At 72.2% G+C, this 111,998-nt stretch carries 108 protein-coding genes and 7 tRNA genes (2 of these 115 only partly in view); 29 read left to right on the top strand and 86 right to left on the bottom strand.

Features of this window, described 5'->3' with window-relative positions:
• Both B9W62_RS31745 and pyrR read right to left on the bottom strand, forming a co-directional pair.
• Positions 1-167, bottom strand: partial view of an aspartate carbamoyltransferase catalytic subunit gene (locus B9W62_RS31745; protein ID WP_087810363.1) — the start only. The gene continues 814 nt to the left of window position 1, outside the view; only the first 167 of its 981 coding nucleotides appear in the window; it begins with the start codon at positions 165-167; its stop codon lies beyond the left edge, outside the window.
• Positions 168-279: 112 nt separating this feature from the next.
• A complete protein-coding gene (gene pyrR, locus B9W62_RS31740; protein WP_087810362.1) occupies positions 280-861 on the bottom strand; it encodes a bifunctional pyr operon transcriptional regulator/uracil phosphoribosyltransferase PyrR in 582 nt (193 codons plus the stop codon).
• Positions 862-1,158: 297 nt separating this feature from the next.
• On the opposite strand from pyrR, the gene bldD reads away from it, so the two are divergent.
• Positions 1,159-1,662, top strand: a complete 504-nt coding sequence (gene bldD / locus B9W62_RS31735; protein ID WP_003977337.1) for a transcriptional regulator BldD — start codon at positions 1,159-1,161, stop codon at positions 1,660-1,662.
• A gap of 112 nt (positions 1,663-1,774) precedes the next feature.
• Here the strand turns inward: bldD and nusB are convergent, their stop codons facing one another.
• From nusB to B9W62_RS31660, 14 genes are all read right to left on the bottom strand, one after another.
• Positions 1,775-2,203 (bottom strand): transcription antitermination factor NusB, encoded by a 429-nt coding sequence (gene nusB, locus B9W62_RS31730; protein WP_087810361.1) that lies wholly within the window; start codon positions 2,201-2,203, stop codon positions 1,775-1,777.
• 2 nt (positions 2,204-2,205) lie between these two features.
• Positions 2,206-2,772, bottom strand: a complete 567-nt coding sequence (gene efp / locus B9W62_RS31725; RefSeq protein ID WP_087810360.1) for an elongation factor P — start codon at positions 2,770-2,772, stop codon at positions 2,206-2,208.
• A 63-nt stretch (positions 2,773-2,835) separates the two neighbouring features.
• Positions 2,836-3,942 carry an aminopeptidase P family protein gene (locus B9W62_RS31720; protein ID WP_087810359.1) on the bottom strand — a complete coding sequence of 369 codons (1,107 nt, stop codon included), beginning with the start codon at positions 3,940-3,942 and terminating at the stop codon, positions 2,836-2,838.
• Positions 3,943-4,145: 203 nt separating this feature from the next.
• Complete coding sequence (locus B9W62_RS31715; protein WP_087810358.1) at positions 4,146-5,096, bottom strand: Pro-rich N-terminal domain-containing protein; 951 nt, start codon at positions 5,094-5,096, stop codon at positions 4,146-4,148.
• A 168-nt stretch (positions 5,097-5,264) separates the two neighbouring features.
• Positions 5,265-6,356, bottom strand: a complete 1,092-nt coding sequence (aroB, locus tag B9W62_RS31710) for a 3-dehydroquinate synthase (protein WP_087810357.1) — start codon at positions 6,354-6,356, stop codon at positions 5,265-5,267.
• Positions 6,353-6,868 carry a shikimate kinase gene (locus tag B9W62_RS31705; protein WP_087810356.1) on the bottom strand — a complete coding sequence of 172 codons (516 nt, stop codon included), beginning with the start codon at positions 6,866-6,868 and terminating at the stop codon, positions 6,353-6,355. The genes aroB and B9W62_RS31705 overlap by 4 nt, the downstream gene beginning before the upstream one ends.
• The gene (aroC, locus tag B9W62_RS31700) at positions 6,865-8,049 is read right to left on the bottom strand and encodes a chorismate synthase (protein ID WP_087810355.1); all 1,185 of its coding nucleotides are present in this window, start codon (positions 8,047-8,049) and stop codon (positions 6,865-6,867) included. Before aroC ends, B9W62_RS31705 begins: the two co-directional genes overlap by 4 nt.
• Before the next feature lie 267 nt (positions 8,050-8,316).
• A complete protein-coding gene (locus B9W62_RS31695) occupies positions 8,317-8,637 on the bottom strand; it encodes a hypothetical protein (protein ID WP_087810354.1) in 321 nt (106 codons plus the stop codon).
• A gap of 47 nt (positions 8,638-8,684) precedes the next feature.
• Complete coding sequence (locus tag B9W62_RS31690; RefSeq protein ID WP_087810353.1) at positions 8,685-9,524, bottom strand: shikimate dehydrogenase; 840 nt, start codon at positions 9,522-9,524, stop codon at positions 8,685-8,687.
• Complete coding sequence (mltG, locus tag B9W62_RS31685; RefSeq protein ID WP_087810352.1) at positions 9,505-11,256, bottom strand: endolytic transglycosylase MltG; 1,752 nt, start codon at positions 11,254-11,256, stop codon at positions 9,505-9,507. Before mltG ends, B9W62_RS31690 begins: the two co-directional genes overlap by 20 nt.
• Before the next feature lie 127 nt (positions 11,257-11,383).
• Positions 11,384-11,848 carry a Holliday junction resolvase RuvX gene (gene ruvX, locus B9W62_RS31675; protein ID WP_179236160.1) on the bottom strand — a complete coding sequence of 155 codons (465 nt, stop codon included), beginning with the start codon at positions 11,846-11,848 and terminating at the stop codon, positions 11,384-11,386.
• 35 nt (positions 11,849-11,883) lie between these two features.
• A complete protein-coding gene (gene alaS, locus B9W62_RS31670) occupies positions 11,884-14,556 on the bottom strand; it encodes an alanine--tRNA ligase (RefSeq protein ID WP_087810350.1) in 2,673 nt (890 codons plus the stop codon).
• Complete coding sequence (locus B9W62_RS31665; protein ID WP_087810349.1) at positions 14,556-14,921, bottom strand: hypothetical protein; 366 nt, start codon at positions 14,919-14,921, stop codon at positions 14,556-14,558. The genes alaS and B9W62_RS31665 overlap by 1 nt, the downstream gene beginning before the upstream one ends.
• Positions 14,922-14,928: 7 nt before the next feature.
• Positions 14,929-15,378, bottom strand: a complete 450-nt coding sequence (locus B9W62_RS31660) for a DUF948 domain-containing protein (RefSeq protein ID WP_003977323.1) — start codon at positions 15,376-15,378, stop codon at positions 14,929-14,931.
• A 165-nt stretch (positions 15,379-15,543) separates the two neighbouring features.
• Between B9W62_RS31660 and B9W62_RS31655 the strand changes: the two genes are divergently transcribed.
• Positions 15,544-17,733 carry an ATP-binding protein gene (locus B9W62_RS31655; protein ID WP_179235773.1) on the top strand — a complete coding sequence of 730 codons (2,190 nt, stop codon included), beginning with the start codon at positions 15,544-15,546 and terminating at the stop codon, positions 17,731-17,733.
• A gap of 48 nt (positions 17,734-17,781) precedes the next feature.
• Here the strand turns inward: B9W62_RS31655 and rpsD are convergent, their stop codons facing one another.
• From rpsD to B9W62_RS31630, 5 genes are all read right to left on the bottom strand, one after another.
• Positions 17,782-18,396 carry a 30S ribosomal protein S4 gene (rpsD, locus tag B9W62_RS31650; protein WP_003977321.1) on the bottom strand — a complete coding sequence of 205 codons (615 nt, stop codon included), beginning with the start codon at positions 18,394-18,396 and terminating at the stop codon, positions 17,782-17,784.
• A 294-nt stretch (positions 18,397-18,690) separates the two neighbouring features.
• Positions 18,691-20,046 carry a replication-associated recombination protein A gene (locus tag B9W62_RS31645; protein WP_087810347.1) on the bottom strand — a complete coding sequence of 452 codons (1,356 nt, stop codon included), beginning with the start codon at positions 20,044-20,046 and terminating at the stop codon, positions 18,691-18,693.
• Between the two features lie 69 nt (positions 20,047-20,115).
• Positions 20,116-20,778, bottom strand: a complete 663-nt coding sequence (locus B9W62_RS31640) for a vitamin K epoxide reductase family protein (RefSeq protein ID WP_179235772.1) — start codon at positions 20,776-20,778, stop codon at positions 20,116-20,118.
• Between the two features lie 194 nt (positions 20,779-20,972).
• Positions 20,973-22,235 carry a histidine--tRNA ligase gene (gene hisS, locus B9W62_RS31635; RefSeq protein ID WP_087810345.1) on the bottom strand — a complete coding sequence of 421 codons (1,263 nt, stop codon included), beginning with the start codon at positions 22,233-22,235 and terminating at the stop codon, positions 20,973-20,975.
• Between the two features lie 11 nt (positions 22,236-22,246).
• A complete protein-coding gene (locus tag B9W62_RS31630) occupies positions 22,247-22,957 on the bottom strand; it encodes an MBL fold metallo-hydrolase (RefSeq protein ID WP_087810344.1) in 711 nt (236 codons plus the stop codon).
• A gap of 183 nt (positions 22,958-23,140) precedes the next feature.
• On the opposite strand from B9W62_RS31630, the gene B9W62_RS31625 reads away from it, so the two are divergent.
• Together B9W62_RS31625 and B9W62_RS31620 are read left to right on the top strand one after the other, a co-directional pair.
• Positions 23,141-23,968: a peptidylprolyl isomerase gene (locus B9W62_RS31625; RefSeq protein ID WP_087810343.1), complete on the top strand. Its 828-nt coding sequence runs from the start codon at positions 23,141-23,143 to the stop codon at positions 23,966-23,968.
• Positions 23,969-24,103: 135 nt separating this feature from the next.
• Entirely contained in the window at positions 24,104-25,333 is a 1,230-nt protein-coding gene (locus B9W62_RS31620) for a DUF349 domain-containing protein (RefSeq protein ID WP_087810342.1), read from the top strand.
• Between the two features lie 88 nt (positions 25,334-25,421).
• Here B9W62_RS31620 and relA read toward each other — a convergent pair whose 3' ends face one another.
• The 15 genes from relA to pgsA form a co-directional block, all read right to left on the bottom strand.
• Complete coding sequence (gene relA / locus B9W62_RS31615; protein ID WP_087810341.1) at positions 25,422-27,965, bottom strand: GTP pyrophosphokinase; 2,544 nt, start codon at positions 27,963-27,965, stop codon at positions 25,422-25,424.
• 173 nt (positions 27,966-28,138) lie between these two features.
• Positions 28,139-28,687, bottom strand: a complete 549-nt coding sequence (locus B9W62_RS31610) for an adenine phosphoribosyltransferase (protein ID WP_087810340.1) — start codon at positions 28,685-28,687, stop codon at positions 28,139-28,141.
• Positions 28,684-29,805, bottom strand: coding sequence for a protein translocase subunit SecF (gene secF / locus B9W62_RS31605; protein ID WP_087810339.1), 1,122 nt, complete (start codon positions 29,803-29,805; stop codon positions 28,684-28,686). The genes B9W62_RS31610 and secF overlap by 4 nt, the downstream gene beginning before the upstream one ends.
• A gap of 3 nt (positions 29,806-29,808) precedes the next feature.
• Positions 29,809-31,626, bottom strand: a complete 1,818-nt coding sequence (gene secD / locus B9W62_RS31600) for a protein translocase subunit SecD (RefSeq protein WP_179235771.1) — start codon at positions 31,624-31,626, stop codon at positions 29,809-29,811.
• Positions 31,627-31,761: 135 nt separating this feature from the next.
• Entirely contained in the window at positions 31,762-32,271 is a 510-nt protein-coding gene (yajC, locus tag B9W62_RS31595; protein ID WP_087810337.1) for a preprotein translocase subunit YajC, read from the bottom strand.
• 175 nt (positions 32,272-32,446) lie between these two features.
• Complete coding sequence (gene ruvB / locus B9W62_RS31590; RefSeq protein ID WP_087810336.1) at positions 32,447-33,520, bottom strand: Holliday junction branch migration DNA helicase RuvB; 1,074 nt, start codon at positions 33,518-33,520, stop codon at positions 32,447-32,449.
• Positions 33,521-33,567: 47 nt separating this feature from the next.
• A complete protein-coding gene (gene ruvA, locus B9W62_RS31585; protein WP_087810335.1) occupies positions 33,568-34,173 on the bottom strand; it encodes a Holliday junction branch migration protein RuvA in 606 nt (201 codons plus the stop codon).
• Complete coding sequence (ruvC, locus tag B9W62_RS31580) at positions 34,170-34,736, bottom strand: crossover junction endodeoxyribonuclease RuvC (protein ID WP_087810334.1); 567 nt, start codon at positions 34,734-34,736, stop codon at positions 34,170-34,172. The genes ruvA and ruvC overlap by 4 nt, the downstream gene beginning before the upstream one ends.
• Positions 34,737-34,847: 111 nt before the next feature.
• Positions 34,848-35,600 (bottom strand): YebC/PmpR family DNA-binding transcriptional regulator, encoded by a 753-nt coding sequence (locus B9W62_RS31575; protein WP_087810333.1) that lies wholly within the window; start codon positions 35,598-35,600, stop codon positions 34,848-34,850.
• 49 nt (positions 35,601-35,649) lie between these two features.
• Positions 35,650-36,258, bottom strand: a complete 609-nt coding sequence (gene pdxT / locus B9W62_RS31570) for a pyridoxal 5'-phosphate synthase glutaminase subunit PdxT (RefSeq protein WP_087810332.1) — start codon at positions 36,256-36,258, stop codon at positions 35,650-35,652.
• A 12-nt stretch (positions 36,259-36,270) separates the two neighbouring features.
• A complete protein-coding gene (pdxS, locus tag B9W62_RS31565) occupies positions 36,271-37,182 on the bottom strand; it encodes a pyridoxal 5'-phosphate synthase lyase subunit PdxS (protein WP_087810331.1) in 912 nt (303 codons plus the stop codon).
• Positions 37,183-37,293: 111 nt separating this feature from the next.
• Positions 37,294-37,845: a hypothetical protein gene (locus B9W62_RS31560; protein ID WP_087810330.1), complete on the bottom strand. Its 552-nt coding sequence runs from the start codon at positions 37,843-37,845 to the stop codon at positions 37,294-37,296.
• Positions 37,846-37,932: 87 nt separating this feature from the next.
• Positions 37,933-39,096, bottom strand: coding sequence for a glycosyltransferase family 4 protein (locus B9W62_RS31555; protein WP_087810329.1), 1,164 nt, complete (start codon positions 39,094-39,096; stop codon positions 37,933-37,935).
• Positions 39,093-40,034 carry a phosphatidylinositol mannoside acyltransferase gene (locus B9W62_RS31550; protein ID WP_087810328.1) on the bottom strand — a complete coding sequence of 314 codons (942 nt, stop codon included), beginning with the start codon at positions 40,032-40,034 and terminating at the stop codon, positions 39,093-39,095. The genes B9W62_RS31555 and B9W62_RS31550 overlap by 4 nt, the downstream gene beginning before the upstream one ends.
• Positions 40,031-40,756 (bottom strand): phosphatidylinositol phosphate synthase, encoded by a 726-nt coding sequence (gene pgsA / locus B9W62_RS31545; RefSeq protein ID WP_087810327.1) that lies wholly within the window; start codon positions 40,754-40,756, stop codon positions 40,031-40,033. The genes B9W62_RS31550 and pgsA overlap by 4 nt, the downstream gene beginning before the upstream one ends.
• Positions 40,757-40,963: 207 nt before the next feature.
• Here pgsA and B9W62_RS31540 point away from each other — a divergent pair, with 207 nt between their 5' ends.
• Positions 40,964-43,162: an elongation factor G-like protein EF-G2 gene (locus tag B9W62_RS31540; RefSeq protein ID WP_087810326.1), complete on the top strand. Its 2,199-nt coding sequence runs from the start codon at positions 40,964-40,966 to the stop codon at positions 43,160-43,162.
• Positions 43,163-43,447: 285 nt separating this feature from the next.
• Positions 43,448-45,103, top strand: a complete 1,656-nt coding sequence (locus tag B9W62_RS31535) for a hypothetical protein (protein WP_087810325.1) — start codon at positions 43,448-43,450, stop codon at positions 45,101-45,103.
• A gap of 87 nt (positions 45,104-45,190) precedes the next feature.
• Here B9W62_RS31535 and B9W62_RS31530 read toward each other — a convergent pair whose 3' ends face one another.
• The 4 genes from B9W62_RS31530 to B9W62_RS31515 all read right to left on the bottom strand — a co-directional run bounded on the left by B9W62_RS31530 (position 45,191) and on the right by B9W62_RS31515 (position 49,762).
• Positions 45,191-45,751 carry an HIT family protein gene (locus B9W62_RS31530; RefSeq protein ID WP_087810324.1) on the bottom strand — a complete coding sequence of 187 codons (561 nt, stop codon included), beginning with the start codon at positions 45,749-45,751 and terminating at the stop codon, positions 45,191-45,193.
• Positions 45,752-45,837: 86 nt separating this feature from the next.
• Positions 45,838-47,814, bottom strand: coding sequence for a threonine--tRNA ligase (gene thrS, locus B9W62_RS31525; protein WP_087810323.1), 1,977 nt, complete (start codon positions 47,812-47,814; stop codon positions 45,838-45,840).
• Between the two features lie 92 nt (positions 47,815-47,906).
• Positions 47,907-49,199, bottom strand: coding sequence for a hypothetical protein (locus B9W62_RS31520; RefSeq protein ID WP_087810322.1), 1,293 nt, complete (start codon positions 49,197-49,199; stop codon positions 47,907-47,909).
• Positions 49,196-49,762: a DUF4365 domain-containing protein gene (locus tag B9W62_RS31515; RefSeq protein WP_087810321.1), complete on the bottom strand. Its 567-nt coding sequence runs from the start codon at positions 49,760-49,762 to the stop codon at positions 49,196-49,198. The genes B9W62_RS31520 and B9W62_RS31515 overlap by 4 nt, the downstream gene beginning before the upstream one ends.
• Before the next feature lie 171 nt (positions 49,763-49,933).
• On the opposite strand from B9W62_RS31515, the gene B9W62_RS31510 reads away from it, so the two are divergent.
• The gene (locus tag B9W62_RS31510; protein ID WP_087810320.1) at positions 49,934-50,659 is read left to right on the top strand and encodes a 3'-5' exonuclease; all 726 of its coding nucleotides are present in this window, start codon (positions 49,934-49,936) and stop codon (positions 50,657-50,659) included.
• Positions 50,660-50,740: 81 nt separating this feature from the next.
• On the opposite strand, the gene B9W62_RS31505 is transcribed toward B9W62_RS31510, so the two are convergent.
• The 9 genes from B9W62_RS31505 to B9W62_RS31465 form a co-directional block, all read right to left on the bottom strand.
• Positions 50,741-50,812: transfer RNA gene (locus B9W62_RS31505), tRNA-Val, on the bottom strand.
• Between the two features lie 39 nt (positions 50,813-50,851).
• Positions 50,852-51,310 carry an SRPBCC family protein gene (locus B9W62_RS31500; protein ID WP_087810319.1) on the bottom strand — a complete coding sequence of 153 codons (459 nt, stop codon included), beginning with the start codon at positions 51,308-51,310 and terminating at the stop codon, positions 50,852-50,854.
• 39 nt (positions 51,311-51,349) lie between these two features.
• Positions 51,350-54,088, bottom strand: coding sequence for an exo-rhamnogalacturonan lyase family protein (locus B9W62_RS31495; RefSeq protein WP_087810318.1), 2,739 nt, complete (start codon positions 54,086-54,088; stop codon positions 51,350-51,352).
• 121 nt (positions 54,089-54,209) lie between these two features.
• Positions 54,210-54,809 (bottom strand): hypothetical protein, encoded by a 600-nt coding sequence (locus tag B9W62_RS31490; RefSeq protein WP_087810317.1) that lies wholly within the window; start codon positions 54,807-54,809, stop codon positions 54,210-54,212.
• A gap of 12 nt (positions 54,810-54,821) precedes the next feature.
• Positions 54,822-55,733 carry a carbohydrate ABC transporter permease gene (locus tag B9W62_RS31485; RefSeq protein WP_087810316.1) on the bottom strand — a complete coding sequence of 304 codons (912 nt, stop codon included), beginning with the start codon at positions 55,731-55,733 and terminating at the stop codon, positions 54,822-54,824.
• Positions 55,730-56,716 carry a carbohydrate ABC transporter permease gene (locus tag B9W62_RS31480; RefSeq protein WP_087810315.1) on the bottom strand — a complete coding sequence of 329 codons (987 nt, stop codon included), beginning with the start codon at positions 56,714-56,716 and terminating at the stop codon, positions 55,730-55,732. Before B9W62_RS31480 ends, B9W62_RS31485 begins: the two co-directional genes overlap by 4 nt.
• A gap of 11 nt (positions 56,717-56,727) precedes the next feature.
• Positions 56,728-58,029, bottom strand: a complete 1,302-nt coding sequence (locus tag B9W62_RS31475) for an ABC transporter substrate-binding protein (protein ID WP_087810314.1) — start codon at positions 58,027-58,029, stop codon at positions 56,728-56,730.
• 353 nt (positions 58,030-58,382) lie between these two features.
• A tRNA-Val gene (locus B9W62_RS31470) sits at positions 58,383-58,454 on the bottom strand.
• A gap of 79 nt (positions 58,455-58,533) precedes the next feature.
• Positions 58,534-58,986, bottom strand: coding sequence for a TIGR02611 family protein (locus tag B9W62_RS31465; protein ID WP_087810313.1), 453 nt, complete (start codon positions 58,984-58,986; stop codon positions 58,534-58,536).
• 191 nt (positions 58,987-59,177) lie between these two features.
• On the opposite strand from B9W62_RS31465, the gene B9W62_RS31460 reads away from it, so the two are divergent.
• The gene (locus B9W62_RS31460) at positions 59,178-59,591 is read left to right on the top strand and encodes an SsgA family sporulation/cell division regulator (protein WP_004002642.1); all 414 of its coding nucleotides are present in this window, start codon (positions 59,178-59,180) and stop codon (positions 59,589-59,591) included.
• A gap of 296 nt (positions 59,592-59,887) precedes the next feature.
• The gene (locus B9W62_RS31455) at positions 59,888-60,448 is read left to right on the top strand and encodes a CGNR zinc finger domain-containing protein (protein WP_087810312.1); all 561 of its coding nucleotides are present in this window, start codon (positions 59,888-59,890) and stop codon (positions 60,446-60,448) included.
• A 72-nt stretch (positions 60,449-60,520) separates the two neighbouring features.
• Here B9W62_RS31455 and B9W62_RS31450 read toward each other — a convergent pair whose 3' ends face one another.
• Both B9W62_RS31450 and B9W62_RS31445 read right to left on the bottom strand, forming a co-directional pair.
• Positions 60,521-60,700 (bottom strand): hypothetical protein, encoded by a 180-nt coding sequence (locus tag B9W62_RS31450; protein ID WP_087810311.1) that lies wholly within the window; start codon positions 60,698-60,700, stop codon positions 60,521-60,523.
• 163 nt (positions 60,701-60,863) lie between these two features.
• Entirely contained in the window at positions 60,864-61,316 is a 453-nt protein-coding gene (locus B9W62_RS31445) for a hypothetical protein (RefSeq protein ID WP_087810310.1), read from the bottom strand.
• A 193-nt stretch (positions 61,317-61,509) separates the two neighbouring features.
• Here B9W62_RS31445 and B9W62_RS31440 point away from each other — a divergent pair, with 193 nt between their 5' ends.
• Complete coding sequence (locus B9W62_RS31440; RefSeq protein WP_179235770.1) at positions 61,510-62,034, top strand: DsbA family protein; 525 nt, start codon at positions 61,510-61,512, stop codon at positions 62,032-62,034.
• 25 nt (positions 62,035-62,059) lie between these two features.
• Here B9W62_RS31440 and B9W62_RS31435 read toward each other — a convergent pair whose 3' ends face one another.
• Genes B9W62_RS31435 through B9W62_RS31425 form a run of 3 tightly spaced genes read right to left on the bottom strand, consistent with a single transcriptional unit; the run spans position 62,060 to position 64,816 of the window.
• Positions 62,060-62,884 carry a GNAT family N-acetyltransferase gene (locus tag B9W62_RS31435; RefSeq protein ID WP_179235769.1) on the bottom strand — a complete coding sequence of 275 codons (825 nt, stop codon included), beginning with the start codon at positions 62,882-62,884 and terminating at the stop codon, positions 62,060-62,062.
• Between the two features lie 52 nt (positions 62,885-62,936).
• Positions 62,937-63,758, bottom strand: a complete 822-nt coding sequence (locus B9W62_RS31430) for an aminotransferase class IV (protein ID WP_087810307.1) — start codon at positions 63,756-63,758, stop codon at positions 62,937-62,939.
• Positions 63,755-64,816 (bottom strand): chorismate-binding protein, encoded by a 1,062-nt coding sequence (locus B9W62_RS31425; protein WP_087810306.1) that lies wholly within the window; start codon positions 64,814-64,816, stop codon positions 63,755-63,757. Before B9W62_RS31425 ends, B9W62_RS31430 begins: the two co-directional genes overlap by 4 nt.
• Before the next feature lie 177 nt (positions 64,817-64,993).
• Here B9W62_RS31425 and B9W62_RS31420 point away from each other — a divergent pair.
• From B9W62_RS31420 to B9W62_RS31400, 5 genes are all read left to right on the top strand, one after another.
• Positions 64,994-65,066: transfer RNA gene (locus tag B9W62_RS31420), tRNA-Gly, on the top strand.
• 38 nt (positions 65,067-65,104) lie between these two features.
• Positions 65,105-65,178, top strand: a tRNA-Cys gene (locus B9W62_RS31415).
• 1 nt (position 65,179) lies between these two features.
• Positions 65,180-65,251, top strand: a tRNA-Val gene (locus B9W62_RS31410).
• A gap of 36 nt (positions 65,252-65,287) precedes the next feature.
• Positions 65,288-65,359, top strand: a tRNA-Val gene (locus tag B9W62_RS31405).
• Between the two features lie 20 nt (positions 65,360-65,379).
• Positions 65,380-65,451: transfer RNA gene (locus B9W62_RS31400), tRNA-Val, on the top strand.
• Between the two features lie 52 nt (positions 65,452-65,503).
• Here the strand turns inward: B9W62_RS31400 and B9W62_RS31395 are convergent.
• The 3 genes from B9W62_RS31395 to B9W62_RS31385 form a co-directional block, all read right to left on the bottom strand.
• The gene (locus tag B9W62_RS31395) at positions 65,504-65,791 is read right to left on the bottom strand and encodes a TFIIB-type zinc ribbon-containing protein (RefSeq protein ID WP_087810305.1); all 288 of its coding nucleotides are present in this window, start codon (positions 65,789-65,791) and stop codon (positions 65,504-65,506) included.
• A gap of 101 nt (positions 65,792-65,892) precedes the next feature.
• Positions 65,893-66,828 (bottom strand): phosphotransferase family protein, encoded by a 936-nt coding sequence (locus B9W62_RS31390; protein ID WP_087810304.1) that lies wholly within the window; start codon positions 66,826-66,828, stop codon positions 65,893-65,895.
• A 439-nt stretch (positions 66,829-67,267) separates the two neighbouring features.
• A complete protein-coding gene (locus B9W62_RS31385) occupies positions 67,268-67,450 on the bottom strand; it encodes a hypothetical protein (protein WP_052837821.1) in 183 nt (60 codons plus the stop codon).
• A 589-nt stretch (positions 67,451-68,039) separates the two neighbouring features.
• Here B9W62_RS31385 and B9W62_RS31380 point away from each other — a divergent pair.
• A complete protein-coding gene (locus B9W62_RS31380) occupies positions 68,040-69,521 on the top strand; it encodes a serine/threonine-protein kinase (protein ID WP_256976805.1) in 1,482 nt (493 codons plus the stop codon).
• 21 nt (positions 69,522-69,542) lie between these two features.
• On the opposite strand, the gene B9W62_RS31375 is transcribed toward B9W62_RS31380, so the two are convergent.
• The 9 genes from B9W62_RS31375 to B9W62_RS31335 all read right to left on the bottom strand — a co-directional run bounded on the left by B9W62_RS31375 (position 69,543) and on the right by B9W62_RS31335 (position 81,913).
• On the bottom strand, positions 69,543-70,361 hold the full coding sequence (locus tag B9W62_RS31375) for a TrmH family RNA methyltransferase (protein ID WP_087810303.1): 819 nt from the start codon (positions 70,359-70,361) through the stop codon (positions 69,543-69,545).
• 1 nt (position 70,362) lies between these two features.
• Positions 70,363-71,595 carry a uroporphyrinogen-III C-methyltransferase gene (gene cobA / locus B9W62_RS31370; RefSeq protein ID WP_087810302.1) on the bottom strand — a complete coding sequence of 411 codons (1,233 nt, stop codon included), beginning with the start codon at positions 71,593-71,595 and terminating at the stop codon, positions 70,363-70,365.
• Positions 71,596-71,944: 349 nt separating this feature from the next.
• The gene (gene cobT, locus B9W62_RS31365) at positions 71,945-75,634 is read right to left on the bottom strand and encodes a nicotinate-nucleotide--dimethylbenzimidazole phosphoribosyltransferase (RefSeq protein WP_087810301.1); all 3,690 of its coding nucleotides are present in this window, start codon (positions 75,632-75,634) and stop codon (positions 71,945-71,947) included.
• Positions 75,635-76,006: 372 nt separating this feature from the next.
• Positions 76,007-77,233 carry a precorrin-6y C5,15-methyltransferase (decarboxylating) subunit CbiE gene (cbiE, locus tag B9W62_RS31360; RefSeq protein ID WP_087810300.1) on the bottom strand — a complete coding sequence of 409 codons (1,227 nt, stop codon included), beginning with the start codon at positions 77,231-77,233 and terminating at the stop codon, positions 76,007-76,009.
• A gap of 116 nt (positions 77,234-77,349) precedes the next feature.
• Positions 77,350-77,988, bottom strand: coding sequence for a GNAT family N-acetyltransferase (locus B9W62_RS31355; protein ID WP_179235768.1), 639 nt, complete (start codon positions 77,986-77,988; stop codon positions 77,350-77,352).
• A gap of 173 nt (positions 77,989-78,161) precedes the next feature.
• Complete coding sequence (locus B9W62_RS31350) at positions 78,162-78,989, bottom strand: MetQ/NlpA family ABC transporter substrate-binding protein (RefSeq protein WP_087810298.1); 828 nt, start codon at positions 78,987-78,989, stop codon at positions 78,162-78,164.
• Between the two features lie 65 nt (positions 78,990-79,054).
• Positions 79,055-79,792, bottom strand: coding sequence for a methionine ABC transporter permease (locus tag B9W62_RS31345; protein ID WP_179235767.1), 738 nt, complete (start codon positions 79,790-79,792; stop codon positions 79,055-79,057).
• A complete protein-coding gene (locus tag B9W62_RS31340) occupies positions 79,789-80,835 on the bottom strand; it encodes a methionine ABC transporter ATP-binding protein (protein WP_087810297.1) in 1,047 nt (348 codons plus the stop codon). Before B9W62_RS31340 ends, B9W62_RS31345 begins: the two co-directional genes overlap by 4 nt.
• A 427-nt stretch (positions 80,836-81,262) precedes the next feature.
• A complete protein-coding gene (locus B9W62_RS31335) occupies positions 81,263-81,913 on the bottom strand; it encodes an HAD family hydrolase (RefSeq protein WP_087810296.1) in 651 nt (216 codons plus the stop codon).
• A gap of 60 nt (positions 81,914-81,973) precedes the next feature.
• On the opposite strand from B9W62_RS31335, the gene B9W62_RS31330 reads away from it, so the two are divergent.
• Both B9W62_RS31330 and B9W62_RS31325 read left to right on the top strand, forming a co-directional pair.
• Positions 81,974-82,333 carry a hypothetical protein gene (locus B9W62_RS31330; RefSeq protein WP_087810295.1) on the top strand — a complete coding sequence of 120 codons (360 nt, stop codon included), beginning with the start codon at positions 81,974-81,976 and terminating at the stop codon, positions 82,331-82,333.
• Positions 82,314-82,751, top strand: a complete 438-nt coding sequence (locus B9W62_RS31325; RefSeq protein WP_087810294.1) for a hypothetical protein — start codon at positions 82,314-82,316, stop codon at positions 82,749-82,751. Before B9W62_RS31330 ends, B9W62_RS31325 begins: the two co-directional genes overlap by 20 nt.
• Positions 82,752-82,766: 15 nt before the next feature.
• Here the strand turns inward: B9W62_RS31325 and B9W62_RS31320 are convergent, their stop codons facing one another.
• The 3 genes from B9W62_RS31320 to B9W62_RS31310 form a co-directional block, all read right to left on the bottom strand.
• Entirely contained in the window at positions 82,767-83,264 is a 498-nt protein-coding gene (locus B9W62_RS31320) for a GNAT family N-acetyltransferase (RefSeq protein WP_087810293.1), read from the bottom strand.
• A gap of 57 nt (positions 83,265-83,321) precedes the next feature.
• On the bottom strand, positions 83,322-83,822 hold the full coding sequence (locus B9W62_RS31315) for a sigma-70 family RNA polymerase sigma factor (protein WP_087810292.1): 501 nt from the start codon (positions 83,820-83,822) through the stop codon (positions 83,322-83,324).
• A gap of 74 nt (positions 83,823-83,896) precedes the next feature.
• Positions 83,897-85,084, bottom strand: a complete 1,188-nt coding sequence (locus B9W62_RS31310; protein WP_087810291.1) for a glycerophosphodiester phosphodiesterase — start codon at positions 85,082-85,084, stop codon at positions 83,897-83,899.
• A gap of 374 nt (positions 85,085-85,458) precedes the next feature.
• Here B9W62_RS31310 and B9W62_RS31305 point away from each other — a divergent pair, with 374 nt between their 5' ends.
• Positions 85,459-86,130, top strand: coding sequence for a lysophospholipid acyltransferase family protein (locus B9W62_RS31305; RefSeq protein ID WP_007447704.1), 672 nt, complete (start codon positions 85,459-85,461; stop codon positions 86,128-86,130).
• A 75-nt stretch (positions 86,131-86,205) separates the two neighbouring features.
• Here B9W62_RS31305 and B9W62_RS31300 read toward each other — a convergent pair whose 3' ends face one another.
• The 4 genes from B9W62_RS31300 to argH all read right to left on the bottom strand — a co-directional run bounded on the left by B9W62_RS31300 (position 86,206) and on the right by argH (position 90,927).
• Entirely contained in the window at positions 86,206-87,738 is a 1,533-nt protein-coding gene (locus tag B9W62_RS31300) for an MFS transporter (RefSeq protein WP_087810290.1), read from the bottom strand.
• On the bottom strand, positions 87,735-88,286 hold the full coding sequence (locus B9W62_RS31295) for a TetR/AcrR family transcriptional regulator (protein ID WP_179235766.1): 552 nt from the start codon (positions 88,284-88,286) through the stop codon (positions 87,735-87,737). Before B9W62_RS31295 ends, B9W62_RS31300 begins: the two co-directional genes overlap by 4 nt.
• Positions 88,287-88,380: 94 nt before the next feature.
• Entirely contained in the window at positions 88,381-89,352 is a 972-nt protein-coding gene (locus B9W62_RS31290; RefSeq protein ID WP_087810288.1) for an aldo/keto reductase, read from the bottom strand.
• Positions 89,353-89,499: 147 nt separating this feature from the next.
• Positions 89,500-90,927, bottom strand: coding sequence for an argininosuccinate lyase (gene argH, locus B9W62_RS31285; protein ID WP_087810287.1), 1,428 nt, complete (start codon positions 90,925-90,927; stop codon positions 89,500-89,502).
• Positions 90,928-91,046: 119 nt separating this feature from the next.
• Between argH and B9W62_RS31280 the strand changes: the two genes are divergently transcribed.
• From B9W62_RS31280 to B9W62_RS31260, 5 genes are all read left to right on the top strand, one after another.
• Positions 91,047-91,634, top strand: a complete 588-nt coding sequence (locus B9W62_RS31280; protein ID WP_087810286.1) for a pyridoxamine 5'-phosphate oxidase family protein — start codon at positions 91,047-91,049, stop codon at positions 91,632-91,634.
• Between the two features lie 3 nt (positions 91,635-91,637).
• A complete protein-coding gene (locus B9W62_RS31275; RefSeq protein WP_087810285.1) occupies positions 91,638-92,357 on the top strand; it encodes a L,D-transpeptidase family protein in 720 nt (239 codons plus the stop codon).
• Between the two features lie 88 nt (positions 92,358-92,445).
• A complete protein-coding gene (locus B9W62_RS31270) occupies positions 92,446-93,828 on the top strand; it encodes a ferredoxin reductase family protein (protein WP_179235765.1) in 1,383 nt (460 codons plus the stop codon).
• A gap of 27 nt (positions 93,829-93,855) precedes the next feature.
• The gene (locus tag B9W62_RS31265; protein ID WP_179235764.1) at positions 93,856-94,644 is read left to right on the top strand and encodes an FMN-binding protein; all 789 of its coding nucleotides are present in this window, start codon (positions 93,856-93,858) and stop codon (positions 94,642-94,644) included.
• Positions 94,645-94,699: 55 nt separating this feature from the next.
• Positions 94,700-95,440 (top strand): FAD:protein FMN transferase, encoded by a 741-nt coding sequence (locus B9W62_RS31260; RefSeq protein WP_087812184.1) that lies wholly within the window; start codon positions 94,700-94,702, stop codon positions 95,438-95,440.
• A gap of 264 nt (positions 95,441-95,704) precedes the next feature.
• On the opposite strand, the gene B9W62_RS31255 is transcribed toward B9W62_RS31260, so the two are convergent.
• Genes B9W62_RS31255 through argC form a run of 5 tightly spaced genes read right to left on the bottom strand, consistent with a single transcriptional unit; the run spans position 95,705 to position 100,580 of the window.
• Positions 95,705-96,244, bottom strand: coding sequence for an arginine repressor (locus B9W62_RS31255; protein WP_059299601.1), 540 nt, complete (start codon positions 96,242-96,244; stop codon positions 95,705-95,707).
• A gap of 7 nt (positions 96,245-96,251) precedes the next feature.
• Positions 96,252-97,490, bottom strand: a complete 1,239-nt coding sequence (locus tag B9W62_RS31250) for an acetylornithine transaminase (RefSeq protein WP_087810284.1) — start codon at positions 97,488-97,490, stop codon at positions 96,252-96,254.
• Positions 97,487-98,407, bottom strand: a complete 921-nt coding sequence (gene argB / locus B9W62_RS31245; protein WP_087810283.1) for an acetylglutamate kinase — start codon at positions 98,405-98,407, stop codon at positions 97,487-97,489. The genes B9W62_RS31250 and argB overlap by 4 nt, the downstream gene beginning before the upstream one ends.
• Positions 98,404-99,555 (bottom strand): bifunctional glutamate N-acetyltransferase/amino-acid acetyltransferase ArgJ, encoded by a 1,152-nt coding sequence (gene argJ / locus B9W62_RS31240; RefSeq protein WP_087810282.1) that lies wholly within the window; start codon positions 99,553-99,555, stop codon positions 98,404-98,406. The genes argB and argJ overlap by 4 nt, the downstream gene beginning before the upstream one ends.
• Entirely contained in the window at positions 99,552-100,580 is a 1,029-nt protein-coding gene (gene argC / locus B9W62_RS31235; protein ID WP_087810281.1) for an N-acetyl-gamma-glutamyl-phosphate reductase, read from the bottom strand. Before argC ends, argJ begins: the two co-directional genes overlap by 4 nt.
• Positions 100,581-100,700: 120 nt before the next feature.
• Between argC and B9W62_RS31230 the strand changes: the two genes are divergently transcribed.
• Positions 100,701-101,159, top strand: a complete 459-nt coding sequence (locus B9W62_RS31230; protein WP_256976636.1) for a hypothetical protein — start codon at positions 100,701-100,703, stop codon at positions 101,157-101,159.
• Here the strand turns inward: B9W62_RS31230 and B9W62_RS31225 are convergent.
• Both B9W62_RS31225 and B9W62_RS31220 read right to left on the bottom strand, forming a co-directional pair.
• Positions 101,149-101,679, bottom strand: coding sequence for an AAA family ATPase (locus B9W62_RS31225; protein ID WP_087810280.1), 531 nt, complete (start codon positions 101,677-101,679; stop codon positions 101,149-101,151). The two genes, B9W62_RS31230 and B9W62_RS31225, sit on opposite strands and share 11 nt — an antisense overlap.
• Before the next feature lie 62 nt (positions 101,680-101,741).
• Positions 101,742-104,216, bottom strand: coding sequence for an alpha-L-arabinofuranosidase C-terminal domain-containing protein (locus tag B9W62_RS31220; protein WP_087810279.1), 2,475 nt, complete (start codon positions 104,214-104,216; stop codon positions 101,742-101,744).
• Positions 104,217-104,359: 143 nt separating this feature from the next.
• Between B9W62_RS31220 and B9W62_RS31215 the strand changes: the two genes are divergently transcribed.
• Complete coding sequence (locus tag B9W62_RS31215; protein ID WP_179235763.1) at positions 104,360-104,842, top strand: DUF6314 family protein; 483 nt, start codon at positions 104,360-104,362, stop codon at positions 104,840-104,842.
• Here B9W62_RS31215 and B9W62_RS31210 read toward each other — a convergent pair.
• The 3 genes from B9W62_RS31210 to B9W62_RS31200 form a co-directional block, all read right to left on the bottom strand.
• Entirely contained in the window at positions 104,805-105,425 is a 621-nt protein-coding gene (locus B9W62_RS31210; protein WP_087810277.1) for a histidine phosphatase family protein, read from the bottom strand. The genes B9W62_RS31215 and B9W62_RS31210 overlap by 38 nt on opposite strands.
• Before the next feature lie 73 nt (positions 105,426-105,498).
• Complete coding sequence (locus B9W62_RS31205; RefSeq protein WP_087810276.1) at positions 105,499-105,939, bottom strand: GNAT family N-acetyltransferase; 441 nt, start codon at positions 105,937-105,939, stop codon at positions 105,499-105,501.
• 54 nt (positions 105,940-105,993) lie between these two features.
• Complete coding sequence (locus tag B9W62_RS31200; protein ID WP_179235762.1) at positions 105,994-107,433, bottom strand: aminotransferase-like domain-containing protein; 1,440 nt, start codon at positions 107,431-107,433, stop codon at positions 105,994-105,996.
• Here B9W62_RS31200 and B9W62_RS31195 point away from each other — a divergent pair.
• The gene (locus B9W62_RS31195; RefSeq protein ID WP_087810275.1) at positions 107,432-108,358 is read left to right on the top strand and encodes a DMT family transporter; all 927 of its coding nucleotides are present in this window, start codon (positions 107,432-107,434) and stop codon (positions 108,356-108,358) included. The two genes, B9W62_RS31200 and B9W62_RS31195, sit on opposite strands and share 2 nt — an antisense overlap.
• Before the next feature lie 37 nt (positions 108,359-108,395).
• Positions 108,396-108,590 (top strand): DUF1918 domain-containing protein, encoded by a 195-nt coding sequence (locus tag B9W62_RS31190; protein WP_087810274.1) that lies wholly within the window; start codon positions 108,396-108,398, stop codon positions 108,588-108,590.
• Between the two features lie 30 nt (positions 108,591-108,620).
• Here B9W62_RS31190 and B9W62_RS31185 read toward each other — a convergent pair whose 3' ends face one another.
• Positions 108,621-109,862, bottom strand: coding sequence for a glycoside hydrolase family 10-like protein (locus tag B9W62_RS31185; protein WP_087810273.1), 1,242 nt, complete (start codon positions 109,860-109,862; stop codon positions 108,621-108,623).
• A gap of 137 nt (positions 109,863-109,999) precedes the next feature.
• Here B9W62_RS31185 and B9W62_RS31180 point away from each other — a divergent pair, with 137 nt between their 5' ends.
• Positions 110,000-110,911 carry a 3-hydroxybutyryl-CoA dehydrogenase gene (locus B9W62_RS31180; RefSeq protein ID WP_079032931.1) on the top strand — a complete coding sequence of 304 codons (912 nt, stop codon included), beginning with the start codon at positions 110,000-110,002 and terminating at the stop codon, positions 110,909-110,911.
• On the opposite strand, the gene B9W62_RS31175 is transcribed toward B9W62_RS31180, so the two are convergent.
• Entirely contained in the window at positions 110,902-111,444 is a 543-nt protein-coding gene (locus B9W62_RS31175) for an NUDIX hydrolase (RefSeq protein WP_087810272.1), read from the bottom strand. The two genes, B9W62_RS31180 and B9W62_RS31175, sit on opposite strands and share 10 nt — an antisense overlap.
• 118 nt (positions 111,445-111,562) lie before the next feature.
• On the bottom strand, positions 111,563-111,998 hold the end of the coding sequence (locus B9W62_RS31170; RefSeq protein ID WP_087810271.1) for an NsdA family TPR-like regulatory protein. It continues 905 nt past the right edge of the window; the window shows 436 of its 1,341 coding nt (coding positions 906-1,341); the start codon falls outside the window, past its right edge; its stop codon occupies positions 111,563-111,565.

Genomic DNA, 111,998 nt, shown 5'->3' with positions numbered 1-111,998 from the left:
GTCCGGGTGGAGTCCTCGAAGAAGAGGTTGACGACGGTGCGGCCGCGCAGGGTGGGCAGTTTCTTGATCGGCCGGTCCGCGACCCGGGCCATCTCCTCGGCGGTGTCGAGGATCAGGACGGCGTCGTCGCGGGTGAGGTCGGCGGCCGAGATGAGATGACGCTGCATCTGTCAGGCTCCGTAGGGCGAGTCGTGCGGAAGAGCGGGATAATTCGGGCGTCCTGGCGTGCGTGCGGGCACGCCGAGCGCGCGCACGGCACGGCGGCGCATACGCGGGGTGCTACGGGTGGGCGCCCGAGGCGTCCGGCTTGGCACCGAGCAGTACGGTGTCGCGACCGTCCTCCTCGGCGAGCTGGACCTTGACCGTCTCCCGCAGCGACGTCGGGAGGTTCTTGCCGACGTAGTCGGCGCGGATGGGCAGTTCGCGGTGGCCGCGGTCGACGAGGACGGCGAGCTGCACCGCGCGCGGGCGGCCGATGTCGTTCAGCGCGTCGAGGGCGGCGCGGATGGTGCGGCCGGAGAAGAGCACGTCGTCGACGAGGACGACGAGGCGGCCGTCGATGCCGTCACCGGGGATCTCGGTGCGGGCCAGGGCACGCGGGGGGTGCATGCGCAGGTCGTCGCGGTACATGGTGATGTCGAGCGAGCCGACCGGCATCTTGCGCTCGGTGATCTGCTCCAGCTTGTCGGCGAGCCGCCGGGCGAGGAAGACGCCCCGGGTCGGGATGCCGAGGAGCACCACGTCGTCGGCACCCTTGGCGCGTTCGACGATCTCGTGGGCGATGCGGGTCAGTACCCGCGCGATGTCGGGCCCTTCGAGAACGGGCCGCGCGTCCTGCTGCTGGTCCTGCTGCTTGTCCATACGAAACGGACCCCCTTCTCCGCCTCACGGGACGGACTTTAAAGGACGTCGGATATGCGCCACCTACGGTAGCAGGCCCACAGACCCTCCTCGAAGGCCCCCCTGACACTCCCCTGTCACTCTTCTGCCGCACCCCGATCACCCGCTCGGAGTAACGGATCGCGAATACCACGGAAGAGTCGGTGCGGACCATTCGGCTTGACGCAGCAGAGTAACGCTGCGTAACCTCACAGTGAGTTACCAGCCGCGCGGCCGACAACAGAGCCTGCCGCGTCGACACCTTGTCCGGGGAGCCATATGTCCAGCGAATACGCCAAACAGCTCGGGGCCAAGCTCCGGGCCATCCGCACCCAGCAGGGCCTTTCCCTCCACGGTGTCGAGGAGAAGTCCCAGGGCCGCTGGAAGGCCGTCGTGGTCGGTTCGTACGAGCGCGGCGACCGTGCCGTGACCGTGCAGCGCCTCGCCGAGCTGGCGGACTTCTACGGCGTCCCCGTGCAGGAGCTGCTGCCGGGCACCACCCCCGGCGGTGCCGCCGAGCCGCCGCCGAAGCTGGTCCTGGACCTGGAGCGGCTGGCCACCGTGCCGGCCGAGAAGGCGGGCCCCCTCCAGCGGTACGCGGCCACGATCCAGTCGCAGCGCGGTGACTACAACGGCAAGGTGCTCTCGATCCGCCAGGACGACCTGCGCACACTCGCCGTCATCTACGACCAGTCGCCCTCGGTCCTCACCGAGCAGCTGATCAGCTGGGGCGTCCTGGACGCGGACGCGCGCCGCGCGGTGGCGTCCCACGACGAGCTCTGAGCCTCGCCCACCTCAGCAGAAACGTGCCGCCGGGGTGGCCGGAACCGTTCGTACGGTTCTGGCCACCCCGGCGGTTTCTTGCCTGTGTGCGGCGCGGGCACGGCTCCTGGAGCTACTCCCGGCGCAGCGACGGCTTCAGGTCCTTCAGCCGGCCGAGCAGCCCGTTGACGAACGCAGGCGACTCGTCGGTGGAGAACTCCTTCGCCAACTGCACCATCTCGTCCAGGACGACGGCGTCCGGGGTCGCGTCCACCCAGAGCAGCTCGTAGGCGCCCAGGCGCAGGATGTTGCGGTCGACGACCGGCATCCGGTCCAGCGTCCAGTCGACCGAGTACTGGGCGATCAGCTCGTCGATGCGCTTGGCGCGCTCGGCGTAGCCCTCGACCAGCTCCATCGTGTACTCACTCACCGGCGGCTGCCGGGTGTCGGACCGGGAGTGCCGGACCCAGTCGGCGAGCACCGTCAGGACGTCGGCGCCGCGCTGATCGCCCTCGAAGAGGATCTGGAAGGCGCGCTTGCGGGCCGTGTTGCGAGCAGCCACGGTTAGCTGTTCACCCGGCCGAGGTAGTCGCTCGTGCGGGTGTCGACCTTGATCTTCTCACCGGTGGTGATGAAGAGCGGGACGTTGATCTGGTGACCGGTCTCCAGGGTGGCGGGCTTGGTGCCGCCGGTGGAGCGGTCGCCCTGGACGCCCGGCTCGGTCTCCTGGACGGTCAGCTCGACGGCGGCGGGCAGCTCGACGAAGAGGACCTCGCCCTCGTGCTGCGCGACGGTGGCCTCGAAGCCCTCGATGAGGAAGTTGGCGGCGTCGCCGACGACCTTGCGGTCGATCATCAGCTGGTCGTACGTCTCCATGTCCATGAAGACGAAGTAGTCGCCGTCCATGTACGAGAACTGCATGTCACGCTTGTCGACAGTGGCCGTCTCGACCTTGACGCCGGCATTGAAGGTCTTGTCGACCACCTTGCCGGAAAGCACGTTCTTGAGCTTGGTGCGCACGAAGGCCGGGCCCTTGCCGGGCTTGACGTGCTGGAACTCGACGACGGACCAGAGCTGGCCGCCTTCGAGCTTGAGCACCAGGCCGTTCTTGAGGTCGTTCGTGGAAGCCACGGTTGCGGAATCTCCTGGACTGGACTGTCGTGGACGACCCGGGAGCGTACGCACAGCGCGAGGCTAGAGCGCGAGCAGCTCCTTGGTCGTGATGGTGAGTAGCTCGGGTCCGCCGTCCGCCTCGGGGCGCACGACGAGCGTGTCATCGATCCGGACTCCGCCCCGGCCCGGGAGGTGAACCCCCGGTTCGACGGTGACCGGCACACAAGCGTCCAGTTTACCCATGGCCGCGGGGGCCAATTGCGGGTCCTCGTCGATTTCGAGTCCGACACCGTGACCGGTGAGTGCCGGAAGGTTCTCCGCGTACCCCGCCGAGTCCAGTGCCTGGCGGGTGGCGCGGTCCACATCGCGGCAGGCGGCACCGGGTGCGAGGGCCTCGCGTCCGGCCCGCTGGGCGGCGAAGACGAGGTCGTACAGCTCGATCTGCCAATCGGCCGGCGAGGTGCCGATGACGAACGTACGGCCGATCTCGCAGCGGTAGCCGCGGTACGTCGCGCCCAGGCACACGGAGAGGAAGTCGCCCTCCTCCACCCGCCGGTCGGTGGGCCGGTGGCCGCGGCGCCCGGAGTTGGGTCCGGTGCCCACCGAGGTGGGGAAGGCGGGGCCGTCCGCGCCGTGGTCGACGAGGCGGCGTTCCAGCTCCAGGGCCAGGTGCCGCTCGGTACGGCCGACCAGGATGGACTCCAGCAGCTCGCCGAGGGCCTGGTCGGCGATCTCGGCGCCGATGCGCAGGCAGGAGATCTCCTCCTCGTCCTTGACCACCCTCAGCTGCTCGACGGCCTGTCCGAGGTCGGTCAGGCGCAGCGTCGGCGCGACCGAGCGCATGGCGCGGTGGCGGACCACGGTGAGGTGGTGGTCCTCCGCGGCGAGGGACTCGGCACCCTGGTCCGCGGCGAGACCGGTGGCCGCGACGGCCGGATCGCCGCCGGGGCCGGGCAGGGTGCGGAGCTGGAGGGACTCGTCGGGCCGGCCCTCGTGCGGCCGGTCGTCCGGTGGGCCGGAGCAGACCAGCAGGTCCTCGGTCCTGCCGAGCAGCAGTACGGCGCCGTGCGGGGCGGCGCCCGCGAGATAGCGCACGTTGGCGGGCCGGGAGACGAGCGCCGCCGCGCTGCCGCCCGCGTTGCAGCGTTCCCGTAGGCGCGTCCGGCGGGCCGCGTAGACCTCTGACATGAGCCGAGCGTATGGCTCCGCCGGTGGGGGCGCCGCTTGGGTGGGCCGAGTGGGCGGGACCGGGAGATGCGGGGTGCGCCTACAGGGGTGGGGCCTTGGGTTGGGTGGCGGCCGGACGCCGGTGGGGGTTGCTCGCGCCCCCGCGGCGGAGCCGCATGTCGATACAGCCCCGCGCCCCTTCGGGGCGCCGGCCTGAACGGCGTCTACCAGTTCGGGGGGCTCGCTATCGAGCGGGAGAGGACCTCGTCCAGGAGGTGGGCGGTTTCCGGGATGTCGAGTTGGGAGTTGTCGATGATGGGGAGGCCGGAGCCGTACCAGCCGGCCATGCGGCCGTGGATGCGGGCGACCTCCTCGTCGGTGAGGCGGCGGTTGCCGCTGCGCTCGGCGTTGCGCTCCAGGACGATGTCCAGGCCGGGCAGCAGCACGACCGGGAGCAGGCCGGGTCCGACGTGCCGCTTCCAGCCGCCGAGGCCGACGACCGGGCGGTCCGGGAAGACCGCGTCGTCGAGGATGCAGGAGATGCCGTTGGCGAGGAAGTTCCGGGCGGAGAAGCCGCAGGTGCGGCGGGCGAGGCGGTACTGCGCCTCCGAGTGCTCGTTCCACCCGGTCTGGGGGTCGGCGAAGCCGGAGCGGACCCATTCGCGGACGTCGTCGAGGCTGATGTGCGCGGTCGGGACCCGGCGGTGGTCCGCCCAGTACTTGGCCACGCTGGTCTTTCCCGCGCCCGCGGGGCCGATGAGCAGCACCGCGAGGGTGGTCGTGGTGGGGTCGGGCGCGGCGGCCGTGGCGGGAGGCACGCTGGGCACGGCCACCGGGCCACCGGGCGGCAGCGGCACGTGGCCGGTGGTGTCCGGCGCGGGCGCGGCGGAAGCCGGCTGGCGGGGTGCCGGGGCGGGGGCCGGCTGGCGGGGTGCCGGGGCGGGGGCCGGCTGGTGGGGTGCCGGGGCGGGCGGCGGCTGGTGCGGGGCCGGGCCGGAGCCCGGGGGCGGGGCCGGGGCCTGGCGCGGCGCCATGGGGTATCCCGGCGCGGGCGGCGGCAGGGGGGCGGGGCCCTGGGGCGGGCCGGGGTGGTGTGCGGCCGGGGACCAGCCGAGGGCCGCTCCGTGCCCCGGCTGGTGGGGCGGCGGCAGCGGAGAACCCACTGGGTGCTGCATCCGGTGCCACTCCGTCTCGTACAGGCGATGGGCGCTGACGGCGGGAAGGAGGCCCCGCCGTCTTGCTACCGAACGGTACCGCCCCCGGCCGTCGTTTGGTGAACGGCCGGGGACGGCCCGAAGTGCCCGTCCCGCACGCCGAATCGGGCGGAACGACGCACCGGGGTACTACTCGCCCACCTCGCCGTAGGCGGCGAGGAGGACGGCCGGGTCGGGGCCCTCCAGAACGGTGGGCTTGGCGAGGCCGTCCAGGACGATGAAGCGCAGCAGGTCACCGCGCGACTTCTTGTCGACCTTCATGTTCTCGACCAGCTTGGGCCACTGGTCGTAGCGGTAGTGCAGCGGCAGGCCGACCGCTTCGAGGATGGCGCGGTGCCGGTCGGCGGTGGCGTCGTCCAGGCGGCCCGCGAGGCGGCCGAGTTCGGCGGCGAAGTGCATGCCGACGGAGACGGCGGCGCCGTGGCGCCACTTGTAGCGCTCGTTCTTCTCGATGGCGTGGCCGAGGGTGTGGCCGTAGTTGAGGATCTCCCTCAGGCCCGCTTCCTTGAGGTCGGACGAGACGACCTCGGCCTTGACCTTGATGGAGCGCACGATCAGCTCGGCGGTGTGCGGTCCGGCCGGGGTGCGCGCGGCCTGCGGGTCGGACTCGATCAGGTCGAGGATCGCCGGGTCGGCGATGAAGCCGGCCTTGATGACCTCGGCCAGGCCCGAGACGTAGTCGTTGACCGGGAGGGAGTCCAGGGCGGCGAGGTCGCACAGGACACCGGCCGGCGGGTGGAAGGAGCCGACGAGGTTCTTGCCCTCGGCGGTGTTGATGCCGGTCTTGCCGCCGACGGCGGCGTCCACCATGGCCAGCACCGTGGTGGGGACGGCGATCCAGCGCACCCCGCGCAGCCAGGTCGCGGCCACGAATCCGGCCAGGTCGGTGCTGGCACCGCCGCCGACCCCGACGATGACGTCGGTACGGGTGAACCCGGACTGGCCGAGCGCCTTCCAGCAGTACGCGGCGACCTCGGCCGTCTTGGCCTCCTCGGCGTTGGGCACCTGGATGGCGATCGCCTCGTAGCCCTGCCCGGCGAGGTCGGCGCGCAGCGCGTCACCGGTCTCGGCGAGCGCCTCGGGGTGGATCACCGCGACGCGCTTGGCCTTCGTGCCGATCAGGCCGCCCAGCTCGCCCAGGAGCTGACGGCCCACCAGGACCTCGTAGGGGTCGGACCCCGCGGTGCCGCCGATCGGGATCCGGGTGACTGCCTCGCTCATACGTCCTTCAACTCCACTGCGTCCAGGGCGGCTTGGGTGACTTCTTCCGGCGTACGGCCGTCCGTGGCCACGACGGCCGTGGCGACCTCCTCGTAGAGGTGCCGGCGGGCTTCCATCAGTTCGCGCCACTGTTTGCGCGGGTTGACCGCCAGCAGCGGACGCGCCGCGTTCAGGCCGGTGCGCTTGACGGCCTCCTCGACGTCCATCGAGAGGTAGACGACCCGCTGCCCGGCGAGCAGCGCGCGGGTGTCCGCGTCCAGGACCGCGCCGCCGCCGAGGGCGAGGACGCCCTCGTGCTCGGCGAGCGCGGTCCGCACGGCCTCCTTCTCCAGGGCCCGGAAGGCGGCCTCGCCCTCGTCCACGAAGATCTCGGCGATGGTCCGCCCCTGGGCGATGACGATGTCCTCGTCCGTGTCCCGGTATCCCGTGCCCAGCCGCTCGGCGAGGAGCTGCCCGACGGTGGACTTGCCGACCCCCATCGGTCCGACCAGGACGATCAGCGGTGCGCTCATCGGATGTCCAGGTTGTCGAGGTAGGACCGCACGTTGCGGCGGGTCTCGGGCACGCTGTCGCCGCCGAACTTCTCGGCAACCGCGTCGGCGAGGACCAGGGCCACCATGGCCTCGGCGACGATGCCGGCGGCGGGGACCGCGGACACGTCGGAGCGCTGGTGGTGGGCCTGCGCGGCCTCGCCGGTGGTCACGTCCACGGTCTTCAGGGCGCGCGGCACGGTCGCGATCGGCTTCATCGCGGCGCGCACCCGCAGCAGCTCACCGGTGGTGAGACCGCCCTCGGTGCCGCCGGAGCGGCCGGAGACGCGCCGGATGCCGTCCGGTGTGTTCACGATCTCGTCGTGGGCCCGGGAACCGGGCACGCGGGCCAGTTCGAAGCCGTCGCCGATCTCGACGCCCTTGATCGCCTGGATGCCCATGAGGGCACCCGCCAGGCGCGCGTCGAGCTTGCGGTCCCAGTGGACGTGCGAGCCGAGGCCCACCGGCACGCCGTAGGCGAGGATCTCGACGACACCGCCGAGCGTGTCGCCGTCCTTGTGGGCCTGGTCGATCTCGGCGACCATCGCCTTCGACGCGTCCGCGTCCAGGCAGCGCACCGGGTCGGCGTCCAGCCGCTCCACGTCGGCCGGCGTCGGGTAGACCCCGCGGGGCGCCTTCGCCGAGGCCAGCTCGACGACATGGCTGACGATCTCGACGCCGGTCGTCTCCTTCAGGTACGACCGGGCCACCGCGCCCAGCGCGACACGGGCCGCCGTCTCCCGGGCGGAGGCGCGCTCGAGGATCGGCCGGGCCTCGTCGAAGCCGTACTTCTGCATGCCGGCGAGGTCCGCGTGACCGGGGCGCGGCCGGGTCAGCGGGGCGTTGCGCGCGAGGCCGGCCAGCACCTCCGGGTCCACCGGGTCGGCCGCCATGACCTGCTCCCACTTGGGCCACTCGGTGTTGCCGACCATGACGGCGACCGGGGAGCCCATGGTCAGACCGTGCCGGACGCCGCCGAGGAAGGTGACCTCGTCGCGCTCGAACTTCATCCGCGCACCGCGACCGTAGCCGAGCCGCCGCCTCGCCAGGTGGTCCGCCACCATCTCGGTGGTGATCGGCACACCGGCGGGCAGTCCCTCCAGTGTCGCGACGAGTGCGGGACCGTGGGACTCCCCCGCGGTCAGCCAGCGCAACCTGCTCAACGGTGCTCCTCAGTGCTCGCGCCCCGGTATGCCCCGCGTACGCGTCTTCTCCGCGTACGCGACGGTCCGACCGGGTGCGCGGCCCCGGTCCGCCGCCTCCGATCCTCCCACGTCCGGCCGCCGCACCCGGTCGCCGGTCCATTTGACGGACGCGCGGACGGCACACGCGCACGGAGCAGGGAGCACGGAGCACGGAGCACGGAGCACGGAGCACGGAGCACGGAGCACGAACGGGAACGCCCGACGCCCGGGGCGGACCCGGCGGCGTCACGCGGGCCGGTCGCCCTGCCGCTGCGCCGGAGCGTAGGACCCGAGGAAGTCGGCCCCGCTCTCCTGCCGCTGCGCCGGAGCGTAGGGACCGAGGAAGTCCGCGCCGCTCTGCCCCGCCCGCGCCGTCCCCGGCAGGGGCAGGCCCGCGCGGCTCGCGCGGCGCCGGGCGAGCCTGCGCCGCACCTTGACCACCCAGCTCGCGACGACGGCGAGCACGACGAGGGCGAGCATCGTGAACTGCACCCAGTCGGGCAGGAAACCCAGGACGGCCTCGAAGACCTGGGTCTTGGCGGAGGCCAGCGGCACACCTGTGTACATGGATCGTCTTCCCCTCCCGTTCCGCCCCCTGCGGAACCCGAGGGATATTAGCGATCCGCGAGCGCCTGTTCTCCCGCTTTTCGCATGGCGGCCAGCGGCGCGGGGGCCCGGCCGGTCATCTGCTCCACCTGGAGCACCGCCTGGTGCAGCAGCAGGTCGAGGCCGCTGACGACGGCACCGCCGTAGGCCGACCAGCGCGCGGCGAGCGCGGTGGGCCAGGGGTCGTAGAGCACGTCGAAGAGGGTGGCGGGCATCTCCGGGACGGCGGCGGCGAGGGCGTCGGTGGCGCCGGCCGGTGTGGTGGCCACCACCAGCGGGGCACGCAGTGCCTCCTCGGCGTCCGACCAGTCCGCGATGCGCACGTCGACGTCCAGCCGCCGGGCCCAGCCCCGCATCTCGTCGGCGCGCGCCGCGCTGCGCACGTAGACGGCGATCTCGCCGGTGCAGATCCGGGCCAGCGCGGCGAGCGCGGAGGACGCGGTGGCGCCGGCGCCGAGGATCGCGGCGGACTCGGCCTTCTCGACACCGTGCTCGCGCAGGGCGGCGACGATGCCGGGGATGTCGGTGTTGTCGCCGGTCCTGCGGCCGTCCTCGGTGAGGACGACCGTGTTCACCGCGTCCACGGAGGCCGCCGTCGCGCTGACCTCGTCGAGCAGCGGGATCACCGCCCGCTTGAGCGGCATGGTCAGCGACAGCCCGGCCCACTCGGGCCCGAGCCCCTCGAAGAAGCCCGGCAGCGCCGCCTCGTCCACGTCGAAGCGGTCGTACGTCCAGTCCGCGAGGCCCAGCTCCGCGTAGGCGGCGCGGTGCAGCGCCGGGGAGAGGGAGTGGGCGATCGGGGAGCCGAGCACGGCGGCCCGGCGCCGGTCAGTTGCCGGAGCTGGCATCGAACTTGTCCTTCAGCTTCAGGAACTCGTCGTGGGTCTTGGCGAACTCGGTCCTCTTCACGCCGTCGGTGGCCACGAAGTAGATCCAGCCGTCCTTGGTGGGGTTGAGCGCCGCTTGCAGGGCCTCTTCGCCGGGGTTGCTGATGGGGCCGGGCGGCAGGCCCCGGTGGTAGTAGGTGTTGTACGGGTCCGGGTTGGTGTTGATCTCGGACTCGCTGATGTGGATCTTGCTCTGGCCCATGAGGTAGTTGAACGTCGAGTCGAACTGGAGCTTCTGGTTCGTCTCGGTGTTGTCGGTCTTGAGCCTGTTGTAGATGACCTCGGCCATCTTGCGGAAGTCCTCGTGCGTCTTGCCCTCGGCCTGCACCAGGCTCGCGGCGGTGAGCAGCTCCCACGGCCCTTCGAGGCCGAGGCTCTCCGCCTTCTGCTCCAGGCCGATCTTCTCGTACTGCTCGCTGGCTCGTGCCACCATCTGCTTGAGCACGTCCTCGGGCTTCTGGCCCTTGGCCGCCGAGTAGCTGGACGGGTAGAGGAAGCCCTCCAGCGGGTCCTTGACGTCCTTGTGGTTCAGCGCCCATTCGGGCAGACCGAGGCTCTTGTACTCGGACTTGGCGACCTTGGCGGTGGTGCCGTCCTTCACCTCGAGGCGTTTGTCGATGAGCTTGTAGACGTCGGCGTTGCGCCTGCCCTCGGCGATGATCAGGTTGCTGCGGCTCTTCGGGCTGAGCAGGAGTTCGACCGCGCTGTCGGCCGACATCTCCTTCTGCAACGTGTACACGCCGTCCTGGATGCTCTTGCCGCGGGGGTTGCTCTGCTGGGCGGAGATGAACGCGTCGACGCTCTTCACCACGCCCTGCCGCTTGAGTTCCTGGCCGATCGTGGAGCCGCCCGCGCCCTTGGGGATGGTGACGGTCACCTGCTCGCCGTTGCCGTCGCCCGCGTAGTCCGGGGCCGCGCCGAAACGATCCTGGTAAAACTGGTATCCGAAATATCCGACACCTGCCACGCCGCCGCCGAGCACCAGGCACACCACCAGGCAGGCGCATCCGCTGCGGCGTTTCTTCGGCTTGCCGCCGCCCCGGGCCCTGCGGTCCTCGCGACCGCCGCGGCCGTCGCCCGGCGCGTCGTCGTCCTCGTCCGCGTCCCCGCCGGCGAAGAAGGCGTGCTCCCCCTCGTCCGGTCCGGGATCCCAGTCGGTGCGCTGCGGCTCGGGCTCGGCGCGCCGGCGGGTGGGCGGCTCCGGCGGCGGGTACGCCTCGGGGGTGCCGTAGAAGTCGGGCTGTTCGGCGCCGTAGCCGCCGGCCTGCTGTCCGTAGGGGTCGGACGGGTCGGCGGGATAGTGCGCCTGGGGGTGCGCGCCGCTGCCCCAGCCGCCGTTGTCGTAGCCCTGCTGCGGCTGGGCCTGGGGCGCGTACTGCTGGTCGTACTGCTGCTGTCCGCCGTACGAGTGCTGGTCGTACTGGGGCTGACCGTACTGGTCGTACTGGGGCTCGGGGTGCTGGTGGCCGTACGCGTCGTACTGAGGCTGCCCGCCGCCGTACGACGACTGGCCGCCGTTGCTCCAGTCGCCGTAACCCTGCTGCGCCTGCTGCTCCGGATACTGCTGCGGCTGGCCGCCGTAGGGGGACTGCTGACCCGCCTGGGCCTGCTGCCCGCCCCATCCGCCGTCCCCGTACAACGGGTCCTCGGGATGCCACGGTTCGGAGCCTGGGCCCCGGCCATACTCAGTCATCGATCCCCTAGAGCCGCGAGGCGACGGGGGCGCGACCTGTGCCGAAGGGTCCGCTTCCGTTCCGCCTCTTGCTGTGCGGTGGCTGTTCGAATGCCTCCGCATCGCGCGGAACGTTACCGTACCGCGATCAGATGACCACTTCGACGCCCTCGCCGGGTGGCCTGCCTGACACCCGTTCGGATTCGAGGGCCTGCTGGAGGATGATCACGGCTGCGGCCTGGTCGATGACGGACCGGCCCTTCTTGGACTTCACTCCCGAGGCGCGCAGCCCCTGGCTGGCGGTGACCGTCGTCATGCGTTCGTCCACCAGCCGGACCGGGACGGGCGCGATGCCCCTGGCCAGCTCCTGCGTGAAGCCCCTGACCTTGGCGGCGGCCGGGCCCTCGCCCCCCTTGAGGGAGCGGGGGAGGCCGACGACGACCTCGATGGGCTCGTACTCCGCGACCAGCTGCCGCAGGCGCCGGTGCGCGGCCGGGACGTCGCGGCCGGGGACGGTCTCCACCGGGGTGGCGAGGATGCCGTCGGGGTCGCAGGACGCGACCCCGATGCGGGCGTCACCGACGTCCACGGCCAGCCGGCGGCCGCGGCGCATCGCCGGGCCGTCCGTCCGGTCGTTCTCGGACGTGCTCACTTGGCGGTGTCCGCCACGAGGCGCTCGACGGCGTCGACGGCGTCGCCGATGGCGGCCGCGTTCTGGCCGCCGCCCTGGGCGACGTCCGGCTTGCCGCCACCGCCGCCGCCGAGGGTCTTGGCGGCGGTGCGCACCAGGTCACCGGCCTTGAGGCCGCGCTCGCGGGCCGCCTCGTTGGTGGCGATGACCGTGAGGGGCTTGCCGCCCACCGTGGTGAACAGGGCGACGACCGCGGCCCGGCCGCCCTGGATGCGGCCGCGCACGTCGAGGACCAGCTTGCGCAGGTCGTCGGCGGTGGTGCCGTCGGGGACCTGACCGGTCACCAGGGCCACGCCGCGCACGTCCTTGGCGGAGTCGGCGAGACCGCCGGCGGCCTGGAGGACCTTCTCCGCGCGGAACTTCTCGATCTCCTTCTCGGCGTCCTTGAGCTTGCCGAGCATCGCGGAGACCTTCTCCGGCAGCTCCTCCGGACGGCCCTTGATCAGCTCCTGGAGCTGGGCGACGACCGTGTGCTCGCGGGCGAGGAAGCTGTAGGCGTCCACGCCGACCAGGGCCTCGATGCGGCGCACGCCGGAGCCGATGGAGGACTCGCCGAGCAGCTTGACCAGGCCGAGCTGGGCGGTGTTGTGCACGTGGGTGCCGCCGCACAGCTCCTTGGAGAAGTCGCCGATGGTGACGACGCGCACGCGCTCGCCGTACTTCTCGCCGAACTCGGCGATGGCGCCCTGCTTCTTGGCCTCGTCGATGCCCATGACGTCGGCGCGCACGTCGAGGTCGCGGGCGAGCACCTCGTTGATCTTCTGCTCGACGTCGGTCATCACGGCCGTCGGCACGGCGGACGGCGAACCGAAGTCGAAGCGGAAGCGGCCGGGCTGGTTCTCAGAACCGGCCTGCGCGGCCGTCGGGCCGAGGGCGTCGCGCAGCGCCTGGTGGGTGAGGTGGGTCGCCGAGTGGGCGCGGGCGATGGCCTTGCGGCGGCGGTCGTCGATGGAGGCCTGCGCCTTGGCACCGACGGTGACCTCGCCGACCTGGACGACGCCCTTGTGGACGTACACGCCGGGCACCGGCTTCTGGCAGTCGCGGACCTCGATCACGGCGCCGGTGTCGACCCGGATCCTGCCGGTGTCGCCGATCTGGCCGCCGCCCTCGGCGTAGAACGGGGTGCGGTCCAGGACGATCTCGACCTCGTCGCCCTCGGTGGCGGCCGGGGAGGAGGCGCCGTCGACGAGGATGCCGACGATCGTGGACTCGCTCTCGGTGTCGGTGTAGCCGACGAAGTCGGTGGCACCGGCCTTGTCGGCGATCTCCCGGTAGGCACCGGCACCGGCGTGACCGGTCTTCTTGGCCTGGGCGTCGGCCTTGGCGCGCTCCCGCTGCTCCTTCATCAGGCGCCGGAAGCCGTCCTCGTCCACGGACAGCCCCTGCTCGGCGGCCATCTCCAGGGTGAGGTCGATCGGGAAGCCCCAGGTGTCGTGGAGCAGGAACGCCTTGTCACCGGCGAGGACGGTGCCGCCGGAGGCCTTGGTGTCGGTGACGGCCGTGTCGAGGATGTTGGTGCCGGCCTTCAGCGTCTTGAGGAAGGCGTTCTCCTCGGCGAGGGCCACCTTCTCGATCCGCTCGCGGTCGGTGATCAGCTCGGGGTACTGCTGCCCCATCATGCCGATCACGACGTCGATGAGGTCCTTGACGACCGGGCCGGTCGCACCGAGCAGGCGCATGTTCCGGATGGCGCGGCGCATGATGCGGCGCAGCACGTAGCCGCGGCCCTCGTTGCCGGGGGTGACGCCGTCGCCGATGAGCATCACGGAGGTGCGCATGTGGTCGGTGACCACGCGCAGGGAGACGTCCGAGGCCTGGGCGTCGCCGTAGGCCACGCCGGTCAGTTCGGTGGCCTTGTTGATGACGGCCATGGAGGTGTCGATCTCGTACATGTTCTGCACGCCCTGCAGAATCATGGCGAGGCGTTCCAGGCCGAGACCGGTGTCGATGTTCTTGCTCGGCAGTTCGCCGAGGATCTCGAACTCCTCCTTGCCGATGCCCTCGCCCCGCTCGTACTGCATGAAGACGAGGTTCCAGATCTCCACGTACCGCTCGTCGTTGACGGCGGGGCCGCCCTCGACGCCGAACTCGGGGCCGCGGTCGTAGTTGATCTCGGAGCAGGGGCCGCAGGGGCCGGGGACGCCCATGGACCAGTAGTTGTCCTTCTTGCCGAGGCGCTGGATGCGCTCGGTGGGGACGCCCACGACGTCGTGCCAGATGCGCTCGGCCTCGTCGTCGTCCTGGTAGACGGTGATCCACAGGCGCTCGGGGTCGAGGCCGTAACCGCCCTTGTCCTGGGCGCTGGTGAGCAGCTCCCAGGCGTACTTGATGGCGCCTTCCTTGAAGTAGTCGCCGAAGGAGAAGTTGCCGCACATCTGGAAGAACGTGCCGTGCCGGGTGGTCTTGCCGACCTCTTCGATGTCCGGCGTGCGCACGCACTTCTGCACGCTGGTGGCGCGGTCGAAGGGCGGCTTGACCTCACCCAGGAAGTAGGGCTTGAAGGGCACCATGCCGGCCGGGACGAGGAGCAGAGTCGGGTCGTCCGCGATGAGCGACGCCGAAGGGACGACGGTGTGACCGCGCTCCTCGAAGAAGCTCAACCAGCGGCGACGAATCTCGGCCGACTCCATCAGTGGTCCTCATTCCGGTTGTACGAGTACGTCGTGTACGTCGTGCTGTCGTCGACGACGGACTTCGGGTCCTTGCTGTTCTCGATGGCGGCGTGGTGCCGCAGTGCGGGCAGTTCACGGTCGACGGGGGCGTTCAGGCCCAGCGCGTCGTCGAGTTCGGCCTCCCGCTGGGCCATGTTGTCGCGGACGTCGAGCGCGAAACCCACCGCGCGGTCCTTGACTCGGGTGCCCACGTCGAGCGCCTTGTTCGCCGCGGTGGCGGCGAGGCTGTCGGGGGTGAGCTGCTTGAGCTTCCGGTTGACCTTGGTGGTGGCCCACACACCGGCGGCCACGCCGGTGCCGAACCAGAACGTACGGCGGAACATCGCTCGGTCAGCCCTTCTTCCGCTTCGTCCGCCGCGCGGCCGGGAGCGTACGGCCCACGATCACGGTGCGCCGTGCCTGGTCGGCGGGGGCGGACATGTCCTCCTTGCGACCGCCGAGTGCCCGGCGCACGCCGTATCCGAACGCCGCGACCTTGACCAGCGGGCCGCCGAAGGTGGAGGCCACGGTGGTGGACAGCGCGGAGGCGTTCGAGGTGACCTCCTGGACGTCGGAGGCGATCGCGTCGACCCGGTCGATCTGGGTCTGCGCGCTGCGCACCGCCGCGGAGGCGTCGGCCAGCAGCGGGACGGCCTGGTCGGTCACGTCCGCCACGAGTTTGGTGGTCGTCCTGAGCGTCTGGGCCAGCCTCGCCAGTGCGACGGCGAGGAAGGAGACCAGGATCGCCCAGAAGACGGCCACCAGGATCCCGGCCACCTCGCCACCGGACACTGTGTGCACCCGCTCCCTGAAAGACGTGCCTGAACATCGGGAAAGTCGTGCACCGAGCCTATCGCGCCGGGCGCGGGGCTCCGTACCCGATTCCCCGTCCCGCGCGGCGCGGTGCGGCCGGGTCCGACCGAGCGATTGTACGGAGTGAACACGGTTCAGTACGCTCCGTGTCTTATGCGAGACCATCGGCGCGACGGCATCCCGCACGGCAATCTCCCGCTGGAACTCGACACGTTCGTGGGCAGAGGAGCGCAACTGGCGGAGCTGGCCCGGGCGCTGGACTCCGCGCGGCTGGTGACCGTCACCGGCGCCGGTGGCGTCGGCAAGTCCCGGCTGGCCGCGCGGGCGGCGGCGCGCCGCTCACCCCGGGACGGCGTGTGGCGGGTGCAGCTGGCGCCGGTGCGGGACGAGGAGTTCGTCGACTACGCGGTCGTGGAGGCGCTGGGCCTGACCGACCACACGACCAGGCTGCCCCGGGAGACGCTGATCGCGCACCTGGCCGAGCGCGAGCTGCTGCTGCTCCTGGACGGGGTCGAGCACCTGGTGGACGCCTGCGCGGCGCTGGTGACCGACCTGCTGGGCCGCGCCCCGGGGCTGCGGGTGCTGGCGGTGGGGCGCAGGCCGCTGGGCGTGGCCGGGGAGCGGCTCGTCCCGCTGGCGCCGCTGGGGACGGAGGAGGCGATGGAGCTGCTGACGGTCCGGGCCGGGCAGCGCAGCGTCACCTGCGGCTACGCCGCCGACCCGGACGCGGACCAGCGGGAGGTGCGCGAGCTGTGCCGGCGTCTGGACGGGATCCCGCTGGCGATCGAGCTGGCGGCGGGGCGCCTGGGCGCGCTGTCGCCGGGGCAGGTGCTGCGCCGCCTGGACGACCGGTTCCGGCTGCTGACGGGCGGGGACCGCACCGCGCTGCCCCGGCACCGGACGCTGCGCACCGCGATCGGCTGGAGCCACGAGCTGTGCACGCCGCCGGAGCGGCTGCTGTGGGCGCGGCTGTCCGTGTTCGCCGGCCCGTTCGAGCTGGAGGCCGCCGAGTACGTGTGCAGCGGGGACGGACTGCCGGCCGACGACGTGCTCGACGTCCTCTCCGCACTGCTCGCGCAGTCCGTGCTGACCCGCGAGGAGTCCCCGGCCGGGGTGCGCTACCGGATGCTCGACACGGTACGGGCGTACGGCGCCGACTGGCTGGCGGCGACGGGAGACGCGGACCGGCTGCGGCGGCGGCACCGGGACTGGTACGTGGGCCTGGCGACCTGGTGCGAGCTGGAGTGGTTCTCGCCGCGCCAGGGCGAGGTGGCCGCGCGGGTGGACGCGGAGCTGCCGAATCTGCGCAGCGCCCTGGAGCACTGCCTGGACGAGCCGGACGGCGCGCACCTGGGCCAGTACCTGGCGGGCGCCCTGTGGTTCCACTGGGTCGGCTGCGGACGGCTGTCGGAGGGGCGGCACTGGCTGGAGCAGGCGGTGCGGCTGGACGCGGAGCCGACGGCGGGCGAGCAGTCCCGGCTGAAGGCGCTGTGGGTGCTCGCCTACGTGGCGATCCTCCAGGGCGACACGGTGCCGGCGCTGGCGGCGCTCCAGGAGTGCCGCGAGGAGGCGGAGCGCTCGGCGAACCCGACGGCGGTGGCGTACGCGGAGCACCGCAGCGGCTGCCTGGCCCTGGTGACCGACGACATGCCGCGCGCCGAGCGGCTGTTGCGCTCCGCGCTGCACCGCTACCAGGAGATCGGCGAGCTGAACAGCAACGTGCTGATGGGCCAGGTGGAGCTGGCGATGGCGCGGGCCTTCCAGGGCGATCTGCCGGACGCGGTGCGCCTGTGCGAGGACGTGCGCCAGGTGTGCGAGGACCACGGGGAGCGCTGGGCGCGCGGATACGCCCTGTACGTGCTGGCCTACGCGGCCTGGAGCGACGGCGAGCCGCTGCGCGCCCGTGAGCTGCTGGCCGACTGCCTGGGCAGTGCGCACCGCTTCCGCGACCAGCTGGGTTCGGTGCTGGCGGTGGAGCTGCTCGCCCTGGTCACGGTGGCGGAGGGCGATGCGGCGGAGGCGGCGGTGCTCCAGGGCGCGGCGGGGCGGATGTGGCCGTCGGTGGGGCTGCCGCTGTTCGGCTCGGCGCACTACAACGCGCCGCACGAGCTGTGCGAGGCGGCGGCCCGGGAGCAGCTGGGCGACGAGCGGTACGAGGAGTGCGTACGGCACGGGACGCTGCTGGGCCGCCGGGAGGCGGTCGCGCGGGCGCTGCGCCGGCCGGGGGTGGCCGTCTCGCTGCCCGCGCCGCGCTCGACGGCCGGGGGGCGGGCCGCGGCGGACGCCCGGACGGCGAAGCCCGCCGCCTCGCCCACCCGGAAGGGCGGGGAGACGGCGGGCTGAGGTACCGCGGGTGGTACCGCGCCTGCTGGATTCAGCGGATGTGCTGGATCAGCGGGCGTAGTACTCGACGACGAGCTGCTCGTCGCAGATCACCGGGATCTCCTTGCGGTTCGGCTCGCGGTCCAGGCGGAACGCCAGGGCCTTGAGGTTCACCTGGAGGTAGCGCGGGGTCTCGCCGTCGGGGGCGAAGCCACCCTCGCGGGCGATGGTGAAGAGCGTCTTCTCCTTGGAGCGCTCGCGCACCTGCACCACGTCGTCCGGGCGGACGCGGAAGGACGGCTTGTCGACCTTCTGGCCGTTGACCTGGATGTGGCCGTGGACGACCATCTGGCGGGCCTGGTAGATCGTGCGGGCGATGCCCGAACGCAGGACCAGCGCGTCGAGACGGCGCTCGAGCTCGATGACCAGGGCCTCGCCGGTCTTCATGTTGGTCTTGGAGGCACGCTCGTAGGCGCGGACGAGCTGGCGCTCGCTGAGGTCGTACTGCGCGCGCAGACGCTGCTTCTCGAGCAGACGGACCTTGTAGTCCGAGTTCTGCTTGCGGCCGCGGCCGTGCTCACCCGGCGGGTAGGGGCGGGCCTCGAAGTACTTGACGGCCTTCGGGGTGAGCGCGATGCCGAGGGCACGCGACTTCTTGACCTTGGGGCGGGGCTGGTTCGCCACTGTCTGTGTCTCTTCTCTAGGTTTCCGGCTTGTCAGGATGGTGGGAGGTCGCAATCCGCAGCCGGGGAAACCCGCCGGGTCCGCTCGGGACCTGCCGGGCAGCCGCTCCCTGGTCTGGGCACATACGTGCAGCACGCGAGTGGCCCACCGACCGCTCCCGGAACTCCGGGTGGTGGTGGGCTGCCCGCGACACCATCGACGGTGCGCGACGCTCCTGGAACCCGTGAGGGCTCCGGCCGGTTGTCCCGTTCTGACTGCACGGGACTCGGCGCTCCGGGCGATTCTACAGGCTGTTCAGGACGGCTTGCGACCGAGGTGCCCGCGGGTCCACTCCACCGCGTCCGCGTACCGGGCCTCGGCGCCGTGCCGGGTCGGCGTGTAGTACGTCCGCTCCTTCAGCCCGTCCGGGGCGTACTGCTGGGCGGCGATGCCCTCGGGCAGGTCGTGCGGGTACACGTACCCCTGGCCGTGCCCCAGCTTGCCGGCGCCCTTGTAGTGGCTGTCGCGCAGGTGCGCCGGGACCGGTCCGGCGTGCACCTTGCGCACGTCCTCCAGGGCGGCGCCGATGGCGGTGGTCGCGGCGTTGGACTTGGGGGCCAGCGCCAGGGCGATGGTGGCGTGGCTGAGGGTGAGGGCGGCTTCGGGGAAGCCGATCATCGCGACGGCCTGGGCGGCGGCGACGGCGATCTGGAGTGCGTTCGGATCGGCCAGGCCGATGTCCTCGCTGGCGGAGATCATCAGGCGCCGGGCGATGAAGCGGGGGTCCTCGCCGGCCTCGATCATCCGGGCCAGGTAGTGCAGGGCGGCGTCCACGTCGGAGCCGCGGATGGACTTGATCAGGGCGCTGGCGACGTCGTAGTGCTGGTCGCCGTCGCGGTCGTACTTCACCGCGGCCCGGTCGACCGTCTCCTCCAGCGTGGTCAGCCCGATCTCCGCCTCGCCCTTGTCGAGCGCGGCCCCGGCGGCGGCCTCCAGCGCGGTCAGCGCACGGCGGGCGTCGCCGCCGGCGATGCGCAGGAGGTGCTCCTCGGTGTCCTCGGGCAGGGTGACGGCGCCCTTCAGGCCGCGCTCGTCGGTCAGGGCGCGGCGCAGCAGGTCCCGGACGTCGTCGTCGGTGAGGGGTTCGAGCGTCAGGAGCAGGGAGCGGGACAGCAGCGGGGAGATCACCGAGAAGTACGGGTTCTCGGTGGTGGCGGCGATCAGGGTGACCCAGCGGTTCTCCACGGCCGGGAGCAGGGAGTCCTGCTGGGCCTTGCTGAAGCGGTGGATCTCGTCGAGGAAGAGGACGGTCTCCTTGCCGTACCCGCCGACCGCGCGGCGGGCGCCGTCGATGACCGCGCGGACCTCCTTGACGCCCGCGGTGATCGCCGACAGCTCCACGAAGCGCTTGTTGGTGGCCTTGGAGACGACGTACGCCAGGGTGGTCTTGCCGGTGCCCGGCGGCCCCCAGAGGATGACCGAGGAGGGCCCCGCGGGTCCGGACGCGCCCTCGCCGACCAGGCGGCGCAGGGGGGATCCGGGCTTGAGCAGGTGCTGCTGGCCGACGACCTCGTCGAGGGTGCGCGGGCGCATCCGCACGGCGAGGGGGCTGCCGGTCGGGTCCTTCTCCTGGCGTTCTTCGGCTGCGGCGGTGAACAGATCGGGCTCCACGCTCTGAACCCTAAAGGACCGCACCGACAACGCGGCGGGCCCGGTGGGCCCGCCCTCGCGGAAGGCCGGTCAGCTGGTCCAGAAGTCCCACCAGCGGGTGAGGACCATCATGCCGATGATGCCGATGTGCAGCACCGGCAGGACCCAGGTGAACTCGCCGAAGAACCCGCGCAGCCAGCCCGGCGCGGGCAGGAAGCCCTTGCGAACGTTGAAGGAGGTCACGTACCAGAACATCAGGATGGTGGCGACCCAGGCCAGGCAGCACCACAGGCACAGCGAGTTGATCCGGTACAGGGACTCGAACTGCAACCAGGAGACGAAGCCGACACCGAAGAGGCAGCCGGCGTTGAAGGTCAGCCAGTACCAGCGCGGGTAGGTGGCGCGGGCGAGCAGACTCATGCCGACGCAGATGACGATGCCGTAGGCGACGAGGCCGAGCATCGGGTTGGGGAAGCCGAAGGCGGAGGCCTGGTCGCTCTCCATGATGTTGCCGCAGGAGACGACGGGGTTGAGGCTGCAACCGGGCGTGAACGTGGTGCCGGCGACCTTGGCCTCGAGGATCTTCTGCTTGTCGATCGTGATGACCCAGGCGGCGAGCAGGCCGGCCGCGCCCGTGATCACCAGCAGCAGTGCGAGGGCCCGGCTGCCGCCCTCGGTGCGCGGGGTGCGGGCGCCGGCGTCCGGCGCGGACTCTGCCACGGTGGAGACGTCCTTCACTGTCGTCTTGCTCATCACGCCGATTCCGTCACTGGGGAGTGGGACCTGCTTCGGGCAGGGGCCATTGTGCCGCACAAGCCTGTATGGGCACTGTTCGATGAGCCTATGAACGGATCGGCGATCACCCCGGAGCGGCGCGTTCCGGCCACCGCCCGTTCCTCAGGGGCACGCGCGAGCGAATACGCGTGCCCCTGAAGGGTGCCGGCCCGCTAGCCGAGCCTCGACTCCAGCTCCGCCACGATCTCGTTGACGCCGATCGCGGTCTGCTCTCCGGACTCCATGTCCTTGAGCTGGACGACGCCCTCGGCCAGGTCGCGCTCGCCCAGGATCAGGGTGTAGCGGGCGCCCGAGCGGTTGGCCCCCTTCATCGCGGACTTGAGGCCCTTGTCTCCGTAGGAGAAGTCGGCGGCGACGCCGTTCTTGCGCAGCTCGGTGACCTTGGCGAACAGGATCCGGCGGGCCTCCTCCCCCAGCGGCACCGCGAAGACGGAGGTGGTGGACGGGATGTCCAGTTCGATGCCCTCCGCCTCCAGGGCGAGGACGGTGCGGTCGACGCCGAGGGCCCAGCCGACCGAGGGCAGCGAGGGACCGCCGATCATCTCGGACAGGCCGTCGTAGCGGCCGCCGCCGCCCACCGCGGACTGGGAGCCCAGGCCGTCGTGGACGAACTCGAACGTCGTGCGCGTGTAGTAGTCCAGGCCGCGCACCAGCTTCGGGTCGTCCTCGAAGACCACGCCCGCCGCCGTGATCAGCTCGCGCACCTCCTCGTGGTACGCCTTGCAGGCGTCGCACAGGTAGTCGCGCAGCAGCGGGGCGTCGGTGAGCTGCTTCTGGACGTCCGGGCGCTTGTCGTCCAGGACGCGCAGCGGATTGATCTCCGCGCGGCGCAGGGTCTCCTCGTCCAGGTCGAGCCCCCGCAGGAAGTCCTGGAGCGCGGCCCGGTAGACCGGGCGGCACTCCTGGTCGCCCAGGGAGTTGAGCAGGATGCGGAAGTCCCGCAGGCCGAGCGCGCGGTACGACTGGTCGGCCAGGATGATCAGTTCGGCGTCCAGGGCCGGGTCCTCGGCACCGATCGCCTCGGCGCCGACCTGGGAGAAGTGGCGGTAACGGCCCTTCTGGGGGCGCTCGTAGCGGTACTGCGAGCCCGAGTACCAGACCTTGACGGGCAGGCCGCCCGCCTTGTGCAGGTTGGCCTCCAGGACCGCGCGCAGCACCGGAGCGGTGGTCTCCGGGCGCAGGGCGAGCCGGTCGCCGCCCTTGGTCTCGAAGACGTACATCTCCTTGGTCACGATGTCGGTGGACTCGCCGACACCGCGTGCGAACAGCTCGACGTTCTCGAAGCCGGGCGTCTCGATGTAGCCGTAGCCGGAGTTGCGCAGCGGGGCGGCGATCGCCTCGCGGACGGCCAGGAACTTGGCGGAGTCGGGCGGCAGCAGGTCGTACGTGCCCCTGGGGGCCTTGAAGGTACTCACGGAAGGTCTCGTCACATTCCTCGTCGGGGAGCCTCGGCAGCTCCCTGGCCGGCTGCCGCCACCTGCCGCAGATACGGGTTGGTGGCGCGCTCCTGGCCGATGGTCGTCTGGGGGCCGTGTCCGGACAGCACCACGGTCGCGTCGTCGAGCGGCAGGCACACGCGTGCCAGGGACTCGAGCAAGTCGTCCATGGAGCCGCCGGGGAGGTCGGTGCGTCCGATGGAGCCGGCGAACAGCAGGTCGCCCGAGAACATCACCGGCGGGATGTCCGCCGCCTCGGGCAGGCCGAAGGTCACCGACCCCTTGGTATGGCCCGGGGCGTGCGCGACGGTCAGCTCCAGACCCGCCAGCGCCAGCTTCGCGCCGTCGGTCAGCTCCTTGACGTCGTCGGGTTCCCCCACGGTCAGCTCGCCCATGAGCGGCATGCCGATGCTGCGGCCGATGCCCTTCTCGGGGTCGCTCATCATGTAGCGGTCCTCGGGGTGGATCCAGGCCGGCACGTCGTGGGCGCCGCACACCGGGACGACCGAGGCGACGTGGTCGATGTGGCCGTGGGTGAGGACGACGGCGACGGGCTTGAGCCGATGCTTGCGGATCGCTTCCTCGACTCCGGGGGCCGCCTGGTGGCCCGGGTCGATGATCACGCACTCCTCACCGGCGGCGGGGGCGACGAGATAGCAGTTCGTCCCCCAGGCCCCGGCGGGGAACCCGGCAATGAGCACGATCGTCCTTCGTTTGTGTCGGTACGGGTGGGCTTGCGAACGGGTCGCGCCCATGGTCAGAGCCTACCGGCGGTGCCGATTCCTCAGCGAACCCATATACGGTACGGGGCTACACGCCCACGGTCGGCTCATCGCACCCACGCGTACCGGTCGGCACACGAAGACGCATGAGGAGAGAACCCGGTGGTCACCCAGGAGCAGCGGCGGCGTCAGCTCGCCCGGGAGAAGTTCTTGCGGCAGCAGCAGCGACGTACCTCCGCACGACGCAAGGCGCGCATGCGCAACGCCGCGATCGCCTCGGTGCTCGGCGTGATCCTGATCGGCAGCGTCGCGCTGTACACGACCGGCGTGGTCCTCGGGGACGACGACGACAGCAAGACGAACGCGAGCGCCGAGGTCACGCCGAGCGCCTCGGCCCCGAGCAAGGCGCCGGACCCGTGCGAAAAGCCCGCCGAGGGCAAGGTCAAGACGCAGACCTGGAAGAAGGAGCCTGCGATGACCGTCGACAAGTCGGCGAAGTACACCATGAAGCTGGCGACCACGTGCGGTGACATAGACCTCGCGCTGAAGACGGACGCGGCACCGCACACCGTGAACTCGTTCAACTTCCTGGCGGGCAAGGGCTTCTTCGACCACACGCCGTGCCACCGCCTCACCACCAACGGCATCTACGTGCTTCAGTGCGGCGACCCGACGGGGCAGGGCAACGGCGGTCCGGGCTACACCATCCCGGACGAGAACCTGAAGGACAAGAGCCTCAAGTCGAACACGTACCCGGCGGGCACGGTGGCGATGGCGAACACGGGTCAGCCGGGCTCCGGCGGCAGCCAGTTCTTCCTCGTGTACCAGGACAGCCCGCTGCCGCCGAGCTACACGCCGTTCGGCACCATCTCCGACAAGGGCATGGCCGTGCTGAAGAAGATCGCGGAGGCCGGGGAGAGCACCGGTCAGGGTGACGGAGCGCCCAACGCGACGGTCGTGATCGACAAGGCCACCGTCACGAAATCCTGACCCTCATCAGCGAAAGTTCGGTCGTGCGGGATGCGGACAGGCCACCCGCCGGTCGCCTATGTTGGCCGTGACGAAACTGTGGACGATGCCCGGGGGTAGCGAAGCCCTCCGCAGGCATCATGTGGAGGAGGCGCTGTGAGCAGCGACCCGTGGGGCCGCGTCGACGAGACGGGGACCGTGTACGTGCGTACGGCCGACGGCGAGAAGGTCGTCGGTTCCTGGCAGGCAGGCTCCCCCGAGGAGGCGCTGGCCTACTTCGAACGCAAGTACGAAGGACTGGTTGTCGAGATCGGCCTCCTCGAAAAGCGGGTGAAGACCACCGACCTGTCGGCCAAGGACGCCCAGACCGCCGTCGACCACCTGCGCGAGCAGGTGGACGCGCACCACGCGGTCGGCGACCTGGAGGCGCTGCGGACCCGGCTGGACCAGCTCGTCGCGCTCGTGGAGGCACGGCGCGAGGAGCGCAAGGCCCAGCGGGCCAAGCAGTCCGACGAGGCACGCGGCGCCAAGGAGGCCCTGGTCGCCGAGGCCGAGGAGCTGGCCCGCTCCGACCAGTGGCGGGCGGCCGGTGAGCGGCTGCGGTCCCTGGTCGACACCTGGAAGGGCCTGCCGCGCCTGGACCGCAAGTCCGACGACGAGCTGTGGCACCGCTTCTCGCACGCGCGCTCGGCGTTCTCCAAGCGCCGCAAGCAGCACTTCGCGCAGCTCGACGCGCAGCGCGAGGAGGCGCGGCGGACCAAGGAGCGGCTGGTCTCCGAGGCCGAGGCACTGTCGAACTCGACGGACTGGGGTCCGACGGCCGCGCGCTACCGCGACCTGATGTCCGAGTGGAAGGCCGCCGGCCGCGCCCAGCGCGAGCACGAGGACGACCTGTGGAACCGCTTCCGCGGCGCCCAGGACGTGTTCTTCGCTGCCCGCAGCTCGGTCTTCGCCGAGCGGGACGCCGAGCAGACGGAGAACCTGAAGCTCAAGGAGGAGCTGGCCGAGGAGGCCGAGAAGCTCGTCCCGGTCACCGACCTCAAGGCGGCCCGTGCCGCGTTCCGTTCGGTCAACGAGCGCTGGGAGGCCATCGGCCACGTCCCGCGCGACGCCCGCCCGAAGGTCGAGGGGCGGATGCACGCGGTCGAGCGGGCCCTCCAGGAGGCCGAGGAGGCCGAGTGGCGCCGGACGAACCCGGAGGCACGCGCGCGTGCCGAGGGACTGACCGGTCAGCTCCAGGCCGCCGTCGACAAGCTGCGCGCCCAGATCGAGCAGGCCCGCTCCCAGGGCAACGACGCCAAGGCCGACAAGCTCGCGCGTGAGCTGGAGGGCCGCCAGGCGCTGCTCGACCAGGCGCTCAAGGGACTGCACGAGTTCGGCGGCTGACGGTCGCGGACCGGACACGAGAGGGGCTCCCGTACGGCGAGTACGGGAGCCCCTCTCGTGTGTGCGCCCGGGCGGCCGCCCGGGACGGCTACGACGGCCTGCGGGCCGACGTCACCCTGTACACGTCGTAGACGCCCTCCACGCCGCGTACGGCCTTCAGGACGTGCCCGAGGTGCTTCGGGTCGCCCATCTCGAAGGTGAAGCGGGAGGTGGCCACCCGGTCCCGGGAGGTCTGGACGGCCGCCGAGAGGATGTTGACGTGCTGGTCGGACAGCACCCGGGTGACGTCCGACAGCAGCCGGGAGCGGTCCAGGGCCTCGACCTGGATGGCGACCAGGAAGACCGAGGACTGGGTGGGCGCCCACTCGACCTCGAGGATGCGCTCGGGCTCGCGGGACAGCGAGTCCACGTTCACGCAGTCGCTGCGGTGGACGGACACGCCGCTGCCGCGGGTGACGAAGCCGATGATGGGGTCGCCGGGCACGGGTGTGCAGCAGCGGGCCAGCTTGACCCACACGTCGTCCACACCCTTGACGACCACGCCCGGGTCGGCGCTGGTCCGGCGCTTGCGGCCGCGACCGTGGGCCGGCGGGACCGACTCGTCGATCTCCTCGGTGGCCGCTTCCTCGCCGCCGAGCGCCTGCACCAGCTTCTGCACGATGTTCTGCGCGGAGACGTGGCCCTCGCCGATCGCCGCGTACAGCGCGGAGATGTCCGAGTAGCGCATCTCGTGGGCGAGCGTGACCAGGGAGTCGCCGGTCAGGATGCGCTGGATCGGCAGGTTCTGCTTGCGCATCGCGCGGACGATGGCGTCCTTGCCCTGCTCGATCGCCTCGTCGCGGCGCTCCTTGGAGAACCAGCCGCGGATCTTGTTGCGGGCGCGCGGCGACTTCACGAAGCCCAGCCAGTCGCGGGAGGGGCCCGCGCCGGCCGCCTTGGAGGTGAAGACCTCCACCAGGTCGCCGTTGTCCAGGGTCGACTCCAGCGGCACCAGCCGCCCGTTGACCCGCGCCCCTATGGTGCGGTGGCCGACCTCGGTGTGGACGGCGTAGGCGAAGTCCACCGGGGTGGCCCCGGCGGGGAGCGCTATGACGTCGCCCTTGGGGGTGAAGACGAAGACCTCGTTGCGGGAGAGGTCGAAGCGCAGGGACTCCAGGAACTCGCCGGGGTCCTCGGTCTCCTTCTGCCAGTCGAGCAGCTGGCGCAGCCACGCCATGTCGTTGAGGTGGTCGTCCTTGCTCTTGCCGGACGACCTGGGGGCGTCGGTGCGCACCTTGGAGGCGCCGGCGACGGCCTCCTGCTTGTACTTCCAGTGCGCGGCGATGCCGTACTCCGCGCGGCGGTGCATGTCGAAGGTGCGGATCTGCAACTCGACCGGCTTGCCGCCGGGCCCGATGACCGTCGTGTGCAGCGACTGGTACATGTTGAACTTGGGCATCGCGATGTAGTCCTTGAACCGCCCCGGAACCGGGTTCCAGCGGGCGTGGACCGTGCCGAGCGCCGCGTAGCAGTCGCGGACGGTGTCCACCAGGACGCGGATGCCCACCAGGTCGTAGATCTCCGCGAAGTCCCGGCCGCGGACGATCATCTTCTGGTAGACGCTGTAGTAGTGCTTGGGGCGGCCGGTGACGGTCGCCTTGATGCGGGCCGCGCGCAGGTCCTGCTGGACCTCGTCGGTGACCACGGCCAGGTACTCGTCGCGCTTGGGGGCGCGCTCGGCGACCAGGCGGACGATCTCGTCGTACATCTTGGGGTAGAGGATCGCGAAGGCGAGGTCCTCCAGCTCCCACTTGATGGTGTTCATGCCCAGCCGGTGGGCGAGCGGCGCGTAGATCTCCAGGGTCTCGCGCGCCTTCTTCTCCTGCTTCTCGCGCTTGAGGTAGCGCATGGTGCGCATGTTGTGCAGGCGGTCGGCGAGCTTGATGACCAGGACGCGGGGGTCCTTGGCCATGGCGACGACCATCTTGCGCACGGTCTCGGCCTGCGCGGCCTCGCCGAACTTGACCTTGTCCAGCTTGGTGACGCCGTCGACGAGGAGGGTGACCACGTCGCCGAAGTCGCGGCGCAGGTCCTCCAGGCCGTACTCGGTGTCCTCGACGGTGTCGTGCAGCAGCCCGGCCATCAGGGTGGCCGGATCCATGCCCAGCTCGGCGAGGATGGTGGTGACGGCGAGCGGGTGCGTGATGTACGGGTCGCCGCTCTTGCGCTTCTGGCCGCGGTGCCAGCGTTCGGCGACCTGGTAGGCGCGCTCGATCTGGCGCAGGGTCGCCGTCTCGATCTTCGGGTCGTTGCCGCGCACTATGCGCAGCAGCGGCTCCAGGACCGGGTTGTACGGGTTGGCGCGCTGCACGCCGAGGCGGGCCAGGCGGGCGCGGACGCGGTTGGAGGAGCCGGAGCGGGCGGGCTGGCCCGCGGGGGCGCGGACCACCGGTGCGTTCTGCGGGCGCTCGGCGGGCAGCGCCTTGGGGCGCGGCTGCTGCTCGGCGGGCTTGTCGACCGGCGCGGACGCGGCGTGCTGGATCGGCCCGTGCGGGTCGTTCTTCGCCTGGGGCGTGCTCGGCGCGGGCTTCGCCGCGGACGCCGAGGCGGACTCGGGCTTTGCGGCGGTCAGTGGCTGGGCCTCGTCTGGCAAGAGGACTCCTCGTGCGCGATCCGGGTCCCCCGGTCAGGCTCCGGATACCCCATGGTAGCGATCCTGCCCTCCGGGATCGCCTTCTGGCCAATGTGAGGGCTGTCAACCCCTGCAACGCCCGGGGCGGGCGCCGGATTCCTCCGGGCCCGCCCCAGTCGTGCGGTTCGCGTGGTTCAGACCGTGAGCAGCGCCTTCAGCGGGGCCCCGGACAGGGCCGGCTCCAGCCGGGCCCGCCCGGCGAGGAAGCCCAGCTCCATCAGTACGGCGAGGCCCGCGACCTCGGCCCCGGCCCGCCGGATCAGCTCCAGCGAGGCCTCGGCGGTGCCGCCGGTGGCGAGGACGTCGTCGACGACCAGCACGCGGTCGCCCGCGGTGAGGTCCTCGGCGTGCACCTCGATCTCGGCGGAGCCGTACTCCAGGTCGTACGCCTGGCTGAGCGTGGCTCCGGGGAGCTTGCCCGCCTTGCGTACGGGGATGAAGCCGAGGCCCGCCCTGAGGGCCACCGGGGCTCCCAGGATGAAGCCGCGGGCCTCCAGGCCGACGACCTTGGTGGCACCGGTGTCCCGGGCCACGTCGGCGAGGGCGTCGGTGAGCGCGGCGAAGGCCGCCGGGTCCGCCAGGAGCGGGGTGATGTCCTTGAACACCACGCCCGGCTCCGGGTAGTCGGCGACGTCACGGATGCGGCTGAGCAGCAGCTCCGTGATGTCGGTCGTCTCGGTCATCGGCGCTTCCCCGAGGGTCGGCCGCGGCCCCTGCCGCGGGACGCGGGCTGGTTGCGGGGTCCGACGACCGCGGGTGCGGCGTCGTCCGGCTCTTCGGCGTCGTACGTCTCCTCGTCGGCCGCGGACTCCGCGCTCTCGCCCTTGGCGGCCGCCTGGGCGCGCTTGGCGAGGACCCGCTTCTTGAGGGCCTTCATCTGCGGCTCGGCCTCCTTGAGGTCGGCGACGAGCGGCGTGGCGATGAAGATCGACGAGTAGGCGCCGGCCGCGAGGCCGACGAACAGCGACAGCGAGATGTCGTTCAGCATGCCGGCGCCGAGAACACCGCCGCCGATGAACAGCAGGCCCGCCACCGGCAGCAGCGCGACCACCGTGGTGTTGATGGAGCGGACCAGGGTGCTGTTGATCGACCGGTTGGCGATCTCCGCGTAGGTCCAGCGGGTCTGTTTGGTGATGTCCCGCGTCTGTTCCTTGAGGCTGTCGAAGACGACGACCGTGTCGTAGAGCGAGTAGCCGAGGATCGTCAGCAGGCCGATCACCGTGCCCGGTGTGACCTCGAAGCCGACCAGGGCGTAGATGCCCACGGTGATGGTGATGTCGTGGACCAGTGCGACGAAGGCGGCCAGTGCCATCCGCCACTCGAACGCGATCGCCAGGTAGATCACCACGAGGACCATGAAGATCCCGAGCCCCTGCCAGGCCTTGTTCGCGATCTGGTCACCCCAGCTGGGGCCGACCAGGTCGGCGTTGATCTTCTCCGCGGAGACGTCCAGGTTCTTGGAGAGGTCCTCCTTGATCTGGTCCGACTGCTGGGTGTCGGTGCCCGCGATCTGGATGCGGAGGCTGCCGTCGCCGAGCTTCTGGACGATCGCGTCGTGGCCGGACGCCTCCTCCGCCCAGGTCTCGGTCTGGGCGACCGAGGCGCTCATGTTCTTCGGGGTGGTGAAGACCGCGCCGCCCTGGAACTCGATGCCCATGTGCAGGCCGCGCACCGCCAGGCCGACGATGGCCGTGATGGTGATGAGGATCGAGATGCCGTACCAGATCTTGCGGTTCTTGACGAAGTCGTAGCCGACCTCGCCGTGGTGCAGTCGGGCGCCGAGTGTGCCGAGCTTCGACATCTCTCACGCCTCCTTCGGGTCGACAGGGCCGGCGGCAGGACGGGACGGACGGCGGGTGCGGCGCAGCGGAGGCTTGGCACCCAGGGCCTTGGGGTCGAGGCCGGACCACTTGTGACCGCTCGCGAAGAACTTGCGGCGCGCCATCAGCGTCAGCAGCGGCTTGGTGAACAGGAACACCACCACCACATCGAGCAGGGTCGTCAGACCGAGCGTGAACGCGAAGCCCTGCACCTTGCCCACGGTGACGACGAAGAGCACCGCGGCGGCGAGGAAGGACACGAAGTCGGAGACGAGGATGGTGCGCCGGGCGCGCGGCCAGGCCCGCTCGACGGCGGGACGCAGCGTGCGGCCCTCCCGGATCTCGTCGCGGACGCGTTCGAAGTACACGATGAACGAGTCCGCCGTGATGCCGATGGCGACGATGGCACCGCACACGGCCGGCAGGTTCAGCGCGAAGCCGATGGTCGGGCCGAGCAACGACATGATCACGTACGTGAGGCCGGCCGAGACCAGCAGCGAGCAGACGGCGATGAACGACAGCCCGCGGTAGTAGAACAGCAGGTAGAGAACGACCAGGGCGAGGCCGATCGCGCCCGCGATCAGACCGGCGTGGAGCTGCTCACCGCCGAGCGCGGCGGTGACGGTGGTGACGCTGTCCTCCTTGAAGGTCAGCGGCAGCGCGCCGTAGGACAGCATGTTGGCGAGGCTCTGGGCCTCTTCCTGGTCGAAGCTGCCGGAGATCTCCGCGTTGCCGCCGGTGAGCGCCTGGCTGACGTACGGGTCGGAGACGACCTCGTTGTCCAGGACGATGGCGAACTGGTTCTGCGGGGACTGGTTCTGCGCCAGCTTGCCGGTGATGTCCGCGAACTTCTTGCTGCCCTTGTCCGTGAACTTCATCGTCACGGTCCAGCCGGCGGCGGTCTGCGTGTTGTAGACGGCCTCGGCCTCGTCGACCTCGGTGCCGTCGACCGCGGCGGCGCCGAGGATGTACTTCTGCCACTGGCCCTGCGAGTTCTGGCCGCAGGCCACGGTCTGCTCGCTCGGCTTGGCGCCGTCGCCGGCCTTGGCGCGGGCGTTCTTGTCGGTGCAGTCCAGAGCCGCGTACTGCTCTTGCAGCTTGGTGGCGGCGGCGTCGCCGGAGGCGCTGGCGCTCGGGGACGGGGAGGCGCCGTCGGAGCCGGTGGCGGACGGGCTGGGGTCGGCCTTCAGGGCGTCGCTGGCGGCGCGGCCCTGGGAGGTGGCGCTCGCCGAGGCGGAGTCGGACGGCGTGCCGCTCGACTTGTCGCCGTCGGTCGCCTTGTCGCCGTCGGTGGCCTTGTCGCCGTCGGTCGCCTTGTCCGTGGCCTTGTCGGTCGCCTTGTCCGAGGCACCGCCGGTCTCGCTCGCCGAGGGAGTGCCGGTCGCGTTGGCGCCGGAGAGTTCGGTGGCGAGGACCGGACGGAAGTACAGCTTGGCGGTGGTGCCGACCTGCTGCCGGGCTTCCTTGGAGTTCGTCCCCTTGGGGATGTTGACGATGATGTTCCGGTCGCCCTGGGTCTGGACCTCGGCCTCGGAAACACCCAGACCATTGACACGGCGGTTCATGATCTCGACCGCGGTGTCCATGTTGGTCTTGTTGATCGCGGACTCCTGGCCCGCCTCCGGCACGGCCCGGAGGGTGATGCTCGTGCCACCGGCCAGGTCGATACCGAGACGCGGAGTCGTGTGCCCGGAGGCGAACATGCCTCCGGTGAGCGCCACGATGGCGATCAGGATCAGGGCCAGCGAGCGCCCGGGCTTACTCTGAGCGCTCGCATTCTTTCCCTTTTTAGGTGCTACCACCTTTGTGTACTCCCTCTCGGGCCGCTTCGCGCCCAGAAGGCGTCACCGGCGGCCATCACATGGTGTCCGGATCCGTGCGAGCCGCGCGTCACGCGGGGTGCGCGGGAACCCGTCCCGCGCACCCCGGGGCACGGTCTACTTCGCCTCGGAACCGCCGTCGGACTTCTTCGCCTGCTCGTCCGCCTTCGCCTCGGCGGGCGCGGCGTCGACCGTCGGCTCGTCGGCCGTCTCGTCGGCGGGCTCGGCCTTCTTGCCGAGGTCGACGGACTTGTCGTCGGAGGCGTCGTCGTCGGAGGCGTCGGACTCGGTGAGGGAGGAGGCGTCGTCGGGGACGATGTCCGCGTCGGACTTCAGGTCGTGCTCGATGCCGTGGACGATGCGGTTGTACTCGTCGTCGGTGAGGACGGCACCGATCGAGTTCTTGGCGAAGAGCAGCTCCACGCCCGGGCCGGCGTCGAGGAGGACCGTGTCGTCGTTGACCTCCTTGACCGTGGCGTACATGCCCCCGATGGTGCGGACACCGGTTCCGGGCTGCATCTCGTTCCGCATGTTGGCGGCCTGCTGCTGCTTCTTCTTCGCCGACCGGGTCATCAGGAACATGGCCCCGATGAGCACGATGAACGGGAGGAGGGTCACGAGACTCACGGGTCGGTACTTCCTTCACACGACCGCGATGGGGAGCGGCCTGATGGTTGGGGGTGTGTACACCGCCGACAGGGGCGGCATCGGCGGAGTCTAGGCGAGTCCGCGCGCATGGAACAACGCCCAGCATGGCACCGGGGTTCCTGCTCCGGCGAATGTGCCTCTCGTGACCGGGTCGTCACGCCCCGAACAGGTCCTGTTGTCCGTTTCCTGAACCCTGCGAACGCGGCGGGGTGAGGCCGAGGTGCGCCCATGCGGCCGGAGTGGCCACCCGCCCGCGTGGCGTACGGGCGAGCAGACCCTCCCGTACGAGGAAGGGCTCGGCGACCTCTTCCACTGTCTCACGCTCCTCCCCCACGGCGACGGCGAGCGTGGACAGGCCGACCGGTCCGCCGCCGAACAGCTTGAGGAGGGCCTCCAGCACGCCCCGGTCGAGCCGGTCGAGGCCCCGGGCGTCGACCTCGTAGACGGCGAGGGCGGCCGCGGCGATCTCCTGGGTGATCAGGCCGTCGGCCTTGACCTGGGCGTAGTCGCGGACCCGGCGCAGCAGGCGGTTGGCGATGCGGGGGGTGCCGCGGGAGCGGCCGGCGATCTCGGCGGCGCCGGTGGGGTCGATCTCGACGTCGAGCAGGCCGGCGGAGCGGTGGATCACGCGCTCCAGTTCCGCCGGTCCGTAGAACTCCATGTGGGCGGTGAAGCCGAAGCGGTCGCGCAGCGGGGGCGGCAGCAGCCCGGCGCGCGTGGTGGCGCCGACCAGGGTGAACGGCGGCAGCTCCAGGGGGATGGCGGTGGCGCCGGGGCCCTTGCCGACGATGACGTCGACGCGGAAGTCCTCCATCGCCATGTAGAGCATCTCCTCGGCGGGCCGCGACATGCGGTGGATCTCGTCGAGGAAGAGGACCTCGCCCTCCTGGAGGGAGGAGAGGATCGCCGCGAGGTCGCCGGCGTGCTGGATGGCCGGGCCCGAGGTGATGCGGATGGGGGCTTCCATCTCGGCCGCGATGATCATCGACAGGGTGGTCTTGCCGAGGCCCGGGGCGCCGGACAGGAGCACGTGGTCGGCGGTCGCGCCGCGCGCGCGAGCGGCCCGCAGCACGAGGTCGAGCTGCTCGCGGACCTTCTCCTGGCCGATGAACTCGCCCAGGTCCTTGGGGCGCAGGGCCGCCTCCACGGCCTGGTCCTCGCCGTCGGCGGCAGCGCCCACCAGCCGCTCGGCGGCGGCTTCCGCGTCGGTGGTGTCGTCCCAGTTCACTTCGTTCTCCTTGCCGTGGCGCACCCGGTCGGTGGTGGCGGGCGGGGTCAGCGGGCGCGGTTCAGCGTCTGTAGGGCGGCCTTGAGCAGCGCGCCCACCTGCGGGGTGCCCCCGGCGGCCTCCGCCTGCGGCGCCACGGCGGCGACCGCCTCGTCGGCCTCCCGGGTCGCGTACCCGAGGCCGATCAGGGCGGCGTGCAGCTGGTCGCGCCAGCCGGAGCTGACCGGGGCGCCGACGGCGGGGGCCCCGACGGGCTCGCCGAGCCGGTCCTTCAGCTCAAGCAACAGCTTCTGCGCGCCCTTCTTGCCGATGCCGGGGACGGCGGTGAGCGCCTTCTCGTCGCCGGTGGAGACGGCTCTGCGCAGGGCGTCGGGCCGGTGCACGGCGAGCATCGCCTGGGCCAGGCGGGGTCCGACGCCGCTGGCGGTCTGGAGCAGCTCGAAGACCTGGCGCTCGTCGTCGTCGGCGAAGCCGTAGAGCGTGAGCGAGTCCTCGCGCACGACGAGGGAGGTGGCGAGCTTGGCGGGCTTGCCGAGCCGGAGCGCGGAGAGCGTGTTCGGCGTGCACTGGACGGCCATGCCGACGCCGCCGACCTCGACCACCGCGGCGTCGGGTGCGAGGGCGGCGACGGTGCCGCTGACGAAGGCGATCATGCGGGGCGGCCTTTCGAGGGGTGGGAGTTCGGTGAGCGGCGCGGGCCCTGTGCGGTGTGCAGGGCGACGGCCTGCTGGAGGCGGTTCTGCGCGGGGGCGCGCCAGATGTGGCAGATGGCGAGCGCGAGGGCGTCGGCGGCGTCGGCGGGCTTGGGCGGGGCGGCGAGCCGGAGCAGGCGGGTGACCATGGCGCCGACCTGGGCCTTGTCGGCGCGGCCGCTGCCGGTGACGGCGGCCTTCACCTCGCTCGGGGTGTGCAGGGCGACCGGGATGCCGCGGCGGGACGCGCACAGGATCGCCACGGCGCTGGCCTGGGCGGTGCCCATGACGGTGCGGACGTTGTGCTGGCTGAAGACGCGCTCCACGGCGACGAACTCCGGCCGGTGCTCGTCGAGCCACTGCTCGATGCCCTGCTCGACGGCGACGAGGCGGTGACCGAGGTCGGCGTCCGCGGGCGTGCGGACGACACCGACGCCGATCATGGTGAGCGGCCGGCCCGCGACGCCCTCCACGACGCCGATACCGCAACGGGTCAGCCCCGGGTCCACCCCCAGTACGCGCACGCTCTGCCCACCCCTCTCGCCGATCACCTGTTTGTGCAGGCTATCGGGTGCCACCGACAAAGCGACGGGCCGACGGGTTGTGTCCCCGTCGGCCCGCTGAGCAGGGACGCGTCAGGCGTCGACCTTCTCCATGATCTCGTCGCTCACGTCGAAGTTGGCGAAGACGTTCTGCACGTCGTCGCTGTCCTCCAGGGCGTCGATGAGCCGGAAGATCTTCCGCGCGCCCTCCTCGTCCAGCTCGACCTGCATGGTCGGGACGAAGTTGGCGTCGGCGGACTCGTAGTCGATGCCGGCCTCCTGGAGGGCGGTGCGGACCTCGACCAGGTCGGTGGCCTCGCTGAGCACCTCGAAGGACTCGCCGAGGTCGTTGACCTCCTCGGCCCCCGCGTCCAGGACGGCGCCGAGGACGTCGTCCTCGCTCAGCTCGCCCTTGGGCACGATCACGACGCCCTTGCGGTTGAACAGGTACGACACCGATCCCGGGTCGGCCATGGAGCCGCCGTTGCGGGTCATGGCGACGCGGACGTCGGAGGCGGCGCGGTTGCGGTTGTCGGTGAGGCACTCGATGAGCACCGCGACCCCGTTGGGACCGTAGCCCTCGTACATGATCGTCTCGTAGTCGGCGCCGCCGGCCTCCAGGCCGCCGCCGCGCTTGACCGCGGAGTCGATGTTCTTGTTGGGAACCGACTGCTTCTTCGCCTTCTGGATGGCGTCGTACAGCGTCGGGTTGCCCTCGATGTCGACGCCGCCCATGCGCGCCGCGACCTCGATGTTCTTGATCAGCTTCGCGAAGAGCTTGCCGCGCTTGGCGTCGATCACGGCCTTCTTGTGCTTCGTCGTAGCCCATTTAGAGTGGCCGGACATCTGCCTGTCTCCTTCGCGTAACCCATCTCCTGCAACGAACGCAGGAATCCTACAAGGACTGAGCCGCCCGGTCCGCGCGCACCATGTCGGCGAAGAGCCGGTGCACCCGGTGGTCGCCGGTCAGCTCCGGGTGGAACGAGGTGGCCAGCGCGTTGCCCTGGCGGACGGCGACGATGTGGCCGTCGTGCTCGGCGAGCACCTCGACGGCGGCGCCCACGGACTCGACCCAGGGGGCGCGGATGAAGACGCCCTCCACCGGCTCGCCCCCGACGCCCCGGACGTCGACGGCCGCCTCGAAGGACTCGTTCTGCCGGCCGAAGGCGTTGCGGCGCACGATCATGTCGATGCCGCCGACCGTCTCCTGTCCGGAGCGCGGGTCGAGGATCTTGTCGGCCAGCATGATCATGCCGGCGCAGGTGCCGTAGACGGGCATGCCGTCCCGCACGCGCGCGCGGAGGGGCTCCATCACCCCGAAGAGGACGGCGAGCTTGGAGATGGTGGTGGACTCGCCGCCGGGGACGACCAGGCCGTCCACCTCGGCGAGTTCCTCGGGGCGCCGCACCGGCCTGGCCACGGCGTCGGCCACGGCCAGGGCGATGAGGTGCTCCCGTACGTCGCCCTGGAGGGCCAGGACGCCGATGACGGGCGTGTCACTCATGGATCGGGGTCCTTACCAGCCGCGGTTGGCGTAGCGCTCGGTCTCGGGGAGGGTGTCGCAGTTGATGCCGACCATGGCCTCGCCGAGGTTGCGGGACGCGTCCGCGATGATCTTCGGGTCGTCGTAGAAGGTGGTCGCCTTCACGATGGCGGCGGCGCGCTTGGCCGGGTCGCCGGACTTGAAGATGCCGGAGCCGACGAAGACGCCCTCGGCGCCGAGCTGGCGCATCAGCGCGGCGTCGGCCGGGGTGGCGACACCGCCGGCGGAGAAGAGGACGACCGGGAGCCTGCCCAGCTCGGAGACCTCCTTGACCAGCTCGTACGGGGCGCGGAGGTCCTTGGCGGCGGCGTACAGCTCGTTGTTGTCGTAGCCGCGCAGCCGGGCGATCTCGTTCTTGATCTGGCGCAGGTGGCGGACGGCCTCGACGACGTTGCCGGTGCCGGCCTCGCCCTTGGAGCGGATCATGGCGGCGCCCTCGGCGATCCGGCGCAGGGCCTCGCCCAGGTTGGTGGCACCGCAGACGAAGGGGGTGGTGAAGGCGAACTTGTCGCTGTGGTTGACCTCGTCGGCCGGGGTGAGCACCTCGGACTCGTCGATGTAGTCGACGCCGAGGGACTGGAGGACCTGGGCCTCCACGAAGTGGCCGATGCGGGACTTGGCCATCACGGGGATGGAGACGGCGCCGATGATGCCCTCGATCATGTCCGGGTCGGACATCCGGGCCACGCCGCCGTCCTTGCGGATGTCGGCCGGGACCCGCTCCAGGGCCATGACGGCCACGGCGCCCGCGTCCTCGGCGATCTTCGCCTGCTCCGGCGTGACGACGTCCATGATGACGCCGCCCTTGAGCTGCTCGGCCATGCCGCGCTTCACGCGGGCGGTGCCGGTCTCGGGTGCCTGGTTTTCGGAGAGGGTGCTGGACACGGGGTACCTCGCTGAGGAGAAGGGGGTTTCTGCGACAACGAGGAAACGTGAGGCGAGCAGGCCACAGCAAGGGCCAATGGAAAGCCGGTGGATCGTTTTCGTTCCCCGGCGCTACTGGTCCCGGGCCGCCCGCTCCACCAGGGCGGCCGGCGACTCGTCGTCCATCTCGAAGGCCAGCGGGAAGGGCGCGTGCCCGGCGAGTCGGAACCAGCGGACCTTGCGGTGCTCGCGCAGGCGGCGCGCGGCGCCCACCGCGTCGTTGTGGAAGCGCCGGGCCATCGGCACCCGCCGTACGGCCTCGGCCAGTTCGTGGGCGGCCGCCTCTCCCCCGGGTGCCTCGCGCAGCGCGTCCACCTGCGGCGCGTCGGCGAACACGGCGCGCAGTGCCTGGCTCAGCTCGCTCTCGGCGACCTCCCGCAGCTCCTCCTCGGCCTGCCGGGCGGCGTGTGCCGCCTCGTAGAGCACCATGGAGGCGGCCGGGTCGAGCACGCCGGAGGTGGCGAGCTCCTGCGCCACGGACGCCCTGCGCAGCAACTGGGCGTCCAGTGCGGCACGGGCGGCGTCGATCCGGGCGTGCAGCCGGTCCAGGCGGCCCGCCGTCCAGCTGAGGTACAGGCCGACGGCGACGAGGACGACCAGGATCCAGATGAGGGTTGCGGTCACGGGCCGCAACCCTATCGGTGCCCCGGGCGGGCCCGGCGGCCTGGAGGTGTGGTCCCAGCCGCCCGTGGGCCCGTGCGCCCCGGTGGGTCAGTCCCTCGCCAGGCCGAAGCGGGCCCGCAGGCCCGTCGCCCGGTCGTCCGTCGCGACCGCCGCCGCTCCCGCGGTGACCGTCTCGTAGACGGACAGGATGTCCGCGCCCACGGTCGACCAGTCGAAGCGCTGTACGTGGGCGCTGCCCCGCTCGCGCAGCGCGGTCCGGCGTTGCGGGTCGGCCAGCAGGCGCACGGCCGCTTCGGCCAGGGCGTCGGCGTCCTCGTTGGGGAAGAGTTCGCCGGCCGCGCCCTGGTCGAGGACCTGGGCGAAGGCGTCCAGGTCGGAGGCGAGGACGGGGGCGCCGGCCGACATAGCCTCGACGAGGATGATGCCGAAGCTCTCGCCGCCGGTGTTGGGCGCCACGTACAGGTCGACGCTGCGCAGGAGGCGGGCCTTGTCCTCGTCGCTGATCATGCCGAGGAACTCCACCCGGGAGCGCAGCTCCTTGGGCAGGCTCTCGACGGCCTCCTCCTCGTCCCCGCGGCCCGCGACCAGGAGCCGGGTCTGCGGGCGGGCGGCGAGGATGCCGGGCAGCGCCCGCATGAGCACCGGCAGGCCCTTGCGGGGCTCGTCGATGCGCCCTATGAAGCCGATCGTGTCGCCCTGCCACTCGGGCTTGGGCTCGGCCTCGGCGAAGAAGTCGACGTCGACGCCGTTGGGGATGACGACCGCGTCGCCGCCCAGGTGCTCGACGAGCGTGCGCCGGGCGTACTCGCTCACGGCGATCCGGGCGCTGATCTTCTCCAGCGCGGCCTGGAGGATCGCGTACGCGGCGATCATCGCGCGGGAGCGCGGGTTGGAGGTGTGGAAGGTGGCCACGATCGGGCCCTGCGCCGCCCAGCAGGTCAGCAGGCCGAGCGAGGGCGAGGTCGGCTCGTGGATGTGGATGACGTCGAAGGCGCCGTCGTGCAGCCAGCGCCGGACCCGGGCCGCCGACAGGAAGCCGAAGTTCAGCCGGGCCACCGAGCCGTTGTACGGCACCGGCACCGCGCGGCCGGCGGAGACGACGTACGGGGGCAGCGGGGTGTCGTCGTCGGCGGGGGCGAGGACGGACACCTCGTGCCCGAGCCGGATGAAGTACTCGGCGAGGTCCCGGATGTGGAACTGGACGCCGCCCGGCACGTCCCAGGAGTACGGGCAGACGATGCCGATCCTCACGACGTGCCCTGTACGTCGGCGCGTCCCGGGGATCCGGGCGCCTTGGCCGGGTCGAGGTCCTTCAGCCACAAGCGCTGCAACATGTGCCAGTCCTCCGGGTGGTCGGCGATCCCCGTGGCGAAGGCATCGGCCAGCGCCTGTGTCATGACAGACGTCTTTTCCGCCCGGGTGCCTGACCCGGGGACCTCGACCGGCGGGTGCACCCGGCCCTGCATCACGGGCGAGTCGTCGTACCAGAGCGTCACCGGCAGCAGCAGGGCGCCCGTCTGCTGGGCGAGCAGGGCGGGACCGGCGGGCATCCGGGCCGTCTCGCCGAAGAAGTCGACCTCCACGCCGGAGGCGGACAGGTCGCGGTCGGCGACGAGGCAGACCAGGCCGCCGTCGCGCAGCCGCCGGGCCAGCGTGCCGAAGGCGGTGCCGCCGCTGTGCGGCAGGACCTCCATGCCGAGGCCCTCGCGGTAGGCGACGAAGCGGTCGTACAGGGTCTCCGGCTTGAGGCGCTCGGCGACGGTGGTGAACGGGATGCCGAGCTTCGTGGTGACCCAGGCGCCCGCGAGGTCCCAGTTGGCCAGGTGCGGCAGGGCGAGTACCACGCCCTTGCCGGCGTCCATGCCGTCGGTGAGGTGGTGCAGGTCCTTGGGGGCGAAGCCGCCCTTGATCCGCTCGGTGCTCCAGGCCGGGAGCCGGAACGACTCCATCCAGTAGCGCAGGTACGAGCGCATCCCCGCGCGCGAGAGGGCGGCGAGCCGCTCGGGACTCGCGCCGGGCACCACGCGCGCGTAGTTGCCCTCCAGGCGGCGTACTCCCGCGCCGCGCTGCTTCCAGGCGACGTCGGCGACGGTGCGGCCCAGACGCACCGCGGCGGGCTCGGGGAGCTTCTTCACGGTGGCCCAGCCGGCGCCGTACAGACCGTCGGCCAGCCGGTCCCGAGCGCTCACTTCGCCGCCTCGGTGCCCTGGCTCTCCTGCGCGGCCGCGTCCGCCTCGGCGGCCTCCCGGCGGACCGTGACGACCCGCTGGACCAGCGTGACGAGGCTGCCGACGGCGACGATCCACAGGGCGATCGGCAGCAGGTACTGGATGCCGGGCACACCGAACTTGTGCAGTCCGGCGAAGCCGGCGGCGACCAGCGAGATGACGAGGCGCTCGGCGCGCTCGACCAGTCCGTTGACGGCGACGGGCAGGCCGATCGCCTCGCCGCGCGCCTTCGTGTACGACACCACCTGGCCGCTGGCCAGGCAGAAGATCGACACCGCGCACAGGACGTTGTCGTCGCCGTTGCCCGCGTACCACAGGGCGAGGCCGCCGAAGATCGCGCCGTCGGCGACCCGGTCGAGGGTGGAGTCCAGGAACGCTCCCCAGCGGCTGGAGCGGCCCAGCTGGCGCGCCATGTTGCCGTCGACGAGGTCGGAGAAGACGAAGAGCGTGATCACCACCGTGCCCCAGAAGAACTCACCCATGGGGTAGAAGACCAGCGCACCCGCGACCACACCGGCGGTCCCGATCAGCGTGACCGTGTCCGGGCTGACGCCCCGGCGGATGAGAAACGCGGCGAACGGTGTGAGGACACGCGTAAAAAATGCACGCGCGTACTTGTTCAGCATGGCCTTCCCGACGGTCGGTGTGGCGCCGCGGCCCTTGCTGGCCACCGGCTGGCCCATCGTAGTCACGCGCGCGCGTGGGCGGTGGCCGGGCACCCTGAGCCCCCGGTGCGCGGCAGGTGGGCGGCGGGATCGGGTCCTTCGTATGGACGCGGCGTGACGGGAGTGGAAAGCTCGAAGGACCGCGGGCGTCGCCGGAGCCGCCAGTGCACGCGGTCCCGCGTGTCCGCGCCCACAACGACCTCACCGTGCACGGGAGGCAAGGACATGGGCGACAAGGCACACACCCATCCCGGAGCCGCCGGAAGGGCAACGGCGGCCGACCACCCCACGTCCGTACGGAATGTGGTGCTGGTCGGCCACTCCGGATCGGGCAAGACGACCCTGGTGGAAGCTCTCGCGCTGACGGCGGGAGCGGTGAACCGGGCGGGCCGCGTGGAGGACGGCGGCTGCGTCTCGGACTACGACGACATGGAGCACCGCCAGCAGCGCTCCGTACAGCTCTCCCTGGTGCCGGTCGAATGGGACGGCATCAAGATCAACCTCTTGGACACTCCCGGGTACGCCGACTTCGTCGGTGAGCTGAGGGCCGGTCTGCGCGCGGCGGACGCGGCCCTCTTCGTCGTCTCGGCCTCCGACGGGGTGGACGGCACGACCCGCATGCTCTGGGAGGAGTGCGCCGCCGTCGGCATGCCGCGCGCCATCGTGATCACGCACCTGGAGGCCGCCCGCGCGGACTTCGAGGAGATGACCCGGATCTGCGCGGAGGCCTTCGGCGGCGACGACCCCGACGCCGTACTGCCGCTGTACCTCCCGCTGCACGGCCCGCCCGCCCCCGACGGGCACGCGCCCGTGACCGGGCTCGTGGGGCTGCTGTCGCGCAAGCTCTTCGACTACGCCTCGGGCGAGCGGGTGGCCTCGGAGCCGGGCGAGGCGGACCTGCCGCAGCTCGACGAGGCCCGCTCGATGCTGATCGAGGGGATCATCTCGGAGAGCGAGGACGAGACGCTCATGGAGCGCTACCTCGGCGGCGAGCAGGTCGACGTCAAGACGCTCATCGAGGATCTGGAACGGGCCGTGGCACGCGGGGTGTTCTTCCCCGTCCTGGCCGCCGCCCCGGCCGCCGAGGGCGCCCGCCAGGGACTGGGCACGGTCGAACTCCTGGAACTGGTCACGCGCGGCTTCCCCACCCCGCTGGAGCGCGCGGCGCCCCGGGTCACCACGCCCGAGGGCGCGGGGCGCGAACTGCGGATGTGCGATCCCGAGGAGTCGCTGGTCGCGGAGGTCGTCAAGACGTCCTCCGACCCGTACGTCGGCCGGATCTCGATGGTCCGCGTCTTCTCCGGCACCCTGCGCGCCGACCAGACCGTGCATGTGTCCGGGCACGGCTTGACCGACCGCGGGCACGAGGACCACGACGTCGACGAACGGATCGGTGCCCTGTCGACGCCGTTCGGCAAGCAGCAGCGTCCGGTCACGCATGTGATCGCGGGCGACCTGGCCTGCGTGGCCAAGCTGACCCGCGCGGAGACCGGGGACACGCTCTCGGCCAAGGACGACCCGCTGCTGATGGCCCCCTGGGAGATGCCCGACCCGCTGCTGCCGCTCGCCATCGAGGCGCACAGCAAACCCGACGAGGACAAGCTCTCCCAGGGCCTGGCCCGGCTGGTCGCCGAGGACCCGACGATGCGCCTGGAGCACAACCAGGACACCCACCAGGTGGTCCTGTGGTGCCTGGGCGAGGCGCACGCCGACGTGGCCCTGGAGCGGCTGCGCAGCCGCTACGGCGTCCAGGTCGACGTCGTGCCCCACCGGGTCTCCCTGCGCGAGACCTTCGGCGGCCGGGCGGCCGGGCGCGGGCGGCACGTGAAGCAGTCCGGCGGGCACGGGCAGTACGCCGTCTGCGAGATCGAGGTGGAGCCGCTGCCGGGCGGCTCGGGCATCGAGTTCGTGGACAAGGTCGTCGGCGGCGCGGTGCCCCGGCAGTTCATCCCGTCCGTCGAGAAGGGCGTGCGCGCGCAGGCCGCCAAGGGCGTCGCCGCGGGCCATCCGCTGATCGACGTGCGGATCACGCTGCTGGACGGCAAGGCGCACTCGGTGGACTCCTCCGACGCCGCGTTCCAGACCGCGGGCGCGCTGGCGCTGAGGGAGGCCGCGGCCGAGGCGCGGATCCACCTGCTGGAGCCGGTGGCCGAGGTGAGCGTGCTGGTCGGCGACGACTACGTGGGCGCGGTGATGAGCGACCTGTCCGGGCGGCGCGGCAAGGTGCTCGGCACCGAGCAGACCAGCGGCGGCCGGACCCTGATCAGGGCCGAGGTGCCCGAGATCGAGATCGGCCGGTACGCCGTGGACCTGCGCTCCCTCTCGCACGGCACGGCGCGCTTCGACCGGCGTTACGCACGGCACGAACCGATGCCGGCCCAGGTCGCGGACCGGATGCGCGAGGGGGTGCGGGCGGCGTCCTAGCGGAGGCCGGCCCTCCGGTGCGGGCGGCGTCCTAGCGGAGACAGGCCCTCCGCCGCGGGGTCCGCTTCGGGGTCCGCACCGGAGGCCGCGCTCCCCGCGCCGGACTCCGCACCCGGCGTACGACGGCGTGAGCGGCGGCCAACCCGCGCGCTCAGGAGCGCCTTTGGGCGTCCCATGACGCATGACGGCGTCGGCGGATACGCTGATGACCAGATCAACAGGTGTGCGGGGCAGGCAAGTCGGGAAGGCCGCAGGAGCGACAGTGGTGGCGATCAGGGGGCGGGAATGACCGTTGACGGCGGTTACGCGGACTTCTTCGGACCGCAGGTGCCGCACACGAACGACGGCAGCCAGACGGCCACGTTCGCGCTGGCCTCGGCCGCCTACCGGGACAGCGAGGCGGAGGAGATACTCAAGGCCAACAGCGAGTGGCACAAGTCGGCCGTCAGCAAGCCGCGGATCAAGCTGTTCCGGCCCAATCTCGGCGAGGCGTACTCCCGGGCGATCATCGACCGGATGCTGGGCCCCAAGCGGGCCCCGCTCATCCAGTCCTTCGGCACCCAGCCCCAGGTCGTCGTCGAGCACAGCCTCGCGGCGCACCGCATACGCAGGGACCGGGACAACTGGCTCAGCGCCGTCATGGTGCTGTGCGGCCTGCTGTTCCTGCCCGGGCTGCTGATCTGGCTCCTGGTCTTCCAGATCCGCACCACCGTCGCCCGGCGCGAGGACAAGCGGGCCGGCGCGCTCGCCACCGCGCTGCTGCTCGCGATGGCGGTCCTGGCCGTGCTCTTCCTGCTCAAGATGCCCTTCAGCGGCTTCTGGGCCTGGTACGCGCGCGCCTGCGTCGTCGCCCCGGTGATCGGCTGGTTCTGGGCCAAGCGGATCTGCGAGCGCACGGCACGGGACCTCCGGGAGCGCTGGAGCGGCCTGCTGTCCGGCGCCGGCGTGGGCGCCAAGGTGCCCGAGGCGGTGCCGAGCAGCCCCGGCGAGACGGCCGCGGAGGAGCTGCGGCAGTCGCTGGCCCGGCTCAGCGCCGAGCAGCAGTCCAACTCCGTCTTCTACGCCGGTCCCAAGGGGATCCTCGGCATGGGCACCCGCTGGGGCAACTGGCAGCTCGCCGAGGAGCTGGTCCCCGTCGACCCGGACCGGGAGATCAACCCGTTCCGCAGCTGGGACGTCATCAAGGCCATCCACGACCGGCTGCGGATGCTGGAGCGCGGCCCGCTGCACACCGGCGGCTTCACCAAGCCGACGGTGCGGCACTGGATCGTGACCCCGATCGGTGAGAACGCCGACTCGGTGTCCCGGCCCGAGGGCACGGACGTCGAGGCGTACCAGGTCAAGCAGCACGCGATACAGGAGATCTGCGACAAGCAGCAATTCGGCGCGGGCGACCGGCACTACCTGGGCGTGCAGTGGACCCTGTGGGACGGCCAGCTGGTCATCTCCATGCTGATCACCGTGACGGTGCTGCACGAGACACTGCGCATCGAGGTCACCGGACACGCCCTGGGCCCCGTGCACTCCCTGTTCACCAGCAAGCCCGCGGCCAAGGAGAAGCAGGTCCAGAAGTCGGTCAAGTTCTGGGAGACCCGCACGGTGAAGCTCCCGCTGGTGGACACCGACGAGGTGGTGCGGCTGGCCGCGCGCGCCCCGCTGACCTGGTACCCCCCGCTGCTGTACTGGCTGGGCGGCAAGCTCACCCTGCCCGAGCCCTTCGGCGTACGGCACGCCTGGGCGGACCGGCCGTGGCGGCACCGTTTCATGGCCGACGACGCGCTGCGCGCGGCCACGCCGGTCCTCCGGGCGGTGCACTCGGCGGCGATCAAGGTGCTGAAGGAGAACGGCGTGAACACGGAGAAGTTCGGCGCCCGCGCGGGCGGCCTGAGCGGGGCCGTGCAGGAGGCGGTACCGAAGAAGGCGGACGTCTACGACGCGTAGGCCTCCGGCGGACGGGCGGGGGTTTGGGGTGGCTGTCCCCGGGGGCTGCGCCCCCAGACCCCCGCTTCGGCCTGGACGGCCTCGTCCTCAGACGCCGGACGGGCTGGAGGGCCAGGCGTCTGCCAGCATCTTGCGGGTGTCGCCCAGGAGCTGCGGCAGGATCTTCGTGTGACCGACGACCGGCATGAAGTTCGTGTCGCCGCCCCAGCGGGGGACCACGTGCTGGTGGAGGTGGGCGGCGATGCCCGCGCCGGCCACCGTGCCCTGGTTCATGCCGATGTTGAAGCCGTGGGCGCCGGACGCGGTGCGCAGCGCCGTCATCGCCTGCTTGGTCAGCTCGGCCAGCTCCGCGGTCTCCACGGTGTTCAGCTCGGTGTAGTCGGCGACGTGGCGGTACGGCACGGTCATCAGGTGGCCGCCGTTGTACGGGTACAGGTTGAGCACGGCGTACACGTGCTCGCCGCGGCGGACGATCAGACCGTCCTCGTCGGACTTGGCCGGGATCGAGCAGAAGGGGCAGCCGTCGTCGGCACCGGGGCCGCTCGGCTTGTTCTCGCCCTGGATGTAGGCCATCCGGTGGGGCGTCCACAGACGCTGGAACGCGTCCTGCGTCCCCACTCCCAGCTGCTGCTCCGGCTCACTCGTCATGCGTGCAGCATATGGCGTCGCCCGCGGCGGCAGGGAAAGGCCCCCGGGATCTCCCGGGGGCCCCTCGCGCCTGTCGGACCGGGCGATCAGACCTGCGCCCGCTCCTCGACGATCTTCGCGATCTTCGCGATGGCCTCGTCGACGGGGATGCCGTTCTCCTGGGAGCCGTCGCGGTAGCGGAAGGAGACCGCGCCGTTGGCCATGTCCTCGTCGCCCGCGATGACCATGAAGGGCACCTTCTGCTTCTGGGCGTTGCGGATCTTCTTCTGCATCCGGTCGGAGGACGAGTCGACCTCGACGCGCAGGCCCTGCCTCTTGGCGGACGCGGCGAACTTCTCGAGGTACTCGACGTGTGCGTCGCCGATCGGGATGCCCACCGCCTGCACCGGCGCCAGCCACGCCGGGAAGGCGCCCGCGTAGTGCTCCAGGAGGACCGCGAAGAAGCGCTCGATCGAGCCGAACAGCGCGCGGTGGATCATGACCGGGCGGGTCTTGGTGCCGTCCGCGGCCGTGTACTCCAGGTCGAAGCGCTCCGGCAGGTTGAAGTCGAGCTGGATGGTCGACATCTGCCAGGTGCGGCCGATGGCGTCCTTGGCCTGGACGGAGATCTTCGGGCCGTAGAACGCGGCGCCGCCCGGGTCGGCCACCAGCTCCAGGTTCTGCTTCTCGGCGACCTGGCGCAGCGTCTCGGTGGCCTCTTCCCACGCCTCGTCGGAGCCGACGAACTTCTCCGGGTCCTTGGTGGACAGCTCCAGGTAGAAGTCGTTCAGGCCGTAGTCGCGCAGCAGGTTCAGGACGAAGGTGAGGGTCTTGTCCAGCTCCTCCGACATCTGCTCGCGGGTGCAGTAGATGTGCGCGTCGTCCTGGGTGAAGCCGCGGGCCCGGGTCAGGCCGTGCACGACGCCCGACTTCTCGTACCGGTACACGGTGCCGAACTCGAACAGGCGCAGCGGCAGCTCACGGTAGGACCGCCCGCGGGCGTCGAAGATCAGGTTGTGCATCGGGCAGTTCATGGGCTTGAGGTAGTAGTCCACGCCCTCGTCGAGCTGCATGGGCGGGTACATGCCGTCGGCGTACCAGTCCAGGTGGCCCGAGGTCTCGAAGAGCTTCCCCTTGGTCGCGTGCGGGGTGTAGACGAACTCGTAGCCCTCCTCCTCGTGGCGGCGCCGCGAGTAGTCCTCCATCACCCGGCGGATGATGCCGCCCCTGGGGTGGAAGACGGCGAGGCCGGAGCCGATCTGCTCCGGGATGGAGAACAGGTCCAGCTCGCTGCCGAGCTTGCGGTGGTCGCGCTTCTCGGCCTCGGCGAGGAACTCCAGGTGCGCCTTCAGCTCGTCCTTGGTCGGCCAGGCGGTGCCGTAGATGCGCTGGAGCATCGGGTTCTTCTCGCTGCCGCGCCAGTAGGCGGCGGCGTTGCGCATCAGCTTGAAGGCCGGGATGTTGCGGGTGGTGGGCAGGTGGGGACCGCGGCAGAGGTCCTTCCAGCACAGCTCGCCGGTCTTGGCGTCCAGGTTGTCGTAGATCGTCAGCTCGCCGGCGCCGACCTCGACGTCCGCGCCGTCGTCGCTGGAGGCGGAGCCCTTGAGACCGATCAGCTCCAGCTTGTACGGCTCGTCGGCCAGCTCCTCGCGGGCGGCCTCGTCGGTGACCACGCGGCGGGAGAACCGCTGCCCGCGCTTCTGGATCTCCTGCATCTTCTTCTCGATGGCCTTGAGGTCATCGGGGTGGAAGGGCTTCTCGACGTCGAAGTCGTAGTAGAAGCCGTCCTTGACGGGCGGGCCGATGCCCAGCTTGGCCTCGGGGAACAGCTCCTGCACGGCCTGCGCCATGACGTGCGCGGTGGAGTGGCGCAGGATGTTGAGACCGTCCTCGGAGGAGATCTCGACGCCTTCGACGGTCTCGCCGTCCCGCACCGCGTAGGCGAGGTCCTTGAGCTCGCCGGAGACGCGGGCGGCGATGATCGAGCGCTCGCCGGCGAAGAGCTCGGCGGCCGTAGTGCCCGTCGTCACCACGCGTTCTTCCCGCTCGGAATCCCGCTGGATGATCACACGGACGTCTGACACCGGTCTCTCCTGACTGAAGGTGGGGCCGCGGCGCCATACCGGAGCGCACGCATGGGGGCGATCGTACCGACCCGGGCCCGCCCACCGCGAAATCAGTCTCCGCAGTCCCCTCCGTCGCCGCAGGTCTCCTCGAAGAACGCCGCGACCTCCACGTGTTCCTGGACGGCCTTCAGGAGCCGGTCCCGCTCCGCGTCGTCGACCTGTACGGGGGTGATCTCGCAGGCACCGGTGAGCCGGCGGAACCCGCCCCGGCTCTCCAGCCGCCCGAGCACCCGCACCGGGAGCCCGACCAGGTGGGCGTGGCCGGCGATCCGGTAGGCCTCCTCGTCCAGGGCGATCCGCACGTGCGGCACCTCGGCCCCGGCCAGCACCCGCAGCCGTACGGTGCCGGTGCCGCGCGGCCCGGACCGGCGCATGCGGACCACGGTGCCGGTGATCCGCACCGGGACGGAGGGCTCCGCGCGCAGGTACCGGGCGGCGGCCTCGCGCAGGGCGGGCAGGTCGCCGGGCGAGAACTCGACGGGTTCGCTGAGGGCGCCGCAGCCGTCGGGGACGCCCGCGGCCGGTGCCCACCCGACCGCTATCCGGGCGCCCTCGGTGCCCCGGACCAGGGCGACGAGGGACTCCGCCAGCTCGTGGCTGACGCCCGCCGCGACGGCCGAGTCGAAGGCCGCCGTGCCCCCGGTGGCCCGCCGGTAGTCGACGGCCTCCCGGGCGGCGTACAGGGCCTGGTGGAGGCGTACGGCGAGGGGGCGGCCGGTGCCGACCGGCAGGAACGCGGTGAGGCGGCGGCCACCGGGGGCGGGGCCCACCAGGACGTTCTCCAGGGCCGCGCCGGCGGCGCGCCGGTGCCGGGCGCCGTAGTAGCCCGCTCGCGCGCGGGTGGCGAGCGCTCCGGCGAGCAGCATCCGGCGGGCGGCGGAGCGCAGCTGCTCCTCCGCGCTCCAGGACGCGGTGTCGCCGGGCCCCGTCGGAATGTCGCGCTCCCAGCGGACCTCGTCGCTGGGGACGGCGAGGGAGAGCAGGATCTCGCGGGCGGCGGGCGTGCCGCTGCGGGACAGGGCGTGCAGCGCCTCGCCGAGCAGGTCGTCGCTGTCGGGGAAGGCGCGGCTGACGGGCACCAGGAGGCTGGTGACGCCCGCGGCCGGTCCGGGCGGGGTCCAGCGGCCGTAGCGGCCCGCGGCGCCGCCGCGCCGCCGCCAGCCGTGCCGGTGCAGCAGGGCGGTCAGCACGGCGGGGTCGACGGTGCCGGGCTCGGGCGTGCCGCCGTCGCGGGGGCCGCCGTCGCGGGAGTCGGCCGGGTGCGGGCGGGCGAACCGCAGGGGCTCGGCGAACCGCGGGGTCTCCGCGGACCGCGGAGGTTCGCCGGTCGGGCGGTGCGTCATGGTTTCCCTCCCGTCCCGACCCGCGTCATGATCTCGCACAGCGCACGGTCGTCGAAGATCCGCGCGGTCGGTATCCGCACGGTGGTGCGCCGCCGTCCGGTGACCGGATGTCCGGCGAGGTTGGTCCAGTAGCAGCAGTGCCTGAGGTCGAGCCGGTCGTGTCCGGCGCGCAGCCACTGGTCCCGCGAGCGGGGGACGATCATCACGACCAGGATCTTGTGCACCGACACCGGGGTGCGGGCGAGCTTCGCCAGGTGGTCGTTGTCGAGGGTGAAGGAGAAGGAGCGGCCGGGGGGTCCGGGCGCGATCTGGTAGGTGGCCTTGAGCTGCACCTTGATCGTGACCTCGTCGTCGACGGTGTGCCCGGGGGAGCTGTGGCTGACGTGCCAGTCGATGCCGTTGTCCGGGAAGGGCTGGGAGAGCGAGCAGCCCGCCGCGGCGGCGACCGCGTGGAGGTAGCCGACCTGCAAGGTCTCCATGCAGGCGGTGGTGGCGAGGGAGCCGCGTGAGGGCACGGTGCGCTCCGGCAGCAGCCCGCCCCGTTCGGGCTGCGCAATGGCCATGACCAACAGCCTTCCAGAACTGGTGAATCCCCACTGCGGGTCTGTGAACTGCAAAGACCCGTACTCCTGTTGTGTCCTTCCGGCGTACGTCGCAAACAGCCCGGGTATCACCGAACCGGGACAAGGGACGGCGCGTCAGCCGCCGTGCTCGGACGAGGAGTTGAGTGCCCTATGACGAGCTGGTTCGAGGGGCCGCTGGCCGCCTTCGACACGGAGACGACGGGTGTGGACGTCGAGACCGACCGGATCGTGTCGGCGGCCCTCGTCGTGCAGGACGCGCCGGGACTGCGCCCGCGGGTGACCCGGTGGCTGGTGAATCCGGGCGTGCCGGTGCCGGAGGCGGCGACGGCGGTGCACGGGCTGACCCAGGAGCATGTGCAGCGGCACGGCCGCTGGCCGGCGCCGGTGATGTTCGAGATAGCCGAGGCGTTGGCCGAGCAGACCCGCGCCGGGCGTCCGCTGGTGGTGATGAACGCGCCGTTCGACCTCACGCTGCTGGACCGGGAGTTGCGCAGGCACCGCGCCTCGTCGCTGAGCCGCTGGCTGGAGCGGACGGCGCTGCACGTGCTGGACCCGCGGGTGCTGGACAAGCATCTGGACCGCTACCGCAAGGGCCGCCGGACCCTCACGGACCTGTGCGCGCACTACGGCGTGGAGCTGGAGGGCGCGCACGACGCGGCGGCCGACGCCCAGGCGGCGCTGGAGGTCGTACGGGCGGTGGGGCGGCGCTTCCAGGCACGGCTCGAGCGCCTCTCCCCCGCCGAGCTGCACACCCTCCAGGCGGTGTGGCACGCGGGTCAGGCGCGCGGGTTGCAGGCGTGGTTCGCGCTCAACGGCACGGAGGAGCCGGTGGACCCGGCTTGGCCCCTGCGACCCGAGCTGCCGGCGGCGGCGTGATCCTTCGCCCCCGGCCCGCGTGTGTGCGGGCCGGAACACGAAGAAGCCGGTCCGTCGCGTGACGGACCGGCTCTTCCCGGGTGGGCGATACTGGGTTCGAACCAGTGACCTCTTCGGTGTGAACGAAGCGCTCTCCCACTGAGCTAATCGCCCGGGAACGCACTGAACCATACAGGGCGCCGCGCGGTTCCATCAAACCGCTTCCCGCCCGCCTGCCAGGTGCGCGGCCAGGCCCTGCCGCCCCGCCCGCATCATGAGGCGGTGGTTGGCCCGGAACAGGGGCCGGCCGGGCACGGCGAGGCGGCGCAGCAGGGGCTTGCGCACGACCACCTCCTGGTCGTAGCGGACGAGGGTGGCTAAGCCGCGCGGGTCGACGGTCCAGCGCGCCCAGCCCTCCATGTCGCCGCTCATCATGACCTCCAGCACCCCCGCGGCCGGGTCCCGGCGCCCTTCCCGCACGGTCGCGCTCAGGTCGTACGGGAGCAGGGAGCGGAAGCGGAGGACGCCGCTGGTGTCGTCGAGCCGGGTGACCTCGCGGACCTGCGGCCACCAGCGGGGGTAGTCCTCGACGCGTTCCAGGGCCCGGTAGACGTCCGGGGCGGGCGCGGGCAGCCGCCACAGGCTGCGGAAGCGGTAATGGTTCCAGTCCACCCGTGCAGTGTGCCCGCGCTCGCACCCGGTACGGGCCCGCTACGGCATCCTGTCCCCCAGGAGTGCGAGGTTCTCGATGGCGGCCAGGCCGTAGAGCGCGGTGTCGTTGGTGGACACCCAGCCCGCCTCGCTGCCCGGGACCAGGGCGACGGGGCCGCTCAGTTTCTCCGTCGTCCAGGGAGCCGACTCCTTGTAGCCGTCGGAGTCGTAGAACTTCTGCCACGCGCGCGTGGCGAGCTTGTCGTCGCCGGTCCGTACGGCCGCGTAGGCGTCGAGGCGCGAGTGGCCCTGGAAGAGGATGAGGCTGCCGAAGTTCGCGCCGTAGCGTTCGGCCTGTTCGGACTTGCTCGCGTTGAAGTAGCGGCAGTAGTCGTAGTACGCCTCCTCGAACTTCGGCATGTCGACGAGGTCGATCAGTTCGGCGCACAGTTCGTTCAGGCCGAAGACGGCGGACAGGTGGGAGACCTCGACCTTCGGGCTGTCGGCGACGGCGAACCTCCCGGTGTCCAGGTCGTACAGGCCGCTGCCCTGGACGAAGCCGTTGGGCTGGGCGGCGATGGTCTCCATGGTGGACAGGACGCGGTCCCTGGCCTTCTCCCACTTCGGGCCCTTGCGCTCCCACTCGGTGAGCCACGCCGAGACCAGGCCGCTCCAGTCGGTGCCGAAGCCGATGGACAGGGCGTTGCGGTCGGGCGTGTACGGCTCGGTGCGGATCTTGCGGAGCGGGTCGAGGGCGAGGAAGGTCTCGTCGGAGTCGACGTTGGCGTGCATGAGGTCGCCGACGCGTTCGTCGGCGGTGAGGAAGTAGTAGAAGCGCCGGTAGGTGGTGTTGGCGATGCGCTGCTGCTTGGCGCTGTCGGCGTAGTGCTGGACGCCGTGCCGGGTGCCGAGGCCGGCCCACTTGCCGAGGTGGTAGACGTCGACCTCGCCGGTGTGCCGGGTCATGGCCTCGGCGAAGCGGAAGATGTCGGCGCGGCCGGAGCGCAGGTAGGCGTACCAGAGCCAGAGGTCGGGCGACAGCTCGGAGTTGTCCCAGGCGTAGCCGCCGATGTCGTACCGCCAGGTGTGCCGGGCTGCGTCGTAGGTGTGCATGATGTCGCCGTAGTCCCAGAAGCCGTACCAACGGCGTTGCTCCACCTGGTCCTTGTAGTAGGTGAAGAGGAAGTCCAGGTGGTCCTCGATCCTGGTCCTGGCGGGAGTGGAGCGGTCGGGCTCGGAGTACAGGCCCGGGCCGAAGACCCCTGCCTTGATGCACTGCTCGGGCGGGGCGGCCAGTTGCGGCAGTACGCGCACCGCCTCGACCTGTTCGGCGAGCCGCTCGGCGCTCGGGGTGGCGTCGTTGGCCCAGAAGAGGAGTTCCGAGGTGCGGGCGATGCCGTAGGGCGTGCCGAACCCCGGTTCGTAGTCCTCGTAGGTGATGTTGAGGCCCTCCAACTGCTCCTCGTACGTGTCCTGGCCCATGCCGTCGTGGTAGAAGCGCAGGTCCATCGGCTGGGCCTCGGGTGACCAGAGCCAGACGGTGACCTCGGCCTCGTCGGTCTGGGCGTCGCGGATGTCGAGTTGGGCGGGGTACTTCTCCCAGAAGTCGCGCAGGCCGAAGGAGAGGCCGCCGCCGGCGCCGCCGACGTAGCCGAAGCCGGAGGCGCGCCGGCCGCCACCGGCGCCGATCCAGCCGTGGCCCTTCCTGGTGCGCTTGCGCAGGGTGAAGCCGTCGGCGGACAGCTGGGAGAGGGTGTAGTCGCCCCATTCGGGGATGTACGTCAGGCGGGTGGTGACCCGCTGGTCCCAGGTGGCGGGGTCGGGGAGCTTCTCCCCGGCGAACTGGGCCGCCTGGACGGCGGCCCCCGGGTCGCGGCGCAGGCCGGTGATGCCCTTGACGGCCTCACGGAGCAGTCCGGTGCCCTCGCCGCCGATGCGGATGTGGCGGTCGTAGGCCTCGTCGCGCATCGGGACGGTGAAGCGGACGCCGAGTCCGCGGATGAAGTCGCCGCTCGCCTTCCCGGGCTCCTGCGTCCCGTCGAAGGTGATGGTGTGCACCATGCGGAAGGAGTCGGCGCCCGCGTAGAAGTAGAGGCGCAGGGAGAAGGGGAGCCAGCGGCGGTGGCCCCTGCGGTGCTTGCCGTCGATGCGGACGACGGCGCGGACCGGGCCGTCCTGCTCGACCGCCACCTCGTCGATCGCGCCGTCGAAGCGCTCGTACTTCACCGTGCCCTGGTCGCCGTCCTCGATCTCGGGCTGGCGCAGCAGGACGAGGCGGCCGTTCTTGGCGATCTCGGTGGACCCCCGGGTGACCGATTTGATCAGCGCCGATCCGGAGGTGCCGATGCTCGCGGTGATGACGCCGGTCGATATGTCGATGGTGCCGCCGCGCCGGGTGACGGTGACCTTCTCGGCGGGCGCGGCCGGGGTGCCGGCGGCCAGGGTGAGCTTGCCGTTCCCGGAATTGACGGCGTGGGCGGTCCACTTGAGGGAGCCGTCGGGCCAGTGGGCGAGCGGCCAGGTCTGCACGGGTACGGCCGTGCCGTCGGCGTCCGTGACGGCGAACGGCTGGTCCTCCTGGAAGGCGCCCCGGGGCCAGGGGACGCCGACGGTGGAGCCGGGGGCGGCGCCGAGGCCGCCGTCCTCCAGCCAGCTCAGGGTGACGGGGCTGTCGTCGGCGACCGGGGCGGTGGCGGGCGCGGCCTGCGCGTTCTTGGTGCCCAGTGCCCAGCTGAACTGGGCGGCGGCTCCGGCGACGGCGGCCGCCTTGAGGAGGGACCTGCGGGGGATGGGGGACATGGCCTTTCCTTTCCTTGCGTGCGTGCAGAGGTGTCAAGGGCATGACAGAGAGAGGTGCGGCGCCGGAGCACCGACCTCGGGTGCGGAGGGGCGGCCGCTCCGGCACGGGACCGCCCCGGGATCAACGGCGCCGGTAGCGCTCCTCGACCGCGACGGCCGCCGCGGCGACGGCGCCCAGGACGGCGACGGCCAGCGGCGCGCTGAACCAGGCGGAGCAGACCACGACGGCCAGCCCGCCGACGAGGAGGAAGGAACCGGCGGGGTCGAGCACGGTACGCCGGCCCGCCCCCGCGAGCAGCGCCCGCCAGGAGGCGCCGGGGTGCCAGGCCGCCGCCGCGCGCAGCCCCGTGACGGCCGCGCCGATCAGGGCGAGAACGCCGACGGCGCCGACCGCCGCACCGCCCGGCAGACCGTCCCGTACGGCCCGCACGTCGACCCAGACCGCCGCGAGGGCGGCCCAGCCGGCGACCCCGACGAGCCACCCGCGGCGCACCGCCGCCCGGAAGTCGGCGGCGAACTCCCGCCAGCCGCCCCGCTCGTGGGCCAGCCGGCGCCCGAGGTGCCGCGCGCCCGCCGCGAAGGCGGCGGGGTAGGTGACCAGCCCCAGCGCCGCCACCGCGATCCACACGCCGGTCAGCAGGCACTCGGCGAACAGGGCGAAGCCCTGGGCGAACCGGGACTCCCCCGGCCCCGGGCGGGCCTTGGCACGCGCTTCGGTCATCGGAACCCCACCTCAGCCCTTCAGGCCGGACGTCGCCATGCCGTCGATCAGATAGCGCTGGAAGGCCAGGAAGAACGCGAGGACCGGCAGCAGGGCGACGAGCGACATGGCGATCATGCCGCCGTAGTTCGCCAGGCCCTCCTGGTCCACGAACATCTTGAGGCCGAGGGAGATCGTGTACTTGCCGGGCTCGTTGAGGTAGATCAGCGGGCCCATGAAGTCGTTCCAGGAGTTGATGAAGGTGAAGATCGCGCTGGTGATCAGCGCCGGCCGGCACAGCGGCAGCACGATCGACCAGTAGATGCGGACGTGACCGCACCCGTCGAGCCGGGCGGCCTCGTCCAGCTCCCTGGGCAGGTTGCGCATGAACTGCACCATCAGGAAGACGAAGAACGCCTCGGTGGCCAGGTACTTCCCCAGCAGCAGCGGGGTGTACGTGTTGATCATGTCCAGGTTGCGGAAGAGCACGTACTGCGGGATCAGCAGCACGTGGTACGGCAGCAGCAGGGTGCCGATCATCAGCGTGAACAGCAGGTTGCGGCCGGCGAACCTGATCTTCGCGAAGGCGTACGCCGTCAGCGAGCAGGACACCACGATCCCGATCACGGAACCGACGGCGAGGAAGAGCGAGTTGACGAAGAACGTGGAGATCGAGATGTCCGCGATGCCGTCGGCGAGGCTCGTGTAGTTGTCCGTGATCGGGTCGCCCGGGAAGAGGTCCAGGCTGCCGACGATGTCGCCGCTCTCCTTGAAGGAGCCGCCGATCACCCAGAGCACCGGGTAGAGGATGACGGCGAGGAGCGCCAGCGCCCCGAGGTGCCAGGCGAGTGATCCGGGCAGCCGGCGCCGGAGCGCGGCCGCCCGGCCGGCCCGGGGCGGCGGGGCTTCGGCGGTCGGAGTGACATCGGTGGCCTGCGCGCTCATCGGCCGCCCTCCTCGTAGTGCACCCAGCGCTTCTGGGACCAGAACAGCACCGCGGTGACCAGGGCGACCGCGACCAGCAGCATCCACGCCATGGCGGAGGCCAGGCCCATGCGGCTGTTCTCGAAGCCCTGGACGTACAGGTAGCAGGTGTAGACCATCGTGCCGTCCGCCGGGCCGCAGGCGTTGCCTCCGGCGCCGCCGCCGACGATGTAGGCCGAGCTGAAGATCTGGAAGGAGTGGATGGTCTCCAGCAGGACGTTGAAGAAGAGGACGGGGGAGATCATCGGCAGGGTGATGTTCCAGAACTGCCGCAGCCTCCCCGCGCCGTCCACGTCGGCCGCCTCGTACAGCTCGCGCGGCACCTGTTTCAGACCGGCCAGGAAGATGACCATCGGGGCGCCGAACTGCCAGACGGTGAGTGCCACCAGGCTGTAGATGATCAGTTCCGGGTCGCCGGTCCAGCCGCCGGCGTCGATCCCGAAGAGCCGCTGGGTACGGTCGACGACCGCGTCGTCCGAGAAGATCGCCTTCCACACGATGGCGATGGACACGCTCGCGCCGATCAGTGAGGGGGCGTAGAACGCGGCCCGATAGAAGGCCTGTCCACGCCGCTTCTGGGCCAGCAGCAGCGCGACGCCGAGCGCCGCGATCAGCTTGACCGGCGTGCCGACCACGACGTACCAGAGGGTGATGCGGACCGAGTGGCGCCAGCGCGGGTCGCCGAACATCTCGGAGAAGTTGTCCAGGCCGATCCACCGGGGTGCGTCGAACAGGTTGTAGTCGGTGAACGCGAAGTAGAGCGAGGCGGCCATCGGGCCCGCCGTCAGCAGCAGGAACCCGGCGATCCAGGGGGACATGAAGAGGTATCCGGCCAGGTTCTCCCGGCGCCTGCGCTGCTTCGGTCCGACGGGCCGCGGGGCCGTCGCCGGACCGGGGCGCGGCGCGGAGTCCGTCCGGGCCTCCAGCGCGGGGGCGTGTGTCACGGCGCTTCCCCTCAGCCGGCGAGAGCCGTCTTCGACTCGGTGAAGAACTGCTCGACGGCCTCCTCGACGGACCGCGAGCCGAGCGCCATCTCCTCGGCGATGCGCAGGAACGCGGCTTCGCAGATGTCGGCGCCGTTGGGGTGCGGGGTGATCTGCTCCAGGACGCCGGCCTCGACGAGCGACTCCTCGTAGGCAGCGATGGCCTTGTTGACCGGGTCGGTCGGCCGGTAGGCGTCGTACTGGGCCTGCGTGGTGGGGACGCCCCGGTCGTAACCCATGATCTTGGCGACCTCGGGGTCGTGGACCATGAAGTCGATGAACTGGGCGACCTCCTTGGGGTGCTCGGTGCGCTTGTAGGCGCTGAGCATCAGCGAGCCGAGGTACTGGCCGGTCCGCTTGCCGTCCGTGGTGGGGATCGGCGCGAGCCCGTACTCGCTCTTGCCCTCGGAGGTGTAGCGCACGGTGAAGTTGTCCCAGGTGAACTCACTGCCGGCGAGTTCCGCGGAGAGGGCCGACTTGGGCTTGATCTGGGCGACCTTCTTGGCGTCGGCGTACAGGCCGGACCGCACGCCCTTCTCCGCCCTGGTCCACCAGGTGGTCAGGTCCGCCTCGGTGAAGCCGAGTCCGTCCTCGGTGAAGAAGGCCTTGCCGTTCTGACGCAGGTACAGGTCGTAGAGGTACATGACGCCGTACATGCCGCTGTCCCCGGCGCGGCCCGTCCGGTCACGGACCCTCGTCATCGCCTCGTCGAAGTCGTCCCACGTCCAGCCCTGTTCGGGCTTGATACCGGCCCGGGTGTAGACGGGCTTGTCGATGACCAGGGCCATCGAGTTGGAACCGACGGGAACACCGAGGAGTTTGCCGTCGATCTCGCCGAACTTCTCCAGCCCCGCGCGGAATCCGTCCATGGAGAGGTTTCCCGCCTCGACCTGTCCGCCCAGATCCAGCAGGACATTCTTGGCGTCGTATTTGCGGAGGAATCCGATGGCATTCTGGAAGACGTCCGGTGGATTGCCTCCGGAGGCCTGGGTGTTGAACTTCTTCCAGAAGTCCGTATACGGCTGGAAGTCGGTCTTGACCTTGATCTTCGGATACTTCTTCTCGAAGAGCGCGATGGTCTTGTTGATGCGTTCCGCCCGGTCCTCGGCACCCCACCAGGAGTAACGGATCGTCACCGTCCCGTCTCCCGAGCCGGTGCCGCCGCCGCAGGCGGTGGCCGTGGCGCCCAGCCCCGCGACGGCCAGCGAGGCCCCGGCCGCCTTGAGGATCGTCCGCCTCCCGGCCTGCCGCTCCGCATTCCCGCCCTGCTGCATAAGAGCCTCCCCGCGACGTCCGTCCGCTGCATGAATCGTTTCAAGTAAGCGCTTGCTGGCACAAGGTACGAAGGGCCCGGGGGCGCGTCAATGATTCGGACAGGAATTGATGGGAGCGGCCGCGACCGACCCCGGGGCACCCCTTCCGCACGCACCGTTGCGCGACCGCGGGAATGCACAGGTCGGCGCGGCGCGATCGACCGGCCGAACGCCGGCGACGTCACGGAGCACACCCGCGGTGAAGGTCACGGTTGGGTGAAGGCGGGCGGAAGCGGAATGCCCCGGCGCCGGGACGGAGCGCACACGAAGGCGGCCCGGCTCACCTGGGTGAGCCGGGCCGCCTGATGATCCGGTGGGCGATACTGGGTTCGAACCAGTGACCTCTTCGGTGTGAACGAAGCGCTCTCCCACTGAGCTAATCGCCCGGACGCAGGAAGAACATTACCCCATGTCAGGGGTGCCGGTGACCATCGGGGGCCGCGACGGCGCAACCCCCGCGGGCCCTCACTGGTCCTTGATCTTCCAGGGCATCTCGAGCCCGAACTTCCACAGGTAGATCCCGGCCAGCACGGCGATGATCACCACGCCGATCGCGGTCAGGATGATGTTCCGGCGCCGCACCTTCGGGTCGAGGGCACGCTGCGCCGCCTCGGTGACCTTGCGCTTGGTCCAGCGCAGCACCAGCTGGGCCCAGACGAACTCGGTCGCCCAGATCGCCATGCCGCCGAAGATCACCACCCAGCCCGGTCCGGGCAGCGGCAGCATGATGATGCCGGCCACCACGACCGCGAGGCCGACGATGAAGACGCCGACCTGCCAGCTCAGGTGCAACGCACGGCGCGCCCTGATGAATTCCGGTGCCCGCGACCCGAGCGCGCGCTCGGCCGTGGCCTCGTCCGTCCCCGTACGGTCTGCCGCCACGGCCGCCTCGCCGGGCTTGTTACTCCCCGTGTTCATACGGCCAAACACTACCGGAGCGAAACCTGTCACCGGAATGGGCGTACGACCCGAACGATCTCTCGGCCGGAAGAGTTACGTAAACACACGCAAAACACTCAGAGGGGTTTACAACGGCACCGTAGGTGGCATGTCGATTTCGCCGACGTGCGAATCCCCGAGCGCACACTGAGCGAAAGGCCCTGGCGCTTATGAACACCACGGTCAGCTGCGAGCTGCACCTGCGCCTCGTTGTGTCGAGCGAGTCCTCCCTGCCTGTCCCCGCAGGCCTGCGGTACGACACGGCCGACCCCTACGCCGTGCACGCCACCTTCCACACCGGAGCCGAGGAGACCGTCGAGTGGGTGTTCGCCCGCGACCTCCTCGCCGAAGGTCTCCACCGCCCCACAGGCACCGGCGACGTCCGGGTCTGGCCGTCCCGCAGTCACGGCCAGGGCGTCGTGTGCATCGCTCTCAGCTCCCCGGAGGGCGAAGCACTGCTCGAGGCCCCGGCCCGGGCCCTGGAGTCCTTCCTGAAGCGCACAGACGCCGCCGTGCCCCCCGGTACGGAACACCGGCACTTCGACCTCGATCAGGAGCTCTCGCACATCCTGGCGGAAAGCTAGGGCGGGGCCCCGCGTGAAGCCGCCCGTCGCCGTCGACTCGGGGTGACGGCACGGGCCCGGACAACCGCATACGGCACACAACGGCGTCGTCGCCGCGGATCTCCGCGGGGGCGGCGCCGCCGCGTGTCCGGTGCCGGTGCCGGGGAACGAAGGCGGGCCGGCCGCCGTTGAAAGGGCAGTCTTCGGGGCAATCGACGACCCGGACCGGATCGCGGCCGGTTCGCCCGCCCCGCCAGCCACTACCATCGGCCAGCATCGGCGGGCGCCCGCCCGACCACCAGGCCAGGGAGCGAAACGTGCTGATCACCCACGACACCCGGTGCGCGCTCGACACCGTGGTGGATCTGGTGAACACCGTGCCGGAGGACGAATCGGCTCCGGACGGACTGCCGGACGTCGCGGCCCTCCAGGAATTCGTGGGAACGCACGAAATCAGCGACGTCGGCCTGCTCACGGACCGCGACCTCGCGGCGGTGCGGGGCATCCGCGGACGGTTCGCGGCGGTCTTCGCCGCTCCCGACGCCCGGACCGCCGCAGGGCTGATCAACGACCTGGTCGCGGCCGCCGGCACCACGCCCCGGCTCACCGACCACGACGGGTACGACTGGCACATCCACTACTTCGCGCCCGGCGCGTCCGTCGCGGACCACCTCACCGCGGACTGCGGGATGGCGCTGGCGTTCTTCGTGGTGGCCGGGGAGCAGGAGCGGCTGCGGCGGTGCGAGGCTCCCGACTGCCGCCGCGCCTTCGTCGACCTCTCCCGGAACCGCTCGCGGCGGTACTGCGACAGCCGCACCTGCGGAAACCGCCTGCATGTGGCCGCCTACCGGGCCCGGCGCAAGGAGGCGGCGGGCTGACGCCGCCCCCGCGGGACTCGGAGCCCCGCGACGCGGCCCCCGGCGGGTGGCGCCGGGGAGCGCGGGTACGGCTCACAGCAACAGCAGATCGTGCAACGAAGCCATGAGCAGCAGACACCCGATCACCGCAAGGAAGATCATGAGCGGTGGCTGGGATAGGGCGAAGAGGCAGCCGCGTGGTTCGTCTGGCACCCGCGCGGTTTCGCTCTGTCTCGTGTCCAGCTGGGAATCCAGCTGAGTGGTGTCCGGCATCTCGCCGCGATGATGACGCAGCGGACGGGCTCCCCGCGATCAACACGCCCGTTACGACCAGGTGTTGGTTGAATGTCGCAATGTCCGGTCGGATCGTGATCATTCCGGAGCGCGCGCTGTCGGCCTCGGACCGCTGTGTCGTTTCAGCCCCGGACCTCGGCCGTCATATGCCGTGCTTCTTGAGGATGGCCTCGATGTCGCTGAAGTCGTCGTCACCGCCCCGGGACGCCTTCGCCGGCCTGGGGGCGGGCTCGGCGGCCGGGCGGGAGCCGGTCCCCAGGGAGGGTGCGGAGGCGCCCGGAGCCACCGCGTCGCGCCGTGCCGCGGCCCGTGCCTCCTTGCGCTCCTTGCGGGTGCCGCCGCGGCGGCGCTCCACCGCGCGGGTGGTCATGAAGAGCACCCAGGCGACGCCCAGCACGCCGAAGCCGGCCCAGGCCACCGGGCTGAAGGCCGTGTCGGCGAGCCACTCGACGACCCCGGTCATCACCAGGCCGATCGGGACCAGTGAGTAGGCGGCGATCCGGGCGGCGGTGAGGAAGCGCTTGCGGTACGCGGTGACCGCCGCGATACCCAGGCCCGCCGCGGACACCGCGGAGCAGACGGTCTCGGCAATCATCCGGTCCTCCAGGGCTGGGCTCGGTCGGGCACGAGTACTTCGTCCCTTCCATCCTGCACCGTCGGCCCGCCGCGGGGCCATGCCGGAGGACCGAGATCAGGGAGATCTCGGGGGTCGGCTCCTCCGCAGGTGCCGGTGGGCGCGGTACGAGGCCGGTTGGGGCGGCACACCCCGGGCTGGGAGGATGGGGGGCATGAGCGACTCCTCCCCCGCCCGTCCCGCCGCACCCGTCCTCGACGTCTGGTGCGAGCTCCAGTGCCCGGACTGCCACACCGCCCTGGACGACCTCCGTGCCCTGCGCGCCCGCTACGGCGACCGCCTGGACGTACGGCTGCGGCACTTCCCGCTGGAGAAGCACAAGCACGCCTTCGCCGCCGCGCAGGCCGCCGAGGAGGCGTTCGACCAGGGCCGGGGCTGGGCGTACGCCGAGGCCGTCCTGGACCGGGTCGGCGAGCTGGACCGCAAGGGAGAGCCCCTCCTGGTCGAGGTGGCCCGGGAACTGGGCCTGGACGCGGAGGAGTTCGACACGGCGCTCGTCGACGGTCGGCACATCCTGATCGTCGACGCCGACCAGGCCGAGGGCAAGGCGATCGGCGTGACCGGCACCCCCACGTACGTGATCGGCGGCGAGCGTCTGGACGGCGGAAAGAGCCAGGAAGGGCTGCGCGAGCGCGTCGAGGAGATCGCGGACCGGCTGCTCGCCGGGCAGCGGGACTGAACGGCCGCTCCCGGCCGCCCGCCGTCTACCGCAGCGGTTTGCAGTAGCTGTACCGCGTGGTCTCGTAACCGAGCGACTCGTAGAGCCGCTCGGCCGGGGTGTTCCCCGCGAAGACGTTGAGACCGATCAGCGGGCGGCCGGCGGTGATCGCCTGCGCCTCGGCCAGCAGCATCAGGGTGCGGCCGTGGCCCCGGCCGCGGTGGGACGCGTCGGCCTCGACGTCGAAGACGAACGCCCGGTCCTCCCGCAGCGCCAGCCAGAGGACCCCGACCCGCTCGCCCTCGTGTTCCAACACGCTGAACAGCATGTGCTCGGTGTCCAGCCCCCGGGGCAGCAGCATTTCGTGATCGCGGCGGGCCTTCGCGTACGCGTCGGCCTCGGGCACGCCCCGCTCCATCCAGGTGCGGGCGTACCGCTCCGACTCGTACGCCTGCCAGGCCGCGAAGTCCTCCGGGGTCATGGGCCGTGCCCCGCTGCCCGCGGGCAGGGCGGGCGGGACGGCGCCGAGCGGCTTGGTCATCGCGCGGTTGCGCAGGACGTAGCCGAGCGCCCGCGCGAGCCCGATGCCCGCCGCGGCGTCGCCGGCGACGCCCGCCTCGATCTGCCGGCAGCCCCAGGCACGCGCCACCTCCTCCGCGGCGAGCGCGGCGACCGTGCCCCGGCCGCGCCGGCGGTCCGGCTCGTCGACGCGCAACTTGTGGATCACGGCCACCGAGTCGCCGAGGGAGGAGGAGGTGCCGAGGTGCAGCACACCGACGGGGCGGCTGTTCACGCACACCTGGAAGTGGCGTGAACGGGTCCCGTCGGCGGCGCGCTGGAGCGGCTCGGTCGGCCGCAGGGTCGTGGTCATCACGGCAGTTCTACCCACCGCGGGCGACAACGGCAGCCGAATATTCCAGGGGTCACGGGTCCAGGTCGTCCCCGGACCGCTCCTCGAAGACGCGCATCGCCTTGACGGTCACCGGTCCCGGGGCGCCCGGCAGTTCGCGGTCGTCGACGCGGTGCACGGCCTGGACGTCGCGCAGGGTCGAGGTCAGGAACACCTCGTCGGCACGCTCCAGGACGTCCAGCGGGAGGTCGGTCTCGCGGGCCCCGGTCCACTCGACGGCCAGGGCGCGGGTGATGCCGGCGAGGCAGCCGGAGACGACCGGCGGGGTGTGGATCTCGCCGTCGAGGACGACGAAGACGTTGGACCCGGTGCCCTCGCACAGCTGCCCGACCGTGTTGCCGAACAGCGCCTCGGTGGCGCCCCGTTCGCGGGCGCGGGCGAGGGCGACGACGTTCTCGGCGTAGGAGGTGGTCTTCAGGCCGGTGAGCGCGCCGCGCTCGTTGCGGGTCCACGGCACCGTGATCACGGCCGTGGAGTCGGGCCGGCGGGCGGCCTCGCCGAGGGCGACGACGAGGGTCGGGCCGTGCTCGCCGCGGTCGGAGCCGAGGGGACCGTGACCGCCGGTGTAGGTGATGCGCAGCCGGCCGAGCGGCACGGGGTTGGCGTCGAGGACGGCGGCACAGGCGCGCCGTACCTCGTCCAGGTCCGGGTCGGGCAGGCCGAGGCCGCGGGCCGAGCGGGTCAGCCGGTCCAGGTGCCGGGTCAGCGCGAACGGCCTCCCGTCCACCGCCTTCACCGTCTCGAAGATGCCGTCGCCCACGGTCAGCCCGTGGTCGAGGACGGAAACGCGGGCGGACCCGATGTCCTGCAACCCGCCGTCGAGCCAGATCTTCACGTCGCCAGCGCCTCTCCCGTGCCGTTCGCCTCGTACGCCCCCGACGCTACCGCGAGCAGCCGGGACGCCTTCAGTTCGGTCTCCCGCCACTCGCCCTCCGGGTCGGAGCCCCAGGTGATGCCGGCGCCGGTGCCGAAGCGGAGCAGCGCGGCACCGTCGGCGGTTCGGTCGATCCAGAAGGTGCGGATGCCGACGGCCAGCTCGCCCGTGCCCCGGTCGGCGTCGACCCAGCCGACGCCCCCGCAGTACGGGCCCCGGGGCGCGGTCTCCAGCGCCTCGATGATCCGCAGGGCGCTGGACTTGGGCGCGCCGGTGACGGACCCGGGCGGGAAGGCGGCGTCGAGCAGCTCCGGCCATCCGGCGTCCGCGGACAGCTCGCCGCGCACCGTGGACACCAGGTGGACCAGGCCCGGGTGCTTCTCGACGGCGCACAGGTCGGGCACCGTGACGGTGCCCGTGGCGCAGACCCGCCCCAGGTCGTTGCGGACCAGGTCCACGATCATGACGTTCTCGGCGTAGTCCTTCTCCAGCAGGTCGGCCTCGGTCCGGCCGGTGCCCTTGATCGGCCCGGACTCGACCGTCCGGCCGTTGCGGCGCAGGAACAGCTCGGGCGAGGCGGTGGCGATCTCGACGCCGTGTCCGGGCAGCCGGATCGTTCCGGCGTACGGCGCCGGGTTGCCGCGGGCCAGCAGCGCGGTGAGCGCGTCCACGTCGGCGCCCGGGCCGATCGGTGCCGTCAGCACCCGGCAGAGGTTGGCCTGGTAGACCTCGCCGGCGGCTATGTGCGCGCGGACGCGCCGCACGCCCGTCGTGTACGCGCCGCGGTCGAGCGACGACGTCCAGTCGCCGACGGCGGGGCCCCGCCAGGCTCCCGGCGCGGGCGCGGGCACCGGCTCGGTCCGTACGTCCGCGAAGCGTGCGCAGGTCAGACGGCCTTCGAAGTCCGCGCAGACCGCCCAGAACCCCTCGGAGTCGAGGGCGGCGGGATCGCTCGTGACGTCGAGGAGACCGGTGGCGAGGCGGTCACCGAAGCGGGCGAGGGGAGGGAGGGCGGACACGCCGTCGAGTCTAGGCCGGTGGCTCCGAGGTGACCCGAACGTGTCCTTCCGGGGGCCCTGACCTGGTCCGTGACCGGATGCACCGCAGCACGCTGCACAAACGCGTTTTTGTGCTGGCCCCGGAATCCGCTAGAGTTCATCACGTCGCCGGGCCGCACAAGCGGACCGAACCGACAGGCGGACGTAGCTCAGTTGGTAGAGCGCAACCTTGCCAAGGTTGAGGTCGCGAGTTCGAGCCTCGTCGTCCGCTCGCAGGAACAGGGGGCCTCCCGGGCCTCCTGCACTCCTGGTGGAGTGGCCGAGAGGCGAGGCAACGGCCTGCAAAGCCGTCTACACGGGTTCAAATCCCGTCTCCACCTCCAAGGACGATTAGCTCAGCGGGAGAGCGCTTCCCTGACACGGAAGAGGTCACTGGTTCAATCCCAGTATCGTCCACTGATCCGCCAGGATCACCGGTCCGCAAGGATCCCCGCGCGATTAGCTCAGCGGGAGAGCGCTTCCCTGACACGGAAGAGGTCACTGGTTCAATCCCAGTATCGCGCACGCAGTAACCGCACCATCCCGGACGATTAGCTCAGCGGGAGAGCGCTTCCCTGACACGGAAGAGGTCACTGGTTCAATCCCAGTATCGTCCACACGGAACGAAGCCCCCGGCCGCCTCGAGCGGTCGGGGGCTTCTTCGTGTGATCAGCTGGAGAAGAGCATCCGGCCGAAGCTCTTCTGGCGGTGGTGGCCGTAGTGACCGTGGCCGCCGTGCTGCGGGGCTCCCCACGCCGGAGCCTGGGCCGCCGGGTACGCCTGCGGCGCGGCGGGCGGGGCCGGCGGAGCGGGCTGGGACCACTGGGCCTCCAGGCGGGTCAGCGACTCCAGCTCGCCGTAGTCGAGGAAGATGCCGCGGCAACCGCTGCACTGCTCGATCTGAACGCCGTTGCGGTTGTAGGTGTGCATCGGTGCGTGGCACTTGGGGCACTGCATGCTCGGCTCAACTCCTCGCCGGTCGGTCCTGCTTCGCGTATCGCCAGGACAGACTCTGTCCCGCCGTGGGTCGGTTGCACCCTACTTCGGGGAACTTCGGCTCAACCCCGTGGGGCGGCGGGCCCGGTGGACGCCATGCGCGCGCACGCGTCGACGAGGCAGCGCTCCACCTCGTCCAGCGGCCGGTCCTCCAGAACCGCCTTGGAGACGGCACGGGCGGCGGTCTGCGCGGTGAGGGCGCGGGCCGGGACGTCCAGGGCGGGCCAGGGGTCGCCGTCGGCGGGGACCGCGGGCCCGCCGCGGGCGCGGTAGGCGGCGAGGAAGCGGTGCCACTCCTCGGGCGGGAGCACCCCGCAGGCGTACCAGGCCGCCGGGCGGGCCAGGTCCCAGGCCGGGACGCCGGTGCCGAGGTCGTCGACGTCGATCAGCAGCCAGGGTCCCGCGGGGGCGGGGTGGCGTATGAGCTGGCCGAGGTGAAGGTCGCCGTGGCACAGGGTGGTCGTGTCCGGCATGGCTGCCTCGCCGCGCGCCCAGGCGGGGAGCGCCGTCCAGGCCGCGAGGACGGGCGCGGTGGCGGGGTGGCCGGGGGCGGTGGCCCGGAGCCGGGCGGCGGCCAGCGCCGCCTTCGCGGGGCCGCGCATGGGGGGTACGGGGGCTGGGGCGGGGGTGCGGTGGAGGCGGGCGAGGAGGGTCGCCGCGGCCTCCCACGGAGCGGCGTCCGGGTCCTCCGGGTCGACGGGCGTGCCGTAGGGCCAGTAGGTGACGAGCCGCCCGTGCAGGTCGACGGGGGCATGGGCGAGCGGGGGCAGGAGCACGCCGGGGAGCCGGGCGGCGGCCTTGACACGGAGGGACAGTTCAGCCGGGTCGGCGTCCGCGGCGTGTGCCTTGGCCACGGTGTCTCCGTGCCGGACGACCGTGGCGTCGGGGCGGTCGGCGAGGGTGGCCGCGCCGCAGGGACAGGCCGGGGTGCGGGCGTGGGCCGCCGCCCTGACGCGGGCCGTCAGGGCGGGGAGGAGGGCGGGGGCGTCCGTGGTCACGGGGGTGAGGGTACGCAGGCACGGCGCACGGCCGCGCTCCCCGGCCCCGACCTGTGGGGCCGCCGCGATCCCCGGACCCGACCCGTGGGGCCGCCGCGCTCTCCTGTGCCGGCCCGTGCGCTTGGTGGTCGGCCCTACTCCCGGTCGGGTGTCGGTCCCGGTCGATCGTCCCGGTTCGGCGTCGGGCCCGGTCGATCGTCCCGGTTCAGGCGTCGGTCCCGGTTCGGGCGGTAGCGGCGGTCACGCTCTCGTGGTGGTGCTGCGGGCCGGACCCGGTGGCTCGCGGTGAATGTCGTGGAGTCCCCGGAGGGAAAGGCAATGCCGGCGCAGCTCCCCAGCTGCGCCGGCATTTTTTGCCGTCCGCCGCACCCCCGTCCCCACGGGGTTTCATGGATGGATGTCCCCGCCCGGACCGCTCTTCCGGGCCTGGGGTCGCCGCTCAGCGCCCCAGCACCACACCCACGGACGACGCTTGTGTGGCCACTGTCTCCCACCCGTCGAAGACGAGGAGGAGCAGGACCGCCAGGGGCAGGGCCATGAGCGTCGCCACCGCGGGGTGGCGACGGCCTTGACGGCGGCTTTGCCGTGTGCGGACCAGCGTCCGCGGAACCGTCTGGGCCATGGTCCCTCTCCTGACCGTTTCGTTGTCTCGTTGCAGCGGCGGGTGTCTGACCTCGGGGGACGAGTGCTGCACCCGCCGCTTGACCTCAAATCTAGGCGTCGGGCGATCGCCGGACGTCATGCCCTCGTACCGATTGCCGGGCCTCCCGGAGGATGAGCCACCACCTGCCGAGTACTCCCCTGGGTGGAGACCGGCTCCCGGGTCTCGGGGTCTTCCCGGACGGGGTGCCCACCGCGTCCCGGTATCTCCGGGATGTCCGGTGACTTCCCTCACTTCGATCACCTCCCGGCACGGCTCCGGCCCCGCCCCGGCGCCCGCTGGGCCTGCCACCACGCCGTACGCACGCGGGCTCTCCCCGCCACCGTCGGCCCCTGCCGTCCGGACGGCCTCCCTCGCCCCAATCACCCCGCCCCGGCGGTCGGTTGGGATCACCGGCGGGGCATGGCCGCATCCTCCGCGCGTTCGCTGACCCCGCCTCAACTCTCGCACCGGGCACTGACAATCCGTTGTCGCGAGAGGGCGCGGCCTCTGCGCGCGGGCGGCCGTGGAAACGTAAGCTGTGGCACGTCACAGGGACCGGGCAGCGGGGATGAACATGGCGATGATGCGCCTGAGGCGCGAGGACCCGCGCGTCGTCGGCTCGTTCAGGCTTCACAGGCGGCTCGGCGCGGGTGGGATGGGCGTGGTCTACCTGGGCTCCGACAAGAAGGGGCAGCGGGTCGCGCTGAAGGTCATCCGGCCGGACCTGGCGGAGGACCAGGAGTTCCGGTCGCGGTTCGCGCGCGAGGTCTCGGCGGCCCGGCGCATCCGGGGCGGCTGCACCGCCCGGCTGGTCGCCGCCGACCTGGAGGCGGACCGTCCCTGGTTCGCCACGCAGTACGTGCCCGGCCCCTCCCTGCACGACAAGGTCGTCGACGGGGGTCCGCTCGGCGCGGCCGACGTCGCGGCCGTGGGCGCCGCGCTGTCCGAGGGCCTGGTCGCCGTGCACGAGGCCGGGGTGGTGCACCGGGACCTGAAGCCGTCCAACATCCTGCTGTCCCCGAAGGGGCCGCGGATCATCGACTTCGGCATCGCCTGGGCCACCGGTGCCTCCACCCTCACGCACGTCGGCACCGCCGTCGGCTCCCCCGGGTTCCTCGCGCCGGAGCAGGTGCGCGGGGCCGCGGTCACACCGGCCACGGACGTGTTCTCGCTCGGTGCCACGCTGGCGTACGCGTCGATGGGCGACTCGCCCTTCGGGCACGGCAGCTCCGAGGTGATGCTCTACCGCGTGGTGCACGAGGAAGCCCAGCTGCACGGCGTCCCGGACGCGCTCGCCCCGCTGGTGCGGGCGTGCCTGGCCAAGGACCCCGAGGAGCGCCCCAGCACCCTGCAACTGTCGCTGCGGCTCAAGGAGATCGCCGCCCGGGAGGCCCAGGGCATGGCCGACGTACGGCCGCCCGCGCCGCGCAGTGGTGAGGCGGACGTGCCCACCGGGCGGCTCGCCGACACCTACCCGGAGCGCGCCCAGCGGCGTCCGCAGGGCCGGCCGGGTGCGCAGGGCACTCCCCCGCCGCGCGGCACGTCGGGGTCGCGGGGACCAGCGCCGCGGGGTTCCGTTCCGTCGCGGGGCGGAGCGCCCTCCCGGGGAGGGACGCCTTCGCGCGGTGGCGCACCGTCGCGGGGCGGCGGTGCCCGGTCCGGGTCCCGGCCCACGCCGTCCGCCCGCGACACGACCGGCCGGAACTCCTCCCGCGGCGACGGCGCCCGGTCCGCACCGCGCAGCGGAGCCGGCCGTACGGGGCCCAGGACGACGGGCACCGGCTGGCGGCGGCCCGCCAATCCGCGGCTGCTGCGACAGCGCCTGTTCGTGTTCGTGGTGGTGACGCTGCTGGTCGCGCTGGGCATCGCCGCCGCGCAGGGCTGCCAGGGACCCTCGCGCGGGCTCGGCGACGACCGGGGCGGCGTGCACGCGGCGCGGCAGGAACGGGTGACGCAGCAGGATCGGGTGTCGCGGCAGCAACGGGTGACGCGGCAGGACGGGGCGGTCCCGTCCGGCGCCCTCCCGGTGCAGCGTGCTTCCGGGGTGTGAGGACGGGGTCCTGACAGGCGCCTACGCCGAGGGTCGCCCCGCCGTCACCGCGTAGAAGGCGACCGCGGCCGCCGCGCCCACGTTCAGGGAGTCGACGCCGTGGGACATCGGGATGCGCACCCAGGTGTCGGACGCCGCCAGGGCCCGCCGGGACAGACCGCTGCCCTCGGCGCCCAGCATGAGGGCGACCCGGTCCATGCGGTGCGGGGCGACCGCGTCGAGCGGCTCGGCACGGTCGTCGGGGGTGAGGGCGAGGAGCGTGAAGCCCGCTTCACCGACCGTGGCCAGACCGGCCGGCCAGGTGTCGAGGCGGGCGTACGGCACGGAGAAGACCGCGCCCATCGAGACCTTGACGCTGCGCCGGTACAGGGGGTCCGCGCAGTCCGGGGAGAGCAGCACCGCGTCCATGCCGAGCGCGGCGGCGGACCGGAAGATCGCGCCGATGTTGGTGTGGTCGTTGACGGACTCCATGACGACGACCCGGCGGGCGGCGGTCAGGAGGCCGGCCGCGGTCGGGAGCGGTGTGCGCGCCATCGAGGCGAGGGCGCCGCGGTGCACGTGGTAGCCCGTGACCTGTTCGGCGAGCGCCGGGTCGACGACGTACACCGGTGCCGGGGCCTCGTCGATGATGTCGCGCATGGTGTCGACCCACTTGGCGGACAGCAGCATCGAGCGCATCGCGTAGCCCGCCTCGCCGGCCCGCCTGATGACCTTCTCGCCCTCGGCGATGAACAGGCCCTCGGCGGGTTCGCGGCGGCGGCGCAGTTCGACGTCGGTCAGGCCGGTGTAGTCGTGGAGGCGCGGGTCGTCGGGGTCGTCGATGGTGACGAGGCCGGCCATGTCAGACCGCCCCGTGCGGGCCGACGGCGACGACCTCGCCGACGACGATGACGGCGGGCGGCCTGACCTCCTGCGCGACCACCGTGTCGGCGACGGTGGCGAGGGTCGCGTCCACCCGGCGCTGGGCGGCCGTGGTGCCCTCCTGGACGAGGGCGACCGGCGTGTCGGGGGACCTGCCGTGCGCGACGAGGGTGTCGGCGATCCTGCCGATCTTGTCGACGCCCATCAGGATCACCAGCGTGCCGGTGAGCTTCGCGAGGGACGGCCAGTCGACCAGGGAGCGCTCGTCGTCGGGGGCGACGTGCCCGCTGACCACGGTGAACTCGTGGGCGACGCCCCGGTGGGTGACCGGGATGCCGGCGGCGCCGGGGACCGAGATCGAGCTGGAGATGCCGGGGACGACGGTGCACGCGATGCCCGCCTCGGCCAGCGCCTGCGCCTCCTCCATGCCCCGGCCGAAGACGAACGGGTCGCCGCCCTTCAGCCGTACCACCGACTTGCCCTGCTTGGCGTGCTCGATGAGCGCGTTGTTGATGGCCTCCTGGGCCATGAAGCGGCCGTAGGGGATCTTGGCCGCGTCGACGACCTCGACGTGCGGCGGGAGTTCGGCGAGCAGGTCGCGGGGGCCGAGCCGGTCGGCGATGACGACGTCGGCCTCGGCGAGCAGGCGGCGGCCGCGGACCGTGATCAGGTCCGGGTCGCCGGGGCCGCCGCCGACCAGGGCGACGCCGGGGGTGCGGGTGCGCCGGTGCGGGGCGACGAGGGTGCCGTCGCGCAGGCCCTCCACCACGGCGTCCCGGATGGCAGCGGTGTGGCGGGGGTCGCGGTGGCGCGCGTCGGTGGTGAGGACGGCGACGGTGACGCCCTCGCTGTGTCCGGTCGCCGGGGTCCAGGCCGTGGCCAGGTCCGCGTCGTCGGAGCGGACGCACCACACGCGGTGCCGCTCGGCCTCGGCGGAGGCGGCGTTGTTGGCCGCGGTGTCGCTGGTGGCGATCAGGGCGTACCAGGCGTCCGCGAGGTCCCCGTCCGTGTACGGGCGCCGCTCCCAGGCGATCTCGCCCGCGTCCGCCATGGCCTCGACGGACGGGGTCGCCTCCGGGGAGACGAGGCGGATGTCGGCGCCGGCCGCGATCAGGGCGGGCAGGCGGCGCTGGGCGACCTGTCCGCCGCCGAGGACGACCACGCGGCGGCCGGTGAGGCGGAGGCCTACGGGGTAGGCGGGGTGTTCGGCCATGAGGGGACGGCTCCTCTTGCGGCGGTGGCGCTGACGTGCGGATTTTACGGCGCGGTGGCCGGTGGGGCCCAGGTGGTCCGGTGGTTGGACCCCTGGTCCGACGGCTGGACGCCCGCTCCGGTACGGGCCCGGCCGCCGGGCCGGCTGCGGGCTCCGCAGCCGGGTGCGGCTGCGGACCCGACCGCCGGGTGGGGCTGCGGCGGCACGCCCTGCCGTGTCTCGACTGCCGGGTGCGGCTGCGGACCCGACTGCCGAGTGCGGCGGCGCGCCGACTGCTGGGTGGGGCTGTGGGCCCGGCAGTCCGGCGGGGGCCCGGCACCGTGGTCCCGGGCCCCGCGGCGTGCGACCGCTACTTCTCGGTGACACCCGCCGAGTCGAACGTCGCCACCTCGTGCATGGCCCGCGCGGTGCTCTGCACCATCGGGAGCGCGAGCAGCGCGCCGGTGCCCTCGCCGAGGCGGAGGTCGAGGTCGACCAGCGGGCGCAGGCCCAGCTTGTTGAGCGCGGCGACGTGACCGGGCTCGGCGCTGCGGTGCCCGGCGATGCAGGCCGCGAGGACCTCGGGGGCGATCGCGCGGGCCACCAGGGCGGCGGCACCGGCGCTGACGCCGTCCAGGATCACCGGGGTGCGCAGCGAGGCGCCACCGAGCAGCAGGCCGACCATGGCCGCGTGCTCGAAGCCGCCCACCGCCGCGAGGACGCCGACGGGGTCGGCCGGGTCCGGCTGGTGGACCTCCAGCGCGCGGCGGACGACCTCGGTCTTGCGGGCCAGCGTCTCGTCGTTGATGCCGGTGCCGCGGCCGGTGACCTCGGCCGGGTCGGCGCCGGTGAAGACGGAGATGAGGGCGGCGGACGCGGTGGTGTTCGCGATGCCCATCTCTCCGGTGAGCAGCGCCTTGTTGCCGGCCGCCACCAGGTCCCGGGCGGTCTCGATGCCGACCTCGATGGCCTGCTTGGCCTCCTCGCGGGTCATCGCCGGGCCGGTGGTCATGTCGGAGGTCCCCGCGCGGACCTTGCGGGGCAGCAGGCCGGGCGTCGCGGGCAGGTCGGTGGCGACACCGACGTCCACGACGCACACCTCGGCGCCGACCTGGGTGGCGAAGGCGTTGCAGACCGCTCCGCCGCCCAGGAAGTTGGCCACCATCTGGGCGGTGACCTCCTGCGGCCAGGGGGTGACGCCCTGGGCGTGCACGCCGTGGTCGCCGGCGAAGACCGCGACGGCCGCGGGCTCCGGGATGGGCGGCGGGCACTGCCGGGACAGGCCGGACAGCTGGGCGGAGATGATCTCCAGCATGCCGAGCGCCCCTGCGGGCTTCGTCATGCGCTTCTGCCGCTCCCAGGCCTCCCCGAGCGCCTTGGCGTCCAGCGGGCGGATCTGCGCGACGGTCTCGGCGAGCAGGTCGTGCGGCGCCTCGCCGGGCAGGGCGCGACGGCCGTACGTCTCCTCGTGCACCACCCAGGACAGCGGGCGGCGCTTGGACCAGCCGGCCTGCATCAGCTCGGGCTCGTCCGGGAACTCGTCGACGTATCCGACGCACAGGTAGGCGACGACGTCCAGGTGCTCGGGCAGGCCGAGGGCGCGGACCATCTCGCGCTCGTCGAAGAAGCTGACCCAGCCGACGCCGAGGCCCTCGGCGCGGGCGGCGAGCCACAGGTTCTCGACGGCGAGCGCGGAGGAGTACGGCGCCATCTGCGGCTGCGTGTGCCGGCCGAGGGTGTGGCGGCCGCCGCGGGTCGGGTCGGCGGTGACGACGATGTTGACCGGGGTGTCGAGGATGGCCTCGATCTTCAGTTCCTTGAACTGCTTGGCCCGACCCTTGGGCAGCGACTTCGCGTACGCGTCGCGCTGACGCGTCGCCAGTTCGTGCATCGCCCTGCGCGTGTCGGCCGAGCGGATGACGACGAAGTCCCAGGGCTGCGAGTGGCCGACGGACGGCGCGGTGTGCGCGGCCTCCAGGACGCGGAGCAGCACCTCGTGCGGGATGGGGTCGCCGCGGAAGCCGTTGCGGATGTCGCGGCGCTCGCGCATGACCTTCAGCACGGCCTCGCGCTCGGCGTCGTCGTAGGCGGGGGCCGCCGGGCCGACGGGCTGCGGTGCTTCCGCGGCTTCGGCCGGGCTCCCGTACTGCGGGGCTTCCTGGGGAGCGGGGGGCTCCTGGGACGCGGGCCCCGCGTCGGGCGCTTCCGTCGCCTCCCCGGTCGCCGCGATCATGGCGGGCTCCGCGGTCGCCTCGGTCGCTTCGGCCGCCTGGTTGGCTTCGGCCGGCTGGTCGTCCTCGCCGGCGCCCCGGGTGTCCAGGTCGTCGACGCTCTGGACGAGTTCGGGCTCGGCCTCGCGCGGCGCCGGTACCGGGGCGGCGGCCTCCTCGGCCACCTGGGGCGCGGCGCCGGGCTCCTGTGCCGGGGCCTCCGGCGGGACCAGGACGGCCTCGGGCGGCGTGGGCGCGAGGTGCGGGGTCGTGGGCACCTGTCCACCGTCGACGGGCAGGAACTGGCCCACGGGCTGGGCGGGGTGCGGCTCCTGGGTGGCGGGGGCGACCGGGGCGACGGCGGCCTGCGCGGGCGCGGGCGCGGGTTCCGCCAAGCCCTCGGCCACGGCCGCTTCCTGGGCCCGGGCCTGCTCCTGCTCCTGCTCCTGCGGCATGTTGGCGTCCATGAGGGACTGGGGGCCCTGGGCAGCCTGCGGCTCCGGTTCGGGTTCCGGGGTCGGCTCGGGGACGGCGGACTGCGGCGCGGGCGGGACGTCGGGCAGCGTCTGCGGCGCCTCTTCCGCGGCGGGCTGTACCTCCGCGTGCGGCGGCTGCGCGGGCTGCGCCTGGTCCGGAGCGGGCTGCTCGGGGGCCGGGGACGGTTCGGGTGCGGCGGCCTCGGGCACGGCCGACCCAGGTGTGTCCACCTCGGGCTCCCCGACGGCCACGGACGCGTCGGACGCCTGGACGTCGCCGTGCCCGGACGCGGGCGCGGGCGCGGATGCGGGTGCCTCGGAGGGCTGGGCGTCCTGCACTGCGGGCGCCTCCGGGGCGTCGGCCGCGGGGAGTTCGCCGGCTCCCCGCGGTGCTTCTGCCGGGGCCGGGGGCTGCGCCGGTACGTCGGCCGGTGCCTGCGCCGGTGCGTCTTCGGGAGCCGACTGCGCGGGAGTCTCCGGGGCTTCCGGAACCGCGGGAGCCTGCTGGGGCCCCGCGGTGTCCTCGGCCGCCTGGACGGGCTCGGTCACGGTCGCGGCGGGAACCGCCTCGGGAACTGCCGGTACGGCTTCCCCGGCGGGACCGGTCGCCTGCTCCGCGTCGACCGGCGCCGTCTCCCGCGGTGCGGGCGACGGCTCTTCCGGCGCGGGCGCCTCCTGAGGTTCGCCGGGCTCGTCGGTGCTCCCGGACGGCCCGCCCGTCGCCGCCACGGCCTCGGTGGCCACGCGGGTCACCAGCGCCTGGGCCGCGCCGACCGGCTCGGCCGACTGCTGTTCCGGTACCGGAACAACCGTTTCCGCATGCCCCGCCCCGGCGTTCACCGGGACCTCCTGGGCCTGGGCCGCGGGCTGCGCTCCCCAGGGTGCCGCCGCCTGCGGGACCGGCACGGCGGCCTGCGGCACGTCGAGGTACTCGGGCCCCGCGGCCGGCGGGGCGGGGTGCCGTACCGGCGCGTCGGCGGGGCCGCGGTCGGCGAGTGAGCGCACCGGGCTCGCGGAGGTGTCCGGGATCGGCGGGCCGAGGTGGAGGGGCCGGCGCGGCGGGGCCGGGGCGGAGGCGGGGTCCTGCGCCGGGTCGGGCAGCCGCACGCCACCGAGGTCGACCGAGCCGCTGTCACGGCCGGACATCTCGTGCGGGCCGGGCTGGTGCACGGTCTCGACGACCGGCTCCGGCGCCGGCGGCGCGACCTCGTTGCCCCAGGCACTCTGGGCTCCCGGCAGCAACAACAGGTCCTCGTCCTCGGCGGTGGCCTCGGAGAGGTAGGTGTACGCGCCGGGTGCGGGGACGCCCGGCTGCTCCACCATGCCTGCGTTCTCCGGCAGCCCCTCGCCCGGGATCTGGCCGGTGTCGGTCATGCGTAACCCCTCGCCCATCGGTTAGTGCTTCTACGACCAGCTCACCCGGGACGGCGCACCGACCGCCCGTAGTGAAGAACGAGCGGGCGTGCCCAGCGGCACGAACGACCCGCGGGAAAAGACGACAAAGCCATTGAGTGGCATTGTCGCGGTCGTCCCCCCGCCACGACAGCCTGATCCGCGACGGCCCGCTGTGGACTGCGCCACGTTGCGCGTCCTCCGGTTCTGCCGTACCACACCTGCCCCCGAAGGGGCGGGTTTTTACGGACATCGACCGACGAACTGCCGGGTGTCCGCATGCGGTACAACAATCCGCCAGCCTACCCCGCGCGGTATGAACAACCGATCACGGGGCGCGGTCGCCGCGGGACCTCAGCGGGGTGCTTCGCGCCGCACGATCTCTCCGCTGAGCAGGAACGCGACGCTCCGCTCCGTCTCCGTCCAGGCCCGGGTGTCGAGTCCGACGGATTGCAGCAGGGCGCACTCGACGCGGTACCCGTGCTCCGTCAGGTCCCTGCCGACGAGTTCGGCCGCGTCGCGGGTCGCGGCGTGCGCGACGATGCGCTGCGGGCGGCGGTCCGCGACCGCGGAGACCACGGCCGCTCCCCCGCCGCCGACGCGGACGACGTCCGGTTCGGGGAGGTTCTCCAGGATGTGGGGGGCGTTGCCGTGCACGGTCTGGAGCTGGACCCCGAAGTGCCGTGCGGCGGCCTCGGTGCGGAGGCAGGCGTCCCGGTCCCGGTCGACCGCGATGACGGCGGCGCCACCGCGGGCGGCCTCGGTGGCGAAGGCGCCGCTGCCGCAGCCGATGTCCCACACGAGGTCGCCGAGGCGCGGTCCGAGCCGGGCGAGTTGGGCGGTGCGCAGCAGGTCGGTCTCGCCCTCGCCCAGCTCACCGCCATAGGCCGCGGCGGGCAGGGACCAGCCGCGCGGGCCGGTGGCGGGGTCGCGGCCGGCGATCCAGCCGGTGCCGTCGCCGGCGGCGGCCGGTCCCGCGCTGCCGCCCGCCACGATGACGACGTTCGGGTCGCGCCAGGTGTGGTCGGCGGCCTTGTCGGAGGTGACCACGGTGACCCGCTCGCGGGTGGTGCCGAGTTCCTCGCAGATGACGAAGGTGCGGTGGACGCCCTCCATCAGCAGGCCGAGTTCGGCCGGTCCGGCGCCCGGTGAGGTGAGGACGGCGACTTTGGTGTGGGCGCGGCACACGTTCACCGCGCGTCGCAGGGTGCGGGGGTGGGCGACGACCACATGGGCGTCGTCCCAGGGCATCCCGGCGCGGGCGAAGGCGGCGGCCACGGAGGAGACGGCGGGGACGACCTCCACCTCCAGGCCGAACTCGGGCGCCCGCAGGGTGCGTACGACACCGAAGAAGCCGGGGTCGCCGTCGGCCAGCACGACCGTGGTGCCGCGGTGGGCGGCGAGGCGGCGGGCGGCGAGGGCGACGCTGCCGAGCCGGATCCGCTCGGCGGTGGGCGGTACCTCGGGAAGCGCCAGGTGGTGTGCGGCACCGGCCACCAGGGTGGCGGCGCCCAGTGCGGAGCGTGCCGCGGCGGTCAGCGGCGAACCGTCCCAGCCGATCACCGTGACCCGGTCGGCCATCGTCGTCAGTCTCCAGGGTTTCGCAGGTCGTGGTCGCGGAACCGTCGCGGGCGCGCCCCGTGAGGGTACCCGGTGCGGCCTGGTCCGGGGTGGTGGCGCCGGACGCCCCCCGTGTATCAGTTCCAGTCGGTGAAGGTGGTGAAACCGTCGGTGTCGGTCAGCTGTCCGGTGGTGCCCTCGAGGTCCTCCGGCAGCAGGCTCCACACGATGAAGTCGGTGCGTACGTCCGTCCAGACGCCGTCGTCGGTGCGTACGCGGGCTATGCAGGCGCCCCGCAGCACACCTTCGCTGATGCAGCCGATCTTCTGGGCGACCTGCTGGGAGGCGGTGTTGTCGGCCGCGGTGCGCAGCTCGACGCGTTCGAACTTCTGGTCGCCGAAGAGCCACTGGGCGGTGGCGAGTGCCGCCTCGGACGCGTACCCCTCACCCCGGGCCCAGGGGGCGATTATGTAGGAGAGTTCGGTGGCCCTCACGTGCCAGTTGGTCTTGCTGAGCTGGATGACGCCGACCAGTCGCTGGGTGAGGAACTCGGTGACGGCGAGGTCGAGCCCCCGGCCCGCGGTGCGCTCGGCGGGGGCGTACTCGCCGATCCAGGTGGCGGCGTTGTCCTCGGTGAAGGGCTGGGGGACGTGGGTCCAGGCGGCGACCTGCTCGTCGTTCATCATCGCGGCCAGGGCCGGGACGTCGTCCTCGTCGAGGGGGCGCAGCACCAACCGCTCCGTGCTGATGGAGATGGTGGGGAAGGTGCTCGTCATGCGCCGCTCCGTAACCTGGGGAACCGTCAGGGCCTGCTCGAACTGCCCAGCATGCAGCATGAAAGCACTCAACCACACCACCGGGTCCGCCCCGTGAGCACGGAGCGGACCCGGTGGGTGACGCGGGGTTCGGCCCGGACGGGCGGACCGGAGGGGACCTCGGGGTCGGAGGTTCAGAAGGAGGGCAGGACCGCGCCGGCGTACTTGTCCTCGATGAACTTCTTCACCTCGGGCGAGTTGAGGAGCTTCGCGAGCTTCTTGACGCGCGGGTCGTCCTCGTGGCCCTCCTTGACGGCGAGGAGGTTGCTGTTCGGGTTGTCCTTGGCGCTCTCCAGGACGAGGGCGTCCTGGGCGGGCTTCAGATCGGCCTCGATGGCGTAGTTGCCGTTGACGACCGCCGCGTCCACGTCGTCCAGGGAGCGCGGGGTCTGGGCCGCCTCCAGCTCCTTGAACTCGAGGTTCTTCGGGTTCTTGGTGATGTCCGCGGGGGTCGCCGCGGTGCCGACGCCGTCCTTGAGGGTGATGATCCCGTGGGCGGCGAGCAGCTGGAGGGCGCGGCCCTCGTTGACGGTGTCGTTGGGGACGGCGACGGTCGCACCGCTCTTCAGGTCGTCGGCCTTCTTCACCTTGTGCGAGTAGAGGCCGAGCGGCTCCAGGTGCACGTCGACGACGGACACGATGTGGGTGCCGTTCTTCTTGTTGAAGTCGTCGAGGTAGGGCTGGGTCTGGAAGTAGTTGGCCCCCACGGAGCCGTCCTCCGTCGCCGTGTTCGGCGTGACGTAGTCGGTGAACTCCTTGACCTCGAGGTCGAGGCCCGCGTCCTTGGCCAGGTTGTCCTTGACGTAGTCGAGGATCTCGGCGTGCGGGGTGGGGCTCGCGGCGACGACCAGCGGTCCCGAGGTGTCGGAGGCGGAGTCCTGGTCGGAGCCGCAGGCGGACAGCCCGAGGGTGAGGGCTCCGGCGGCGAGGACGGCGGTGGTGATCTTGGCGGTGTTACGCACGAAAAGTGCCTTTCCTGAGGTGGTGCGGCCCCGTCCCGGTGGGGCGGGGAGTCTTCGGAGTGCGGTCAGGCGACCTTGCCGACGTCGGCCGCGGCGGGCTCCTTGGCCCTGAGCAGCCGGAGCCTGGGGGCCGCTCCGCCGCGTCCGCCGCGGCGGTGCAGGGTGCGGGCCGCGTAGTCGCCGGCGAACTGGATGAGCGAGATGGCGACGGCGAGGAGCGCGACGGTGATCCACATGAAGCCGGGCTCGAAGCGCTGGTAGCCGTAGCGGACGGCGAGGTCGCCCAGGCCGCCGCCGCCGACGGTGCCGGCCATGGCGGAGTAGCCGATGAGGGCGATGATCGTGGTGGTGGTGGAGGCGATCAGGGAGGGGAGCGCCTCAGGGACCAGGACCTTGCGGACGATGGTCCAGGTGTTGCCGCCCATGGACTGGACGGCCTCGACGAGCCCGCCGTCGACCTCGCGCACGGCGGTCTCGACGAGCCGCGCGAAGAACGGGATGCCGCCGATGGCGAGCGGCACGATGGCGGCCTCGCTGCCGATGGTGGTGCCGGTGACCCAGCGGGTGAAGCTCATCAGCGCGACCATGAGGATGATGAACGGCATCGAGCGGCCGATGTTCACGATCTGCCCGATGACCTTGTTGACCACGACGTTCTGAAGCAGCCCGCCCCGGTCGGTGAGGACGAGGAGCACGCCGAGCGGCAGGCCGGCGGCGACGGCGATCAGGGTGGACCAGCCGACCATGATCAGGGTCTCCCAGGAGGCCTGCTCCAGCAGCGGCTGCATCTGCGACCAGGTCACTTGGCACCTTCCTTCACCAGGACGGAACCCTGAACGGGAGCCTGGTCCACCACGTCGATCTGGAGGCCCTGTTCGCGCAGGAAGCCGACGGGCACGACGTTGTCCTCGTAGCGGCCGGGCAGTTCGATGCGCATCCGGCCGACCTGGAGGCCGCCGACGGTGTCGATGGCGGCGCCGAGGATCGATATGTCGATGTTGTAGGTGCGGGAGAGCTGGGAGATGACGGGCTGGGTGGCCGCCTCGCCGTGGAAGGTGACGTCGAGGACGGTGCGGTCGTCCGCGGAGGCGTCGCCGCCCACCGGGAAGAGCGCGGCGGCCAGTTCGGAGCCCGGGGTGGCGAGGAGTTCGCCGACCGTGCCGGACTCGACGATGCGGCCCCGGTCCATGAGGGCGGCCGAGTCGCAGATGCTCTTGACGACGTCCATCTCGTGGGTGATGAGCAGGACGGTCAGCCCGAGCTGCCGGTTCAGGTCGCGCAGCAGCTGGAGGATGGAGCGGGTCGTCTCCGGGTCGAGGGCGCTGGTGGCCTCGTCGGACAGCAGCACCTTGGGGTCTCCGGCCAGGGCGCGGGCGATGCCGACGCGCTGCTTCTGGCCGCCGGAGAGCTGGGCGGGGTAGGCCCCCGCCTTGTCGGCGAGGCCGACGAGGTCGAGCAGCTCCAGCGCCTTGCGGGAACGTTCCTTCCCTGACGTGCCGAGGATTTCCAGCGGCAGTTCGACGTTGTCCCGCACGGTCCGCGAGGAGAGCAGGTTGAAGTGCTGGAAGACCATGCCGATACGGCTGCGCGCCTGGCGCAGTTCCCGGCCCGCGCGGGGTCCGCGGCCGGCCAGCGCCGTGAGGTCCTGGCCGGCGACGGTGACCGTGCCGGCGGTGGGGCGCTCCAGGAGGTTGACGCAGCGGATGAGCGAGGACTTCCCGGCGCCGGACTGGCCGATGACGCCGTACACCTCGCCCTCGCGGACGTGCAGGTCGACGCCGTCCAGGGCGGTGACCTCGCGGCCGCGTGAACGATAGACCTTGGTGAGGCCCGATGTGGTGATCACGTGGGTTTCCGTCACTGTCGAGTGCGCGGCGCGGTGTGTGCGCCGGGCACGGGGGCGTTGTTCTTCGGGTTCTCGGGGCCCTTCGGAACGCGGCACGGTTCTCGCGGTGGCGGTGCGCCATGGCGGTGGGACCGGGGAGAAACGTGTGCGCGGGGCGTGGCCCGGCCGCGGTGCGCGCGTCGGCGCGGGCGGACAGGGGCGGGCGCTCGCTTCGGGGCGCGAGGCTCAGGTGGTGCGGGGGCCCTCTAGAAGGCGCACATTCGCAGGCACATACAACGAGCACCGGGCGTCGTGGTCGCCTCGGTCGCAGGGGTGCGGTCGCTCGTGGTGCTCATGCGGATCAGTAAAGCAGACGTATGCGCCTGGCCGGAGACCGCTGTCCGGATACTGGACAGCGGTGGACGGCAGGCGGTCGCGGCGGCGTGGATCAGCCCCGCACGACGATCTCGATTCCGGCGTCGGTGACCAGTGCCGACAAGGCGGAGAGGTCGGTGACCACCAGGTCGGCGTCGAGTTCGTCGGCCCGGTGGGTTGTGGCCAACGCCACGGTCCGCATGCCGGCGGCGCGGCCGGCCTGGAGCCCGGCGGGGGCGTCCTCGAAGACGACGCAGGCGGCCGGGTCGACGCCCAGGGCGCGGGCGCCGAGGAGGTAGGGCTCGGGGTCGGGCTTGCCGCGGGTGATGTCGTCGGCGGCGACGAGGGTCTTGGGCAGGATGCCGACGGCGTCGAGGCGGGCCTCGGCGAGGCGCCGGGTGGCGGAGGTGACGACGGCCCAGCGGTCGGCGGGCAGTGCGTCGAGGAACGCGCGGGTGCCGGGCAGCAGGTGCACGCCCCCGTTCGGCACGTCCTCGACCTCCAGGTGCTCGATGCGGGCGACGGCCTCGGCGACCACCTCGGCGGGCAGCAGGTCGGCGGCTATCTCGGCGGCCGGCCGCCCGTGCAGTTCCACCTGCCCGAACTGCTCGGCGGTGATCCCGTACTCGACGGCCCAGCGCGTCCAGCAGCGGCGTACGGATTCCAGGGAGGAGACGAGGGTGCCGTCGTTGTCGAACAGGAGGGCCTGTGCGTGGAGCTTCATACCCCCGACCCTACGGGCCCGGGGACGGCGGGCCTTTTGGGCCGTAATAGGCTCGCTGCCATGCTTGACGTCCTGACACTGGTGACCGGCGTCGCCGCACTGCTGCTGGCCGCCTGGTGCGGCTGGGCCGCCTACCGTGACCAGCCGACGAAGGACTGGCACTTCATCGGGATGGCCGTGGTCTCGGCGCTGGCGCTGATCCAGCTGGTGGTCGGCGTCGTGCAGCTGGCGCGGGGCGAGGAACCGGAGCAGGGCACGACGATCTTCGTGGCGTATCTGCTGGGCGCCTTCGCGTGCGTGCCGGCGGCGGGCTTCATGTCGCTGGCCGAGCGCACCCGCTGGGGCTCGGTGACGGTCGCGGCCGGCGGTGTCGTCCTCGCCGTCCTGGAGGTCCGGCTGTATGACATCTGGGGAGGCTGAGACGGTGGTCACGGAGGAGAAGCGGACCGGGCAGCGGCTGATCGCCGGGCCCGGCATCCTGCTGGTGTGGCTGTACGGCGTGATGGTCGTCGGCGCGGTGTCGCGGTCCGCGTACCAGATCGCGACCGAGTTCGACCGGGCCCCGCTCGCCTACGCGCTCTCGGCTCTCGCGGGCGTGGTCTACGGGTTCATCACCTACACCCTGGTGCGGGGCGGCGAGACGGCCCGCAAGGCGGCGCAGGTGTGCTGCGCCGCCGAACTGGTGGGCGTGCTGACGGTCGGCACCTGGACGCTGGTGGAGCCGTCGGCCTTCGCCGACGCGACCGTGTGGTCGGACTACGGCATGGGGTACCTCTTCATTCCCGTGCTGCTGCCGCTGTCGGCCCTGTACTGGCTGCGCCGGGCCCGTTCCGCCTAGGGGCCCGGCGGTGGCTCAGGCCGTGGTCGCGTACGTCTCCGCGGGCTTCTCCAGGATGATCATGGGTACGCCGTCGGTGCCCTCGGCGGTGCCCACCGTCTGGTAGCCGACGCGGCGGTACAGCCGCAGGTTGCCCTCGCTGCGGTGCCCCGTGTGCAGCCGGAACCGCTTGGCGCCGCGCTCCTCGACCAGGGCGGACTCGGCGGCCCGCAGCAGCCGGGCCCCGATGCCGTGTCCCTGGAGACGGGGGTGGACGCAGAGCTTGCCGATGGACGCCGCCCCGTCCTCGGTCACCCGCCCCCGCACCGAGCCGACGACCTCGTCGCCGAGGCGCGCCACGAAGACGCAGTCGGCGGCGACCTCCTCGCGCACCGAGTCCAGGGTCTGGACGAGCGGGTCGATGCGGTAGTTGGCGTACAGCGCCGCCTCGCTCTGGAAGCAGAGGTACTGCAGCCGGAAGATCTGCTCGGCGTCCTGTCCGGTCGCCGCCGAGATGGTCACGCTCATGCCCATGTGCGCATGCCTCCCGCTCACCTGATCACCTGTGGTCCCCCACTCCTATCCCCGTCCTCAGCCGGCCGCAACCTCCGGCGTCAGCAATCGACGCAGACATCCCAGACATCGGGAGCGTTCCGGACCAAGACTGCCCTGTGAGATACCCAACTCCCCCGCGATTTCCCGGTATGTGAGGTCCCTGGGCGACAGCAGCGCCTCCATCAGCCGGGGGCAGCGGCCCGGCAGCCGGCGCACGGCGTCGCGCAGGGCGCGGCGGCGGGCCGCGGCGAGCGCGAGCCGCTCGGGCTCGTGGGCGTACTCGGCGACACCGGCGGGTTCGGTCCCGTACGGCCGCTCGTTGCGGGCCCTGCGGCGGGTGCGGCGGGCCTCGGTGCGGACGGCGCTGCGCAGCCAGCGGTGCGGGTCGGGAGGCGGGCCGTCGGCCGCCAGGCGTTCCAGCAGGCGCAGCCAGACCGCCTGTTCCAGATCGCCGGGCTCGGTACCGGACGCATATGCCTCGGCCGAGGCTTCGGCGGTGAGCAGGGGGCGCAGGGAGGTGAGCAGGTCGTGCGTCATATGCACGTCGACGCGGCCGCCCGGGCGGCGGGTTGCCCGGGCGGCCGAAGGTCACCCCAACTGGGGGTGTGCGCTCAGCCGTTGACGCCGTTGACGAAGTCCTCGCGGGCCAGCACGCCGGTGTCCGGGTTGTCGGTGAAGACGCCGTCGATGCCGGTGGCGAAGTACGTCCGGAACGCGCCGAAGACGTCGCCGTAGCCGTCGGGGTCGCTGCCCTTGCGGAACTCGGCGGGCAGGAAGGGGTTCTCGTTGCGCATGGTGTACGGGTGCAGGATCAGGCCCGCCCGGTGCGCGTCGCGGACGAGCGTCGTCGGCTCGGTGAGCCGCCCGGCGGAGTCCTTCGGGATGATCAGGTCCAGAGTCGGGCCGATGCCCTGCGCGTAGGAGGCGATCTCCTTGAGGCCCTTGGGCGTGACGAGGTCGGCCGTGGTGCGCGGGTCGCCGGTCTCGACGAAGTCCCAGGGACGGCTGTTCGCGCCGGACAGCAGGACGGCGAGGGGGTTGCCGACCAGCTTGTTCATCCGCTGGATGCTGGTGGGTTCGAAGGACTGGATGATGACGGGCGAGTTCTTCCGGTCCTTGCCGTACTTGCGCAGCAGCCGTGCCAGGCGCTCCTCCGTGCCCAGGCCCAGCTTGCGGAAGTAGGTGGGGTGCTTGAGCTCCGGGTAGATCCAGACCTGCTTGCCGCGCCTGCGGGTCTGCTCGTTCTGCCAGCGCAGCACCTCCTCGAAGGTGGGGATCTCCCAGCGGCCGTCGTAGAGCGTGTTGTGCGGGCGGTTGGCCGGGATGCGCTCGGTGGCGCGGAGCGTCTTCAGCTCGGCGAGCGTGAAGTCCTCGGTGAACCAGCCGGTGGTGGAGACCCCGTCGAGCAGCTTGGTGCGCTTGCGGTCGGCGAACTCCCGGTGGTCGGCGACGTCCGTGGTGCCGCCGATCTCCGGCTCGTGCCGGCAGACGAGGTGACCGTCCTTCGTGGGGACCAGGTCACCGGCCTCGACGATGTCGGCACCCAGGTCGAGGGCGAGTTCGTAGGAGCCGAAGGTGTGCTCGGGGCGGTAGCCGCTGGCCCCGCGGTGACCGATGACGGTCGGCACGGGCAGGCTCCCGATCCCGCCGCCGTGTCCGCCGCCGTGCCGGGTGCCGGCGGCTCTCGCCGTGCCGGGCAGGCCGAGTACCGCTCCGCCCGCGCCGAGCACCGCGGCCCCGAGGAGCGCCCGCCGTCCGGTACCGCCGCCCGCCCGCTCGTCCGACTCCTGCGTTCCCATGGGGCCCTCCTGCCGTTGACCGTCCCGTGCGCGCCGATCGTAGGGGCGCGTACATGACGAGCGGGAGACCGCGGCCGGAACACGCGGGTGCACCGAGGTGTCGTGTGGGCGGGACGGCTGACGTGCCGTCGGCTTGGCGGCGGCGTGGCGGGGTAGGCGAAGGACACAGGCCCGGTGGCGTCGCCCGGGCGGCGCGCCTCACGCGGACCGGGTGTCGTGTGTGCTTCGATCCCGGCCGTGCCCGGTGAACACGCGTCGATACGCGCCGATGCCGCACCGGGCCCGGGTGACCCGAGGTGCGTGATCCCCCGGGCCGCGAGTAATGTCCTCACCTGCACAGACTCATACCGCATCCCCGACACCGGAGGGCCACGTTGTCCCGCTTCGTGTTCATCAAGGCAGTGCTCGGTCCGATCATGCGCCTGATGTTCCGCACACGGGTGGAGGGTGTGGAGAACATCCCGGGCGACGGTCCGGTGATCCTGGCCGGCAACCACCTCACCTTCATCGACTCGGTGATCATGCCCCTGACCTGCGACCGGCAGGTCTTCTTCATCGGCAAGGACGAGTACGTCACCGGCAAGGGCCTCAAGGGCCGGCTGATGGCCTGGTTCTTCACCGGAGTCGGCATGGTCCCGGTCGACCGGGACGGCGGCCGGGGCGGGGTGGCGGCCCTGATGACCGGCCGCCGCATCCTGGAGGAGGGCCACGTCTTCGGGATCTACCCGGAGGGCACGCGCTCCCCCGACGGCCGCCTCTACCGCGGCCGCACCGGTATCGCCCGGCTCACCCTGATGACGGGCGCCCCGGTGGTGCCGTTCGCCGTCATCGGCACCGACAAGCTCCAGCCGGGCGGCGCGGGTCTGCCCCGGCCGGGCCGGGTCACGGTCCGTTTCGGCGAGGCGATGGAGTTCTCCCGCTACGAGGGCATGGACCGCGACCGCTACGTGCTGCGGGCGGTGACGGACTCCGTGATGACGGAGGTCATGCGGCTGTCCGGCCAGGAGTACGTGGACATGTACGCGAGCAAGGCGAAGGCGGCGTAGCACCGCCGACCCCCGTACGCGATACGGCGGACCGCTCACCGAGCGGTCCGCCGTATCGCGTTTCCGCGCCCCGGGTTACGGGTGTTCCACCCCGTCCTCCAGGCGCTGGCCGCGCAGCAGGTACCAGGACGCCGCGGCGGCGGCCAGGAGCACGGCGGCACCGACGCCCGCCGCGAGGGTCAGGCCGTCGACGAAGGCCTGCCGCGCGGAGTCCAGCAGCGCCTGGCCGGCCGGGCCCGGCAGGTGGGCGGCGGCCTCCACCGCGCCGCCCAGCGACTCGTGGGCCGCGTCCGGGGTGCCAGCGGGGCCGGTGAAGTCGCGGTAGACGCCGGTCACGATGGAGCCCAGCACCGCGATGCCGAGGGCGGCGCCGAGTTCGTACGCCGTCTCGGAGACCGCGGAGGCGGCGCCCGCCTGCTCCCCGGGGACGCTGGAGAGGATCACGTCGGCGGTGACGGTGAACGCGAAGCCCGCGCCGAGGCCGACGACCAGCAGGGCCGCGCCCAGCAGCGGGTAGCCGGTGTGCTGGCCGATGACGGTCAGCGCGGCGAGCGCGAGCCCGACGGCGGCGAGTCCGCCGGCGACCACTGCGCGGACCGAGAAGCGCCGGGCCGCGCGGCCCGCGATCAGACCGGCCACCACCGCGCCGACGGCGGCGGGCAGTTCGGCCAGGCCCGCCTCGAAGGGCCGCCTGCCCTGGACGAGTTGCAGGTACTGGGAGAGGAAGAACACCAGCCCCGACAGGCCCAGGATGGTCAGCAGGTCGGCCAGGACCGCGCCGCTGAAGCCGCGGTTGCGGAACAGCCGCATGTCGAGCAGCGGGACCGGCATGGTCAGCTGGCGGCGGACGAAGCCGTAGAGCGCGGCGGCGCCCAGCAGACCCGCGACGAGCGTGGCCCAGGCGAACCCGTGGGCGGCGGCCTCCTTGACCGCGTACACGACTCCGACCATGCCGACCAGGGAGAGGACGACGCTGAGCAGGTCCCAGGGACCCGGGTTCGGGTTGCGGGACTCGGGCAGCATCTTCACGCCGACGACGACCAGGACGGCCATCACGGGCAGGTTGATCAGGAAGACGGAGCCCCACCAGAAGTGCTCCAGCAGGAACCCGCCGACGACCGGGCCGACCGCCGCGCCCGCGGAGGCGGCCGCGCCCCAGATGCCGACGGCGAGGCTGCGTTCACGCGGGTCGTGGAAGAGGTTGCGGATCAGGGCGAGGGTGGCGGGCATCAGGGTGGCGCCCGCGACGCCGAGCAGGGCCCGGGCGAGGATCATCACCTCGGGGCTGTGCGCGTAGGCGTTGAGGACGGAGATCGCGCCGAACGCCGTGGCGCCGATGAGCAGGATGCGCTTGCGTCCGATGCGGTCGCCGAGGCTGCCCATGGAGACGAGCAGACCGGCGATGACGAAGGAGTAGACGTCGCCGATCCAGAGCAGCTGGGTGCCGGAGGGCGCGAGGTCCTCGCTGATGTAGGGGGTCGCGAGACCGAGTACGGTCGCGTCGACGGCCACCAGCAGCACGGCCAGCACCAGGACGGACAGCGCCAGCCAGCGGCCGGGGCGCTTCACCGCCTCGGTCGGGTGGGCCGGCTGCAGGGTGCGGTTCATGGTTCCTCTCTCCGGAGCGCGCCGCCGAGCAGCAGCTCGACGATCATGTGGGTGAAGTCGTTGCGGGCCACGCGGCCCTCGGCCACCGCCCAGGCGCCGGAGGCCAGCAGGCCGTACAGCGCCTCGGTGAGCCAGGCGGGCGTGAGGTCGATGCGGAACTCGCCGCCCTCCTGGCCCCTGCGGAACAGCTCGGTGAGGCCGGCGTCGATGCGGGCCCAGCCCTCGTTCTGCTCCTCGCCCTCGAACAGCTGGTTCTCGGTGTAGAGGAAGGCGAGCAGAGCGGCGGAGGGTTCCATCTCGCGGACCAGCCGGCGCACCGCGTCGGCCGCCGGGCCCTCTTCGGTGCGGGCCGCCGCGAGGGCGGCCTCGCACTCGGCGATGCCCAGCGACTCCAGCGCCCGGACGAGGGCGTCGCGCCCGGCGAAGTGCCGGTGCAGCGTGGCCCGGCTGAGGCCGGCGGCCCTGGCGACCTCGTCCATGGTCGCGGTGGAGTTGCGGGTCAGCAGGGTCGCGGCGCTGCGCAGTACCTGTTCACGATCAACGGCCATGAGACAACGATAACCCACATGAGACACATTTGTCTCACGCCGGCCATGTGTGACTCCCCTCTCGGGGCGGGCACGGATCGGCGGGGCGGCGGTCTCAGTGCCAGGGCAGCTGCCCGCGACGCTCCCAGTAGGCCTGCGGGTCCTCGGCGAGTGCGCCGAGGCGCGCCACCTGGTCGTCGTCGAGGTCGACCACCGCGGCGTGCAGGTTGGAGCCGAGCTGGTTGACCGTCGCCGCGCCGGACAGGACCACACCGGCCCAGGGCTGCCGCAGGACCAGGGCGAGGGCGACCGCGTCGCAGCCCAGGGCGGTCTCCTCCGCGACGGCCTTCAGGGCGCCGGGCGCGTGCGGCTCGGCGAGGCGGCCGTTGGCCATGCCCTCCTTGACGAGCACGGTGAGCCCGGCCTCGTGCGCCTCGGCCAGCGCGGGTCCGGCGGAGGTCTCCAGCGCGTTGTACGTCGACTGGACGGTGCGGAAGAGGGGCTCGCCGTCGACGGTCACGGCGAGCGCGGCGCGGATGGCGTCGGCCTGGGCGGGGCCGCTGGTGGAGAAACCGACGGTGCTGCCCTGCGCGGCGGCCTCGGCCAGCCTGGCGTGCAGCTCCTTGTCGGTGAGGGCGGGGCTGTCCGGGGTGAGCGAGTGGATCTGGTAGAGGTCGAGCCGGTCGCCGAGCAGGGTGTCGGTCTCGGCGCGCTGGCGCTCGTAGGTCGCGACGCCGTGGTCCTTGACCTCGTGCTTCTCGGCGTCGGTGGACCAGTCGGCGGTGTAGGTGTAGCCCCATTTGCTGCCGACGACCACGTCGTCGACGTCGGGCCGGTCCCGGAGCCAGTCGGCGAGGAACTCCTCCGAGCGGCCGTAGGAGCGGGCCGCGTCGAAGTAGCGGACGCCCTGCGCGTAGGCGGCGTCCAGAAGGTCGTGGGTGCGTTCGCGCAACGCCTCGACGGTACGGACCTCTCCGAGGTCACGATCGCGGCCGAGGTTGATGTAGCCGGGGCGCCCGACGGCGGCGAGACCGAGGCCGATGTGGCAGGTGGGGGTCGTTGCGGTGGCCAGGCGGGCGAAGGGCATCGCGGGCTCCGTTCGGTCGGCTCCGGTGAGGCTTGCGACCAACGTAACCCGCGACCCCCACGGCTTCGGAGCACGGCCCGGACGGTGGTTCGGCCGGCGCGAGTGCGTCGTGGCCAGTCGCGCGGTTCCCCGCGCCCCTGCGGGGCGCTACTTCTTGGCGTCCGCCCAGGCGTGCTGGGCCGCCACGTCCGCCTTCACCTCGGCGAGCTGGACGGCGACCGCGCTGGGCGCCGTACCGCCGCGGCCGTCGCGGGAGGCGAGCGCGCCGGCGACGTTGAGAACGGTGCGCACCTCGGGGGTGAGGTGATCGGAGATCTTGGCGAACTGCTCGTCGGTCAGCTCGTCCAGTTCCTTGCCGTCGGCCTCGGCGACCTTCACGCACTCGCCGGCCACCTCGTGCGCGACGCGGAACGGCACGCCCTGCCTGACCAGCCACTCGGCGATGTCGGTGGCGAGCGAGAACCCGGCCGGGGCCAGCTCCGCCATCCGCTCGCGGTGCACGGTGAGGGTGGCCATCATGCCGGTGAAGGCGGGGAGCAGGACCTCCAGCTGGTCGATGGAGTCGAAGACCGGCTCCTTGTCCTCCTGGAGGTCGCGGTTGTACGCGAGCGGGAGCGCCTTGAGGGTGGCCATCAGGCCGGTCAGGTTGCCGATCAGCCGCCCGGACTTGCCGCGGGCCAGCTCGGCGATGTCGGGGTTCTTCTTCTGCGGCATGATCGAGGAGCCGGTGGAGAAGGCGTCGTGGAGGGTGACGAAGGAGAACTCCTTCGTGTTCCAGATGATGATCTCCTCGGCGATCCGGGAGATGTTGACACCGATCATCGCGGTGATGAAGGCGAACTCGGCGACGAAGTCGCGCGAGGCCGTCCCGTCGATGGAGTTGCCGGCGCTGCCGTGCTCGAAGCCCAGGTCGTGGGCGACGGCCTCCGGGTCCAGGCCGAGGCTGCTGCCCGCGAGCGCGCCCGAGCCGTACGGGGAGACGGCGGTGCGCTCGTCCCACTGGCGCAGCCGCTCCGCGTCCCGGCCCAGCGCCTGGGCGTGGGCGAGCACGTGGTGGGCGAAGAGCACCGGCTGGGCGTGCTGGAGGTGGGTGCGGCCGGGCATGGCCACGTCCGGGTGGGCCTCGGCGAGGCCGATCAGCGCGTCCTGGAGGTCGGCGATCAGGCCGCCGACGGTCCGGGCGTGGTCGCGCAGGTACATCCGGAAGAGGGTCGCCACCTGGTCGTTGCGGGACCGGCCGGCGCGCAGCTTGCCGCCGAGGTCCGCACCGAGGCGCTCCAGCAGCCCGCGCTCCAGGGCCGTGTGGACGTCCTCATCGGCGATGGTGCCGGTGAAGGAGCCGTCGGCGACGTCCGCCTCCAGCCGGTCGAGCCCGGCGATCATCCGGATCAGCTCGTCCTCGGTGAGCAGCCCGGCCTTGTGCAGCACGCGGGCGTGGGCACGCGAACCGGCGATGTCGTAGGGGGCGAGCCGCCAGTCGAAGTGGACGGACGCGGACAGCTTCGCCAGGGCCTCGGCGGGACCGTCGGCGAAACGGCCGCCCCAGAGCCGGACGTCACCGCTGTTGCTGCTCACTTGGGTCGCTCCTCACCGTACGATCACTGTCATGCATGAGTATGCAGAACCCTGCATGTTTCGTCAATCTTGCGGCTTGGTGGCGCCCTCGGCGTCCCGCACCCGCATAATCGTTAGACATGGGAAAGACTTATGAGCGCATAGACGGCAGACTCCGCGCCTTCATCGAGGCGCAGCCCCTCTTCTTCACCGCCACCGCTCCCCTGGCCGGCGACGGCACGGTCAACCTGTCCCCCAAGGGCCTCACGGGCTGCTTCGCGGTGCTCGACGAACTGACCGTGGCCTACCTCGACTTCGCGGGTTCCAACGCGGAGACCATCGCCCACCTGCGGGAGAACGGCCGCATCACCCTGATGTGGTGCGCCTTCCAGGGCCCGCCGAACATCGTGCGGGTGCACGGCCGGGGCGAGCCGGTGTTCCGCGACGACCCGCGCTTCCCCGAGCTGCTCACCCACTTCCCGGACATCGACACCACCGCGCACGGACTGCGCGCGGTCATCGTCGTGCACGCCGAACTCGTCCGCGACACCTGCGGCTACGCCGTCCCCTTCATGGCCTACGAGAACGACCGGGACCTGCACGGCAAGCGGTTCGCCCGGGAGGACGACGCCTCGCTCAGCGCGTACTTCACCAAGAAGGAGCACATCGCCTCCAGCATCGACGGCCTCCCCGGGCTGCCGTTGCCGCTGCCTCCCTCTACCGTCTGACCCATGCGTCCCGGTGCCGTCGCCGTCCTCATGTCCGCCGCCTCCCTCCTCCTGCTCGGCGCCGCCCCCGCCGACGGGCCGGCCCCCCGGCCGCTGCCGGACCGGATGGCGGACACCGGCGGCGGCACCCAGCTGATCACCGCCGTCGCGCCGGACACCGGCTCGACCACGGGCACCGTCACCTGGTGGGACCGCAGGGGCGGGGGCGACGGACGCTGGGTCGCGGCCGGTTCCGCGCCCGCCCGCTTCGGGTCCGGCGGACTCACCGACGGGGCGACACGCGTCCAGGGCACGAACACCACCCCGACCGGCCTGTACGACCTGCCGTACGCCTTCGGCATCGAGGCGGCACCGCGCGGCACGGCGTACCGGTACCGCCCGGTCCGTCAGGACTCCTGGTGGTGCCAGGACAACGCCTCCCGCGCCTACAACCGCTGGACCGAGCCGCGCCCCGCCGACTGCCGGGCCACCGAGGCCGAACACCTGATCACCTACTCGGCGCAGTACGCGCACGCCCTCGTCGTCGGCTTCAACTACGACCGTCCGGTGCGCGGCCGCGGCGCGGGCATCTTCCTGCACGTCGACGGGCGCGGGGCGACGGCCGGATGCGTGTCCGTGCCGAAGGAGGCCATGCGGCGGATCCTGCGGTGGGCCGAGCCGGGGGAACGGCCGCATCTCGCGATCGGCACCTCGCACGGGGCGACGGCGGTCACCCGGTACTGAACGCGGACGGCACGGCCGAACCGGGCTGAACGCTCGCCCGGCACGGTGCGTATCTGTGGGCCAAGGGTCAAGTCCCCACGGAGGAACCGTGACCACCACGCTCGCCGGCGGCCGTGCCGCCCGCCGTCAGACGATGCGGCGCATCCGTCCGCGCCGCTCCCCCGCCGTCCCCCTGCTGCTCGCCGTGTGGGCGGGCGCGGCGGGCGTGTTGTGGCTGTGGTGGCGCAACACGCCCGCCATTTCCGACGACACCGGCAAGATCCTCGGCGCCGGCCGGATCACCGGACTGCTCGCCGGGTACCTGATGGCACTCGTGGTCCTCCAGATGGCCCGGGTGCCGGCGCTGGAGCGGCGCGTCGGGTCCGACCGGGTCGCCCGCTGGCACGCCATGACCGGCCGCTACACCCTCTGCCTGGTTGTCGCCCACGTCTTCCTGATCATGTGGGGCTACGCGGCGCAGGCCGGTCAGGGCCTCGGTGACATCGTCGGCCAGACGGTCGACTCGGTGAACCGGCTGCCGGACATGGGCAAGGCGGCCATCGGCACCGGCCTGCTGGTCGTCATCGGGCTCCTGTCCGCCGGCCCCGTCCGCCGCCGCATCCCGTACGACGCCTGGTACCACGTGCACCTGCTCACCTACGCGGCGGTGTTCCTGACCTTCTGGCACCAGCTGACCACCGGCAACGACTTCGCCGTCGAACCGGTCGCCAAGACCGTCTGGTACGCCCTGTACGGCTCGGTGACCGCGCTGGTCCTCTGGTACCGGGTCCTGACCCCCCTGCGCCTCAACCTGCGGCACCGGATGCGGGTCGAGGCGGTGATCGAGGAGACGCCCGGGATCGTGTCGGTGCTCATCGGCGGGCGCCGGCTGCACCGGATGGGCGCGGAGGCGGGCCAGTTCTTCCGCTGGCGGTTCCTCGCGCCCGGCATGCGGTTCAGCTCGCACCCGTACTCGCTGTCGGCGGCCCCCCGGCCGGACATGCTGCGGATCACCGTGAAGGCGATCGGCGACCACAGCGCCCGGCTGCGGGAGCTGACGCCGGGCACCCGGGTGTGGGCGGAGGGCCCGTACGGCGCCCTGACCGCCCAGCGCCGCAGTCGCGGCAAGGTGCTGCTGGTGGCGGGCGGGGTCGGGATCACGCCGATGCGGGCCCTGTTCGAGACGCTGCCCGGCGCCTCAGGCGACATCACGCTGCTCTACCGGGCCAACAGCACCCAGGACCTGGCGCTCTGGGACGAGCTGGCCGGCATCGCCGACGAGCGCGGCGCCCGGCTGATGTACGCCGTCAACAGCCCGGACGGGGAGCGTCCGGACATCTCGGCCGAGACCCTGGCCCGGAAGATCCCGGACGTCGAGCGCCACGACGTCTTCCTGTGCGGGCCGCCCGGCTTCGCCCAGTCGGTGTACGAGGCACTGCGCGGCGCGGGGGTCCCCGCGCGCCGTATCCACCACGAGTCGTTCGAGATGTGAGCGACGGACATCGGGAGTCCAGGACAGATGAGGAAAAGCCACCCCGTTCGGCGTGCCGTGCTCGCCGGGGCCGCCACCGTGTCCGGGATCGTGCTGCTGCTGTCGCTGAAACCGGCGTCCGACCCGGGCTCCGCCTCGGCGGCGGGCGGCGCGGCGCCGCCCGTGGCCGCACAGTCGCCGCAGGGCGGCCGGGGCGCCGGGACCGGCACGGTCACGGGTGACGCGGCCCGTACGCAGTACGGTCCCGTGCAGGTCCGGCTCACCGTCAGCGGCGGGAAGATCACCGGGGCCGAGGCCGTGCAGGCGCCCAAGGGCGGGCAGAGCGACCAGGTCACCGCGGACGCCGTGCCCAAGCTCAACCGGGCGGCCGTCGCGGCCGGAAACGCCGACATCGACGCGGTCTCGGGTGCCACCTACACCAGCGCCGGATACGTGAAGTCCCTCCAGTCGGCCCTCGACAAGGCGGCCGCGGCGGGCGGCTCGGCCGGGCAGGAGCCGAGTGGGTCCGGGGACGGCGCGGGCGAGGGCGGCACCGGGCAGGGCACGCAGGTGCTCACCGGCGACGCCGCGCAGACCCAGTACGGGCCCGTGCAGGTCCGGGTCACCGTCAGCGGCGGGCGCATCACGGACGTCGAGGCCCTCCAGGCGCCCAAGGGCGGCCGCAGCGACCAGGTCACCGCGGACGCCGTGCCCAAGCTCAACCGGGCCGCCGTCGCCGCGGGCACCGCCGACATCGACGCGGTCTCCGGCGCCACCTACACCAGCGCCGGGTACACGCAGTCCCTCCAGTCGGCGCTGGACCGGGCCGGTGGCTGACACCGGGGCCGGGGCCGCCGAGGCTCCCGCCGCGGTGCGTCACGTGGAGGAGGCGATGGGGACCGTCTTCTCCTTCGACGTCCGCGGCGGGGAACCCGCGTCCGTCCGGGCGGCGCTGGCCGAGGCGGTCGCCGGACTGCACCGGGCCGACGAGGTGTTCAGCACGTACCGGGACGACAGCGAGGTCTCCCGGCTGGCGCGCGGGGAACTGGCCCTCGACGCGTGCGCGCCGGAGGTCGCCGAGGTGCTGGAGCTGGCGGCCGAGGCGGAGCGGGTGAGCGAGGGCTGGTTCAGCACGCGGTACGAGGGGCGGCTCGACCCGACCGGGATCGTCAAGGGCTGGGCCGTGGAGCGCGCCGCGCGGGGGATCGCGGCGGCGTGCGGTGCGAGCGGCGTCAGTGTCAACGGCGGCGGGGACGTGCAGTTGCTCGGGACGCCGGGTGCCGCGCGGCCGTGGCGGGTCGGGGTGTCGGACCCGCTGCGTCCGGGCGGCCTCGCGGCGGTCGTCTCGGCGGCGGGGGCGGCGGAGCTGGCCGTGGCGACGTCCGGCTCCGCCGAGCGGGGCGCGCATGTCGTCGATCCGCGCACCGGGCGCTCGGCGGTGACCGACCTGCTGTCCGTGACGGTGGTGGCGCCCCGGCTGACGTGGGCGGACTGCTGGGCGACGGCGGCGTTCGCGATGGGGGCGCGGGCGGGTCTGGGGTGGCTGGAGTCGCTGGACGGGGTGGAGGCGCTGCTGATCACGGCGGGGGACGAGGTGCGCTGCACGGGAGGGCTGGCGGCCCGCTTGGGCTGAGGTACCGGCATCGCACTCGCCCGCGTTCGCGAGGTGCCTCCCCCACTCTCGGCTTCGCTCGAGCGGGAGGTGCCCCCACCGCCCACCCGTGCCGCCCGGGGGTACCTCCCAGGCCGTTCAGGCGCTGGGGGAGGCACGACTGCCCGCAGCTGCGGCGGGGGGGGCCGGGGTGGCCGGCCTGGCTGCAACGCCCTCAGGGGCGCGGGGAACTGCGCGACCGGCCACGACGCGCCCGCGGTCGGCGGACCACCGCACCGCCCCCCTTCAGCCCCCGTTCTGGGCCAGCCGCAGCAGGTGGTCCGCCAGCGCCTGCCCGCCCGTCGGTTCCCGGCTGATCAGCATCAGCGTGTCGTCACCGGCGATCGTCCCCAGGATGTCGTGCAGTTCCGCCTGGTCGATCGCCGAGGCGAGGAACTGCGCCGCCCCCGGAGGGGTGCGCAGGACCACGAGGTTCGCCGACGCCTCCGCTGAGATCAGCAACTCCGCGGAGAGCCGCCGCATCCGCTCCTCCTTCGCCGACTCCCCGAGCGGCGCCCGCGGGGTGCGGAAACCGCCCTCGCTGGGCACCGCGTAGATGAGGTCGCCGTCGGTGTTGCGGATCTTGACCGCGTTCAGCTCGTCGAGGTCCCGGGAGAGCGTCGCCTGGGTGACGGTGAGCCCGTCGTCGGCGAGCAGCTTCGCCAGCTGGCTCTGCGAGCGCACCGCCTGCCGGTTGAGGATGTCCACGATCCGGCGGTGGCGTGCGGTGCGGGTCTGCGGCAGGGCGGGCCCTGCCGTCTGCTCGTGCTCCTGCGCGTGGCTCATCGTCGTCTCATTCTCCGGATCGTCCGTCCCCGTGGGCCGTCTCGGCGGCCTGGTCAAGGATGCCGGGCAGCGCCCCGAGGAGCGCGTCCACCACGTCGTCGCCGAGGTTCAGCGCGGGCATCAGCCGTACGACATCGGGTGCGGGCGCGTTCACCAGGATTCCGGCGTCCTGAGCCGCCTGCTGCACCTGGGCGGCGAGCGGCTCGGTGAGCACGATACCCAGGAGGAGTCCGGCGCCCCGGACGTGGGCGACGAGCGGGTGGCCCAGGCCCTCGATCCCGCCGCGCAGCGTCTCGCTCTGCCGCTTGACGTTGTCCAGCAGTCCCTCGTCCTCGATGGTGTCGAGGACGGCGAGTCCCGCGGCGCAGGCGACCGGGTTGCCGCCGAAGGTGGTGCCGTGGTGGCCGGGCTGGAGCAGGTCGGCGGCGCGGCCGAAGGCGACCGTCGCGCCGAGCGGCAGTCCGCCGCCGAGGCCCTTGGCGAGGGTGACGACGTCCGGCAGGACGCCCTCGTGGGCCTGGTACTCGAACCAGTGCCCGGTCCGGCCGACGCCGGTCTGCACCTCGTCCAGGACGAGCAGCGCGCCGGTGGCGGCGGTGATCGCGCGGGCCGCCTTGAGATAGCCGGGGGGCGGGACGACGACGCCGTTCTCGCCCTGGATCGGCTCGATGATCACCAGCGCCGTCTCCTCGGTGACCGCCGCGGCAAGGGCCTGCGGGTCGCCGTAGGGCACATGCGTGACGTCGCCGGGCAGCGGCAGGAACGGCTCCTGCTTGCCGGGCTGGCCGGTCAGCGCCAGGGCGCCCATGGTGCGGCCGTGGAAGCCGCCGTGGGTGGCGACCATGTGCGGCCGGCCGGTCAGCCGGCCGATCTTGAAGGCGCCCTCGTTGGCCTCGGCGCCGGAGTTGCAGAAGTAGACCTTGCCGTCGCGGCCGAAGTGCCGGAGCAGCCGTTCGGCGAGGGCGACGGGCGGTTCGGCGATGAAGAGGTTGGAGACGTGGCCGAGGGAGGCGATCTGCCGGCTCACCGCTTCGACGACCGCCGGGTGCGCGTGGCCGAGCGCGTTGACCGCGATGCCGCCGACGAAGTCGAGGTACTCCGTGCCGTCGGCGTCCCACAGCCGGGAGCCCGCACCGCGCACCAGGGGCAGGCGCGGGGTGCCGTAGTTGTTCATGAGGGTGCCCCGCCACCGCTCGGTCAGCTCAGCGTTGCCCGCCGCTCCCGCGGCGACCCCGGTGTTGCTCACGACTCCCCCTGTTCGTCCGGCACGACCATCGTGCCGATCCCCTCGTCGGTGAAGATCTCCAGCAGGATCGAGTGCTGGACCCGGCCGTCGATGACGCGGGCGGTGGTGACGCCGCCCCGTACGGCGTGCAGGCAGCCCTCCATCTTCGGCACCATGCCGCTGGAGAGGTCGGGCAGCAGTTTTTCCAGCTCGGACGCGGTGAGGCGGCTGATCACCTCGTCGGAGTCCGGCCAGTTCTCGTAGAGGCCCTCGACGTCGGTGAGGACCATGAGAGTCTCGGCGCCGAGCGCCGCAGCGAGTGCCGCAGCCGCCGTATCAGCATTGACGTTGTAGACATGGTGGTCGTCCTGGGAGCGGGCGATGGACGAGACGACCGGGATGCGGCCGTCGGCGAGCAGGGCCTCGATGGCGCCGGTGTCGATCTCGGTGATCTCGCCGACCCGGCCGATGTCGACCAGTTCGCCGTCGATCTCGGGCTGGTGCTTGGTGGCGGTGAGGGTGTGCGCGTCCTCGCCGGTGAGGCCGACGGCGAGCGGTCCGTGCTGGTTGAGCAGCCCGACCAGCTCGCGCTGCACCTGCCCGGCCAGCACCATCCGTACGACGTCCATGGCGTCCTCGGTGGTGACGCGCAGGCCGGCCTTGAACTCGCTGACGATGCCGTGCTTGTCGAGGGCGGCGCTGATCTGCGGTCCGCCGCCGTGCACGACGACGGGCTTGAGACCGGCGTGCCGCAGGAAGACGACGTCCTGGGCGAAGGCGGCCTTGAGGTCCTCGTCGATCATGGCGTTGCCGCCGAACTTGATGACGACGGTCTTGCCGTGGTGCCGGGTCAGCCAGGGCAGCGCCTCGATGAGGATCTGGGCCTTGGGGAGCGCGGTGTGCTTCCGCGTGGGTGCGTTGCTCGTTGCGCCGCTCATGAGGAGTACGCGCTGTTCTCGTGGACGTAGTCGGCGGTGAGGTCGTTGGTCCAGATGGTGGCCGTGGCGTCGCCCGCGGCGAGGTCGGCGACGATGTGCACCTCGCGGTAGCGCATGTCGACCAGCTCGCGGTCCTCGCCCACGCCGCCGTTCTTGCAGACCCAGACGCCGTTGATGGCGACGTTCAGCCGGTCGGGCTCGAAGGCGGCGTCGGTGGTGCCGATGGCCGAGAGCACGCGGCCCCAGTTGGGGTCCTCGCCGTGGATGGCGCACTTGAGCAGGTTGTTGCGGGCGATGGTGCGGCCCACCTGGACGGCCTCGTCCTCGGTCGCCGCGTTCACGACCTCGACCTTGATGTCCTTGCTGGCGCCCTCGGCGTCGCGGATGAGCTGCTGTCCGAGGTCGTCGCAGACCGTGCGGACGGCCTCGGCGAAGGCGTCGTACTCCGGCGTGACGCCCGAGGCGCCCGAGGAGAGCAGCAGCACGGTGTCGTTGGTGGACATGCAGCCGTCGGAGTCGACCCGGTCGAAGGTGACCCGGGTGGCGGCGCGCAGGGCGCGGTCCAGGGCCTCGGTCTCCAGGTCGGCGTCGGTGGTGATCACGACGAGCATGGTGGCGAGGCCGGGGGCGAGCATGCCCGCGCCCTTGGCCATGCCGCCCACGGTCCAGCCGTCCCTGCTGACGACGGACGTCTTGTGCACGGTGTCGGTGGTCTTGATGGCGATGGCGGCCTTCTCGCCGCCGTGCTCGGAGAGCTGACCGGCCGCCGTTTCCACGCTCGGGAGCAGCTTGTCCATGGGCAGCAGTACGCCGATGAGCCCGGTGGAGCACACGGCGACCTCGCCCGCCCCCGTGCCGAGCACCTCGGCGGTCTTCTCGGCCGTGGCGTGGGTGTCCTGGAAGCCCTTGGGCCCGGTGCAGGCGTTGGCGCCGCCGGAGTTGAGCACGACGGCGGTCAGCTCACCGCTCTTGAGCACCTGCTCGGACCACAGGACGGGCGCGGCCTTGACGCGGTTGGAGGTGAAGACGCCCGCGGCGGAGCGGCGGGGGCCGGTGTTGACCACGAGGGCCAGGTCGGGCTTGCCGCTCTCCTTGATCCCGGCGGCGATGCCCGCCGCCGTGAATCCCTTCGCTGCCGTCACGCTCACGGCGCAACTCCGATCGTCGTCAGTCCGGTGGTCTCGTCGAGACCGAGGGCGATGTTCATGCTCTGGACGGCACCGCCCGCGGTGCCCTTGGCCAGGTTGTCGATGGCGCTGATGGCGATGATCCGGCCCGCGGCGGCGTCGTACGCGACCTGCACCTGGACGGCGTTCGAGCCGTACACGGAGGCGGTCGCGGGCCACTGGCCCTCGGGCAGCAGGTGCACGAACGGTTCGTCGGCGAACGCCTTCTCGTAGGCGGCCCGCACCGTCTCGGCGGTGACCCCGGGCTTCGCCTTCGCGGTGCAGGTGGCGAGGATGCCGCGGGGCATCGGCGCGAGGGTCGGCGTGAAGGAGACGGTGACCGGCTCCCCCGCCACCGCGCCGAGGTTCTGGATCATCTCGGGGGTGTGCCGGTGGCCGCCGCCGACGCCGTACGGCGACATGGAGCCCATGACCTCGCTGCCCAGCAGGTGCGGCTTGGCCGCCTTGCCGGCGCCGGACGTCCCGGAGGCGGCGACGATCACGGCCTCGGGCTCGGCCAGCGACGCGGCGTACGCCGGGAAGAGGGCCAGGGACACGGCCGTGGGGTAGCAACCGGGCACCGCGATGCGCTTGGACCCCTCCAGCGCGGCGCGGGCACCCGGAAGTTCGGGAAGGCCGTAGGGCCAGGTGCCGGCGTGCGGGGAGCCGTAGAACCGCTCCCAGTCACCAGCCTCCTTCAGCCGGAAGTCGGCGCCCATGTCGACGACGAGGACGTCCGGCCCGAGCTGCTCGGCGACGGCGGCGGACTGCCCGTGCGGCAGGGCGAGGAACACGACGTCGTGCCCGGCGAGGACGTCCGCCGTGGTCGGCTCCAGCACTCGGTCGGCCAGGGGCAGCAGATGCGGCTGAAGCGCACCCAGCCGCTGCCCGGCGTTGGAGTTGCCGGTCAGGGCGCCGATCTCGACCTCGGGGTGGGTCAGGAGCAGACGCAGCAGCTCACCGCCCGCGTACCCACTCGCTCCGGCCACCGCCGCACGTACCGCCATGGAAAACCCTCCTCCTGGATGGCATGACTATACGTTTCGCTGCACGTTTATGCAACGCACCGCTTCGGACGTCCGTTACGCTGCCGCTCTCGGACCTGAGGATCTCGGGAAGGGCGGGCCGTGCGTTCGTGGATCGTCGAGCTGGTCGGCGGGCTGCGGCCGTGGCAGCGCGGTGCTCTCGTGGTGTGCCTGTGCTCCCTCGTACTTCCCCTGTGGTTCGCCGCGGCGAACACGGACCGGTACCGCCATGGGCAGTCGGCCGTGACGGAGGGGCACGTCGACTGCGAGTGGGACGGACCGTGCCGGGGCGCGTGGACGCTGGCCGACGGAAGCCGGGGCCGGGGCGGCATCGACGGCCTGGACTTCACCGCCGAGGAGGAGCTCGTCGAGGACATCGCGCTCTTCGGTGGCCGCGACTGGGCGGTCGCCGACCGCGGGACCCTGCTCCGCCACGCGGTGGCCCAGTACACGGTGGCGACGGCCGGCGCGGCGCTCGTCGTCCGGATCGCCCGGCGGCGCTCGGCGTACAACCGGGAGATGCGTGCGCTGACGCGGCGCTACCGCCGCACTACGCCTTGACGGCCTCCGCGATCCGCAGCGCCGCCTCGTCGGGCGTGAGGTGCGTGGTGTCGACGACCTCGGCCTCGGCGTGCAGCCAGGCGCGGGCGGCCTCGGCGTACGGCTCGAGGTACCGGAGCCGGAACGGCGAGTCCGGGCCCAGTACGGTGTCCCCCGCGATGCGCCGCCGCAGGGTCTCCCGGTCGGCGTGGAGGACGAAGTGCCGTACGGGGATCCCGTGCGCGGCGAGGCCGCCCGCGATCTCCCGCCAGTACTCCTCGACCAGCACCGTCATCGGCATCACCAGGGTGCCGCCGGTGTAGTCGAGCACGCGGCGTGCGGTCTCGACGACGAGCGGCCGCCACGGCGGCCAGTGCTGGAAGTTGTCCGCCCCGGGTGCGGGCAGCGCCGGCGTGATGTCCATGAGCGTCTCGCCGACCTTCTCGGCGTCGAGCACCCGGGAGTCGGGAAGCAGCCGCTGCACGAGCACGCCGGTCGTCGTCTTACCGGCACCGTGGGTGCCGTTCAGCCATACGATCATGCGCTCCACGCTAGCCCGGTCCGGCGACGACGGGGTGCGGTCGTCGCCGGACCCGGCAGCGGTCAGCGCCGTCCGAGCCGCAGGAACGTCACCGAGTTCGGCGGGAAGGTGTACGTGAATGTGCTCGCCGCTCCCGAGAAGGTCGAGGTCACCTGGGTCACCGGGGCGTCCGTCTCGGTGTTGACCGCGTCCTGGTCGGCGGCCAGCGTGGTGACGCGGGCCCTGGGCGCGACCTCGGCGCCGCCGAGGTCGACGGTGGTGCGGGCGGCCGTGTCCTGGGCGTTGACGACCTTGACGATCAGCTCGCCGGTGCGGTCGTCCCGCGTGACGATCTGGCGGAAGGGCTCGGCCGGCTTGTCGTCGGTGAAGCTCCCCCACTCCTCACCGTCCAGGTAGAGGGTGACCTGGCGGCCCCGGACCTTGATGTCGATGTCGTAGGCGCGGCCCGTCTCGATCGAGCCGGCCTTGGACAGCAGCGTCGACTTGCCGCCGTCCAAGGCCTGCTCGACGGCGGACTGGGTGTTGTTCCAGCCGCCCAGGTTCCACCAGTAATAATTGCCGGTGTCCTTGACGCCGAAGGCGACCAGGAAGCCCTCCTTGCCGGACTTCTTCGTGGCCTTCACGTGCAGGTCGTAGTCGTGCCAGGCCGGGTCGCCCGCCGTGACCATGGTGTTCTCGGCGGCCGTGTCCGTCTGGACGTACTGGCCGTCCTGGACGGTCCAGCTGCCGGCGCCCGTGTGGGTCCACCGCGCGGCGTCGCCGGAGAAGTCGTCGGACAGGAGCGTCTCCCCGTCGGCCGAGGTCACCCGCACGTCGTCGTACGCCGCGCTGGTCGCCCAGGTCGACAGGCCGACCGCGCCGGTGACGGGGCCGCTGACGGCGGGGGTGCCGGTGGCCTTCGAGGGGACGACGCGGTCGCCGGTGTGGTTCATGAACAGCTTCTGGACCTCGTAGTTGGCCGAGTTCCAGGACGCGTGGTTGTTGAACCAGATCAGGTCCGGGCTCCACTGCACGTAGTCCTCGTTGGACAGCAGCGGTGCGTAGGAGGCCAGCTTGACCACGTCGGCGTTGCGCTCGAGGCCGGTCATGAACGCGGCCTCGGCGAGGGCGTTCTTCCAGGCGTTGCCCTGTGAGGCGTACTCGCCCAGGAAGACCTTGGGGCCGTTCCGGTCGTAGGAGTCGTAGCGGTCGTTGTTCCGGAGGAACCACTGCGGGCTGTTGTAGTAGTGCTCGTCGACCATGTCGACGCCCGCGTCGCGGTTCAGCTGCCAGGCCGTGTCGAAGGTGGCGCCGGAGTCGTCGGGGCCGGAGTTGGAGACGACGGTGATGTCCGGGTACTCGGCCTCGATGGCGGCGCGGAACTGCTGGAAGCGGGTGAAGAACTCCTTCGGCAGGTTCTCCTCGTTGCCGACCTCGAGGTGGGTGAGGCGGAAGGGCTTGGGGTGGCCCATCTCGGCGCGCTTCTTGCCCCATTCGCTGGTGCGGGGGCCGTTGGCGAACTCGATGAGGTCCAGGGTGTCCTGGATGTGCCGCTTCAGCAGCGCGTCGTCGTCGACGGCCCTGTTCTGGCCGCAGCCGGTGACCAAAGCGGGGACGACGGGCAGCGGCATGGCGCCGATGTCCTCGGCGAAGCGGAAGTACTCGTAGTAGCCGAGGCCGTAGCTCTGGTTGTAGCCCCAGAAGTTGGCGTTGGTGGCGCGCTCCTCGACCGGACCGACGGTGTCCTTCCACTGGTAGCTGCGCTTGCGCTGCCAGTCGGAGTCCGCGCTGTAGTCCTCCATGGAGCCGGTGTTGACCAGGCAGCCGCCGGGGAAGCGCAGGAAGCCGGGGTGCAGGGCCTCGATCTTCTCCGCGAGGTCCTTGCGCAGGCCGTTCGGCTGGTGCCGGTAGGTGTCGCGGGGGAAGAGGGACACCATGTCGAGGGCGGCGGGGGCGGTGGTGGTGACCGCGAGGCGGCCGCGGTTGCTGGTGCGGGTCGCGGTGAAGGTGGCGGTGTACTTGCGCCACGTCCCCTTCGCGGCCACCTCGCGCACCTTCGCGAGGGTGCCCGCGGCATCCCGGAGGGCGACGGTGAGGGTGGTGCCGCTCTCGGCGCGGGACCAGACCGAGAAGTCGTACCTCTTGCCCTTCTCGACCCGGATGCCGGTGTTGTAGCCCGCGTTGGTGACGGTGGAACCGGCGGCCAGGGAGAGGTAGGCGCGGTTGCGTTCGTTGAGGCGGCCCCCGTCGTCCACCACCTCGGCCGCGCCGTCGGCCGCCCACGCCGTGAGCGGGGTGTACGAGGCGTGGTCGGCGGTGGAGTACTCGAAGGAGCGGTTCTGCACGAGCTCGGCGTACAGGCCGCCGTCGGCGGCGCGGTTGATGTCCTCGTAGAAGACGCCGTACATCGTGTCGTCGATCGCGGGGCCCCGGCCGGACGGGTCGACGGTGATCGTGTAGTCGGCGGCGGCCTCCGCGTGTGCCGGGGACGGCAGCAGGGCCGAGGCCGTCAGGAGGGCGGTGACGCTGAGACCGAGTCTCCAGCGGGTGCGTGACATGGATACTCCGCGGCTCTCACCAGGTAGTCGTTCGGGATATCGGACATTGGTCAGCACTTCGAACGGCAAGATAGGGAGGGGGTGGCGGCGCGTCAATGGGTCGCGTGGCGACGAGTGGGCCGGAGCGGGAAAGGCGAGTGGAAATGGGCGAGTGGTGGCCGGTGCCCGACGTACTGGCGTACCTCGCGGGGCGTTGGCGCACCGAGCGGTCGGTGCGGGACCTGGCGAGCGGCCTGGAGGGCCGCTTCGAAGGAACCACGTCGTTCGACGGGCTCGACGGAGGGGCGGTCGACGCCGGGAGGCTCGACGCCGGCGGGCTGATCAGCCGGGAGCAGGGCCACTTCACCTGGCAGGGCGTGACCCGGCCCGCCGAGCGGACGCTGCGCTACGAACCGGGGAGCGGGCCCGGCCGCGCCGACGTGCGGTTCGCGGACGGCCGCCCCTTCCACGGGCTGGACCTGACCACGGGGCACCACGTGGCCGACCACCCGTGCGCCGCCGACCTCTACCGGGGCGAGTTCACCGTCCGGGGCCCGGACCGCTGGCGGACGGTGTGGCGGGTGGGCGGCCCGGCCAAGGACCTGCTGCTCACAACGGATTACCTTCGCGAAACACCGGAGGCGTAGCCCCCTGGTCCGGCGCGCCTTCGAAACGGAGGCTCCAGCGGCCCGCGCGGCCCGTCACGGTCGTCGTCGACAGCGGGCGGACGTCCAGATTCCAGTACGTTCCGGGCGGCGCCTTCAGCGCGTAGACCAGCGCGGCCCGGATCACGGAGGGCTCGGCCACGGCGACGATCCGGTCGCCGTCCTCGCCGGGACGGGTGTCGAGCCAGCCGCCGACCCGGGTGATGAAGCCCAGCAGTGACTCCCCGCCGTGCGGCGCCGACCGGGGATCGGCGAGCCAGGCGTCCACCGCCCCGGGCTCGCGGGCCATGGCCTCACCTAGCGTCAGTCCGCGCCACCGGCCCATGTCGCAGTCGCGCAGGGCGAGTTGGGCCAGCGGGGCGCAGCCGAGGGCGTCGCCGGTGGCGCGGCTTCGGGGAGTGGGCGAGCAGTAGCGCAACTCGGCCGCCGCCAGCGGCAGCAGGCCGCCCGCGGCGCGCAGCACCTCGTCCCAGCCGGCCCGGTCCAGCGGCCGGTCGTCGTCGAAGCGCTCCGCGAGCAGCGCGGAGTTGCGCGCAGCCGCGACGAACGTGACCCGAAGCGCCATGCGGTGATGGTGGAGCGCCGGGGTGTCCCGGTCAAGGGGTGTTACCGATGGGTCACCCAGGGTGTGCCACGGCTCACCGACCGAAGGCGTACGCCATCCACTGCTCCGGCCGGTCCAGCGCGGTGAACCCGAGTTTGGCGTACACCCCGTGCGCGTCGTGCGTCGCCAGCAGGATGCGCCGCAGCCCGTGGGGCGCCAGGTGTTCGCGGACGGCCGCGACCAGGGCCGTGCCGAGGCCCTTGGCCCGCACCGACGGGCCGACGTACACGTCGCACAGCCACGCGAAGGTGGCCAGGTCGGTGATCACCCGGGCGTACGCGACCTGCTCGCCGGAGACCGTGTCGTACACGCCGAAGTTGAGTGAGCCCGCGATGGCCCGGTCCTGCTTCTCGCGGGTCCGGCCCAGGGCCCAGTACGCGTCGGTGGACAGCCAGTGGTGGACGCGCCCGGCGTCGATGCGGTGCGGGTCCGTGGAGATCTCGTAGCCCTCGGGGAGCCTCGGCGTGTCGGTCATGCCGGGATGCTCGCAGGACCGGGGAGAGCCCGTCGACCCGATATCGGGCCCGCGTCAGCCGCCCCAGGCCCGCGGGCAGGCGGTGCGCAGCCGCCGCACTCCTTCCGTGATCTCCCCGACGTTCGCGACCGCCGCGAAGCTCAGCCGGAAGTGGGCGGCCGGGGGTTCGGCGCTGAAGTACGGGCGGCCCGGGGTGATCGCGACGCCCGCGCGCAGGGCGGCGGAGGCCAGGGCGCTCTCGTCGGCTCCCTCGGGCAGGCGGGGCCACAGGTGGTAGCCGCCGGAGGGGATGTGGGCCAGGGAGATCGCGGGGAGCTGAAGCCGCAGCGCGGACGTCATGGCGTCCCGGCGGGCCTTCAACTCGGCCGACACCGCGCGCAGGTGGCGCGGCCAGGCGGGCGACCCGACCAGTTCCAGCGCCGCCTCCTGGAGCGGCCGGGGCACGAAGAAGGTGTCGACGATCTGGATGGCGCGCAGGCGTTCGAGGACCGGCCCGCGGGCGGCCAGGGCGCTCACCCGGAAGCTGGGCGAGGTCGCCTTGGTCAGCGAGCAGACGTGGACGACGACGCCGTCCGGGTCGTCGGCGGCGAGCGGGGCGGGCAGCGGGCCCGCGTCCTCGTGCACGAGGCGGCGCACGAAGTCGTCCTCCACGACGAAGGCACCGGCGGCCCGCGCGATGCGCAGCACCTGTGCGCGCCGGTCGGGGGCGAGCACCGCGCCGGTGGGGTTCTGGAAGAGGGGCTGGCAGACGAAGACGCGGGCGCCGGTGGCGCGGAAGGCGTCGGCGAGCAGGGCGGGCCGTACGCCGTCGGCGTCCACGGGGACCGGCACCGGACGCAGCCCGGCCGCCCGCGCGATGGCCAGCATGCCGGGGTAGGTGGGGGACTCCACGAGCACGGGGGTGCCGGGCGGGGCGAGCGCGCGCAGGGCGGTGGCCAGCGCGGACTGGCCGCCCGCGGTGATCAGCACCTCGGCCGCGGTGATGGCGCCGCCGATGCCCCGCGCGAACCACTCCCGCAGCTCCGGCAGCCCCTCCATCGGCGGCCGCCCCCAGGCGCCGGGCCGCCGTCCGGCCCTCGCCAGCGCCGCCGCCATCGCCCGCTCCGGCTGCAACGAGGGATGCAGGTAACCGCCGTTGAACTCCACGACACCGGGGGGCGGGGCGGCCAGCGAGACCAGGACCCCGGAGGCGTCCACCGAGCGCGGTACGACGTCGGCGGCGCCGTCCGCGCTGAGCGCGACCTCCTGCCAGGAGGTGTCCCCGGCGGGCGCGGCCGCGGGCCGTGGTGGGGCCCGGAAGGCGCCGGCGCCGGGCCGGGTGACGACCAGCCCCTCGGCGGCCAGCTGGGCCAGGGCGCGGGAGACCGTCACGGGGCTCACTCGGAACCGGTCGACGAGGGCCCGGCTGGACGGGAGCTTTCCGCCGGGTGAGTAGCGGTCCAGCTCCCGCCGCAACACGGTCACCAGGTCAGCGACGCTGCTACGCTCTTGCATGAGAGCACAGAGTAGCGCTACCGCATCGCCCCGGATAGCAGTCGGCGCCTCGAGCGCGAAGACCGGCGGCGGCTCGTTCGGTACCGTCCAGGCCGCCCTGGGCGTCGTCGCCTTCTCCCTCACCTTCCCGGCCACCGCCTGGGGGCTGGAGGGCTTCGGGCCTTGGTCCCTGATCGCCGTGCGCAGCATCCTGGCCGCGGTGGTCGCCGGGTCCTGCCTGCTGGTGGCGGGGGTGGCACCGCCCGAGCGGCGGCACTGGCTGGGCCTCGGGGTGGTCGGCGCCGGGGTGGTGCTGGGCTTTCCCCTGCTGACCACGCTCGCGTTGCAGACCTCGACCACCGCGCACGCCGCCGTCGTGGTGGGCCTGCTCCCGCTGACCACCGCGCTGCTGTCCGCCCTGCGCGTCGGCACCCGGCCCTCGCGCACCTTCTGGATCGCGGCCCTGGCGGGTGCGGCGGCCGTGATCGCCTTCACGGTGCAGCAGAGCGGCGGCGCGCTGACCACGGCCGACGCCTATCTCTTCGGGGCGCTGCTGGTGTGCGCGGCGGGTTACACGGAGGGCGGCCGGCTGGCCCGGGAGATGCCGGGGTGGCAGGTCATCGGCTGGGCGCTGGTGCTGTGCCTGCCCCTGACGGTGCCGATGGCGGCGGTGGCGCTGTCGTACGAGCCGGTGCACCTGACGGCGCACAGTGTGACCGGGCTGCTGTGGGTGGCGATCGGTTCGCAGTTCCTCGGCCTGGTCGTCTGGTACCGGGGCATGGCGGCGATCGGCATCCCGAAGGCCAGCCAGTTGCAGCTGGCCCAGCCGCTGCTCACACTGGTGTGGTCGGTACTTCTCCTGGGCGAGCACCTGCCGGTGGCCGCTCCGCTGACGGCCGCGGCCGTACTGGTGTGCATCGCGGTCACCCAGCGGGCCCGGGGGTAGGGCCCCGCCCGGCGGCACAGGTGAGGAGGCCTCACGGATGCATGCAATCAAGGGCGATCAACTGGTGCAGCACGGCCGGGTGGTCGGTGAGCACGACAAGGTCGCGGAGATCGTCGAGGTCATGGGCCGGGACGGCGGTCCCCCGTACCGGGTCCGGTTCGAGGACGGGCACGAGGCGGTGTGCTCGCCCGGCCCCGACTCGGAGATCCGGCACAGGGAGGTCCAGCTGTAACCCGGCGGTCGCACACCGCGCGGGAGCGGCTCAGCGCGGGGCGGCGGCCGGCTGCGTGTAGTGGTCGGCGGCCAGCCGCGTCATCGCGCCGCCGCGGTCGTCGGCGATGTCCTTCGCCGAGAAGTAGACGTGCCCGCGGACCTCCGGGTACCGGGCGGCCAGCGTCAGGTGGCGGGAGAGTTCGGCCGGGTCCTGCCAGGCGGCGGGCTGCGCCGGGTCGCCGGACTTGTACAGCGCCTCGCCGACGTACAGCTGGGTGCGGCTGCCCCGGGCCACCTCGGCCCACCAGGGCAGCAGCTTCGCGTAGTCAGCGCCGTCCATGCCGATGTTCCAGTACAGCTGCGGCACCACGTAGTCGAGCCAGCCCTCGCGCACCCACTTGCGGGTGTCGGCGTACAGGTCGTCGTACGTCTGGACACCCGCCCGGCTGTCGGAGCCGCGCTCGTCGGTGGCGGCGTTGCGCCACACGCCGAAGGGGCTGACGCCGAAGCGGGCGGCCGGGCGGACCTCCTTGACGCGCTGTGCGGTCTCGCGCACCAGCCGGTCGATGTTGTCGCGGCGCCAGTCGGCCTTCGTGGCGAAGCCGGTGCCGAAGGTGGAGAAGGTGCCGCCGTCGTCGAAGCTCTGGCCCGCCACCGGATAGGGGTAGAAGTAGTCGTCGAAGTGGACGCCGTCCACCGCGTACTTGGCCACCGCGTCCATGATCGCGTCCTGTACGAAGGCGCGGACCTCGGGCAGCCCGGGGTTGTAGTAGAGCTGCCCGCCGTACGGCACCACCCACCCCGGGTTCTTGCGCGCCGGGTGGGAGGAGACGAGGTGCGCCGGGTCGTCGTGGGTGGCGACGCGGTACGGGTTGAACCAGGCGTGCAGGTGCAGTCCGCGGGCGTGGGCCTCCGTCACGGCCGTGCCCAGCGGGTCCCAGCCCGGGTCGCGGCCCTGGCTGCCGGACAGGTACTGCGACCACGGCTCGTGGGCCGAGGGCCACAGGGCGTCGGCCGTCGGCCGCACCTGGAGGATCACCGTGTTCAGGCGGTGCCGCACGGCGTTGTCGAGGTGCTCGATCAGCTCCGCGCGCTGCTCGGCGGCGCGCAGCCCGGCGCGGGTGGGCCAGTCGCGGTTGGCCACGGTGGCCAGCCACATCCCCCGCATCCCGGCGGCGGCACTGCGCGGGGGCGCCGGCTTCGCGGGACCCGGGGCCGCGGACGCCGCGGGCACCGCCGTGAACGCCGACAACGCCGCCACCGTGAAGGCACGGCGCGAGACACCGCCCATGGGAAGACCTCCTGAACGCTGCGGATCCGCACGGTCACGGATCGTGTACGGGGCCTCAGCATGCCCGACCCGGGAGACGGATCCGTGACCATTCGGGGGTAACGTGCTCGATCGGAGCAGGCAGCGGGGACCCCGGCATGCCTGCTGCCAGCCGTGGAGTCAGCGAAAGGGACGATGTGACCGGCATCTCGGGAGATATCGCACGCGTCGGCGTGGTGGGCTGCGGTCAGATGGGGGCGGGCATCGCCGAGGTGTGCGCCCGCTCGGGTCTGGAGGTGATGGTCGCCGAGACCACCGGCGAGGCTCTGGAGATCGGCCGCACCCGGCTGTACAACTCGCTGACCAAGGCGGCCGAGCGCGGCAAGATCACCGAGGAGGAGCGGGACGCGACGCAGGCGCGCCTGAGCTTCACCACCGACCTCGGCGAGTTCGCCGACCGTGATCTGGTGATCGAGGCGGTCGTCGAGAACGAGCAGGTCAAGACCGAGATCTTCCAGGTGCTCGACCAGGTCGTGACCCGGCCGGACGCGATCCTGGCCTCCAACACCTCCTCGATCCCGCTGGTGAAGCTGGCGGTCGCCACCTCCCGGCCCGACCACGTGATCGGCATCCACTTCTTCAACCCGGCGCCGGTGCAGCAGCTCGTCGAGCTGATCCCGGCGCTCACCACCTCCGAGGGCACGCTCAGCCGGGCCCAGCTGTTCACCGAGAAGGTGCTCGGCAAGCACGCGATCCGCGCCCAGGACCGCTCCGGCTTCGTGGTCAACGCGCTGTTGATCCCGTACCTGCTCTCCGCGATCCGGATGTTCGAGTCGGGCATCGCCAGCCGCGAGGACATCGACAACGGCATGGAGATGGGCTGCGCCCACCCGATGGGTCCGCTGAAGCTGGCCGACCTGATCGGCCTGGACACGGTCGCCTCGGTGGCGTACTCGATGTACGAGGAGTACAAGGAGCCGCTGTACGCCGCTCCCCCGCTGCTCCAGCGCATGGTCGACGCGGGCCGCCTCGGCCGCAAGAGCGGCTCGGGCTTCTACGCCTACGGCTGATCGCGCCCGAGCCTGACATGGTGCAGCAGGAGTAACGCGGCCGCCATGTTGGCGGCCGGGACCTCCCCGCGGGCGACGAGGTCGGGGACGAGCTTGAGCGGGACCCATTCCCGGCGCTCCGACTCGAAGTCGTCCACGGGGTGCCCCACGTACGTGCCCTGCTCGGCCCAGTAGACGTGGTGCCGGGCGTCGGTGAGGCCGTTGGAGGGCTCCACGCTCATCAGGTGGTGCAGGGGGCCGGGCCGCCAGCCGGTCTCCTCCTCCAGTTCCCTGGCCGCCGCCACCGCGACGTCCTCGCCGTCCTCGACGACGCCCGCGGCGAGTTCCCACCCCCAGCTGTCGGTGATGAAGCGGTGCCGCCACAGCAGGAGGACCTCGTCGGCCTCGTTCACGACCGTGGCCACGGCCACCGGGCGCATCCGTATCAGGAAGTGGTCGAGGTGCCGGCCGTCCGGCAGGGCGACATCGGCGAGATGGACACTGAACCACCGATTTGAGTACACATTTTGTTCGCTCTCTTTCGTCCACTGCACGGTTCTGCCACCTTTCTTTGAGTAGGTGGCAATATCGCAGCAGCAGCGTCCCGGCAGCAGGCGTACGGCGGCCGCTCACGGCGCAGGGGCGGGCGCAGGGTCCGCGCGCTCGGGCCGGCTACAGCGGTACGCGCAGCGCCCCGTCGATGAGTTCGGCCGCCTCGGCCGTGCCCGCGCACCCGTTGCTCACCAGGTGCTCGCGTACCGCGCGCAGCCGGTCGCGCAGCCGCTGGGACTCCATGCCCCGGGCCTGCTCGGCCATCCGCACGGCGGTGGCGACCGCCTTGTCGGCGTCGCCCCGGCGCAGCTCGATCGTGCTGAGCATGGCGAGCCGGTGCACCCGGCCCCGGTCGTGCGCGGGGGTGTCGACGGCCGCCGCCGCGTGCTCCCCGGCCGCCGCGAGTTCGCCGAGGCTCAGCAGCGCCTCCGCCACCTGCACGTTGACCAGGCCCGGCTGGACGTAGCCGGTCTCGTCGGGCTCGTACCCGCGCCGGATGCGCTCGGCGGCCTGCTCGGCCCGGCGGATGCAGGCCAGCGCGCCGCTGCCGTCGCCG

It is taken from the genome of Streptomyces sp. CS113 (assembly GCF_002188365.1).
Taxonomy (GTDB): Bacteria; Actinomycetota; Actinomycetes; order Streptomycetales; family Streptomycetaceae; genus Streptomyces; species Streptomyces tendae.
This window is presented reverse-complemented; position numbering and strand designations above follow the sequence as displayed.

Bases quoted from the DNA above. Each gene is read 5' to 3' on its own strand.
- pyrR (WP_087810362.1), bottom strand. From the start codon at position 861: ATGGACAAGCAGCAGGACCAGCAGCAGGACGCGCGGCCCGTTCTCGAA.
- bldD (WP_003977337.1), top strand. From the start codon at position 1,159: ATGTCCAGCGAATACGCCAAACAGCTCGGGGCCAAGCTCCGGGCCATC.
- B9W62_RS31720 (WP_087810359.1), bottom strand. From the start codon at position 3,942: ATGTCAGAGGTCTACGCGGCCCGCCGGACGCGCCTACGGGAACGCTGC.
- B9W62_RS31715 (WP_087810358.1), bottom strand. From the start codon at position 5,096: ATGCAGCACCCAGTGGGTTCTCCGCTGCCGCCGCCCCACCAGCCGGGG.
- aroB (WP_087810357.1), bottom strand. From the start codon at position 6,356: ATGAGCGAGGCAGTCACCCGGATCCCGATCGGCGGCACCGCGGGGTCC.
- B9W62_RS31705 (WP_087810356.1), bottom strand. From the start codon at position 6,868: ATGAGCGCACCGCTGATCGTCCTGGTCGGACCGATGGGGGTCGGCAAG.
- B9W62_RS31695 (WP_087810354.1), bottom strand. From the start codon at position 8,637: ATGTACACAGGTGTGCCGCTGGCCTCCGCCAAGACCCAGGTCTTCGAG.
- B9W62_RS31690 (WP_087810353.1), bottom strand. From the start codon at position 9,524: ATGCCAGCTCCGGCAACTGACCGGCGCCGGGCCGCCGTGCTCGGCTCC.
- mltG (WP_087810352.1), bottom strand. From the start codon at position 11,256: ATGACTGAGTATGGCCGGGGCCCAGGCTCCGAACCGTGGCATCCCGAG.
- ruvX (WP_179236160.1), bottom strand. From the start codon at position 11,848: ATGCGCCGCGGCCGCCGGCTGGCCGTGGACGTCGGTGACGCCCGCATC.
- alaS (WP_087810350.1), bottom strand. From the start codon at position 14,556: ATGGAGTCGGCCGAGATTCGTCGCCGCTGGTTGAGCTTCTTCGAGGAG.
- B9W62_RS31665 (WP_087810349.1), bottom strand. From the start codon at position 14,921: ATGTTCCGCCGTACGTTCTGGTTCGGCACCGGCGTGGCCGCCGGTGTG.
- B9W62_RS31655 (WP_179235773.1), top strand. From the start codon at position 15,544: ATGCGAGACCATCGGCGCGACGGCATCCCGCACGGCAATCTCCCGCTG.
- B9W62_RS31640 (WP_179235772.1), bottom strand. From the start codon at position 20,778: ATGAGCAAGACGACAGTGAAGGACGTCTCCACCGTGGCAGAGTCCGCG.
- B9W62_RS31610 (WP_087810340.1), bottom strand. From the start codon at position 28,687: ATGACCGAGACGACCGACATCACGGAGCTGCTGCTCAGCCGCATCCGT.
- secF (WP_087810339.1), bottom strand. From the start codon at position 29,805: ATGTCGAAGCTCGGCACACTCGGCGCCCGACTGCACCACGGCGAGGTC.
- ruvA (WP_087810335.1), bottom strand. From the start codon at position 34,173: ATGATCGCCTTCGTCAGCGGCACCGTCGCCGCCCTCGCACCCGACGCC.
- B9W62_RS31575 (WP_087810333.1), bottom strand. From the start codon at position 35,600: ATGTCCGGCCACTCTAAATGGGCTACGACGAAGCACAAGAAGGCCGTG.
- pdxT (WP_087810332.1), bottom strand. From the start codon at position 36,258: ATGAGTGACACGCCCGTCATCGGCGTCCTGGCCCTCCAGGGCGACGTA.
- pgsA (WP_087810327.1), bottom strand. From the start codon at position 40,756: ATGGGCCAGCCGGTGGCCAGCAAGGGCCGCGGCGCCACACCGACCGTC.
- B9W62_RS31540 (WP_087810326.1), top strand. From the start codon at position 40,964: ATGGGCGACAAGGCACACACCCATCCCGGAGCCGCCGGAAGGGCAACG.
- B9W62_RS31535 (WP_087810325.1), top strand. From the start codon at position 43,448: ATGACCGTTGACGGCGGTTACGCGGACTTCTTCGGACCGCAGGTGCCG.
- B9W62_RS31530 (WP_087810324.1), bottom strand. From the start codon at position 45,751: ATGACGAGTGAGCCGGAGCAGCAGCTGGGAGTGGGGACGCAGGACGCG.
- B9W62_RS31520 (WP_087810322.1), bottom strand. From the start codon at position 49,199: ATGACGCACCGCCCGACCGGCGAACCTCCGCGGTCCGCGGAGACCCCG.
- B9W62_RS31515 (WP_087810321.1), bottom strand. From the start codon at position 49,762: ATGGCCATTGCGCAGCCCGAACGGGGCGGGCTGCTGCCGGAGCGCACC.
- B9W62_RS31510 (WP_087810320.1), top strand. From the start codon at position 49,934: ATGACGAGCTGGTTCGAGGGGCCGCTGGCCGCCTTCGACACGGAGACG.
- B9W62_RS31495 (WP_087810318.1), bottom strand. From the start codon at position 54,088: ATGTCCCCCATCCCCCGCAGGTCCCTCCTCAAGGCGGCCGCCGTCGCC.
- B9W62_RS31490 (WP_087810317.1), bottom strand. From the start codon at position 54,809: ATGACCGAAGCGCGTGCCAAGGCCCGCCCGGGGCCGGGGGAGTCCCGG.
- B9W62_RS31485 (WP_087810316.1), bottom strand. From the start codon at position 55,733: ATGAGCGCGCAGGCCACCGATGTCACTCCGACCGCCGAAGCCCCGCCG.
- B9W62_RS31475 (WP_087810314.1), bottom strand. From the start codon at position 58,029: ATGCAGCAGGGCGGGAATGCGGAGCGGCAGGCCGGGAGGCGGACGATC.
- B9W62_RS31465 (WP_087810313.1), bottom strand. From the start codon at position 58,986: ATGAACACGGGGAGTAACAAGCCCGGCGAGGCGGCCGTGGCGGCAGAC.
- B9W62_RS31460 (WP_004002642.1), top strand. From the start codon at position 59,178: ATGAACACCACGGTCAGCTGCGAGCTGCACCTGCGCCTCGTTGTGTCG.
- B9W62_RS31450 (WP_087810311.1), bottom strand. From the start codon at position 60,700: ATGCCGGACACCACTCAGCTGGATTCCCAGCTGGACACGAGACAGAGC.
- B9W62_RS31445 (WP_087810310.1), bottom strand. From the start codon at position 61,316: ATGATTGCCGAGACCGTCTGCTCCGCGGTGTCCGCGGCGGGCCTGGGT.
- B9W62_RS31440 (WP_179235770.1), top strand. From the start codon at position 61,510: ATGAGCGACTCCTCCCCCGCCCGTCCCGCCGCACCCGTCCTCGACGTC.
- B9W62_RS31435 (WP_179235769.1), bottom strand. From the start codon at position 62,884: ATGACCACGACCCTGCGGCCGACCGAGCCGCTCCAGCGCGCCGCCGAC.
- B9W62_RS31395 (WP_087810305.1), bottom strand. From the start codon at position 65,791: ATGCAGTGCCCCAAGTGCCACGCACCGATGCACACCTACAACCGCAAC.
- B9W62_RS31385 (WP_052837821.1), bottom strand. From the start codon at position 67,450: ATGGCCCAGACGGTTCCGCGGACGCTGGTCCGCACACGGCAAAGCCGC.
- B9W62_RS31380 (WP_256976805.1), top strand. From the start codon at position 68,040: ATGAACATGGCGATGATGCGCCTGAGGCGCGAGGACCCGCGCGTCGTC.
- B9W62_RS31375 (WP_087810303.1), bottom strand. From the start codon at position 70,361: ATGGCCGGCCTCGTCACCATCGACGACCCCGACGACCCGCGCCTCCAC.
- cobA (WP_087810302.1), bottom strand. From the start codon at position 71,595: ATGGCCGAACACCCCGCCTACCCCGTAGGCCTCCGCCTCACCGGCCGC.
- cobT (WP_087810301.1), bottom strand. From the start codon at position 75,634: ATGACCGACACCGGCCAGATCCCGGGCGAGGGGCTGCCGGAGAACGCA.
- cbiE (WP_087810300.1), bottom strand. From the start codon at position 77,233: ATGGCCGACCGGGTCACGGTGATCGGCTGGGACGGTTCGCCGCTGACC.
- B9W62_RS31355 (WP_179235768.1), bottom strand. From the start codon at position 77,988: ATGACGAGCACCTTCCCCACCATCTCCATCAGCACGGAGCGGTTGGTG.
- B9W62_RS31335 (WP_087810296.1), bottom strand. From the start codon at position 81,913: ATGAAGCTCCACGCACAGGCCCTCCTGTTCGACAACGACGGCACCCTC.
- B9W62_RS31330 (WP_087810295.1), top strand. From the start codon at position 81,974: ATGCTTGACGTCCTGACACTGGTGACCGGCGTCGCCGCACTGCTGCTG.
- B9W62_RS31325 (WP_087810294.1), top strand. From the start codon at position 82,314: ATGACATCTGGGGAGGCTGAGACGGTGGTCACGGAGGAGAAGCGGACC.
- B9W62_RS31320 (WP_087810293.1), bottom strand. From the start codon at position 83,264: ATGGGCATGAGCGTGACCATCTCGGCGGCGACCGGACAGGACGCCGAG.
- B9W62_RS31315 (WP_087810292.1), bottom strand. From the start codon at position 83,822: ATGACGCACGACCTGCTCACCTCCCTGCGCCCCCTGCTCACCGCCGAA.
- B9W62_RS31310 (WP_087810291.1), bottom strand. From the start codon at position 85,084: ATGGGAACGCAGGAGTCGGACGAGCGGGCGGGCGGCGGTACCGGACGG.
- B9W62_RS31300 (WP_087810290.1), bottom strand. From the start codon at position 87,738: ATGAACCGCACCCTGCAGCCGGCCCACCCGACCGAGGCGGTGAAGCGC.
- B9W62_RS31295 (WP_179235766.1), bottom strand. From the start codon at position 88,286: ATGGCCGTTGATCGTGAACAGGTACTGCGCAGCGCCGCGACCCTGCTG.
- B9W62_RS31290 (WP_087810288.1), bottom strand. From the start codon at position 89,352: ATGCCCTTCGCCCGCCTGGCCACCGCAACGACCCCCACCTGCCACATC.
- B9W62_RS31280 (WP_087810286.1), top strand. From the start codon at position 91,047: ATGGGAAAGACTTATGAGCGCATAGACGGCAGACTCCGCGCCTTCATC.
- B9W62_RS31275 (WP_087810285.1), top strand. From the start codon at position 91,638: ATGCGTCCCGGTGCCGTCGCCGTCCTCATGTCCGCCGCCTCCCTCCTC.
- B9W62_RS31265 (WP_179235764.1), top strand. From the start codon at position 93,856: ATGAGGAAAAGCCACCCCGTTCGGCGTGCCGTGCTCGCCGGGGCCGCC.
- B9W62_RS31260 (WP_087812184.1), top strand. From the start codon at position 94,700: ATGGGGACCGTCTTCTCCTTCGACGTCCGCGGCGGGGAACCCGCGTCC.
- B9W62_RS31255 (WP_059299601.1), bottom strand. From the start codon at position 96,244: ATGAGCCACGCGCAGGAGCACGAGCAGACGGCAGGGCCCGCCCTGCCG.
- argB (WP_087810283.1), bottom strand. From the start codon at position 98,407: ATGAGCGGCGCAACGAGCAACGCACCCACGCGGAAGCACACCGCGCTC.
- argC (WP_087810281.1), bottom strand. From the start codon at position 100,580: ATGGCGGTACGTGCGGCGGTGGCCGGAGCGAGTGGGTACGCGGGCGGT.
- B9W62_RS31225 (WP_087810280.1), bottom strand. From the start codon at position 101,679: ATGATCGTATGGCTGAACGGCACCCACGGTGCCGGTAAGACGACGACC.
- B9W62_RS31220 (WP_087810279.1), bottom strand. From the start codon at position 104,216: ATGTCACGCACCCGCTGGAGACTCGGTCTCAGCGTCACCGCCCTCCTG.
- B9W62_RS31215 (WP_179235763.1), top strand. From the start codon at position 104,360: ATGGGCGAGTGGTGGCCGGTGCCCGACGTACTGGCGTACCTCGCGGGG.
- B9W62_RS31210 (WP_087810277.1), bottom strand. From the start codon at position 105,425: ATGGCGCTTCGGGTCACGTTCGTCGCGGCTGCGCGCAACTCCGCGCTG.
- B9W62_RS31205 (WP_087810276.1), bottom strand. From the start codon at position 105,939: ATGACCGACACGCCGAGGCTCCCCGAGGGCTACGAGATCTCCACGGAC.
- B9W62_RS31195 (WP_087810275.1), top strand. From the start codon at position 107,432: ATGAGAGCACAGAGTAGCGCTACCGCATCGCCCCGGATAGCAGTCGGC.
- B9W62_RS31200 (WP_179235762.1), bottom strand. From the start codon at position 107,433: ATGCAAGAGCGTAGCAGCGTCGCTGACCTGGTGACCGTGTTGCGGCGG.
- B9W62_RS31190 (WP_087810274.1), top strand. From the start codon at position 108,396: ATGCATGCAATCAAGGGCGATCAACTGGTGCAGCACGGCCGGGTGGTC.
- B9W62_RS31185 (WP_087810273.1), bottom strand. From the start codon at position 109,862: ATGGGCGGTGTCTCGCGCCGTGCCTTCACGGTGGCGGCGTTGTCGGCG.
- B9W62_RS31180 (WP_079032931.1), top strand. From the start codon at position 110,000: ATGCCTGCTGCCAGCCGTGGAGTCAGCGAAAGGGACGATGTGACCGGC.